110 protein-coding genes, 2 tRNA genes and 1 other RNA gene (1 of these 113 running past the window's edge) are annotated in these 111,854 nt (G+C 57.9%); 56 read left to right on the forward strand and 57 right to left on the reverse strand.

What is annotated here, in order from left to right; translation table 11 throughout:
* Positions 1–74: 74 nt before the first annotated feature.
* From ACR0NZ_RS00005 to ACR0NZ_RS00015, 3 genes are all read right to left on the reverse strand, one after another.
* Positions 75–149: transfer RNA gene (locus ACR0NZ_RS00005), tRNA-Gln, on the reverse strand.
* A gap of 90 nt (positions 150–239) precedes the next feature.
* The gene (locus ACR0NZ_RS00010) at positions 240–1,229 is read right to left on the reverse strand and encodes an NADPH:quinone reductase (RefSeq protein WP_480475677.1); all 990 of its coding nucleotides are present in this window, start codon (positions 1,227–1,229) and stop codon (positions 240–242) included.
* Positions 1,230–1,340: 111 nt separating this feature from the next.
* Positions 1,341–1,802, reverse strand: a complete 462-nt coding sequence (locus tag ACR0NZ_RS00015) for an SH3 domain-containing protein (protein ID WP_480476912.1) — start codon at positions 1,800–1,802, stop codon at positions 1,341–1,343.
* Between the two features lie 198 nt (positions 1,803–2,000).
* Here ACR0NZ_RS00015 and ACR0NZ_RS00020 point away from each other — a divergent pair, with 198 nt between their 5' ends.
* From ACR0NZ_RS00020 to ACR0NZ_RS00045, 6 genes are all read left to right on the forward strand, one after another.
* The gene (locus tag ACR0NZ_RS00020; protein ID WP_480476914.1) at positions 2,001–2,987 is read left to right on the forward strand and encodes a 2-hydroxyacid dehydrogenase; all 987 of its coding nucleotides are present in this window, start codon (positions 2,001–2,003) and stop codon (positions 2,985–2,987) included.
* 20 nt (positions 2,988–3,007) lie between these two features.
* Complete coding sequence (locus tag ACR0NZ_RS00025) at positions 3,008–3,397, forward strand: GFA family protein (RefSeq protein WP_480516110.1); 390 nt, start codon at positions 3,008–3,010, stop codon at positions 3,395–3,397.
* A gap of 111 nt (positions 3,398–3,508) precedes the next feature.
* Positions 3,509–5,299, forward strand: coding sequence for a gamma-glutamyltransferase (gene ggt / locus ACR0NZ_RS00030; RefSeq protein WP_480516112.1), 1,791 nt, complete (start codon positions 3,509–3,511; stop codon positions 5,297–5,299).
* A gap of 94 nt (positions 5,300–5,393) precedes the next feature.
* Complete coding sequence (locus ACR0NZ_RS00035) at positions 5,394–6,803, forward strand: FAD-binding oxidoreductase (protein WP_480516114.1); 1,410 nt, start codon at positions 5,394–5,396, stop codon at positions 6,801–6,803.
* Positions 6,804–6,888: 85 nt separating this feature from the next.
* Positions 6,889–7,167 (forward strand): hypothetical protein, encoded by a 279-nt coding sequence (locus ACR0NZ_RS00040; protein WP_480516116.1) that lies wholly within the window; start codon positions 6,889–6,891, stop codon positions 7,165–7,167.
* A gap of 142 nt (positions 7,168–7,309) precedes the next feature.
* Positions 7,310–9,817, forward strand: coding sequence for a GcvT family protein (locus ACR0NZ_RS00045; RefSeq protein WP_480516118.1), 2,508 nt, complete (start codon positions 7,310–7,312; stop codon positions 9,815–9,817).
* 41 nt (positions 9,818–9,858) lie between these two features.
* Here the strand turns inward: ACR0NZ_RS00045 and ACR0NZ_RS00050 are convergent, their stop codons facing one another.
* From ACR0NZ_RS00050 to ACR0NZ_RS00060, 3 genes are all read right to left on the reverse strand, one after another.
* Positions 9,859–10,194: a carboxymuconolactone decarboxylase family protein gene (locus ACR0NZ_RS00050; RefSeq protein WP_209504659.1), complete on the reverse strand. Its 336-nt coding sequence runs from the start codon at positions 10,192–10,194 to the stop codon at positions 9,859–9,861.
* A gap of 69 nt (positions 10,195–10,263) precedes the next feature.
* On the reverse strand, positions 10,264–10,917 hold the full coding sequence (locus ACR0NZ_RS00055; RefSeq protein ID WP_480475690.1) for a DUF938 domain-containing protein: 654 nt from the start codon (positions 10,915–10,917) through the stop codon (positions 10,264–10,266).
* A complete protein-coding gene (locus ACR0NZ_RS00060; protein WP_480516120.1) occupies positions 10,914–11,987 on the reverse strand; it encodes an NAD(P)/FAD-dependent oxidoreductase in 1,074 nt (357 codons plus the stop codon). The genes ACR0NZ_RS00055 and ACR0NZ_RS00060 overlap by 4 nt, the downstream gene beginning before the upstream one ends.
* Positions 11,988–12,173: 186 nt before the next feature.
* Between ACR0NZ_RS00060 and ACR0NZ_RS00065 the strand changes: the two genes are divergently transcribed.
* Positions 12,174–12,578, forward strand: coding sequence for a hypothetical protein (locus tag ACR0NZ_RS00065; protein ID WP_480476916.1), 405 nt, complete (start codon positions 12,174–12,176; stop codon positions 12,576–12,578).
* Complete coding sequence (locus ACR0NZ_RS00070) at positions 12,575–13,807, forward strand: HlyD family secretion protein (protein WP_480516122.1); 1,233 nt, start codon at positions 12,575–12,577, stop codon at positions 13,805–13,807. Before ACR0NZ_RS00065 ends, ACR0NZ_RS00070 begins: the two co-directional genes overlap by 4 nt.
* Before the next feature lie 62 nt (positions 13,808–13,869).
* Here the strand turns inward: ACR0NZ_RS00070 and ACR0NZ_RS00075 are convergent, their stop codons facing one another.
* The 7 genes from ACR0NZ_RS00075 to ACR0NZ_RS00105 all read right to left on the reverse strand — a co-directional run bounded on the left by ACR0NZ_RS00075 (position 13,870) and on the right by ACR0NZ_RS00105 (position 21,699).
* Positions 13,870–15,015: an iron-containing alcohol dehydrogenase gene (locus ACR0NZ_RS00075; protein WP_480516124.1), complete on the reverse strand. Its 1,146-nt coding sequence runs from the start codon at positions 15,013–15,015 to the stop codon at positions 13,870–13,872.
* A gap of 67 nt (positions 15,016–15,082) precedes the next feature.
* A complete protein-coding gene (locus tag ACR0NZ_RS00080) occupies positions 15,083–16,465 on the reverse strand; it encodes an aldehyde dehydrogenase family protein (protein ID WP_480516126.1) in 1,383 nt (460 codons plus the stop codon).
* A gap of 94 nt (positions 16,466–16,559) precedes the next feature.
* Complete coding sequence (locus tag ACR0NZ_RS00085) at positions 16,560–17,921, reverse strand: glutamine synthetase family protein (protein WP_480516128.1); 1,362 nt, start codon at positions 17,919–17,921, stop codon at positions 16,560–16,562.
* A 57-nt stretch (positions 17,922–17,978) separates the two neighbouring features.
* On the reverse strand, positions 17,979–19,016 hold the full coding sequence (locus ACR0NZ_RS00090; protein WP_480475702.1) for a TRAP transporter substrate-binding protein: 1,038 nt from the start codon (positions 19,014–19,016) through the stop codon (positions 17,979–17,981).
* Positions 19,017–19,074: 58 nt separating this feature from the next.
* Positions 19,075–20,400, reverse strand: a complete 1,326-nt coding sequence (locus tag ACR0NZ_RS00095) for a TRAP transporter large permease (protein WP_267367377.1) — start codon at positions 20,398–20,400, stop codon at positions 19,075–19,077.
* Positions 20,400–20,921, reverse strand: a complete 522-nt coding sequence (locus tag ACR0NZ_RS00100; RefSeq protein WP_480475706.1) for a TRAP transporter small permease subunit — start codon at positions 20,919–20,921, stop codon at positions 20,400–20,402. Before ACR0NZ_RS00100 ends, ACR0NZ_RS00095 begins: the two co-directional genes overlap by 1 nt.
* A 16-nt stretch (positions 20,922–20,937) precedes the next feature.
* Positions 20,938–21,699 carry an N-formylglutamate amidohydrolase gene (locus ACR0NZ_RS00105; RefSeq protein ID WP_480516130.1) on the reverse strand — a complete coding sequence of 254 codons (762 nt, stop codon included), beginning with the start codon at positions 21,697–21,699 and terminating at the stop codon, positions 20,938–20,940.
* Positions 21,700–21,826: 127 nt separating this feature from the next.
* On the opposite strand from ACR0NZ_RS00105, the gene ACR0NZ_RS00110 reads away from it, so the two are divergent.
* The 5 genes from ACR0NZ_RS00110 to ACR0NZ_RS00130 all read left to right on the forward strand — a co-directional run bounded on the left by ACR0NZ_RS00110 (position 21,827) and on the right by ACR0NZ_RS00130 (position 27,809).
* A complete protein-coding gene (locus tag ACR0NZ_RS00110) occupies positions 21,827–22,699 on the forward strand; it encodes a MurR/RpiR family transcriptional regulator (RefSeq protein ID WP_480516132.1) in 873 nt (290 codons plus the stop codon).
* Positions 22,700–22,802: 103 nt separating this feature from the next.
* Positions 22,803–22,876: transfer RNA gene (locus tag ACR0NZ_RS00115), tRNA-Gly, on the forward strand.
* A 127-nt stretch (positions 22,877–23,003) separates the two neighbouring features.
* The gene (locus ACR0NZ_RS00120; protein WP_480516134.1) at positions 23,004–24,824 is read left to right on the forward strand and encodes an ABC transporter transmembrane domain-containing protein; all 1,821 of its coding nucleotides are present in this window, start codon (positions 23,004–23,006) and stop codon (positions 24,822–24,824) included.
* Between the two features lie 159 nt (positions 24,825–24,983).
* A complete protein-coding gene (locus ACR0NZ_RS00125; protein ID WP_480516136.1) occupies positions 24,984–26,873 on the forward strand; it encodes an acyl-CoA synthetase in 1,890 nt (629 codons plus the stop codon).
* 12 nt (positions 26,874–26,885) lie between these two features.
* On the forward strand, positions 26,886–27,809 hold the full coding sequence (locus tag ACR0NZ_RS00130; RefSeq protein ID WP_480516138.1) for an alpha/beta hydrolase: 924 nt from the start codon (positions 26,886–26,888) through the stop codon (positions 27,807–27,809).
* A gap of 10 nt (positions 27,810–27,819) precedes the next feature.
* Here ACR0NZ_RS00130 and ACR0NZ_RS00135 read toward each other — a convergent pair whose 3' ends face one another.
* The 14 genes from ACR0NZ_RS00135 to ACR0NZ_RS00200 form a co-directional block, all read right to left on the reverse strand.
* Positions 27,820–28,656 carry an alkaline phosphatase family protein gene (locus tag ACR0NZ_RS00135; protein WP_480482040.1) on the reverse strand — a complete coding sequence of 279 codons (837 nt, stop codon included), beginning with the start codon at positions 28,654–28,656 and terminating at the stop codon, positions 27,820–27,822.
* Positions 28,657–28,812: 156 nt separating this feature from the next.
* Positions 28,813–30,450 carry an ABC transporter ATP-binding protein gene (locus ACR0NZ_RS00140; RefSeq protein WP_480475718.1) on the reverse strand — a complete coding sequence of 546 codons (1,638 nt, stop codon included), beginning with the start codon at positions 30,448–30,450 and terminating at the stop codon, positions 28,813–28,815.
* A complete protein-coding gene (locus ACR0NZ_RS00145; RefSeq protein WP_480475720.1) occupies positions 30,447–31,262 on the reverse strand; it encodes an ABC transporter permease in 816 nt (271 codons plus the stop codon). Before ACR0NZ_RS00145 ends, ACR0NZ_RS00140 begins: the two co-directional genes overlap by 4 nt.
* Entirely contained in the window at positions 31,262–32,218 is a 957-nt protein-coding gene (locus ACR0NZ_RS00150; RefSeq protein ID WP_480516140.1) for an ABC transporter permease, read from the reverse strand. The genes ACR0NZ_RS00145 and ACR0NZ_RS00150 overlap by 1 nt, the downstream gene beginning before the upstream one ends.
* A gap of 15 nt (positions 32,219–32,233) precedes the next feature.
* Positions 32,234–33,820: an ABC transporter substrate-binding protein gene (locus ACR0NZ_RS00155; protein ID WP_480516142.1), complete on the reverse strand. Its 1,587-nt coding sequence runs from the start codon at positions 33,818–33,820 to the stop codon at positions 32,234–32,236.
* Positions 33,821–34,054: 234 nt separating this feature from the next.
* A complete protein-coding gene (locus ACR0NZ_RS00160; RefSeq protein ID WP_480516144.1) occupies positions 34,055–35,158 on the reverse strand; it encodes a glycerate kinase type-2 family protein in 1,104 nt (367 codons plus the stop codon).
* A complete protein-coding gene (gene dtd, locus ACR0NZ_RS00165; protein WP_480516146.1) occupies positions 35,158–35,595 on the reverse strand; it encodes a D-aminoacyl-tRNA deacylase in 438 nt (145 codons plus the stop codon). Before dtd ends, ACR0NZ_RS00160 begins: the two co-directional genes overlap by 1 nt.
* Before the next feature lie 42 nt (positions 35,596–35,637).
* Positions 35,638–36,306, reverse strand: coding sequence for a nitroreductase (locus tag ACR0NZ_RS00170; protein WP_480516148.1), 669 nt, complete (start codon positions 36,304–36,306; stop codon positions 35,638–35,640).
* A gap of 65 nt (positions 36,307–36,371) precedes the next feature.
* Positions 36,372–37,475, reverse strand: coding sequence for a TFIIB-type zinc finger domain-containing protein (locus ACR0NZ_RS00175; protein WP_480516150.1), 1,104 nt, complete (start codon positions 37,473–37,475; stop codon positions 36,372–36,374).
* 47 nt (positions 37,476–37,522) lie between these two features.
* Positions 37,523–38,668 (reverse strand): SPFH domain-containing protein, encoded by a 1,146-nt coding sequence (locus tag ACR0NZ_RS00180; RefSeq protein WP_480516152.1) that lies wholly within the window; start codon positions 38,666–38,668, stop codon positions 37,523–37,525.
* A gap of 21 nt (positions 38,669–38,689) precedes the next feature.
* The gene (locus ACR0NZ_RS00185) at positions 38,690–39,610 is read right to left on the reverse strand and encodes a DUF2927 domain-containing protein (RefSeq protein WP_480517713.1); all 921 of its coding nucleotides are present in this window, start codon (positions 39,608–39,610) and stop codon (positions 38,690–38,692) included.
* Positions 39,611–39,659: 49 nt separating this feature from the next.
* The gene (locus tag ACR0NZ_RS00190) at positions 39,660–40,850 is read right to left on the reverse strand and encodes a toxic anion resistance protein (protein ID WP_480516154.1); all 1,191 of its coding nucleotides are present in this window, start codon (positions 40,848–40,850) and stop codon (positions 39,660–39,662) included.
* A gap of 30 nt (positions 40,851–40,880) precedes the next feature.
* Positions 40,881–41,795 carry a 5-bromo-4-chloroindolyl phosphate hydrolysis family protein gene (locus tag ACR0NZ_RS00195; RefSeq protein WP_480516156.1) on the reverse strand — a complete coding sequence of 305 codons (915 nt, stop codon included), beginning with the start codon at positions 41,793–41,795 and terminating at the stop codon, positions 40,881–40,883.
* A gap of 175 nt (positions 41,796–41,970) precedes the next feature.
* Complete coding sequence (locus ACR0NZ_RS00200; protein ID WP_480475739.1) at positions 41,971–42,786, reverse strand: pseudouridine synthase; 816 nt, start codon at positions 42,784–42,786, stop codon at positions 41,971–41,973.
* A 61-nt stretch (positions 42,787–42,847) separates the two neighbouring features.
* Here ACR0NZ_RS00200 and ACR0NZ_RS00205 point away from each other — a divergent pair, with 61 nt between their 5' ends.
* Positions 42,848–43,306 (forward strand): nucleoside deaminase, encoded by a 459-nt coding sequence (locus ACR0NZ_RS00205; protein WP_480493855.1) that lies wholly within the window; start codon positions 42,848–42,850, stop codon positions 43,304–43,306.
* A 25-nt stretch (positions 43,307–43,331) separates the two neighbouring features.
* Here the strand turns inward: ACR0NZ_RS00205 and ACR0NZ_RS00210 are convergent, their stop codons facing one another.
* Together ACR0NZ_RS00210 and ACR0NZ_RS00215 are read right to left on the reverse strand one after the other, a co-directional pair.
* Entirely contained in the window at positions 43,332–44,303 is a 972-nt protein-coding gene (locus tag ACR0NZ_RS00210) for an adenylate/guanylate cyclase domain-containing protein (RefSeq protein WP_480516158.1), read from the reverse strand.
* A 7-nt stretch (positions 44,304–44,310) separates the two neighbouring features.
* Positions 44,311–45,003 carry a metal-dependent hydrolase gene (locus ACR0NZ_RS00215; RefSeq protein ID WP_480475745.1) on the reverse strand — a complete coding sequence of 231 codons (693 nt, stop codon included), beginning with the start codon at positions 45,001–45,003 and terminating at the stop codon, positions 44,311–44,313.
* A gap of 59 nt (positions 45,004–45,062) precedes the next feature.
* Here ACR0NZ_RS00215 and ACR0NZ_RS00220 point away from each other — a divergent pair, with 59 nt between their 5' ends.
* Positions 45,063–45,734 carry a ceramidase domain-containing protein gene (locus ACR0NZ_RS00220; RefSeq protein WP_480475747.1) on the forward strand — a complete coding sequence of 224 codons (672 nt, stop codon included), beginning with the start codon at positions 45,063–45,065 and terminating at the stop codon, positions 45,732–45,734.
* A gap of 75 nt (positions 45,735–45,809) precedes the next feature.
* Here the strand turns inward: ACR0NZ_RS00220 and ACR0NZ_RS00225 are convergent, their stop codons facing one another.
* Together ACR0NZ_RS00225 and ACR0NZ_RS00230 are read right to left on the reverse strand one after the other, a co-directional pair.
* Complete coding sequence (locus tag ACR0NZ_RS00225; protein ID WP_480516160.1) at positions 45,810–46,373, reverse strand: DUF4202 domain-containing protein; 564 nt, start codon at positions 46,371–46,373, stop codon at positions 45,810–45,812.
* Positions 46,374–46,530: 157 nt separating this feature from the next.
* The gene (locus ACR0NZ_RS00230; protein WP_209504628.1) at positions 46,531–46,689 is read right to left on the reverse strand and encodes a hypothetical protein; all 159 of its coding nucleotides are present in this window, start codon (positions 46,687–46,689) and stop codon (positions 46,531–46,533) included.
* Positions 46,690–46,917: 228 nt separating this feature from the next.
* On the opposite strand from ACR0NZ_RS00230, the gene gatC reads away from it, so the two are divergent.
* The 5 genes from gatC (at position 46,918) to rnpB (ending at position 50,633) form a co-directional block, all read left to right on the forward strand.
* Complete coding sequence (gene gatC, locus ACR0NZ_RS00235; protein WP_267365979.1) at positions 46,918–47,205, forward strand: Asp-tRNA(Asn)/Glu-tRNA(Gln) amidotransferase subunit GatC; 288 nt, start codon at positions 46,918–46,920, stop codon at positions 47,203–47,205.
* Between the two features lie 3 nt (positions 47,206–47,208).
* The gene (gene gatA, locus ACR0NZ_RS00240; RefSeq protein ID WP_480516162.1) at positions 47,209–48,696 is read left to right on the forward strand and encodes an Asp-tRNA(Asn)/Glu-tRNA(Gln) amidotransferase subunit GatA; all 1,488 of its coding nucleotides are present in this window, start codon (positions 47,209–47,211) and stop codon (positions 48,694–48,696) included.
* A gap of 40 nt (positions 48,697–48,736) precedes the next feature.
* Positions 48,737–49,441 (forward strand): hypothetical protein, encoded by a 705-nt coding sequence (locus tag ACR0NZ_RS00245; RefSeq protein WP_480516164.1) that lies wholly within the window; start codon positions 48,737–48,739, stop codon positions 49,439–49,441.
* Positions 49,398–50,111: an N-acetylmuramoyl-L-alanine amidase gene (locus tag ACR0NZ_RS00250; RefSeq protein ID WP_480516166.1), complete on the forward strand. Its 714-nt coding sequence runs from the start codon at positions 49,398–49,400 to the stop codon at positions 50,109–50,111. Before ACR0NZ_RS00245 ends, ACR0NZ_RS00250 begins: the two co-directional genes overlap by 44 nt.
* A gap of 124 nt (positions 50,112–50,235) precedes the next feature.
* Positions 50,236–50,633: RNase P RNA component class A (gene rnpB / locus ACR0NZ_RS00255), an RNA gene on the forward strand.
* A 6-nt stretch (positions 50,634–50,639) separates the two neighbouring features.
* On the opposite strand, the gene ACR0NZ_RS00260 is transcribed toward rnpB, so the two are convergent.
* The 3 genes from ACR0NZ_RS00260 to ACR0NZ_RS00270 all read right to left on the reverse strand — a co-directional run bounded on the left by ACR0NZ_RS00260 (position 50,640) and on the right by ACR0NZ_RS00270 (position 52,531).
* A complete protein-coding gene (locus ACR0NZ_RS00260) occupies positions 50,640–50,972 on the reverse strand; it encodes a GYD domain-containing protein (RefSeq protein ID WP_480475761.1) in 333 nt (110 codons plus the stop codon).
* A gap of 66 nt (positions 50,973–51,038) precedes the next feature.
* Positions 51,039–51,881: a DUF2182 domain-containing protein gene (locus tag ACR0NZ_RS00265; RefSeq protein WP_480516168.1), complete on the reverse strand. Its 843-nt coding sequence runs from the start codon at positions 51,879–51,881 to the stop codon at positions 51,039–51,041.
* 14 nt (positions 51,882–51,895) lie between these two features.
* The gene (locus ACR0NZ_RS00270; protein WP_209504621.1) at positions 51,896–52,531 is read right to left on the reverse strand and encodes a DUF1326 domain-containing protein; all 636 of its coding nucleotides are present in this window, start codon (positions 52,529–52,531) and stop codon (positions 51,896–51,898) included.
* A gap of 278 nt (positions 52,532–52,809) precedes the next feature.
* On the opposite strand from ACR0NZ_RS00270, the gene ACR0NZ_RS00275 reads away from it, so the two are divergent.
* The 3 genes from ACR0NZ_RS00275 to ACR0NZ_RS00285 all read left to right on the forward strand — a co-directional run bounded on the left by ACR0NZ_RS00275 (position 52,810) and on the right by ACR0NZ_RS00285 (position 54,535).
* On the forward strand, positions 52,810–53,517 hold the full coding sequence (locus ACR0NZ_RS00275) for a DUF533 domain-containing protein (RefSeq protein ID WP_480516170.1): 708 nt from the start codon (positions 52,810–52,812) through the stop codon (positions 53,515–53,517).
* Positions 53,518–53,644: 127 nt separating this feature from the next.
* Positions 53,645–53,812, forward strand: coding sequence for a 50S ribosomal protein L33 (rpmG, locus tag ACR0NZ_RS00280; RefSeq protein WP_037309480.1), 168 nt, complete (start codon positions 53,645–53,647; stop codon positions 53,810–53,812).
* Positions 53,813–54,028: 216 nt separating this feature from the next.
* Positions 54,029–54,535 carry a hypothetical protein gene (locus ACR0NZ_RS00285; RefSeq protein WP_480475769.1) on the forward strand — a complete coding sequence of 169 codons (507 nt, stop codon included), beginning with the start codon at positions 54,029–54,031 and terminating at the stop codon, positions 54,533–54,535.
* A gap of 186 nt (positions 54,536–54,721) precedes the next feature.
* On the opposite strand, the gene ACR0NZ_RS00290 is transcribed toward ACR0NZ_RS00285, so the two are convergent.
* Both ACR0NZ_RS00290 and ACR0NZ_RS00295 read right to left on the reverse strand, forming a co-directional pair.
* A complete protein-coding gene (locus ACR0NZ_RS00290) occupies positions 54,722–55,498 on the reverse strand; it encodes a Bax inhibitor-1/YccA family protein (protein ID WP_480493742.1) in 777 nt (258 codons plus the stop codon).
* 183 nt (positions 55,499–55,681) lie between these two features.
* Positions 55,682–55,891, reverse strand: a complete 210-nt coding sequence (locus tag ACR0NZ_RS00295; protein WP_480516172.1) for a YjiS-like domain-containing protein — start codon at positions 55,889–55,891, stop codon at positions 55,682–55,684.
* A gap of 127 nt (positions 55,892–56,018) precedes the next feature.
* Here ACR0NZ_RS00295 and ACR0NZ_RS00300 point away from each other — a divergent pair, with 127 nt between their 5' ends.
* A complete protein-coding gene (locus tag ACR0NZ_RS00300) occupies positions 56,019–56,900 on the forward strand; it encodes a LysR family transcriptional regulator (protein WP_480516174.1) in 882 nt (293 codons plus the stop codon).
* A 6-nt stretch (positions 56,901–56,906) separates the two neighbouring features.
* Here ACR0NZ_RS00300 and ACR0NZ_RS00305 read toward each other — a convergent pair whose 3' ends face one another.
* The gene (locus tag ACR0NZ_RS00305; protein WP_480516176.1) at positions 56,907–57,863 is read right to left on the reverse strand and encodes an NADPH:quinone oxidoreductase family protein; all 957 of its coding nucleotides are present in this window, start codon (positions 57,861–57,863) and stop codon (positions 56,907–56,909) included.
* Between the two features lie 340 nt (positions 57,864–58,203).
* Between ACR0NZ_RS00305 and ACR0NZ_RS00310 the strand changes: the two genes are divergently transcribed.
* The 3 genes from ACR0NZ_RS00310 to ACR0NZ_RS00320 all read left to right on the forward strand — a co-directional run bounded on the left by ACR0NZ_RS00310 (position 58,204) and on the right by ACR0NZ_RS00320 (position 60,861).
* A complete protein-coding gene (locus ACR0NZ_RS00310; protein ID WP_267365354.1) occupies positions 58,204–58,575 on the forward strand; it encodes a helix-turn-helix domain-containing protein in 372 nt (123 codons plus the stop codon).
* 45 nt (positions 58,576–58,620) lie between these two features.
* Positions 58,621–59,412, forward strand: coding sequence for a histidinol-phosphatase (gene hisN, locus ACR0NZ_RS00315; protein WP_480516178.1), 792 nt, complete (start codon positions 58,621–58,623; stop codon positions 59,410–59,412).
* A 114-nt stretch (positions 59,413–59,526) separates the two neighbouring features.
* Complete coding sequence (locus ACR0NZ_RS00320; protein WP_480516180.1) at positions 59,527–60,861, forward strand: 8-oxoguanine deaminase; 1,335 nt, start codon at positions 59,527–59,529, stop codon at positions 60,859–60,861.
* Here the strand turns inward: ACR0NZ_RS00320 and guaD are convergent.
* Positions 60,858–62,144, reverse strand: a complete 1,287-nt coding sequence (gene guaD / locus ACR0NZ_RS00325) for a guanine deaminase (RefSeq protein ID WP_480516182.1) — start codon at positions 62,142–62,144, stop codon at positions 60,858–60,860. The genes ACR0NZ_RS00320 and guaD overlap by 4 nt on opposite strands.
* Positions 62,145–62,283: 139 nt before the next feature.
* Here guaD and mgtE point away from each other — a divergent pair, with 139 nt between their 5' ends.
* Entirely contained in the window at positions 62,284–63,678 is a 1,395-nt protein-coding gene (mgtE, locus tag ACR0NZ_RS00330) for a magnesium transporter (RefSeq protein WP_480516184.1), read from the forward strand.
* Positions 63,675–64,232 (forward strand): 5-formyltetrahydrofolate cyclo-ligase, encoded by a 558-nt coding sequence (locus tag ACR0NZ_RS00335; RefSeq protein WP_480475789.1) that lies wholly within the window; start codon positions 63,675–63,677, stop codon positions 64,230–64,232. Before mgtE ends, ACR0NZ_RS00335 begins: the two co-directional genes overlap by 4 nt.
* 3 nt (positions 64,233–64,235) lie before the next feature.
* Here the strand turns inward: ACR0NZ_RS00335 and ACR0NZ_RS00340 are convergent, their stop codons facing one another.
* A complete protein-coding gene (locus ACR0NZ_RS00340) occupies positions 64,236–64,463 on the reverse strand; it encodes a putative hemolysin (protein WP_480475791.1) in 228 nt (75 codons plus the stop codon).
* Positions 64,464–64,592: 129 nt separating this feature from the next.
* On the opposite strand from ACR0NZ_RS00340, the gene ACR0NZ_RS00345 reads away from it, so the two are divergent.
* The 3 genes from ACR0NZ_RS00345 (at position 64,593) to ACR0NZ_RS00355 (ending at position 68,108) form a co-directional block, all read left to right on the forward strand.
* Positions 64,593–65,408: a TIGR00282 family metallophosphoesterase gene (locus ACR0NZ_RS00345; RefSeq protein WP_480516186.1), complete on the forward strand. Its 816-nt coding sequence runs from the start codon at positions 64,593–64,595 to the stop codon at positions 65,406–65,408.
* 87 nt (positions 65,409–65,495) lie between these two features.
* Positions 65,496–67,274, forward strand: a complete 1,779-nt coding sequence (locus ACR0NZ_RS00350; RefSeq protein WP_480516188.1) for an SLC13 family permease — start codon at positions 65,496–65,498, stop codon at positions 67,272–67,274.
* Between the two features lie 96 nt (positions 67,275–67,370).
* Entirely contained in the window at positions 67,371–68,108 is a 738-nt protein-coding gene (locus ACR0NZ_RS00355) for a YbaY family lipoprotein (RefSeq protein WP_480516190.1), read from the forward strand.
* 13 nt (positions 68,109–68,121) lie between these two features.
* Here ACR0NZ_RS00355 and ACR0NZ_RS00360 read toward each other — a convergent pair whose 3' ends face one another.
* The 3 genes from ACR0NZ_RS00360 to ACR0NZ_RS00370 form a co-directional block, all read right to left on the reverse strand.
* Positions 68,122–69,783, reverse strand: coding sequence for an FAD-binding dehydrogenase (locus tag ACR0NZ_RS00360; RefSeq protein ID WP_480516192.1), 1,662 nt, complete (start codon positions 69,781–69,783; stop codon positions 68,122–68,124).
* Between the two features lie 204 nt (positions 69,784–69,987).
* Positions 69,988–70,722: a glutamine amidotransferase gene (locus tag ACR0NZ_RS00365; RefSeq protein WP_480475801.1), complete on the reverse strand. Its 735-nt coding sequence runs from the start codon at positions 70,720–70,722 to the stop codon at positions 69,988–69,990.
* A gap of 16 nt (positions 70,723–70,738) precedes the next feature.
* The gene (locus ACR0NZ_RS00370; protein WP_480516194.1) at positions 70,739–72,511 is read right to left on the reverse strand and encodes an SLC13 family permease; all 1,773 of its coding nucleotides are present in this window, start codon (positions 72,509–72,511) and stop codon (positions 70,739–70,741) included.
* A gap of 110 nt (positions 72,512–72,621) precedes the next feature.
* Here ACR0NZ_RS00370 and ACR0NZ_RS00375 point away from each other — a divergent pair, with 110 nt between their 5' ends.
* Complete coding sequence (locus ACR0NZ_RS00375; protein ID WP_480516196.1) at positions 72,622–73,362, forward strand: YebC/PmpR family DNA-binding transcriptional regulator; 741 nt, start codon at positions 72,622–72,624, stop codon at positions 73,360–73,362.
* Between the two features lie 146 nt (positions 73,363–73,508).
* Positions 73,509–74,789, forward strand: coding sequence for an MFS transporter (locus ACR0NZ_RS00380; protein WP_480516198.1), 1,281 nt, complete (start codon positions 73,509–73,511; stop codon positions 74,787–74,789).
* 25 nt (positions 74,790–74,814) lie between these two features.
* On the opposite strand, the gene ACR0NZ_RS00385 is transcribed toward ACR0NZ_RS00380, so the two are convergent.
* Both ACR0NZ_RS00385 and ACR0NZ_RS00390 read right to left on the reverse strand, forming a co-directional pair.
* A complete protein-coding gene (locus ACR0NZ_RS00385; protein WP_480516200.1) occupies positions 74,815–75,504 on the reverse strand; it encodes a nitroreductase family protein in 690 nt (229 codons plus the stop codon).
* A 27-nt stretch (positions 75,505–75,531) separates the two neighbouring features.
* Positions 75,532–76,425, reverse strand: coding sequence for a LysR family transcriptional regulator ArgP (locus ACR0NZ_RS00390; RefSeq protein WP_480516202.1), 894 nt, complete (start codon positions 76,423–76,425; stop codon positions 75,532–75,534).
* 87 nt (positions 76,426–76,512) lie between these two features.
* Between ACR0NZ_RS00390 and ACR0NZ_RS00395 the strand changes: the two genes are divergently transcribed.
* The 6 genes from ACR0NZ_RS00395 (at position 76,513) to ACR0NZ_RS00420 (ending at position 82,442) form a co-directional block, all read left to right on the forward strand.
* The gene (locus tag ACR0NZ_RS00395; RefSeq protein WP_480516204.1) at positions 76,513–77,112 is read left to right on the forward strand and encodes a LysE/ArgO family amino acid transporter; all 600 of its coding nucleotides are present in this window, start codon (positions 76,513–76,515) and stop codon (positions 77,110–77,112) included.
* A 40-nt stretch (positions 77,113–77,152) separates the two neighbouring features.
* Complete coding sequence (locus ACR0NZ_RS00400) at positions 77,153–78,061, forward strand: DMT family transporter (protein ID WP_480516206.1); 909 nt, start codon at positions 77,153–77,155, stop codon at positions 78,059–78,061.
* An 83-nt stretch (positions 78,062–78,144) separates the two neighbouring features.
* Positions 78,145–78,717 carry a choline-binding transcriptional repressor BetI gene (gene betI / locus ACR0NZ_RS00405; RefSeq protein WP_480516208.1) on the forward strand — a complete coding sequence of 191 codons (573 nt, stop codon included), beginning with the start codon at positions 78,145–78,147 and terminating at the stop codon, positions 78,715–78,717.
* Entirely contained in the window at positions 78,714–80,222 is a 1,509-nt protein-coding gene (betC, locus tag ACR0NZ_RS00410; protein WP_480516210.1) for a choline-sulfatase, read from the forward strand. Before betI ends, betC begins: the two co-directional genes overlap by 4 nt.
* A gap of 66 nt (positions 80,223–80,288) precedes the next feature.
* Complete coding sequence (gene betA / locus ACR0NZ_RS00415; RefSeq protein WP_480516212.1) at positions 80,289–81,947, forward strand: choline dehydrogenase; 1,659 nt, start codon at positions 80,289–80,291, stop codon at positions 81,945–81,947.
* 255 nt (positions 81,948–82,202) lie between these two features.
* Complete coding sequence (locus tag ACR0NZ_RS00420) at positions 82,203–82,442, forward strand: HP1242/YdcH family protein (protein ID WP_480475823.1); 240 nt, start codon at positions 82,203–82,205, stop codon at positions 82,440–82,442.
* Positions 82,443–82,515: 73 nt separating this feature from the next.
* On the opposite strand, the gene ACR0NZ_RS00425 is transcribed toward ACR0NZ_RS00420, so the two are convergent.
* Positions 82,516–83,916, reverse strand: a complete 1,401-nt coding sequence (locus tag ACR0NZ_RS00425) for a helix-turn-helix domain-containing protein (RefSeq protein WP_480493760.1) — start codon at positions 83,914–83,916, stop codon at positions 82,516–82,518.
* Positions 83,917–83,979: 63 nt separating this feature from the next.
* Entirely contained in the window at positions 83,980–85,185 is a 1,206-nt protein-coding gene (locus tag ACR0NZ_RS00430) for a multidrug effflux MFS transporter (protein ID WP_480516214.1), read from the reverse strand.
* 183 nt (positions 85,186–85,368) lie between these two features.
* On the opposite strand from ACR0NZ_RS00430, the gene ACR0NZ_RS00435 reads away from it, so the two are divergent.
* From ACR0NZ_RS00435 to ACR0NZ_RS00445, 3 genes are all read left to right on the forward strand, one after another.
* Entirely contained in the window at positions 85,369–86,901 is a 1,533-nt protein-coding gene (locus tag ACR0NZ_RS00435) for an acyl-CoA carboxylase subunit beta (RefSeq protein ID WP_480516216.1), read from the forward strand.
* A gap of 113 nt (positions 86,902–87,014) precedes the next feature.
* The gene (locus ACR0NZ_RS00440; protein WP_480516218.1) at positions 87,015–87,500 is read left to right on the forward strand and encodes a DUF6497 family protein; all 486 of its coding nucleotides are present in this window, start codon (positions 87,015–87,017) and stop codon (positions 87,498–87,500) included.
* Between the two features lie 133 nt (positions 87,501–87,633).
* Positions 87,634–87,987 carry a hypothetical protein gene (locus ACR0NZ_RS00445; RefSeq protein WP_480475833.1) on the forward strand — a complete coding sequence of 118 codons (354 nt, stop codon included), beginning with the start codon at positions 87,634–87,636 and terminating at the stop codon, positions 87,985–87,987.
* A gap of 86 nt (positions 87,988–88,073) precedes the next feature.
* Here the strand turns inward: ACR0NZ_RS00445 and ACR0NZ_RS00450 are convergent, their stop codons facing one another.
* Entirely contained in the window at positions 88,074–89,225 is a 1,152-nt protein-coding gene (locus ACR0NZ_RS00450) for a DcaP family trimeric outer membrane transporter (RefSeq protein WP_480493766.1), read from the reverse strand.
* A gap of 650 nt (positions 89,226–89,875) precedes the next feature.
* Between ACR0NZ_RS00450 and ACR0NZ_RS00455 the strand changes: the two genes are divergently transcribed.
* Entirely contained in the window at positions 89,876–90,079 is a 204-nt protein-coding gene (locus tag ACR0NZ_RS00455) for a hypothetical protein (RefSeq protein WP_480475837.1), read from the forward strand.
* 116 nt (positions 90,080–90,195) lie between these two features.
* Complete coding sequence (locus tag ACR0NZ_RS00460) at positions 90,196–92,241, forward strand: ATP-binding protein (protein ID WP_480516220.1); 2,046 nt, start codon at positions 90,196–90,198, stop codon at positions 92,239–92,241.
* Between the two features lie 76 nt (positions 92,242–92,317).
* Here ACR0NZ_RS00460 and ACR0NZ_RS00465 read toward each other — a convergent pair whose 3' ends face one another.
* Positions 92,318–92,764, reverse strand: coding sequence for a DUF4174 domain-containing protein (locus ACR0NZ_RS00465; protein WP_480475841.1), 447 nt, complete (start codon positions 92,762–92,764; stop codon positions 92,318–92,320).
* A gap of 168 nt (positions 92,765–92,932) precedes the next feature.
* Here ACR0NZ_RS00465 and scpA point away from each other — a divergent pair, with 168 nt between their 5' ends.
* The 6 genes from scpA to ACR0NZ_RS00495 all read left to right on the forward strand — a co-directional run bounded on the left by scpA (position 92,933) and on the right by ACR0NZ_RS00495 (position 98,395).
* Positions 92,933–95,059 (forward strand): methylmalonyl-CoA mutase, encoded by a 2,127-nt coding sequence (gene scpA / locus ACR0NZ_RS00470; RefSeq protein ID WP_480493768.1) that lies wholly within the window; start codon positions 92,933–92,935, stop codon positions 95,057–95,059.
* Between the two features lie 104 nt (positions 95,060–95,163).
* On the forward strand, positions 95,164–95,766 hold the full coding sequence (locus tag ACR0NZ_RS00475) for a VOC family protein (RefSeq protein ID WP_480516222.1): 603 nt from the start codon (positions 95,164–95,166) through the stop codon (positions 95,764–95,766).
* Positions 95,763–96,251 (forward strand): N-acetyltransferase family protein, encoded by a 489-nt coding sequence (locus tag ACR0NZ_RS00480; protein ID WP_480516224.1) that lies wholly within the window; start codon positions 95,763–95,765, stop codon positions 96,249–96,251. Before ACR0NZ_RS00475 ends, ACR0NZ_RS00480 begins: the two co-directional genes overlap by 4 nt.
* A 45-nt stretch (positions 96,252–96,296) precedes the next feature.
* Positions 96,297–96,977, forward strand: a complete 681-nt coding sequence (locus ACR0NZ_RS00485; protein WP_209597848.1) for a molecular chaperone DjiA — start codon at positions 96,297–96,299, stop codon at positions 96,975–96,977.
* A gap of 4 nt (positions 96,978–96,981) precedes the next feature.
* A complete protein-coding gene (locus ACR0NZ_RS00490; protein WP_480517716.1) occupies positions 96,982–97,983 on the forward strand; it encodes an endonuclease/exonuclease/phosphatase family protein in 1,002 nt (333 codons plus the stop codon).
* Between the two features lie 37 nt (positions 97,984–98,020).
* Positions 98,021–98,395 (forward strand): hypothetical protein, encoded by a 375-nt coding sequence (locus tag ACR0NZ_RS00495; RefSeq protein WP_480516226.1) that lies wholly within the window; start codon positions 98,021–98,023, stop codon positions 98,393–98,395.
* A 12-nt stretch (positions 98,396–98,407) separates the two neighbouring features.
* On the opposite strand, the gene ACR0NZ_RS00500 is transcribed toward ACR0NZ_RS00495, so the two are convergent.
* The 5 genes from ACR0NZ_RS00500 to ACR0NZ_RS00520 all read right to left on the reverse strand — a co-directional run bounded on the left by ACR0NZ_RS00500 (position 98,408) and on the right by ACR0NZ_RS00520 (position 104,193).
* Positions 98,408–99,952 carry a Ppx/GppA family phosphatase gene (locus ACR0NZ_RS00500; protein ID WP_480516228.1) on the reverse strand — a complete coding sequence of 515 codons (1,545 nt, stop codon included), beginning with the start codon at positions 99,950–99,952 and terminating at the stop codon, positions 98,408–98,410.
* A 49-nt stretch (positions 99,953–100,001) separates the two neighbouring features.
* Positions 100,002–100,691: an HdaA/DnaA family protein gene (locus ACR0NZ_RS00505; RefSeq protein WP_480516230.1), complete on the reverse strand. Its 690-nt coding sequence runs from the start codon at positions 100,689–100,691 to the stop codon at positions 100,002–100,004.
* Complete coding sequence (locus tag ACR0NZ_RS00510) at positions 100,692–101,765, reverse strand: AI-2E family transporter (protein ID WP_480516232.1); 1,074 nt, start codon at positions 101,763–101,765, stop codon at positions 100,692–100,694. It lies immediately after the preceding gene.
* A gap of 89 nt (positions 101,766–101,854) precedes the next feature.
* Positions 101,855–102,829, reverse strand: a complete 975-nt coding sequence (locus ACR0NZ_RS00515) for an isopenicillin N synthase family dioxygenase (RefSeq protein WP_480516234.1) — start codon at positions 102,827–102,829, stop codon at positions 101,855–101,857.
* Positions 102,829–104,193, reverse strand: a complete 1,365-nt coding sequence (locus ACR0NZ_RS00520) for an FAD-dependent oxidoreductase (RefSeq protein ID WP_480516236.1) — start codon at positions 104,191–104,193, stop codon at positions 102,829–102,831. The genes ACR0NZ_RS00515 and ACR0NZ_RS00520 overlap by 1 nt, the downstream gene beginning before the upstream one ends.
* A gap of 167 nt (positions 104,194–104,360) precedes the next feature.
* Between ACR0NZ_RS00520 and proS the strand changes: the two genes are divergently transcribed.
* A complete protein-coding gene (proS, locus tag ACR0NZ_RS00525) occupies positions 104,361–105,701 on the forward strand; it encodes a proline--tRNA ligase (protein WP_480516238.1) in 1,341 nt (446 codons plus the stop codon).
* Between the two features lie 128 nt (positions 105,702–105,829).
* Here the strand turns inward: proS and ACR0NZ_RS00530 are convergent, their stop codons facing one another.
* Positions 105,830–106,189 (reverse strand): hypothetical protein, encoded by a 360-nt coding sequence (locus ACR0NZ_RS00530; protein ID WP_480475861.1) that lies wholly within the window; start codon positions 106,187–106,189, stop codon positions 105,830–105,832.
* 355 nt (positions 106,190–106,544) lie between these two features.
* Between ACR0NZ_RS00530 and ACR0NZ_RS00535 the strand changes: the two genes are divergently transcribed.
* Positions 106,545–107,840 carry a lipoprotein-releasing ABC transporter permease subunit gene (locus tag ACR0NZ_RS00535; protein WP_480516240.1) on the forward strand — a complete coding sequence of 432 codons (1,296 nt, stop codon included), beginning with the start codon at positions 106,545–106,547 and terminating at the stop codon, positions 107,838–107,840.
* Positions 107,833–108,519 (forward strand): ABC transporter ATP-binding protein, encoded by a 687-nt coding sequence (locus tag ACR0NZ_RS00540; RefSeq protein ID WP_480516242.1) that lies wholly within the window; start codon positions 107,833–107,835, stop codon positions 108,517–108,519. The genes ACR0NZ_RS00535 and ACR0NZ_RS00540 overlap by 8 nt, the downstream gene beginning before the upstream one ends.
* Here the strand turns inward: ACR0NZ_RS00540 and ACR0NZ_RS00545 are convergent.
* Positions 108,503–108,940, reverse strand: coding sequence for a DMT family transporter (locus ACR0NZ_RS00545; protein ID WP_267366019.1), 438 nt, complete (start codon positions 108,938–108,940; stop codon positions 108,503–108,505). The two genes, ACR0NZ_RS00540 and ACR0NZ_RS00545, sit on opposite strands and share 17 nt — an antisense overlap.
* A 97-nt stretch (positions 108,941–109,037) precedes the next feature.
* Here ACR0NZ_RS00545 and ACR0NZ_RS00550 point away from each other — a divergent pair, with 97 nt between their 5' ends.
* A complete protein-coding gene (locus ACR0NZ_RS00550) occupies positions 109,038–109,451 on the forward strand; it encodes a c-type cytochrome (RefSeq protein ID WP_480516244.1) in 414 nt (137 codons plus the stop codon).
* Here ACR0NZ_RS00550 and ACR0NZ_RS00555 read toward each other — a convergent pair.
* Both ACR0NZ_RS00555 and ACR0NZ_RS00560 read right to left on the reverse strand, forming a co-directional pair.
* Complete coding sequence (locus tag ACR0NZ_RS00555; RefSeq protein ID WP_480475869.1) at positions 109,448–110,134, reverse strand: hypothetical protein; 687 nt, start codon at positions 110,132–110,134, stop codon at positions 109,448–109,450. The two genes, ACR0NZ_RS00550 and ACR0NZ_RS00555, sit on opposite strands and share 4 nt — an antisense overlap.
* Positions 110,135–110,176: 42 nt before the next feature.
* A complete protein-coding gene (locus ACR0NZ_RS00560) occupies positions 110,177–110,839 on the reverse strand; it encodes a DNA-3-methyladenine glycosylase I (RefSeq protein WP_480516246.1) in 663 nt (220 codons plus the stop codon).
* Between the two features lie 417 nt (positions 110,840–111,256).
* Here ACR0NZ_RS00560 and ACR0NZ_RS00565 point away from each other — a divergent pair, with 417 nt between their 5' ends.
* Positions 111,257–111,854: the 5' portion of an ABC transporter substrate-binding protein gene (locus ACR0NZ_RS00565; protein ID WP_209504562.1), read on the forward strand. It continues 353 nt past the right edge of the window; only the first 598 of its 951 coding nucleotides appear in the window; its start codon is at positions 111,257–111,259; its stop codon lies off the right edge, out of view.

Raw genomic sequence — 111,854 nt, forward strand, 5'->3', positions numbered from 1 at the left:
CTGGGGCATAAACGGGGGCATTCCTCGGGTATCGGTGACCCAAGATCCTGTCGTCGTTCTATGTTCTGATGATCTGGCTGGGGTGGTAGGATTCGAACCTACGATACACGGTACCAAAAACCGCTGCCTTACCACTTGGCTACACCCCAACGGTGAGCGGCTATCTACGATTGTTGATGGCAGGGTTCAAGAGCGTTTTGCAAAAAAAGCGAGCGCCGTAAATTTTTTTTGAAGGCCCCTCATTTGGTATCGATCAACACCGCTCCGGTACGGTTGCCTTCTTGTACCAGCGCATGGGCCGCAGCGCATTCTTCCAACGTAAAGACCTTGTGAACGGGGCAGATCAGTGCGCCATCAGTCAGTGCCTTGTGTAATGTCTTTATTGCGGTGGCGCGCAAGTCCGCGGGCAGCAGGTAGATCAGAACCGCTTCGAGCGTCACGGCCTTGAACATCATGGGTCCAAAGGGAAAGACAGGTGTCATATTCCGGGCAGATCCATATGCGTTGATACGGCCGTTTTCGGCGATGACGGCAATGTTGGTGGCAAGGTTCTGTCCAAATTCGACATCGACGATTCGACCGATTGCATGCCCATCATTTGCATCGAGGATCTGATCCGAAAGGTGTTCACCGGTGTAGTCGAGCACGACATCCGCACCAGCTGCCTTGACCCGGTCAAAGTTGCGGGCGCTGGCCGTTGCGATCACTTTGGCTCCGGCCCATTTGGCAAGCTGCACAGCCAGATACCCGACGGTGCCCGCCCCGCCATGGATCAATATGGTTTGCCCGCCCGGTGCGCCGCCCGAGAACACCGCATGGCTTGCGGTTAGGCCCGGAATTCCAAGAATTGCCCCGGTTTCAAGTGACACTGTCTCGGGCAGTTCGACAGCCTGAGATTCGGGCAGGGTGATGTGGCTGGCAGCTGTACCAAATGCGCGCTGCCATTGCCCGTTCCAAATCCACACGCGCCGGCCAATCCGCGCCGCGGGTACTCCATCGCCAACCGCTGTGATGACTCCAGCCCCGTCGCTGTGCGGAACGATCAGCGGAAACGGGGGTTCCGTGACACCCGGCCGGGTTCCCGCACGGGCCTTGATATCCGAGGGGTTTACGCCGGAATAGGACAACTCGACCGTGACTTCACCTGGTTCAGGCTGGATCAGGGGAATATCCTGTATACGCAAGACATCGACAGCGTCTCCGAAGGCTGAATAAGTGACTGCGCGCATAGCGTCCTCCATTTAGGTCGAGTTAAGCGGCGATTGGGCCGGTAACTCAAACACCTTGTCGCGCTTTTTCAGGGCGATGCGCAACCGCGGATACCGGAATTAGTCTTTCGCCTATTCCCGAATTTCGGAAGGATCGACGCCCCAAAGGTTCGATTTCAATGTCCAGCCACGGTATCCGCCAGCGGTGATCCGGCACCAGTCCTGCGAACAGGTTCCAAGGCGCGCCACTACTCCGGTCTCGAAATGAGCGTTCACGGGCGAGGCTAGATCGGGGCGGGCATAAACAGGCAGCATCTCGGATTCGATCAGCACCGTTCGAACGCCAGACAACAAGGCATAGTGAACCCAGCCACCCGCGCCGTCGCGGTCCTGAACCTTGCGCCAGTTTCCGTATTCGGCGGTGACCTGCAGCGGCATGCCGCGCCGTTTGAATACCCAGTCGATTCGGTGGGTTAGGGATGGTCCGCGTCGCACGTTGCCTTCGGCTGCCTTCATCGAAACATAGCGGGGCAGGGGTAGGTTGGTGACCGAACCGCGTTTTACCTCGGCATGTGCGGCACAGACACCGAACATGACCAGAAATACGGAAACTGCCGCCAGAGATCGGCGTTTTACAGGTAGAATGCCACTCACTGACTGCCCGCTCTTATGCCTGTTGATCCGGTTTTGAAAAAAGGTCGACTCAATGCCATTGGGGTTCTTGTGCCCCGCCTTATCCTGCGCCACGATGCCATGGCGCGCGTCCGTTTGCAAAGCAGTGGGAGAGCCGAGGTGCCAAGAGAACGTTTAAGTGTTGTTGTTACGCGACGGTTGCCTGAGGCAGTAGAAACCCGGTTAAGCGAATTGTTTAACGTGCGCCTGCGCGACGACGACACCCCAATGACGCGTGAGGAATTAGTAGCAGCGGTGCAGGATGCCGATGTGCTGGTGCCCACGGTGACCGATACCATTGATGGCGGGCTATTGGGTCAGGCGGGTGAAAAGTTGCGGCTGATCGCCAATTACGGGGCTGGTGTCGACAATATCGATGTGGCGACGGCGCGGCAGCGCGGCATATTGGTGTCCAACACGCCCGGTGTGCTGACCGACGACACGGCAGATATGACCATGGCCCTGATTCTCGCTGTCACACGGCGCATTCCCGAAGGGTTGAGCGTCATGCAGCAAGGCGACTGGACCGGGTGGGCACCCACCGCGTTTCTGGGTGGTCGCATTGGCGGGCGGCGACTGGGAATTCTGGGTATGGGCCGGATCGGACAGGCCGTGGCCCGCCGCGCCAAGGCGTTTGGTATGCAGATCCATTATCACAACCGCCGCCGATTGCGCCCAGAGATTGAGCAAGAACTGGAGGCGACCTATTGGGAAAGTCTGGATCAGATGGTGGCGCGTATGGATGTGATATCGATCAACTGTCCATCGACGCCGTCGACCTTCCACCTGATGAACGCGCGCCGCCTGAAGCTAATGAAACCCTCGGCAGTGATCGTAAATACTTCGCGGGGTGAGGTTATTGACGAGAACGCTTTGACCCGGATGATCCGTACGGGGGAAATTGCGGGCGCGGGGCTGGATGTCTACGAACAGGGAACCAGTGTGAACCCGCGCTTGCGGCAATTGCCCAACGTGGTTCTACTGCCGCATATGGGGTCGGCCACGTTGGAGGGCCGGGTTGAGATGGGTGAAAAGGTCATCATCAACATCAAAACCTTCGAAGATGGCCACCGCCCACCGGATCAGGTTGTGCCTGCGATGCTCTGACGCGTCGGAAAGGATCATGGATGGGCGTGTTTGAAGGGGGATGCCGCTGTGGAAATCTGCGCGTCAAGGCCGCGGGCCGTCCTCTTCGCGTCGGGATTTGTCATTGTCTGGACTGCCGCAAACACCATGGCGCGTTGTTCTATGCGGCAGCCATTTTCCCGGCGGATGCGGTTAGGATAATCGGCAAGGCAAAAAGCTATTCCGACCGGTACTTTTGCCCTGATTGCGGATCTCCGGTATTTGCCCGAAGCGGTGCCGAAGTCGAAGTGCATTTGGGGAGCCTTGATGCGCCTGACCAATTCACACCGACATATGAATGCTGGACCACCCGGCGCGAGGCGTGGCTGCCCGAATTCACCGGAATGACCCGCTATGATCAGGATCGTCGCGCCGAAGAAACCGAACCATAGCGGATATGGCGAAACTTCGCTGTGATAACACGCTGCCATGCCTGATCATTGCAGAGGGGGCAAAATCCTTACAGGATTGAAAATAAAGATTGTATTGGAGGGTTAGAACAGATGAGACATGTTTCAGCACTGTTGTTTACTACCGCACTTACTATTTCGACACCGGGGTTCGCGCAGGAAACAGCCGATGCTGTTGCACCCGAAGCCGCGACAGAAGGGCAGGTTCAGGCGATGACCGACGAGGTTATTGCGGCCCTCGAAGCCAAGCTTGAGGGAGTTCCGGTCACATCCGAAAACTGGATGATAGCTGCGGCCAATCCGCTGGCGGTGGAGGCCGGGGCCAAAGTGCTGCGCGCGGGCGGGTCTGCCGCGGATGCGATGGTGGCCGTGCAGGTCGTGCTGGGGCTGGTCGAGCCGCAATCCTCTGGTCTGGGCGGGGGTGCGTTTCTGGTTTGGTACGACGCGGCCAGCGGGCAAATGACGACGCTGGACGGCCGCGAAACAGCACCGCTTGCCGCAACCCCGACGCTCTTTCAGGACGAAAACGGCGAGCCGCTGAAATTCTTCGATGCGGTGGTGGGCGGATTGTCGGTGGGTACACCGGGTACGCCTGCACTGCTGGAAGAGGCGCACCGAAGATGGGGGCGCGCGTCCTGGCCCGGGTTGTTTGCCGATGGCATCCGATTGGCGGATGAAGGGTTTCTGGTGTCCCCGCGTCTGGCCAGCCTTGTTGAAAACGATGCTGACCGCCTGTCGCGCTTTCCGGAAACAGCCGCATATTTCCTGCCTGATGGTCAGCCGTTGCAGCAGGGACAGCGTTTGATGAACCCCGACTATGCCGAAACATTGCGCGTGTTGGCCAGCGATGGCGTTGCGGGGTTTTACGGAGGTGAGATCGCTGCGGATATTGTGCGAACAGTCCGAAACGCCCCCGGAAATCCCGGCGTTCTTGCGGGGGCGGATCTGGCGCTCTACCAGGTGATCGAACGTGAACCGGTCTGTGCCGATTACCGCGCCTACGATGTTTGCGGCATGGGCCCGCCGTCGTCGGGTGCCCTGACCGTCGGGCAGATTCTGGGGATGCTGAACAGCTATGATCTTGCAGCAATGGGCGCCGAAAGTGCCGAGGCATGGCGCCTGATCGGCGATGCTTCGCGCCTCGCCTTTGCGGATCGTGGGCGGTACATGGCCGATAGCGATTTCATACCCATGCCCACCATGGGGCTGGTTGATCCGGGTTACTTGTCCCAGCGGGCGGCGTTGCTGGAAAGCGAAGTGGCCTTGTCCGAGGTTGCACCGGGTAAACCGGAATTTGACCATGCTTTGATTTGGGCTGACGACGTGTCGCTGGAACTGCCGTCAACCTCGCATATCTCGATCGTGGACAGCTATGGCAATGTGTTGTCGATGACGACGACGATCGAGAATGGTTTTGGGTCGCGCCTGATGACAAACGGGTTCCTGCTGAACAACGAGCTTACAGATTTCTCGTTCAAGACACACAGCGACGGCGTGCCGATTGCCAACCGGCTGGAGCCCGGCAAGCGTCCGCGCTCATCCATGAGCCCGACTATCGTGTTGCAGGATGGTGAGCCGGTTCTGGCTATCGGGTCTCCGGGCGGCAGCCGGATTATCGGCTATGTCGCCAAGTCCATCATCGCCTGGGCCGATTGGGGAATGGATGTGCAGCAAGCGGTTTCCCTGCCTCATCTGGTCAACCGGTTCGGAACATATGATGTCGAGGTTGCGACTTTGGCAGAAGGATTTACGGACGCGCTTGCTCAGCTGGGTTTCGAAGTCAACGCGCGCGACCTGACTTCGGGGCTGCACGCCATCGAAATCGGTGACAGGCTGAGCGGTGGTGCCGACCCGCGCCGCGAAGGGATTGCGCTGGGCGAATAGGCCCTCGGTATTTGTGGGGATTGCCTGCTTTTAACGGGCCTTTTAGTCATAGGCTGAAAGGCCCAAAACGTTTTTGGGGCTGGGGAGGATGACAATGGTACAGGCAACCGTATTACCAAGGAATGAAGCTGGTATTGAAACCGTAATAGGCATTCTCAAGCAGCGCTTTGGCGACAGGTTGCAAACGGGTGCCGCTGTCCGTGAACAACACGGGCACACCACGACCTGGATCGAAAACCAAAGCCCCGATGCCGTGGTTTTCCCGCATTCGACGCAAGAGGTTTCGGACATCGTCAAAACTTGTGCGGCGCACCGGGTGCCAGTGATCCCGTTCGGAACAGGAACATCGCTGGAAGGGCATGTAAATGCGCCGGCGGGGGGAATCTCGGTCGATCTGACACAGATGGACAGTGTGCTTGCAGTTCATGCCGAGGATCTGGATTGTGTCGTGCAGCCCGGTGTCACGCGCGAAGCGTTGAATAAACACTTGCGCGATCTGGGCCTGTTCTTTCCGATTGATCCCGGGGCGAATGCGTCGCTGGGTGGGATGGCCGCTACCCGCGCGTCGGGCACCAATGCAGTGCGCTATGGGACGATGAAAGACAACGTTCTCAGCCTTGAAGCCGTAATGCCAGACGGTCAGATCATTCGTACCGGGCACCGGGCCAAGAAATCTTCAGCCGGCTATGATCTGGCCCGTCTTCTGATCGGGGCGGAAGGCACGTTGGGAATCATCACCGAGCTGACATTGCGGTTGCAGGGTATCCCCGAAGCGATCAGTTCGGCCCGGTGTTCCTTTCCGACCGTTGACGCCGCGTGCCGTGCGGTGATGATGACAATTCAGTACGGCATCCCGGTTGCCCGGATCGAGTTGCTGGACGAGTTGTCGGTTCAGGCCGCCAACGCCTATTCCGGGCTGAGTCTGCCGGATACACCATTGTTGTTGCTGGAATTTCACGGCTCGGAAAGCGGTGCCGTAGAGCAGGCTGAAACCTTTGGTCAGATCGCCGAAGAGTTTGGTGGCACAGATTTTGCAGCAACTTCGACCACCGAAGAACGGAACAAACTTTGGCAGGCACGGCACGATATGTATTGGGCGTGTCTGCAATTGCGCCCCGGTGCGCGGGGCATCTCGACCGATGTCTGCGTACCGATCTCGCGTTTGGCCGAGTGTGTGACCGAAACGCAGAAAAAAGCTGCTGGCCTCGGCTTGTTGGCGCCCATCGTGGGCCATGTGGGGGACGGCAATTTCCATACGCTGCTGCTGATCGACATGGAAAACGTTGAAGAAGTTGCCAAGGCCGAGGCGTTTGTCGGCTGGCTGAACGACATGGCGATATCCATGGAAGGCACATGTACCGGTGAACATGGCATCGGGCAGGGAAAGCGGCCTTATCTGACCAGGGAACTGGGCGCCGCCACGCGGTACATGGCAGCGATCAAGGCCGCGCTGGACCCAGACAACATCATGAATCCTGGCAAGATCTTGTCGGACGACACGTAGCCGTATTCGCCTCTGTTCCGTGTTTACGCCCTCAAAACGTCCACATGTTCTGGTTTCACGGGGTTGAGGACAGAGGATGGGCGACATGAGCGCAAAATATCTGGCGAGGTTTGTAGCCATCTGCGGGTTGGCCGTTGCAGGGTTGGACTATGTTCAGCAAGCAAAAGCATCGGAAAATGGTCTGGGCATGAAGGAATATCTTGCCTCGGTATCCTCGCGTGTCGGTCTTTCTGACGGCTGGTTCGCGGCAGAGGCGCAGGCTTCGCCATCACGGGAACCGGCGGTGAAGAATCCCTCGGAAGAAATTGGCAAAATGGTCTGCGTCTCGGTCGGAACAAGCAAACGCTGTCGCTCCAGTGGTTGAGGGCAGCGGTGCGGCGAATGAAATGCGACCCGCTTTCGATATTCGGGTCGTTTTTTTCATATCACTGGTCGGATGAATGTCGCGCTATCCCCCTTAAGTACGCCATATGGTGTCAACTGATTTCAAGGGGAGACGCCCGGTTATGAAAACCCAAGTCAAAGCATTGGTCGTAGGCGGCGGCGCCGTTGGGACCTCGATTGCCTATCACCTGGCCAAAGCAGGCTGGGACGATGTGATGTTGATCGAACGGGACGAGCTGACGTCCGGGTCCACCTGGCACGCCGCGGGCCTGTTGCCGCTGTTCAACATGTCCTATGCGACGACCCATATCCACAAGTATTCGGTGGATTTCTACAAGACGCTTGAGGAAGAAACTGGCCTGAATGCAGGCTTCGCGGTTGTGGGCAACCTGCGCATGGCACAGACGCAAGAGCGTATGGACGAATACATGCTCTATGCCTCGACCGCCGAAACCTGTGATGTGAAATACGAATGGCTGACCCCGGACCAGATCAAGGAACGCTGGCCGCTGATCGAGACATCGGATCTGAAGGGCGCGATCTATCACACCGAGGACGGTTATATTAACCCTGCCGATGTGACCCAGGCGATGGCCAAGGGGGCCCGCCAGCGCGGGGTTGAGATCGTGCGCAAGATGCAGGCTGACGCGTTCCACTGGAACGGCACGCACTGGGAAGTGACCTGCACCAAGATGGTTGAAAAGGGCGGCAACCTGGTGCCTTCCGACGAGCAGGTCGTGATCACCGCCGAACATGTTGTGACCGCGTCGGGCAACCACGCGCAGCGCACCGCCAAGATGCTGGGCATCAAGATGCCTGCCATCCCGGTGGAACATACCTTTATCGTCATGGACAAAGACCCCGAGTTGGTCAAATGGCGCGAAGCAGGCAACCCCGAGCACCCCGTTGTCCGCGATGCCGACAACGAATCCTATGCGCGTGAAGAACGCGGTGGCTGGATTCTGGGTATCTATGAACACGGCGCCCCCGCGCAGTTCGAATTCGGTGTGCCGGACAGCTTTCGCGCCGACCTGTTCCCGCTGGATCTGGACCGGATCGCCGAGCAGTACATGGCAATGGCCGAGCGCGTGCCGTCCTGTGCCGAATCCGGCCTGAAGGATGATTTCAACGGCCCGATCTGCTATACACCGGATGGCAATCCGCTGGTTGGTCCGGCTCCGGGTTTGCGTAACATGTGGCTGGCCGAAGGTTTCAGCTTTGGCATCACCGCTGCGGGCGGGACCGGCTATTATCTGGCACAGATGATGGTCGATGGCGAAGCCGAGATCGACATGGCCTCGCTGGACCCCAAGCGTTACAGCAGCAACTGGATGACCACCGAGTTCGCGGCGCGTAAGAATGAAGAATGCTATGAGCATGTCTACATCCTGCACCACCCGGATGAAGAGCGTGAAGCCTGCCGTCCGCTGCGCACCGTTCCGGCCTATGATCGCCAGAAAGCACGCGGTGCTCAATTCGGCTGGGTGAATGGCTGGGAACGCCCGAACTATTTCGGCCCGCTGGACGCGCCCGAGAATTTCGACAAGGAAGCACGCTCGTTCCGTCGTGGCGGCTGGTGGCAGTACGCCGTCGAAGAAGCCAAAGCGATCCGCGAAGGTGTTGGCCTGATCGACGCGTCGGCCTTCACCAAGCATGTCGTCAAAGGCCCCGGTGCCACCCAATTCTTGGATTGGTTCACCTGCAACAAGCTGCCTAAGGTCGGTCGTATCAACCTGACCTACGCGCTGACCTCGCACGGGACCACCCGCACCGAATACACCATCGTCCGCAATGGCGAGAACAACTACTACATCGTCTCTGCCGGTGCATGGACCGAGTACGACGCCGACTACCTGCGTAAAGCAGCCGAGGACAAGATGGGGGAGTTCGGTTACATCGAAATCCAGGACGTGACCACGCAATGGGGCGTCTTCGCTATAGCCGGACCCAAGTCGCGTGATGTTCTGAAAGAAGTCATCAAGGACGCCGACCCGGAAACCGCGCTGTCCAACAAACGCTTCCCGTGGCTGTCGGCCCGTCAGATCGAGCTGGGCATGTGCCCGGTCAACGCGATCCGCGTGGCCTATACCGGTGAGCTGGGCTGGGAACTGCACCATCCGATCGAGATGCAGAACTACCTGTTCGATTTGCTGGAAAAGGCCGGTGAGAAGCACGGCATGAAGCTGGTTGGTGCCCGTGCCCAGAACTGGCTGCGTCAGGAGAAATCTTACCGCGCCTTTGGCACCGAACTGGGCCGCGATGCGACCCCGTTGGAAGCCGACCTGCCGCGCTTTGTCGACCTGTCCAAGGACTTCCACGGCAAGGCCAAGCTGGAGGAGACCGGTGTGCGCGCCAAGTGCTGCACCTTGTTGATCGACGGTCCAGCCGATGCTGACCCGTGGGGCCGCGAGGCGCTGTACACGCCAGAAGGCGAGCGTGTAGGCCGTCTGACCTCGGGCGGCTATTCTGTCGCGTTCGAGAAGTCGATCGGGATGGGCTATGTGAAGCCTGATCTGGCAGTCGAAGGCACCAAGCTGAAGGTCAAGATGCAGGACAAGCTGTGGGATGCTGTCGTGACATGCGACAGCCCCTATGATCCGAAAAACGAAACCATCCGCAAGGACGGTTGATCAATCTAAGGCCCCGGAATTTCCGGGGCCTTTTCTGTTGGTTACGCGGATAGTTCGTCGAAACATTCCAACGCCTTGGCAGCATACATCATGGCTGGTCCACCACCCATCTGAATGGCCATACCCAAAACGTCGGACACCTCTTCGCGTGTTGCGCCTGCTTTGACCAACGCGTCGGTGTGCAGGGTAATGCAGGGCTCGCAGCGGAGCGACACCGACATGCCCAACGCTATAAATTCCTTTGTTTTATAGTCGAGCGTTCCGCCTTCCTTCACAGCCTTCCCAAGTGCGCCGAATGCGCGCGACGTGTCGGGAATGGCCCCGTTGAGATTGCGCAAACTTGTACGAGTTGCCGAGAGCTTTTCTTGCCAAGCCATTTTGAGTGCCTTTTTCATATAAGATAACGGGAATATGTGCGGGCAGTGGTAAGTTGACCTTGATCTCGATCAGTTGGCAGGGCGCTCGGAAACAAATGCAAGGTTATTTGCGGGCATGTCGATGGTTTTCAGCACGCGCAACCCTACCTGCTGGAACAGGCCAAGCATATCTTTGTCGTTCTTGTAGCCAATGTCGGGATCTTGTCCGATCAGAGCCTCGTGAAACCTTTTGTCCCCGTCGCTTGTCAATTGGCCCGAGCGTTTGAATGGGCCGTACAAAACGAACCTCCCGTTTTCAGTCAGGGACTGAGCGATTTCGGCGAAAATGGTTCTGGTATCCTGCCAACTGATCAAATGTATCAGGTTGATCAAGACGATCAGGTCCTGCGATGGGAAGCGCGCATGCCAGCCCGAATTCGTTGCGTCCAGATGTTCGGCGCTTGCCACGTTGGGTAAGGCGCTGGCATAGGCGTCGATGCTATTGCGGCGTTCAGGGTCAGGTTCGGTGGGATGCCACGTCAGATCGGGCAGCAAATCAGCAAACGCACAGACATGCTGACCGGTTCCGCTTGCAATCTCCAGTGCGTGCCCGCGGCGCGGTGCCCAGTCTTGTAGCACCGCACAAAGCGCATCGGAGTTCCGAGTTGCTGCCGGGGCAACAAGTTTACCATCCTCCCCCACGTTGGCGACACTCGCAGAGGGCGGTAGATAGCGTTTGATCATCTGTTCAACCTGTTTGGGGTCAGCGACTTGACACTGTCAGGATCCAGCACCGGCGTGTTTCCAACCACCAGATCACACAACAACTGCGAAGCCGCTGGTGCTGTTTGGAAACCATACCCGCCTTGACCCGCAGACCAGATAAACGACGGGTCAATCGGGTCGGGCCCAAGCACCAAGGTTCCGTCCGGTGCGAAACTGCGCAATCCGGCCCAGTTCGTTTCGACCCGTGTTACTGCCTCGGTCATCAATTCTTCGTAGCGCGCCAGACCTTCGGCCAGCACCATGTCGTCGGCATAGGCGTCCTGAGGTGGTACGGGGTCGGCTTCGGCAGGCGAAACAAGCAGCTTGCCCGCGTCCGGTTTGGCGTACCATGTTTCGCCTGTGCCCAGCATCATGGGCCATCCGGATACATCATGGCCTCCGGGGGCGGGCAGCCGCGCCATTGATCGGCGGCGAGGAGAGATGCCGATAGGTGGTACCCCGGCAAGCATGGCGATTTCGTCCACCCATGCACCGGCCGCATTCACCAGGTTGCGGGCTTCGAAGATCTGCCCGGCCTCGACCAGCCAATGCCGCTCTTTTCGAATGCCGGTTACTTTGCTTTTTGTTGCAACGGTTCCACCGTTCTTGCGAATGGTCCGCGCGAAATCCTGCAACAGACGATCAGTATCGATGTCAAATGCGGCTTCACTGATTGCCGCGAAACCCACCTTGGCCGGGTTCAGGATCGGAACGCTCGAAACCGCCTGAACCATCGAAATTCTTTCCATGTTCAGGTCTACGCGGTCGGCTTCGAAAACTTCGCTTTGGTCAAACGAACCGATCAGCATCAGTCCGCGCGGGGTCAGGTACCCACCGTCTTGCGTGCGCAGGAATTCCGCTCCAGCCCTGTTCAGCGCCACCACGGACGGCGGACCATAGCTTTCTTCAAACAGGGCTGCCGAGCGACCCGACGCGTGATACCCCAAGGCGTCTTCGGCCTCTAAAACCATCACGGTTCCATGTTGCGACAAGCGCGCTCCGGCGCTCAACCCGGCAATTCCGCCCCCGATGACGAGGAAATCGATCATTATTTGTGTTCCTTCCGCAGCAGGTTCGCCACAAGTTTTCTGGGTTTCATTTAGCTTTTTGGGTCAAGCATTTGGCATTCCGAAGATTCTCCAAAATATATGCAGCCTTGAATTTGGGCTTCAACCCGGTCAAAGAAGTATCAAAACGAACAGGAGGGCAAGGTGACCGCAGCAGATCTTCATCCAATGGCCACTGGGCACATTCCCCGATACGTCGTCGCAGCTGACGGAAGCGATTACCTTTTTTCGGCTATGGTCGTCTTCTTTGTCATTCTCGTGGTGCTGATCGGTGTTGGGTACCTGACGCTTCATTCGGTTCCGGAAAAAATGGCGCACGAGAACAACCATCCGCAATTTCAGTTGGTGGGCATTCTGGCGCTGCTGGCCCTGTTTACTCATAACGGGATATTCTGGATTGCCGCTGTACTAGTCGCAGGGTTCCAGTTTCCGGATTTTGCAACCCCGCTTAAAAACATTGCCGATGCCATTCGTTCTCTTGGACGTGCGATTGCTCCGGAACCGGTGCCCGAGGCACCTGCGCCAACCCCTGGCGTTTCAGAATCCACGGACGTTCAGGAACAAAACACATGATTGAGACCCTGCTTTGCGCCCTGATCACGGTGCTGCCCGATTATCTGTTCCGCCGGTTTGTTCAGGGCAAACGTATCGGTCACGAGATCACCCTTTTCACCATGTGGTACGAATTGCGCTGGGGTCTTACGACCTGTGCCATTCTGGCGCTGACGGTAATCACCACGCTGTTTTATTTTCACCCAGCCAGCAAAACCGCAGCGTCCTATTTTCGAACCGTGACGATCCTGCCGCAGCTAGGTGGCCGTGTTTCGGAAATTTTCGTTAAGAACAACGAACTGGTGATCGCTGGCCAGCCGATTTTCAGGATCGAAGATTTCAGCCAGACAGCACAGGTTCAGGCGGCAAATGCACAGATCGCACAGGTTCAGGCCTCGCTGAAAGTGGCTGAAACTGATCTGGCCGAAGCTGATGCCGGTATTGCCGGCGCCAAGGCGGCTTTGGCGCAGTCCTTGGACGATCTTGAACGAAATACGACCCTGCGCGACCAAGGTTCAAGCGCTGTCCGGCTGACCGAGATCGAGCGACTGGAAAACCTTGTTGCCGAGCGTGAGGCGCAGGTGGTTGCGGCCGAATCCAGGCGTGCGGCAGTTGAACAGCAGATCGAAGAGCTGATCCCCGCGCAACTGGCCAGCGCCATTGCACAGCTGGATGCCGCGCAGACCGAGTTGGACAAAACGCTGATTGTCGCCGGTGTTACCGGTCGGGTCGAGCAGTTTAGCCTGCAAGTTGGTGATTACGTGAGCCCGTTGTTGCGTCCTGCGGGCATCCTCGTTCCGTCGCATACCGGACATGACCGTTTTCAGGCTGCTTTCAACCAGCTGTCTGCTCAGGTGATCAAACCAGGTATGATCGGTGAGTTGGGCTGCATGACCAAGCCATTCACCGTAATTCCCACTGTAGTGGTCGAGGTACAGGATGTCATACCGTCCGGCCAGATCCGTCCATCAGATGAGTTGCGGGATGTGCAGAATAACACCAATCCCGGCTCGATTCTGGTTTATATGGAGCCACTGTATAAAGGTATGGCCGATGACCTTCCTCCGGGCAGCAACTGCCTGGCCAATGTCTACACCGACAACCATGACCGTCTGGAACACGAGGATCTGGGCTTTTGGAAAGCTGCTTTCCTACACGTGGTCGACACAATTGGCGTGGTCCATGCGGCAGGTTTGCGTTTGCGCCTGATCCTGATGCCCGTCAACACGCTGGTGCTGACCGGGCATTGATCCGGTTCCCGCAGAACAGTTCTTAACGCGCCCGGCAGGTTCCCCGCCGGGCGCTCGTATTATTAAAGCGCTGCTTTGAACAGCTGTGTCAGGTTTTCTTTGGTCAACTCAATCGGGTTCCCGCCACATGACGGGTCGATGATTGCGCCTTCGACGAGCGTTGGGATTGATGTCTCGGTAACGCCAATGTCTGCCAGCTTTCGCGGGATGCCGAGGCTGTCGTTGAATTCCTGCACAAAGGCGCGGAAGCCATCGAACCCTCCGTTGATACCCAGATAGGCGGCAGCCTGCTGGAAACGATCTGCGATGGCGGGAGCATTGAAATCCAGGACGGCGGGCATGCAGACCGCATTGGTGGTGCCGTGATGGGTGTTGAAGTGCGCGCCGACCGGGTGGCTCATGGCGTGGATCGCACCAAGACCTTTTTGGAAGGCAGTTGCGCCCATGGCAGCAGCGCTCATCATCTGGGCGCGGGCCTCAATGTCGCTGCCATCTGCGTAGGCGCGCGGAAGATATTCTTTCACCAAACGCATACCTTCCAGTGCGATGCCTTGGCTCATCGGGTGATAATGCGGGCTCGAATAGGCTTCGACACAATGCGCGAAGGCGTCCAGACCGGTGCCTGCGGTGATAAATTTGGGCATCCCAACCGTCAGTTCAGGATCGCAGATCACCACCGTCGGCAGCACCTTGGGGTGGAAAATGATCTTCTTGGCATGGGTCTCGGAATTTGTGATGACGCTGGCGCGGCCAACCTCGGAACCGGTCCCCGCAGTCGTCGGAACCGCAATGATCGGCGCGATCGCATCCGCGTCGGCACGGGTCCACCAGTCGCCGATATCCTCAAAGTCCCACACGGGCCGCGTCTGGCCGCACATGAAGGCGACCATCTTGCCCAGATCCAGCCCCGAGCCGCCGCCAAAGGCAATCACACCATCGTGCCCACCGGCCTTGTATGCCGCAACGCCTGCGTCGAGGTTTTTCTCATTCGGGTTTGGGTCCACGTCACTGAATATACCGCGGCCCAGACCAGCCGCCTCCATGATATCCAGCGTCGCCGCAGTGATTGGCAGATCGGCCAACCCCTTGTCCGTGACCAACAGGGGTTTCTTCATCCCGGCTGTGGCACAGGCTGCGGGCAGTTCCTTGATGCGCCCGGCACCAAATTTGATTGCGGTCGGATAGGACCAGTTTCCAACAAGTGACATGTCAGGTTTCCTTTGTGATTTGAGACCTGCTCGGGCGAGGGGGTCAGACCCGAGCAGGCCGTCGTCCTTAGCCCGTGACCTTCTTCAGGTGGTAAGATTTTGGACGGGTGAGATTGTGATAGCCGATGACCGAAAGACCACCGCCGCGTCCGGTATTCTTGCAACCGGTCCAGCACAGCCCAGGGTCCAGATAGTCGGCCCGGTTCATGAAGACTGTGCCGGTCTCGATCTGGTCGCCTACACGCGCCGCGCGGTCCACATCGCGGGTCCAGAGGCTGGCAGTCAGACCAAACTCGCTGTCATTCATCAGCGCGATGGCCTCAGCATCCGAGGACACTTTCATGATGCCCACCACCGGGCCAAAACTTTCGTCCCGCATCACCCGCATATCATGGGTGACATTGGTCAGGATCTGTGGCGTGAGATACGCGCCGCCGTCATCCTCGGGGAAGGCTTCAATATGCGCGACCGCACCGGCCTCAACCGCTTCGGCAATCTGCGCGCGCACCTCGTCAGCGAAACGCACATTGGCCATCGGACCAATGGTTGTTTCGGCGTCCAGCGGATTGCCCAGTTTGTAGCCTTTCACGATCTCAACGGCCTTGGCGACAAAGTCATCATACAGGCTTTCGTGAACGTAAATCCGCTCGATCCCACAGCAACACTGGCCCGAATTGAACATCGCGCCGTCGATCAACGTATCGACCGCCGCGTCCAGATCGGCGTCGTCCATGACATAACCCGGATCCTTGCCGCCCAGTTCAGTGCCCACGCCCGTAAAGGTCCCCGCCGCCGCACGCTCCATGGCCTGACCGCCACCGACCGAACCGGTGAAGTTCACAAAATCGAACGCGTTACCCGCGATTAGGTCATTAGTCACGTAGTGGCTGAGGAACACATTCTGGAACACGTCTTCGGGCACCCCCGCCGAATGGAACGCCTGCGCCATCCGCTCACCAACCAACAAAGTCTGGGTTGCGTGCTTCAGAACAACCGTGTTGCCCGCGATCAGCGCGGGCGCCACCGTGTTGATCGCCGTCATGTAAGGATAGTTCCAGGGGGCAACTACAAAGACCACCCCATGCGGAATACGTTTGATATAGCGTTTGAAGGTTTCATCCTCGCCCACGGCAATATCGGCCAGTGACGTCTCGGCGATCTTTGCCATATGGCTGGCACGTTCGTTGAAGCCACCAAACTCGCCGCCATAGCGCACCGGGCGGCCCATCATATGCGCGAGTTCCGGAACGATCTCATCATTCATCGCGCCGACAGCAGCGACGCCCGCCATCACCAGATCAATCCGCTCCTGCAACGGTCGCGCTGCCCAGGCCCCCTGCGCCGCCCGCGCCCGCGCTGCGACCTCAAACGCAGCCTCCCGCGACAGCACCTCGCGTTCCGCAAATACCGATCCATCGATCGGCGAGACACATTGCAACATCTGCCCCATAGTTACTCCATCTCTAAAGAGAGCAGGATCCCTGCTTCATCTGGCCATAAATATCCCGGGGTGCGCGAGGGGCTGGCCCCTCGCTTCCTCCATCTCAAGCCCGCTCAAACCCGCGGGCCACTTCCCAATCGGTTACCACGCGCTCGAATTCCTCGATTTCGACCTCAGCCGCACGGGTATAGTGATCGACAACCTCATCGCCCATCGCCGCGCGCAGCATCTGTGATCCGTGCAAAGCGTTGCGTGCATCCTTCAATGTACCCGGGATCTTTCCCGTCTCGCCCTGATAGACATCGCCCTTGGTCGGCGGCTGCAACTCCAGCCCTTCTTCGATTCCTGCGATCCCGGCCGCCAGCATTCCTGCAATCGCCAGATAGGGGTTCATGTCCGACCCCGGAATACGGCACTCGACCCGTATCGCCTTGGTGCTATCCCCGCACAGGCGGTACCCGGCCGTACGGTTGTCTACAGACCAAATGATCCGTGTCGGTGCAAAAGTACCTTTCATAAACCGCTTATAGCTGTTGATGTAAGGCGCCATGAAATACGTGTAATCAGCGGCGTATTTCAGCAGACCGGCCATATAGCTTTTCATCAGCGCCGACATGCCCAGCTCATCCGATGCATCATAGAAGGCAGGTTTGCCATCCGCCCATAGCGACTGATGCACATGAGACGAGCTACCAACCCTTTCATGATGCCATTTCGGCAGGAAGGTCGCCGCATGACCCTGCTGCCAGGCGATTTCTTTCACCGCGTTCTTGGCGATCGAGTGATACTCTGCCGTGTCCATCGCAGGTGCGTATTTGATGTTCAGTTCTTCCTGCCCGGCCTCGGCCTCACCTTTGGTGTTCTCGACCGGAATGCCCGCATCCCACAGGTGGTTGCGGATCGGGCGCATCACATGCTCTTCCTTGGTGGTCTGCATAATGTGATAATCTTCGTTATAGCCCGAGATCGGCTCCAAATCGCGGAACCCTTCCTTTCGGATTGCATCAAAACTCTTCGCGAACAGGAAGAATTCCAGTTCGGTGGCGCACATCGCCTCATACCCCATCGCCTTCAGGCGGTTCACCTGTTTCTTCAGGATCGAACGCGGCGCATGTGGCACTTCCTCATGGGTGTGGTGATCCAGCATATCGCACATGACCATCGCGGTGCCTTCCAGCCAGGGCACCGGGCGCAATGTGCTAAGGTCTGGCTTCATCACATAGTCGCCATAACCCCGCTCCCAGCTGGTCGAGGCATACCCATCCGGCGTCGCCATCTCGAGGTCCGTGGCCAGCAAGTAGTTACAGCAATGTGTCTCTTCCCACGCGCCAGCCACAAAATGACCTGCATGAAAACGCTTGCCCATCAAACGACCCTGCATGTCAACCATGCAAACCAATACAGTGTCGATCGCGCCGTTTGCGACAAGCGATTTCAGGGTTTCGAAAGTCAGAGTTGCGGTCATGAAACAAACCTCATGCGTTGAGTAGGGGCGCCGAATCACAGCGCCCCTGTTTTGATATCAATCGAAGGTGTAAGGGGCACCGGCCTGGTTAATGACCGAGTTATACTCACGGAAGATACCAACGATCTTCTGGTGAATTTCGCCTTCCTGTGCGACCTCGTCCCAGAATTCGATAGCGGCATTTTCCACTTCTTTCCATTCCGCTGCCGGAACCTGACGCAGCTGTAGCTTGTCACCTTTTGCGCGTAAGGCCGCTTCACCGCCCCAGTACCACTGGTTACGATAGGTGTGGCCTGCTTCGACGCCCGCCATCACAACCGATTTCAGGTGGTCGGGCAGCTCGGCCCAGCGTTCCTGGTTTGCAAACCAGGACCCAATCCACGCGCCCGAGATGTTGTTGGTCAGGAAGTAGTCGGTCACATTGGCCCAGCCAACGGTGTAGTCTTCAGTGATGCCCGACCAGGCCATTCCGTCCAATTCACCGGTTTGCACCGCCACTTCCGCATCTTCGTAGGGGATATTGACCGGTACAACGCCAAACTTGGCCAGAAAACGCCCGGCCGTCGGGAAGGTATAGAGCTTCAGCCCATCCAGGTCGCCAAGGCTTTTGATTTCCTTTTTGGTGTTGAAGTTGCAGGGGTCCTGACCCGCTGCCGACAGCCACGTCACACCAACCTTCTCATATTCCGAGCGCCAGATATCAGCCAAACCGTACTGGTTGAACAGCACCGGAACGTCCAGAATATGCTTGGTAGCGAAGGGGAAATAGCCCCCGAATTGACGCAGCGGAGTAGGCGAAGCCATGGAATCGTCGTCCGAATGAACACCATCAATCGTGCCGCGTTGCAGGGCCTGGAACAGTTCACCTGTCGGAACGATCTGGTCCGCATAGAACAGTTCGATCTCAAGCTCGCCATTGGCATTGGCGTTGATGTAATCGATGGCTGGCTTGGTCACATGCTCGCCCAATGCGCCACCGGCATAGGTCTGGAACCGCCACTTGATGGCGGATTGCGCTTTGACGATCGCAGGAGAGGCCAGTGTGGCGGCTCCCGCCAGACCGGCGGAGCTTAGAAATCTGCGTCTTGTAGTCATTGTCTTTTCTCCTCTGTTTAGTCTTGCTGAACTTCGCCCCTTGCCGGGGTCTTGTGACTTAATTTCCATAGACATAATTAGGCAGCCATAGCGCGATTTCAGGAAAGATGATGATTATGGCCAAGGCGCAGACCATCACCAGAACAAATGGAACGATCGAACTGTAGATATCGCGCAGCGATATTTCCGGGGGGGCCATCGCGCGCATCAGGAACAGGTTATAGCCGAATGGCGGCGTCATATAAGCGATCTGCGTGGTGATCGTATAAAGTACGCCGTACCAGATAAGATCAAAGCCAAGCGCACCCACCAGCGGAACGTAAAGCGGCGCGACGATAACCAGCATGGCCGTATCGTCCAGAAACGTGCCCATCAGGATAAAGCTGAGCTGCATGAGAACCAGGATCATCCACGGGGAAAGACCCAGTTTTTCGGTGAACAGGCTTTCGATTGCCTTGACCGCACCCAACCCGTCGAAGACAGCGCCAAAAGCCAGAGCCGCCAGAATGATCCACATGAACATGCACGAGATGCCCAATGTGTGCCGAATTGAATTCTCGAAAACCGTGCGTGTCAGCCGTCCTTTCAGAAAGGCGGCCAGCATGGCCGTGGTGGCTCCGATGGCAGAGGATTCCACCAATGATGTCCAACCGTTAACAAAAGGGACCATCATCACCATAAATATGCCCAAGGGTAACAATCCGGCTTGCAACAGCAGCAGCTTTTCTCGCAACGGAATGTCGCGGTCTTCTGCGGGCAGGACCGGGCCGAGCGACGGATTGATGCGGCAGCGGATGACAATGTAGATGATGAACATGGCAGCCATCATTAGCCCGGGTATCACTCCGGCGAGCCATAGCTGGCCAACGGGTTGCCGCGCGATCATGGCATAAAGAACCAGAACAACGGATGGTGGCACCAGAATCCCAAGGGATGATCCGGCCTGAATGACGCCGGTCACCATGCGCTTGTCATAATTCCGGCGCAGCAACTCCGGCAAGGCAATCGTGGCACCAATCGCCATACCTGCAACGGACAACCCGTTCATTGCCGAGATCAGAACCATCAGTCCGATGGTTCCGACAGCCAGACCACCGGACAAGCCACCCATCCAGACATGGAACATCTTGTAAAGGTCATCTGCGATCCGACTTTCGGAAAGGATGTATCCCATGAAAATGAACATGGGCAGTGTCAGCAGCGGGTACCACTTCATGACCTTGATCGCAGCGGCAAAACCCAGATCGTAACCGCCCCTATCCCCCCAAAGGAACAAGGCTGAAACCACAGCGACACAGCCGATTGCACCAAAGACGCGCTGGCCGGTCAGCATCATTAGCATCATTGATGCGAACATCAGCAAGGCAATCATCTCGTATGACATCAGATTACCTCACGCGGGATATCGTCGCCGCACAGGCGCAAGATATCCTTGAACAATTCGGACACGGCTTGCAGCAGCATCAGGAAGATACCGATAACCATGATCAGCTTGACGGGCCACAGGTAGGGCCGCCAGATCGTCGCGCTGCGCTCACCGCCATATTGGAAAGAATACATCAGGCTGTCCCATCCACCCCACAGCAAGATGAGCAGATAAATGATCAGGAATACGACTGTGAAGGCATCCGTCCAGGCCTTGCGGCGATGAGACCATTCGCCATAAAGCAGGTCCATTCGCACGTTTGACCCCATCTGGATCGAATAAGGGCCACCAAGCATATAGTAGGCCACCATGGCGAACTGAGCCATCTCGAGTGTCCAGAGCGACGGTACGAAAAAGGTTTTCGAGACCGAAGACCAGAACAGAATACCCATCATGACGAAAATGCCGTACATGACGACGCGTCCGATCCAGCGGTTCGTTCGATCAATGACCGCCACGTAGCCCCGCAAGAACTTCATCTCGATACCTCAACTCTCATTGTTTCGCCTCTGTGTGCGAATACGCATCAATTACCGTTTGCAGGATCGGCGTCAGAATCCCGGCGATGCGGTCTACTCCCGTTGGTGTGTCGATAAGATCGTTTCGAACCTCGACCATGACATTCGGAAGCCCCCGACTGATCGCATGTTCCTGCAACGTGTGCGTGACGCCATCCGTGGCAGAGTAAGGTTCGTTCAACGCGGCATTCAGACCCGAGCCCTTGGCACAGCGCAGCATAAGTTGGGCCGCCCTGTCATCTTCGTCATGAAGAATGCCCAGTTCGACTGATCGTGTCTTTCCGTTGTAGACGGGCGTGAAACTGTGCATCGTGACAACGACAGGCGGCCGGTCCTGCGCGTCCAGAGTGGACGACAAAAGCTGTTTGAACGGCTCATAAACCTCGTGGATTCTTTGGGCGCGTTGGGTGTCTGTCAGGTTCTCATTGCCGGGAATGGAAAACACTTCGCTTACCTGCGGCATAGCATCTGCACGTTCAGGCGAGCGGTTGCAGTCGTAAACAAGTCGGCTGATGCAGGAATGAACCAGCGGCGCGTCCAAAGCCTTCATCAATTCGACCGAAAGCGCCAATGCGCCAATATCCCATGCTGCATGAGACAATGCTGCGTCTTCAGTCAGGCCCAATCCGTTCAATGACGCTGGGATGAATCGGCTAGCATGTTCGCATACCAAAACGCACTGCGCCCGGCCGTTGGCATTCTGCGCGCGGGCTGCCGGAGCTTCGGTTGGTAGTAGCATTGGTGTCTCGGAATCGTGGTGCATAAGTAGCATTTGTTACAGCAACCTCAGACCTGTCAAGAAAATTACTGTAGACAAAATTACAAACAATCATATCCTGTAAAAAATTTGAGAAATGAAGGTGCCGATGGCCACCGTTGCGAAACTTGTCAAACAGCGGATACAGGAAGAGCTTGACGATCTGACACGGTCAGAACGGCAGCTGGCCTCGGTACTTTTGCAGGATTATCCAATGACCGGCTTGCAATCGATCACCAAGCTGGCCGCTGCCGCGCAGGTCTCGACCCCGACGGTCATACGTATGGCACGCAAGCTGGGTTTCGACGGTTTTCCCGCCCTGCAGGACGCCCTGCGAGAAGAGGTGGCGGCACAGATCAAAAAGCCGATCTCGAAACGGGATGCCTGGGTTGCGGATGACGAGGCGGAGCATCCCACAACGCGGTTTGCGCAGGCCGTTTGGACAAATATGCGCCACACGCTGGAACGTCTGGACAAAGAGATGTTCGACACCGTTGCCCAGCTTCTGGCAAATACGGATCGCCATCTTTACGTCGTGGGCGGGCGTATCACGCGTTCAAATGCGGATTATCTGTTCAATCACATGCAGATTATTCGACCCAATGTGACGATGCTGGGCAACTCGGCAAACGTTTGGCCGCAGTACCTGCTTGATATGGATGAAACCTCGGTTCTGGTGATTTTTGACATCCGCCGATACGAGGCCTATCTCGAGAAACTGGCGCAGGTCGCATCCAGCCGCGGCGTGACGGTTATCCTGTTCACCGACCAGTGGGGATCACCGATAGGCAAGACCGCCAATTACACCTTTCACGCACTGGTCGAGGCGCCATCCAGCTGGGATTCAACAATAGCGCTACAGCTGATATCGGAGACCCTGATCGCTGAAGTGCAAGAGGCACGGTGGGAAGAAAGCAAGGAGCGCATCGAGGAACTTGAGCGGTTTTTCTCCTCGACGCGGATATTTCGCAGTCACGATTAAAGGCCATACATCCACCAGGAAATATCACGGTTTTGGTCGTGCGAATTTTCACACTTCGCGCTTGACGCGCCTCGGCGCATGACTTAACCAGCGCAAACCATGTGCGGGTATAGCTTAATGGTAAAGCCCCTGCCTTCCAAGCAGGCTATGTCGGTTCGATTCCGTCTACCCGCTCCAATCCCCACTAATTTCTGCGTCAAATGGCCCTTATGGCTGTCTGTTTTTGGCAGGAATGCTTGACCAGAACGGCGGCTGGGGCCAAGAAAGCGTTCACTTTGTAGCGTTCAATTCACAAGGGCCGGACATGGCAAGACAGACCGCCAATAAACCAGCACAATCAGCGGCTCCTGGCGCTAGCGAAGAGCGGGCCCGCTCAAGGAAAATCGGGGTGCTGGGGTCGCTTTGGCCCTTCATGAAGCCTTACAGGCTATTGATGATCGGGGCGACACTGGCGCTGATCCTGACGGCCAGCATGACGCTGACCCTGCCATTGGCCGTGCGGCGCGTCGTCGACAATTTCCGCATTCAGGACGGTGAATTGCTGGACTGGTACTTTTTGGCAGCGTTGGGCATTGCCGCTGTTCTGGCTGCGGGAACCGGTATCAGATATGCGTTGGTCACACGGTTGGGGGAACGTGTGGTTGCTGACATCCGCAAGGCTGTATTTGATCGTGTGATCGGCATGAGCCCCGAATTCTACGAACGCATCATGACCGGTGAAGTGTTGAGCAGGATCACCACCGACACGACACTCATCCAATCGGTTCTTGGCTCATCCGTTTCCATCGCGCTGCGCAATATGCTGATGTTTATCGGCGGGCTGGTTCTGATGCTGTTGACCTCGGCCAAGCTGACCGGGCTTGTCTTGCTGCTTATCCCCGTGGTGGTGGTGCCGATATTGATTCTGGGTCGGCGTTTGCGCGTGATCAGCCGTGAAAACCAGGATTGGATCGCTGCGTCATCCGGAAACGCGGGCGAGGCATTGGGGGCGGTGCAGACCGTGCAGGCCTTTACCCACGAACAGGCCAGCCGCCAGCAATTTGATGAGATGACCGAGATGTCCTACACCGTTTCGCTGCGTCGGATTCAGACGCGCGCGGTGCTGACGGTGATTGTGATCTTTCTTGTATTTTCAGGCATCGTTGGCGTTCTGTGGATGGGTGCAAATGACGTGCGCAACGGTGAGATGACCGAGGGCGTTCTGATTCAATTCGTGATCTACTCGATCATCATGGCGGGCTCAGTCGCGGCCCTGTCCGAGATTTGGAGCGAGCTTCAGCGCGCCGCCGGAGCCACCGAGCGTCTTGTCGAGTTGCTGAACGCCGAAGATACGGTTTCGGACCCGGCCAAACCCGCTCCTTTGCCAAAGGACGTCCGAGGGGAGATTCGGTTCGAAGATGTAAGTTTTCGCTATCCAGCGCGCCCCGATACAATCGCGCTGGATCACTTGTCGCTTCAGGTAAACCCGGGCGAGACCGTTGCCTTTGTCGGACCGTCAGGGGCGGGCAAGACAACGATCATTCAATTGATTCAACGGTTCTATGACCCAAATTCGGGCCGGGTGATGTTGGATTGCCATGATCTGCGGGAACTGGATCGCACAGATTTCCGAAAGTACATGTCATTGGTGCCGCAGGATCCAGTGATCTTTGCCGCCTCAGCCCGCGAAAACATTCGTTTCGGTCGTCTGGACGCAACGGATGCCGAAGTAGAAGCCGCAGCCCGTGCCGCCATCGCACATGATTTCATTGCCGCATTGCCCGATGGGTATGACAGTTTTGTCGGCGAACGCGGTGTCATGCTGTCGGGTGGGCAAAAGCAGCGTATCGCAATCGCCCGCGCCATTTTACGCGACGCACCCGTGCTGCTGCTGGACGAGGCGACCTCGGCTCTTGATGCGGAGAGTGAGCGAGCGGTGCAGGGCGCCGTGGATCAGATGCGTGCCGGCCGCACGACCCTGATTGTTGCGCACAGATTGGCCACCGTAAAGAAAGCCGACCGCATTGTCGTGCTGGAAGAGGGCCGTATCGTGGCGCAGGGCAGCCATGATGATCTGGTGTCCCAGGATGGGCTTTATGCGCGCCTCGCACGGTTGCAGTTCACCGATGGCGTAGCAGCAGAATAGGAGTGACGCTCGGGCATTTGTGAATTCGCCGTAGCGTCATTCTACAGTTTACTCTCTTTCAAAGCTAAGGCCTCGCTTGCGCGAGGTTTGTTTTGCTTCCATCTTGGATGCGAACAACAAGCTCGTGCAAAAACACGGGAGAAAAACGGGAGGAACCACATGGCCTTTGTGGGATTGGAAGACAAGACGCGCATGGAACAGGAAATGTCGTGGGAGGATCGGGATCTGCCTGTCACCTTCCATCAGCTACTGTCGCGCACGGCAGAGAGATTTCCCAACCACAACGCCATCAGTTTTCAGCTACTGTCCGGGCCCACAGACAAGGCTGAAACCCTGACCTGGTCGGAACTTCTGGGCAAGGTCAATCAGGCAGCAAACCTGTTCCGCTCGCTGGGTGTCGGTGAAAAAGACGTGGTGGCTTATGTGCTGCCAAACTGTAACGAAACACTGATTACAATGATGGGCGGTGCAGTTGCGGGAATCGTGAATCCGATCAATCCGTTGCTGGAGCCCGAGCAGATTGCGGCGATCCTGCGCGAGACAGGCGCCAAAGTGGTTGTTACACTAAAGTCTTTCCCGAAAACAGATGTTGCCCAAAAGGTAGAAGAGGCGGTGCGCCACGCGCCCAAGGTCAACACCATTCTGGAAATCGACCTGAACCGGTACCTGACGCCGCCCAAGTCGTGGCTGGTTCCCTTCCTGCGCCCCAAGATGGGCGAAAAGGAAAAGCTGGCGCACGCGGATTACAAGAACTTCAACAAGGAACTTGCCAAGCAACCGACGACGCTGACATTCGAGGACAGCAATGAAGATCGCGTTGCTTGTTATTTCCACACCGGTGGGACCACCGGGATGCCCAAGGTGGCGCAGCATAAATACTCGGGTCTGATCTACAATGGCTGGCTGGGCAACACGCTGTTGTTTGATGAGAATGACGTCATCATGTGCCCGCTGCCGATGTTCCACGTCTTTGCCGTGCATGTTATCGTGATGGCAGCCGTGTCGTCGGGTGCACATGTGATTTTCCCGACACCTGCAGGTTATCGCGGTGACGGTGTGTTCGACAATTTCTGGAAGCTGATCGAGCGCTGGAAAGTGAGCTTTATCATCACTGTTCCAACCGCCATATCAGCCAAGATGCAACGCCCGGTGGACGCAGATATCTCAAGTGTGAAAACCGCCTTTTCGGGTTCGGCGCCACTGCCGGTGGAGTTGTTCCGCCGCTTTGAAGAGGCGACGGGCGTCACCATCGTCGAAGGCTACGGCCTGACCGAGGCCACCTGTCTGGTCTCGTGCAACCCTGTGGATGGCGAGAAAAAGATCGGTTCGATCGGTATTCCGTTCCCCTATACGGATGTCAAAATCCTGCTGGACGGGCCGGATGGGCCGACAGAGTGCGGCACTGATCAGATTGGTGAGATCTGCATCTCGAATCCCGGTGTGTATGCAGGCAACACGTATACAGAGGCCGAAAAGAACATTGGTCTTTATCACTTTGACAAATACCTGCGTACAGGCGACCTGGGGCGGTTTGACGAAGACGGCTACCTTTGGATCACCGGTCGCGCCAAGGACCTGATCATTCGCGGTGGTCACAATATCGATCCTGCCGAAATCGAAGAGGCGCTGCTGGGTCACAATGCAGTTGCCTTCGCAGGAGCGATCGGTCAGCCGGACGCGCATTCGGGCGAAGTGCCCTGCGCCTTTGTCGAATTGGTTGATGGGGCGTCGGTCACTGAAAATGAGCTGCTGGAATATTGCAAAGTTCACGTGCATGAGCGAGCCGCACAACCCAAGCATATAACCATTCTTGACGAGTTGCCGAAAACTGCCGTCGGCAAGGTTTTCAAGCCGGACCTGCGCAAACACGCCATCACCCGCATCTACAACGGTGCTCTTGACGCTGCGGGTCTTGCTGCGCGGGTTGTTCTGGTGATCGACGATAAAAAGCGTGGCCTTGTCGCGCAGCTTGACGCGAACGGATCTTCGGAAGACGATGTCTCGAAAGTGCTGGGCGCATATACCCGGCCCTGGGAGTGGTCCAAATAAGCCGGAGGAACAATGGACTATGAACGCCTGATCGACGAAGAAACCTGGGCGTTCATACGCCGCACGGCCGAAAGCTATCCGGATGATGCGGTCGATTTGTCCATCGAGGACCAGCGTCGGGTCTATGACACGATGTGCAAGCAGTTTCGCCAACCGCGCCCTGCCGGTGTCGAAACCCAGGACCTGTACGCCGATGGCGTGCCGGTCCGCCATTATACCGCCGGGCATCCGACCCGAACTGTTGTGTATTTTCATGGTGGTGGCTTTGTCGTTGGCGGGTTGGACAGCCACGATGATGTCTGTGCCGAGTTTTGTGCGCAGACGGGATACCGCGTCGTTTCAGTCGACTACAGGCTGTGTCCTGAACATGTGCATCCAGCGCAGTTCCAGGATTGCTGGACAGCTGTGAAATGGGCGGCGGTCGAGTATGGCGACCCGCTGGTTCTGGCCGGGGACAGCGCGGGAGGAAATTTGTCAGCAGCTATTGCCCACCATGCGCGCGGGCGGCTGGACAAAATTCTGGGGCAAGTCCTGATCTACCCCGGCCTTGGCGGAGATCAATCGCGCGGCTCATATCTTGAGCACGCCCATGCTCCTTTACTGACACTGGACGACATCAAATTCTATGAAACCGTCCGATACACAGGCGCCCAGCCGCAAGGCGATCCGACTTATGCGCCGCTACAGGACAATGATTTTTCGAAACTGCCGCCAACTGTTGTGATTACCGCTGACTGTGACCCGCTCCGCGATGACGGGAAGGTCTATTGCGAGCGGATAAGCGCGGCTGGTGGTCAGGCCCATTGGATCAACGAACCTGGCCTTGTTCATGGGTACCTACGTGCGCGAACCTCGGTAAAGCGCGCAGCAGACAGCTTCGAACGGATCTCGGTCGCTATCGAAGCACTGGGGCAAGAGATCTGGCCCTACGACTGAAGTCAGTCAGTTACATCAGGAACGGCTTAGCCCTCATCGTGTCTGCGAGGGGCGCACCCAATCGGCTCAGAATGGTCGGGGCCAATTGGATCTGGTCGATTACGGTTTCTACGTCAGGCCCGTCGGCCTCGCCGAAGTAATACAGCGCGGTTTCCTGTTGCAGGGGGCTGCGCCCTCCGTGGTGTCCGCGCTCGTCTTGGCCATGATCGGCGGTGACGATCACCTCATACCCCAATTGGCGCCAGCGAGGGATGAACGGGGCCAGCATCTCGTCTGCAACAAAGCAGGCATGATCCATTTCTTCGCAGTCGTGATAGAAACGGTGCCCCATGCTGTCCAGTGTACAGGTGTGCAGGATGCCATAGTCCAGCCCAAAGCGCAGACACAGATTGGTCAAGGTGGCAAATAGATCGACGTCGGACGGGGTCATCTGGTTGTCTTTGCCGTAGCCGGTCATGCTGTGAAAGCGACCGTGATTGATGGTCTGGCTCTCTGGCTCGTCATATTCGACGTCGCGGACATAGTCGAACGGGTGACGGTTGAAGAACTGCGACCAAAAACTGTGTGTGACAGCCCCAGTCACGCCGCCGGCCTCACGTACCTGGCTAAAGACATCCTTATGGCTCAGGCGAAAGACGTTGCCGTTTCCGGTGCAGCCGTGTTCTTGCGGCGTTACGCCCGTATGGATCGATGCATAGCAACTGGCCGAAGTTGAAGGCAGCACTGCGCGGTGCTTCCACACCCGAGCTTCGCCGCTGTCGACCCAGCCTTCGAGGTTGCCGAACAGGCGGCGGAAATTCCGGTATGGTACTCCGTCCAGAATGATCAATAGTAGTTTACGGTCCATGGCTTGGCCCTTTGATCTGAGTATTTCATGCGGACGATACGCGAGTTGAAACCACGCGCCTGCCAAATCGCGTCCCAAATAATAAATTCCCGACGTCAGCCAAGGTGCAAAACGCCGGGAATCCATTTCTTCAAAGTGATGTTACAGGCGCAGAGATCAGTTCCCCGCACTTTCCATTTTGCGATGGGCAACGACCTCTTCCAGCCAGCCCAGATGCATCTCGGGCACCGAGCTCAGCAGAAGGTCTGTATAGTCGTCGAATGGCGGGCTGAGCACCTGACTCTTTGGACCATAACGGGCCACGCGTCCCTGATACATCACCGCGATGCTGTCGCTGATCGCCCGAACCGTCGCCAGATCGTGGGTGATGAACAGATAGGCCACATCCTCGATCTTCTGCAAATCCAGCAGCAGTTTGAGGATACCGTCCGCTACAAGCGGGTCGAGCGCCGATGTCACTTCGTCACAGATGATCATCTTGGGCTTGGCTGCCAGTGACCGCGCGATGCAGACGCGTTGCTTTTGGCCACCGGACAACTCGGCCGGATAACGGTCGATGAACTTCTCGCCCAACTCGATCTCGTCCAGCAGTTCGACGACCCGTTTGCGCTTTTCGGCACCGCGCATGTTGAAGTAGAACTCCAGCGGGCGTCCGATGATCGTACCCACTGTCTGGCGCGGGTTCATTGCCACGTCAGCCATCTGATAGATCATCTGCAACTCGCGCAGGTCCTCGCGGGATCGTCCGGCAAGGTCAGGCGAAAGCTTGCGTCCGGCAAACGTAATCTCGCCGTCGCGCGGCGGCAGCAGGCCGGTGATCACTCGGGCAAGTGTCGATTTACCCGACCCGGATTCACCCACAACCGCCAGCGTCTGACCCGGATGAAGCTCGACATTGACGTTGTGCAGCACGTCGAAATTCAACCCCTTGTAGCGCGCGGTGATACCGTCAACGCTCAGCAGCGGTTCCGCTGTGGGCTGTTTTTCCTCGTGCTCGATCGAACGGACCGAGACCAGAGCCTGCGTGTACTCTTCCTGCGGGTTGTTGATGATCTGATCGGTTGACCCGTATTCAACCGTATTCCCCATCCGCAAAACCATGATTTCGTCGCTGACTTGCGCCACGACCGCAAGGTCGTGCGTGATGTAGAGAGCAGCAACACCGGTATCGCGAATGGCTTCTTTGATCGCCATCAGCACGTCGATTTGCGTGGTCACATCCAGTGCCGTGGTGGGTTCATCGAACACCACCAGATCGGGTTCAGGGCACAGCGCCAGCGCCGTCATGCATCGCTGCAACTGTCCGCCTGAAACCTGGTGCGGGTAGCGTTCACCGATATTATCCGGGTCGGGTAGGCCTAGTTTGGCGAACAGTTCCCGCGCGCGGCCTTCGGCCTCTTTTCGCGAAAATTTCTTATGCTCAACCGCAGCTTCGACAACCTGATCCATGATCTTCTTGGCCGGGTTGAACGACGCGGCAGCGGATTGCGACACATACGCAACCTCACCGCCGCGCAGATTGCGGATATCGCCATGCGACGATTTCAGAATATCGCGCCCGTTTACCCAAACCTCGCCGCCGGTAATTTCAACACCGCCCCGGCCATAGGCCATAGAAGCGAGGCCGATGGTGGACTTACCGGCACCGGATTCTCCGATCAGGCCCAGCACCTTGCCGCGTTCGAGGTCAAAACTGACCCCGTGCACGATTTCGATGTCATGGGGTTTTTCACCCGGTGGATAGACCGTTGCACCGATCTTGAGGTCACGGACCTTGAGAAGGGTATCACTCATCCCCGGCCTCCTTTCAGCGATGTGGTTCTGTTCAGGACCCAGTCAGCGACAAGGTTGACCGAGATCGCCAGCGTCGCGATGGCCACAGCTGGGTACAAAGCTGCGCCGATGCCATAAACGATGCCGTCCTTGTTTTCCTTCACGATGCCGCCCCAGTCGGCCAGCGGTGGCTGAACGCCCAGCCCCAGAAACGAAAGGGTCGAGATGAAGAGGACCATAAAGATAAACCGCAGCCCAAACTCGGCCACCAGCGGTGACAGGGCGTTTGGCAGGATTTCACGGAAGATGATCCAGGCACGGCCTTCGCCGCGCAACTTGGCGGCCTCGACATAATCCATCACGTTGATGTCGACGGCAACCGACCGCGACAGGCGATACGGGCGTGTCGCGTCCAGAAGACCCATCACCAGGATCAGGATCGGGACTGTCACCGGGACAATGGCCAGAATGACCAGTGCCAGGATCAGGGTCGGGATCGACATGACCAGATCAACTGCCCGGCTGAGAACCTGATCAGCCCAACCGCCCAGAACCGCAGCCAGCAAACCCAGCGACGTGCCGGTTACAAAGCTGAGGATCGTAGCCGCAGCCGCAATGAAGATCGTCGTACGCCCGCCGTAGATCATGCGTGTCAGCAGATCCCGACCTATATTGTCGGTGCCCAACAGGTGTTCGGCGCTTGATGGCTCCCACACATCGCCAACCACTTCGGCCATGCCGTAGGGCGCAATCAAAGGCGCGGCTAAAGCGACAAAGAAATAGAGACCTGTGAAAAACAGACCGATCATCGCCGAAATTGGAATATTCTTCATCATTTCGGATGCCTCAGTCTTGGGTTGGCCAGGATCGACACGATATCGGCCACCATGTTCAGCCCGATATAGACGGCGGCAAAGACCACACCACACGCCAGCACGACCGGCACGTCACGCTTGGTCACCGAGTCCACCAGGTATTGTCCCATGCCGGGATAAACGAACACCACTTCGACCACGACAACGCCCACGACCAGATAGGCCAGGTTCAGCATCACCACGTTTACAATGGGTGAGATCGCGTTCGGAAAGGCGTGTCGCGCAATGACCTGAAAGTTTGACAACCCCTTCAGTTCCGCCGTTTCGATATAAGCCGACTGCATCAGGTTGAGGATCGCCGCGCGGGTCATGCGCATCATCTGCGCCAAGACCACCAGCGTCAGCACGAAAGCGGGCAATGCGATCGCATTGAGTTTTTGCCCGAATGACATCGAGTCATTGATCATCGCAAGCGAGGAAAACCAGCCCAGCTTTACCGAAACATAGTAGATCACCACGTAGCCGATCAGAAACTCTGGTATTGACACTGTCGTAAGCGTGACAGCTGAGATCAGCTTGTCCGGCCAGCGGTTGCGGTAGCGGACTGCCAGCAAGCCCAGGAAGATGGCAAGCGGAACCGAAACCACGGCCGCGGCGCATGCCAGAAACAATGTGTTGCCCAACCGTTTGCCAATGCTTTCCGCAATGTCGAGCTTGTTGGTCAGGGACTGACCCAGATCACCCTGAACGATACCGCCCAGCCACTCGAAATAGCGGGTCAGGGCAGGCCGGTTCAGGCCCATTTCTTCGCGCAGGTTTGCAAGGGCCTCTGGAGTTGCGGACTGCCCCAGGACGGCTTGCGCTGCGTCTCCGGGAAGGGCTTCGGTCAGGCCAAAAATCAGGGCCGAAGCGCCAAACAGCAATAGGAGTCCCAGCGCGAGGCGCTGGGAAACCAGTTTGATGATAGGATGCATGATCCGTGGCCCGTTTTAGACGAACCACATTTTGCGGGACATATTGCCGTTCATCATCTCTTGGTTCGGATCTGATTCCCAACCATCCAGCTGATTACTGACGCCTTCAACAAAGTTGTTGAACATCGGGCAGATCAAGCCGCCTTCGTCGCGGACCAAACGGCCCATCTGGCTATAGATGCCTTTGCGCTTTTCTGCATCCAGTTCTGCACGCGCCGAAAACAACAGATCGTCAAAGGCCTGAACTTTGAAACGAGTGTCGTTCCAATCCGCAGTTGACAGGTAAGCGGTAGTATACATCTGGTCTTGTACAGGGCGACCACCCCAGTACGACGCACAGAAGGGCTGGACGTTCCAGACTTCGGACCAGTAGCCATCGTTGGGCTCACGTTTGATTTCCAGCGGGATACCAGCCTGAGCGGCCGTCTGCTGGAACAGAGCTGCGGCGTCGACAGCACCTGGGAAGGCACCATCTGCAACACGCAGGATAATCGGCGAGCCATCATGGCCAGACTTTTTGTAGTGCTCGGCCGCCTTTTCGACACTGAACTCGCGCTGCTCGATTGTTTCGTCAAACAGTGGGTAGGCCGCGTTGATCGGCATATCATTACCGATCGAACCGTAGCCTCGCAGAACTTTGTCTACCAGGTCAGCCCGATTGATGGCGTATTTCAGCGCGGTGCGCAGTTCATTGTTATCAAACGGTGCCGTGTCGCAATGCATGATGAAGACATAGTGACCGCGACCAGCGGTAGAATGTACGGTCAGGTTGGGTGCGCGGCCCAACAGGTCGGCAACTTTGGGTTCCACGCGGTTGACCGCGTGGACCTGTCCGGATTGCAGGGCAGCGGTACGCGCAGTTGCGTCGTTGATGACGATGACTTCGACACTGTCGAAATTGCCGTAATCGCTGTTCCAGTGGTTTTCGTTCTTTGTAAACAAGTGACGCACACCGGGTTCGTCAACTTCCAATTTGTACGGTCCAGTCCCGATACCTGCCCCCGGATTATCCATACCGCCATCAGGCTGAATGATCAGGTGGTAATCGGCCATCAGATAGGGCAGGTCGGCGTTTGGCTCGGTCAGGGTGACCTGGAAGTTGTCGCCGTCAGCTTTCATTGACTCAATGCCCTTCATGATGCCCAGGGCACCGGACTTGGAGTCTTCGTTCGAGTGGCGCTGCATGGTTTTCAGCACGTCTTCGCTGGTCATAGTCTTGCCGTTGTGGAATTCGACACCCTGACGCAGCTTGAAAGTCCAAACCTTAGCGTCGGCGCTGCCTTCAACGCTTTCCGCCAGACGCGGCTCGATCGAGCCGTCTGGTGCAACTTCAACAAGCTGGTCACCAAACTGTTTGCCGTTCTGGAAGGGAACCGAGCTTGCGTAGGTCGCTGGGTCCAGAGAGTTAGTGGATTCACCACCCTGAAGACCAAATTTCAAATCACCGCCCTTTTTCGGCCCAGCAGCCCGAGCGGCGTCCGCGAACATTGTGCTGGCCATCGCAGCCGAAACACCCAGAGCCGCGGCTTTCCCCATGAATTCGCGGCGGGTCATTTTTCCGGCTGTGACCTGACCGGCCATATGCGTGATTTGTTCGTTCATCGAGTATTCTCCCTATCGAGTGGTTTTAACCCTTTTCGGGTTTTTGTTGACGCATGAGTCAACGTTGGCTTATTTCGGCGGACCGGGCAAGGGTATTTCTCCTAGATGCCGAAGGCCGAAGCGCAAGTAACCTTGTTTGGCGCGATGCCCTTTCCACAAGAATACTATGATACAATTCTGTTTCAGGCCAGTTTCCGAGCCTTTGCGGTACGGCGCGGTGCGATATGCGTCAATTCATCCACGTATTGCGACAACCAGGTCCATGACATTGGTGCCGGTTGGCCCGGTTGTCAGCAAGGCTTGGGCTTTTTCCAGAAACGATCCGCTGTCAGCATTTCGAAGGGCGGTTATCCCGCTTTCGCTCCATGTTGCGCCGGTAATGATTCCTCCTGCCGCATTAGTCGGCCCGTCTGTGCCATCCGTGCCGCCGACAACAACTGTAAGGTTTGGCTGCCCGGCAATCTCCTGCGCCAGTGCAAGTGCCAGCGCCTGGTTTCGCCCACCGCGCCCAGGGTGATCGGGCAAGACCACTGTCGGCTCTCCGCCGAAGACCATCACGCCCTTTTCCATGCCGCGCAGCAGTTGGCCGAGATGTGCGGCAACCTTCAGATAGTCGTCATGCAGCGCCTCTTCATCGGCCCAAACCTTTAGCCCAGCCGCTTCGGCGGCTTGTACAACCGCACTGCGGGCATGGGCGTTCGAGGCCACGATCCGCGTGACGGCCTCAAATGTGTGGCTGGAAGGCAAAGCGCCGACACCCGATCCAATGACATTGAGGTCGTCGCCCGGTACGTCCGAGATGGCCAGAACGGTCGCGCGCGCGCCCGCAAAGTGCGACAGCAACCCCCCGCCTTTGATGCGGGACAGTTTGCGCCGCTCAGCGTTCATAGCGCCGATGTCCATTCCCTCTGACAGTAACTTGCGGTTCAACGCTTCAAGATCGCTCAGCGATTTTCCGGGCAAAAGGTCCTCGGCCAACGAAGACGCGCCACCCGACACCAGAAGCAGCACATGTGATCCGGGTTCCATCTGCTCCAGCGCAGCACGCAGAGCGCGCCCGCCTGCAAGGCTGCGGTTGTCCGGAACCGGGTGCGAGGCTTCGATCACCTCGACAGTGTCAGGCAAGTCCCGACCGTGATCGTCCTTGGTCACGACAAGCGTGGGCACCGTGCCGTACTGCGCCAACGCCGCCCGTGCCATAGCGGCGGCAGGCTTGCCAACGGCCAGAATACGATCCGGTTTCGGGATGTCGCGCAGGGCGGCCTCGGTGGCGATGTTTCCGTCAACGGCCTCAACTCCGGCGCGCCAAAGTTGAACGGCTTGCTTTTCAGTATCCATCAAGTCTGCACCCAAATTGTGACCGGTCCGTCGTTGACAAGTTCAACGGCCATGTCGGCCCCGAATTGTCCAGTTTCCACCGCTACACCTTGCGCAGCAAGGTAGTTTGCGAAGGTGTTATACAGATGCTCGCCCAGTTCGGGCTGTGCTGCAGTTGAAAACCCCGGCCTGTTACCGCTTGTTGTATCTGCCGCCAATGTAAACTGGCTGATCACCAAGGCTGACCCTTTTACATCCAGAAGCGAGCGGTTCATCTTGCCCGCGTCGTCCTTGAAGATCCTGAGTCTGGCGGTTTTCCGGGCCAGTTTTTCAGCCTGAGCCTCATCGTCCCCCTGCATGGCGCAGACAAGAATCAAAAGCCCCGGACCGGATGCGCCAATGACGTTGCCATCGACCGATACTTTGGCTTGCGAAACTCTTTGCAGCAACGCGCGCACGTGGTTTCCCCCTCTTGGCGATTATCTTGCCTGAGCGATGGTTTAGCCGCGCCAGTCGACAAAGTCACCCAGCGCGGCACGATCTGTGCGAAAGTTATTTGCGGGGTGCTTTCTGTCCGAATACCCAAAGGAAATCGCGCACAGGATCAGGCGGTCTTCCGGGATCCGAAAATACCTGTGCAGGAACGGGCCATACGCGGCTAATGCGGCCTGAGGAATGGTTGCCACACCCATCGCCTGCGCTGCCAACGAGAAAGCCGTAACAAACCCTCCGCAATCCATTGCGCCATATGGTCCAAGTTCCGCCGGGCTTGAGACGATGGCGCAATGCGGTGCATCGAACAGAGCGAAATTGCGCATCATTTGTCGGGCCGATCCTGCCCGGTCCCCGCGCTCCACACCGACTGCTTCATAGAGCGCCCAACCGCACGCGCGGCGGCGGTCTTGATAGACGCCTGAATATGACGCGGGAAACGGAAGATCGGGGGCCGGTGCGCCTGTTTCAGCTTCGTTTTGCATCGCCGCGCGGAACCTGCCGGTCTCTGCGCCGCTTGTGATCACCAATTGCCACGGCTGCGCGTTACACCAGCTTGGGACCCGGGCCGCGCTGGCCACGATTTGTTCGATCTGCTCCTTTGGTACAGGGTCGGGCAGGAAGGCCCGGCAGGAATGGCGTTTCTCCAGAAGGTTATTCAGTTCTGCAAATGACACTAGCGCCTCGTTGTTATGTTCCGACCCTCAGGATGATCATGCCGCGCGAGATGTACAAGCAGTTGCTATTGCTGCCCGTTGGCTGCCAGATAGCCGACAACCCCGGCAACAAGCAGGCCCAGAACAACGGCAATCGTGATCTTGATGGCTGACCAGGGACGTTCCCCCTGAACCCGCCCGGTTCGACCGTTCACCACAAATCGATAGGTCTGCCCGCGATATTTGTAAGCCGCCATCCAGATCGGCAGCAGAATATGTTTGAAGGTGACATCGCGCACCTCGGTGTCCACCGCGTGGATACGCTGCTTGTCACCCCCAATATCGAAGCGAACATCCCGTTCGATCACGCGCGCCATATGCGCGCGGGCCTCGGTATAGCCCTCATTGAGTTCAACCGTGTACGCCTCGGCGCGAAACCCGGCGAGGTATTCTGGCTGGTAAGGTTCAAGTGCCGGCAGATCCCAAGGCTGTAACGCGTCAGTGTAAGCCTTGGGCAGCGACTGCGAGGCCAGCACCAGAACGTCATCAAAAAACCGCGCAACACGACCTGATTTGGGCGACCAGCGCACTTTTGGCACCTGTTGCTGAACCCGTTTACCGTCCCGTATCACGGTGCGGGTTTCATAATAAATCACGCCGCGCTCACCACGGTAGGTGGACTTGGTGTCGGCATCAAAGGTCCAGTAAGGCACATAGATGCCCTGCATCTTGCGGCCCTTGCGGGCATAATCCTTCAACCCGTTTGGCGCGAACCATAACCGCCCCAGCCAATCGCTCATCGCCTTATGCGCCTCGCGCTTGTCGAAAGCAAAAGGCAGAACGCCCTTCGGTTTGATATGCCGGTTCACACCGGTGTCGGTTACCACCGGCGTGGCACAGAACGGGCATTCCGCAGCGTGCGTATTGGGGTCGAATTCAACCTGCGCCGCGCAGTTCGGACAGGACAGAACGCGGGTCTGTTCCAGCTCGCTGTCAGGCAGACGATCCGTAATGGCCGCGTCAAAATCCAGTTCGCGCAGGCTGGCACCTTGCCAGGGACCCGATCCGATGGGTTCGGAATGACCACAATGATCACATGTCAGCGTACCATCGCCAGGGCTGAACCGGTAATCTGCGCCGCATTGCTGGCAGGGGAAGCGGTGCTCTGCAAGGTCAGGGGCGTGTGTCATACATTACCCAATAGTGTCAGGACAGATGGAGGAGTGTCGCGTTTTGGTCAGGCCCCCGGCGGCGGTGGCGGCAGAATGGTGAACAACTGCGCCAGTTCCTGCACGTCTCCGGCCTTCTTCCAGCCGTCCTGGCCCGCGGTCCAGACATAGGTGTCGCGCGTCAGATCGCCCTCGCTGGCCATTCTGCCCATCCTGGCTTTGGAAAACGGACCGCTGGTCTGCCCATCCACGGCGATATGCCAAACATGCTCGACCGGTGGCGGCGGCGGGGCCACATGGGCTGCCGGTCGCGGGGCAGAGGGGGCGGGCGCTCCCCACGGGCCGCTTGGCTGGCCTGCTGCGATGTTTGACATCTGCTGTGCCATTGCCATGCCCATTCCCATGCCAAGACCTGCGCCCATGCCACCGCCCTGGCTGGGGTTGCTGGCCGCAGCCGTCATCGCCTCCGCCGCGGAATACTGTGTGAATTTACCCAGATCTCCGGCCAACCCCATCGAGGTTCGCTTGTCCAATGCGGCCTCGACCGCTGGCGGAAGCGAAATATTCTCGATGTAGAATTCTGGCATTTCCAGCCCATAGCCTTCCAGCACCGGGGAAACTTCGGCCGCGATCAGTTTGCCCAGATCAGCCGTGTTTGCTGCCATGTCCAATACGGGAATGCCAGATCCCGCAATCACGCGGCTGAATTCTTGCACGATGATGTTGCGGACCTGAAAGCTGATCTCGTTCATGGTGAATTCGCCGTCGGTTCCAACGATTTCCACAAGGAACCTGGCCGGGTCTTTTACGCGCACGGTATAGGTGCCATAGGCACGAATGCGGGTCGGCCCAAACTCGGGGTCGCGCAGCATGATCGGGTTCTTGGTCCCCCATTTCAGGTCGTTGAACCGGGTCGTGTTGACAAAGTAGATTTCGGACTTGAACGGCGACTGAAAGCCATGATCCCAGTGCTGTAACGTGGTCAGGATCGGCATGTTGTTAGTCTCAAGCATATAGAGACCTGGCGTGAACACATCCGCCAGCTGCCCCTCGTGCACAAATACTGCCGCCTGACCTTCCCGCACCGTCAGCTTGGCACCGTATTTGATTTCATGGCCTTCACGCTCGAACCGCCAGACCATGGTGTCGCGAGTGTCGTCAACCCAATGGATGACGTCAATGAATTCTCCGGTCAGAAAATCGAATATTCCCATTTGGGTTCTCCTGTCCTTGGGTCAGAGCGGCTGCCCCATCAATTCCCGGGCAATGACATGCACGATGGGGCGGGCCTGATCGACTGTCACGCCGGGCTCAAGCCGCTTGTCATAAAGCATTGTCAGCAGTTTTTCGTCATGGCTCGTCAGCAGGGCAAACTCGTCATCATCATTGAAGATCGATGGGCGTGCTGCCGGGCTATCGTTCGACAATCCCAGCCCCTGTGCGATTTCTTCGTGGATACAGCTGCGACGGACCAGATCAGTCAATTCGGCCCGGATCAACGCAACGGCGCGCACATATTTATACGGAGAGGCCGTTGTCGCCGAGGCAAAAACAAAACAATCGAAATTCGATCTCGGATTTGCGACCAGATCAAGCGAAGCCTGACTGATATTCGGGATCAGCTGTTTCAGTCGGGACACCACATAGGCGCTGTCGTCCTTGCCCGCGAAGAAGACGTGGAAGTTAGCGTTTCGGGAGACCACGGAAATCGGATGATCCGTCAGCCTCGCCAGGCGCGACGCAAAGGATTGAACCCGTTCCGCATCTTGTTGCCGTACGGCGGGCAGCACGGAAGGCCCAAACTCGGTCTGGATGCGCACCGGCCCCGACCACCGGCTGAGCTGCCCGTCTGTCTGGCGCGAACCGATGGAAACGTTTTGGGTCGGATATTCGCTGTAGAACGCAATCGTTTCGAAATTTCGCGCCAGATCCTGGGCGTCATAAGGTGTATCAGGGCCGCCCCCGTCTGTCCGCAATAACCCCCGCACCAGAAGGTCGCGTTCGACACGCTGGTAAAACCGCGCCAAATCCTGACTTGCGGCAGAGGGCGGTACATAGGCATTCGCCGCAACAGAAACAGGCGCTGGGCGCGCTTGCGGTGGAATCGAGGAAGTCAGTGTTTCATCGCAATTGGCCAAAGCCAACAACGCCGCCATCCCCAGCGCCTTTTTCAGATATTCGTAAGCCTTCACGCCACTCCCGCCTTTAGCCAGGAACTGCCGTGCCGGCGTTATCGCCGATTCCATCCCGCCGCGCCTTGGCAGACGCCAAAGTGTCGCGCAGTTCCACCTCCATCTTCTGCAGCTCGGCCTCGGCCGCGGCACGTTTGGCTTTTCCTTCATCCGCAATGGCAAGGCTTTCGTTGATGGTGCCGATCAGGTCTGCGTTGGCCTTTTTGACAGCTTCGATATCGAACACGCCGCGTTCCATTTCCTCGCGTATCATCTTGTTCGACTGGCGCAGATTGGCAGCATTCGAGGTCAAAAGTTCGTTGGTCAGATCGTTGGCGTCGCGCACCGCGGCGGCAGCTTCGGCGCTGCGCTGAATGGTAACGGCCTGTGCCAGTTGCGTTTCCCACAGCGGCACGGTGTTCACCAGCGTCGAGTTGATCTTTGTGACCAGAGACTTGTCGTTCTCCTGCACCAGCCGGATCGAAGGCAGCGACTGCATCGTGACCTGACGGGTCAGTTTCAGATCGTGCACGCGGCGCTCCAGATCGTCACGCGCGGCGCGCATGTCACGCAGTTCCTGTGCTTTCATCACTTGTTCTTCTTCTGGCGCGGCCTGAACGGCAGCTTCCCTTTCGGGGATGTCGTGGCTGTCCAATTCGGTCAGCTTTACTTCACCCGCCGCGATGTACAGCGCCAGTTCATCATAGAAGCCCAGTGTTTTTTCGTACAGCAGGTCCAGCGATTTGATGTCCTTGAGCAGTGTATGCTCATGCCCCAGAAGATCGTCGGTTATGCGGTCGATTTGCCCCTGAACTTCTTCAAACTGAGCGGTGAATTTCGCAAATGGCGCGGCCCTGCCCAGCAGCCTTTCCCACCAGCTGCGCTCGCGGCGCACGTCCAGCTCACTGACCGAAAACCCGCGGATCGTGGTCACGATATTGCGCAGGCTGTCGCCTGCGGGGCCTACATCCTTGTTGCGCACATCCGCCAGCATGGCCTGACTGATTTCCTGCAATTCGGCCTGAGCGGAAGATCCGAAAGCAACAATCGAATTGGTGTTGCTCATGTCGATCTCGTCCATGCGCTTGCGGATCTCGGCACTCACTGGTTCGTCGGCTTCTTCAAGCGAGATAACCTCGGCCTTTGGTTCGGGCAGGGCAACTGCGGTGACTTCCTGCACCAGTGTTTCGGCCTGAGCCGCCTTGTTCTTGATCTCATCGGACATGGGGATGTTCCTCGCTCAAATAATGGCCGGTCAGTCCAACCGGACGCCTTCGCGCTGCAGTCTTTCGCGCAGCACGTCGATTTCGACCGTCAGATCACTGCGGTCATCCAATAGCATTTTGCGCGTACGCGCGGCGAAATTCTGTTCTAGGTCATCCAGCAGCGCGACGTAGTCCGTCATCGCCTGCGCATCGCGGGTCCGGGCATAGACATCGACGAACTTGACCGTCGCATCACGCGCGCCCTGTAGATAAACCGTCATGTATTTTCGCGCGCCCGCCAGATCGCGGGGGTCTTCCTCGACCGTTCGAAAAAGGTCACGTGCAGTGTCCTGAAACCGTTCCAAACGGGCTTCGATCCGGCGATCACCCGCGCGTTTGATGGCGTCCGTCATCTCGGAAAGACGGTTTTCCGCATCCTCAACGACCCGGGCAACGCGATCTTGCTGAAAGGTGTCAATTCCTTCCATGCCTTTGTCCTTCATCGGATCAAACCCGAAGGAGGCCGAGTGCAGCACGGTTGCTGCCGCGCCGAACAAGACGGGGGCAAGCAGGCTGACTTGTGATGCCGTTTCCGCATTCAGAAACTCGGTCCGGTACGACGCAAAAGCGGCACCCAGACCTGTCAGAAGGCTGGCAAAGATTTTACGCGGAAAAGCAGGTCGGCGGGCGGTTTTACGGGCGTTAAACGCGGCTTCGGCCCGCAGACCTTCGCGCAGCAAAAACGCAGCTGCCGTCAGCAGGCCAGCTGCGATCAGACCAATGGTCATGCCAATCGCGCCGTCGTTCAGCGACAGAAATACCAATGGGATCGCCGGTATGAACAGGACATTGGCCCGTGCACCCGCAGGTTCGACCCGCGCGCCATCGAATTGTCCACGGGGCTGAAGAGTGTCACCGGACGCATTGTCCTGAGGGCTGTATTTGCCGCCAAATCGCTTTGCCATGCGTTACAAGCCCCCAAGCACGCCTGTGCACACGCCAAACAAAAGCACCAGCAATACGGCGTAGGCGAATTTTTGCACTCCGCTTCCGGACATCACGCTCCCCAAATAGCAGCAATCACAGAAAATTTAGGGGATACGCATGCTTGGCGCTAGGGGGAAGGTTGCCGAACCTGCATCACTTGCGGGGATTCTTGCCGATGGGCGGGCGTTTTCTTTGTGGTCGCGTCGGGCGTTTGGGGGCCGCTTCGGGTTTGGCATCCGAATCCAGGCCAAGTTGATCGCGCATAACGCGGCGGCGGATTTCTTCGACTTCGCCCGGCTTCAGATTGCCCAATTGGAACGGTCCGTAAGAAACCCGCAACAAACGGTTCACATTAAAACCGATATCTTCCATCGCGCGGCGGATTTCACGGTTCTTTCCTTCGCGCAGACCGATGGTCAGCCAGGCATTGGCCCCTTGCTGGCGATCCAGCGTGACGGTCATCGGCTGGAACCGCTCTCCCTCAATCACCAGCCCTTTGCGCAGCGGTTCGAAATCTTCGTCTTTCGGGCGGCCGTTTACCCGCACACGGTATTTGCGCAACCAGCCGGTCGCTGGCAGTTCAAGCTTGCGCTTGATAGCACCATCATTAGTCAGCAGCAGCAGACCTTCGGAATTCAGGTCAAGCCGGCCAACGCTCATCACCCGCGGCATGTCTTCGGGCAGCTTGTCGAAAATCGTATCGCGCCCTTTTTCGTCGCGGGTTGTTGTGACCAGCCCAGCAGGCTTGTGATACAGCCACAAGCGCGAGGGTTCCGGTTCCGAGACCGGTTTACCGTCGACAACGATCTTGTCTTTTTCTGTTACGTTCAGGGCGGGGCTGTCGATGGCCTTGCCATTTACGGCCACGCGGCCAGCTTCGATCATGCGTTCGGCCTCGCGCCGCGACGCGACGCCGGCGCGGGCCAGGACTTTGGCGATCCGGTCGCCGGGAGGAGGGGTCTTGTTCATGTCTGGGCCATACCCTATCCCGCGCGCTTGCGAAAGGCAGGTTTCTGATGCAGTCAGGGGCATGATGTTCAAATCGCATATGGAACAGGCACTGAGTGAGGCGCGCGCTGCAGCGGATCGCGGCGAAGTGCCCGTTGGCGCGGTCATTGTCGGGCCGGACGGCTCTGTTGTGGCGGTGGCAGGAAACCGGACGCGTGAGTCGAACGACCCAACGGCGCATGCAGAAATCCTGGCTTTGCGCGCGGCCTGTGCCCATGCTGGATCTGAAAGACTGCCCGGACATGATATCTATGTCACACTGGAACCCTGCGCCATGTGCGCAGCGGCCCTGGCGGCCGCGCGTATCCGGCGCGTTTATTACGGGGCTTCCGATCCCAAATCCGGCGGCGTGGCCCATGGCGCGAGGGTTTTTTCCCACCCGCAAGCGCATCACAAGCCCGAGGTCTATGACGGCTTAGCAGCCAAAGAATGTGAAACCCTGCTGCTGGATTTTTTCGCAGAAAAACGAAAAGAAAAATGAGGCTGGCCTGACAGGACGGCTACTGTCAGTTCCAGTCCAGGCGATACACTGTCTGCTGCCCGCCGAACCCTTTCAGTGAGACCGATTTTGGCGTGCTGAATTTCAGACCGCCCGCCGGGCTGACCAGCAATCTGGTTACGTCGGTGACGTGAATTTCGTTCGGGCCACTTACGTCTGTCACGCGCGCGGCCTTATTGACGACGGACCCGAAGAAATCCTCATCTTTCTGTATGACGTCGCCGGTATGAATTCCAATCCGCAGACCCAGAGGTGTTTCGGCATTTGCCAACGCGTTCTTACTTTGCAGCTCGATTGCTGCCTGGATTGCATCCTGGACCGTTGGGAAGATCGACATCGTGCCGTCCCCAAGGGATTTGACCAGCCGTCCCTGATGGGCGTGGATGAGGTTTTCAGTCAGATCAAAATGACCGGAAATAAGCTGGGCCCATTTCTTGTCGCCCAATTGCCGGGTGATATCTGACGACCCGACAATGTCAGTGAACATGACCGAGGCGGTTCCCTCGGTCTGATCCTGTGTGAACTCCTGCTTTGCGGCTTCGATCAGTGCATTCAACGCCGCATGTTCGATGCCGATCTTTTCCATGTTCGAGGTTGGGTTGGACACATGCAGCTGCACCATTTTCCAGACGCCGTCTTCCAGATGCAGTACAAATGTAAAGCGGTGCCAGGCTGAATTGCCGTTCGAATGAAAGGTCAGCGTCGCTTCGCAAAATGCCCAGCCCACATCCCCACATTCAAAAGCTTCCAGCGAATGTTCCTGCCAGTCATAGTCCGGGATTTCCTTGGTGTGATCCGCGAAGCCACGGCGAAACACCTGCCCGGACCATGCCTCTTCATCCGCCGAGCCCTGATACCGCAGGTGTTCCGAGGATGACAACATATTGACCAGCACAGCCCGATCCTTGTCATGAACGGCTTGATTCCATCGCCGTACAACTGCGATCAGTTCAGGTGAAGGGACAATGTCGCTGGTCATATCATCCCTACAGCTTTATCGCCTGCATAACCTGCGGTTCGATGACGTCTACACCCGGCAAAGCACCTGCCAGCGCCTGAGCGGATTGCTCAAGAATCGGGAAGGTCTTGTAGTGGCAGGGGATCACAGTTTTGAAGTTGAAGTATCGTTTGGCTGCATAGGCGGCGCCTTTCATATCCATGGTGAAGTGCCCACCTGCGGACAGGATGCCGATATCGGGTTTGTAGTAATCCCCCATCCAGTCCATATCCGCCATGATATCCGTGTCACCTGATACATAGACCATGCGGCCCTCGGTACTGATCATGAAGCCGACCTCGCTGCCGCCCGTGCGCAGGCCATCCGGTGTCGAAAATGTCGAGCTGTGAGAGGCCGGGACCATTGTTACCTTGACCCCGTTCAGGTTGACCGTACCGCCCTTGTTGAAACCAATGGTCTCGATGCTTTCGGCTTCGGCCCAGTACCCCATCAGGTCATATTGTCCCACAACCGGAATCTTCAGGTGTTTGGCCAAAGGCAGAACGTCGACGACATGGTCAAAATGTGTATGGGTCAGAAGGATGTGGGTGGCGCCATCAACGGCGGCGTCATGCTGTTCCTCGGGCAAGACCGGGTTGCCGGTCAGCCAGGGGTCGATTAGCAGTACCTGTCCCTGGGTTTCGATACGGAAACTTCCATGGCCCAACCAGATAATGTTCATAATTATTTCCTCCCAATCATTCTGTTGGCGGCAGCCTAACATCGGATAAGTAAATTTCCATGGATTGGTTTCGTGAAATAGACGGGTATTGCGAGCGGTTGTCTCCGGCCTACTGGGCCGAGCCCGTTAACGCGGTCACAAACGCTGCTTTTCTGATTTGCGCATGGGTCATGTGGCGGCGCGTGCGCAATCAGAACATGCCGCTGGCCAAGGTTCTGGTGGCGCTTCTGGCGATCATCGGGTTTGGCAGTTACCTGTTTCACACGCATGCGCAGGTATGGGCGGCTTTGGCGGATGTCGCGCCCATACTGTCGTTCATTTTGGTCTATATCTTTGCGGTGAACAAAAACATCTGGAGGATGCCTTTGGGGCTGGCGTTCGGGGGAATGCTTCTTTTTCTTCCCTATGCGGCTGCTGCTGTCCCACTTTTCCAACAGGTTCCGGGGCTTGGAGGGTCGGCGGTTTATGCGCCGGTCGCTTTGCTGATCCTGATCTATGCTGTTGCGTTGCGCGACCGTGATCCGATTCTGGCCAAAGGGCTGAAAATCGGGGCGTTGATCCTGATCCTGTCGATTGCCTTCCGTGCCCTCGATATGCGTCTCTGTGCTCAATGGCCGGTGGGGACACATTTCATGTGGCATATCCTGAATGCCATTACGCTGGGCTGGATGATCGAAGTGTATCGTGCGGCCCTCATCAGGGGCCGCTTCACCCAAACTCGTGGATCATGAGCATATGTCGTGGAGGCCTGTCGTGACCATCCTTCAGACTTATGATTCTGTCGGTGAAACGGCGCGGCCCTTTTCTCAGTCTTGAAAGGCCGCGGCCAGATGATCCGGCAGGTCGAATTCGCACAAAACCCGTGCGCGGCCCTCGGGCGACATCTTGCGGGCAGTCTTCTCAACGATGCTTTGGATTTTCTCGGCTGAGTGTTTCGCCGCAAAGGGCTGGAAATACCATTTCAGAAATACAAAGCAGATCACATCTTCCAGCGCCTGCACCTCTGCATCGCGTTTGATGCCTTGCTTGCGCAACATGCGACCCGCGGCTTCGGCCTGCTCGGCGTCATAGCCTTCTTGGGTCATCAAACTCATTACCACATCCGCGTGATGCACACCTTGCGCCTTGCGCCAGGCCAGATAACCCGCCCGACCTTCCGGGAATTCATCGCGGGCAAGTTTCCACCGCTCCACATGTTGACCACGCGCTGCAATCTGCAAGGCTTCGGACGCGCCCGGAAACAGGCGGTCAAGCTCTGCGCTCATGCGCTCGCCGTAAAGCTGCGCTTCGGGGCGGCCATCATCGCGGTTGGGGTCATTTGCATTCGCCGCATCGATGGCATCCAGGACCGCTTGTTTTTGCGTGTTCATCAGCTGCTCCACTTGCTTGTCAGAACCGCAAGCGCCCTATGCAGTTCCATTTCGGTATTTGCAGCAATGCTAACGACTCGCTTTGGGCTGTGCACCCTCGAATATGCGCTTTGGCCGGGTCGGAGAGGGGAAATCCGACCCGGCCGTAACCTGCGCATCACTTTGCAGGTTTAACCTTGTCCTGAGTGACCGGTTCCGTCACGGGCGAGGGGAAGGTCAAAGTGCGTGTCAGGTTGCTTGTGTCGATACCCAGGGCCATGGCCGGTGCGGCCAAAAAGGTGGCGGACAAGACTGCGGCAATCATCAGGGGTTTCATGTTTTTCTCCGGTTTGCGTTGTGTCGCACAACTAGAAATGAACAGTACAGTTCAGTTTTCAAGGTTAATATTGAACTAATTAGTTTACTTTTTTGCATACCACTCATTCAGTTTTGAATGGCGGGTGTCATGCGGCGGAACTTAAACTCGGTACGGCCCATGGCGCAGCGGTCTTGCGACTGCCGCAACAGACAGGTAAACGCCCCATAACGTAGATGAGGGAAGCCGATGTCGATTGACCAAAGCACCGCCGCCAAAGTGGCCAAACTGGCCCGGATCAAGGTCGAGGATGACGCGCTGCCGGCGCTGGCATCCGAGTTCAACACCATCCTCGGGTTCATCGAACAGCTGAACGAAGTGGATGTCGAAGGTGTCGAGCCGATGGTCTCGGTCACACCGATGCGGCTGAAACGCCGCAAGGACGAGGTGACCGACGGCAACCAGCAGGGCAAGGTGCTGGCCAACGCCCCTGACGCCCGCGAAGGGTTCTTCGCAGTTCCCAAAGTGGTGGAGTAAGACATGAGCGAGCTGAACAAACTGGGTCTGGCCGAGGCGCGCGATGCGCTGCGCTCTGGTGACGTCACTTCTGTCGAGCTGACCGACGCCTGCCTGAAAGCCATTGACGAGGCAGATGCGCTGAACGCCTTTGTCCACAAGACGCCGGAAATTGCGATGGAACGCGCCAAGGCCGCGGATGAGCGGATCCAGCGTGGCGACGCACCGTCGATGTGTGGCCTGCCGATCGGTATCAAGGATCTGTTTTGCACCAAGGGTGTGCCGTCGCAGGCGGCGTCGAAAATCCTGGAAGGGTTCAAGCCGGAATACGAATCCACTGTTTCACAGCAACTGGCCGACGCAGGCGCGGTGATGCTGGGTAAACTGAACATGGACGAATTCGCCATGGGATCGTCCAACGAAACTTCGACCTATGGCAATGCGGTCAGCCCGTGGCGCCGTGGCAACGATGATGCGCATCTGACACCGGGTGGCTCCTCTGGCGGCTCTGCGTCTGCCGTGGCTGCTGATTTGTGCCTGGCGGCGACAGGTACCGACACCGGAGGCTCGATCCGCCAGCCTGCGGCCTTTGTTGGCATCACGGGCATCAAACCCACCTATGGTCGTTGCTCTCGTTGGGGCATCGTCGCCTTCGCGTCCTCGCTGGATCAGGCAGGACCAATGACCAAGAACGTACGTGATGCAGCAATCATGCTGGAAACCATGTGCGGGCATGACCCCAAGGATTCGACCAGTGCCGAACTGGCCGTCCCGAATTTCGAGGCCATGCTGACTGGTGACATCAAGGGCAAGAAGATCGGTATCCCGAAAGAGTACCGTATGGACGGCATGCCCGCCGAGATCGAAAAACTCTGGGCCGATGGCGCAGCGATGCTGAAAGCCGCGGGTGCCGAGATTGTCGATATCTCGCTTCCGCATACCAAATACGCGCTGCCCGCCTATTACGTGATTGCCCCGGCCGAGGCATCTTCGAACCTCGCCCGCTATGACGGTGTTCGCTATGGCCGCCGCGCACAGCTGGCGCAGGGCGATGGCATCACCGAGATGTACGAAAAGACCCGCGCCGAAGGCTTTGGCCCCGAGGTGCAGCGCCGCGTGATGGTCGGCACATATGTGCTGTCCGCAGGTTTCTATGATGCCTATTACAACCGCGCGCGCCGGGTCCGGACCCTGATCAAGAAAGACTTCGAAGACGTGTTTGCCGCGGGCATCGATGCCATTCTGACACCGGCAACCCCTTCGGCGGCGTTCGGTCTGGGGGAAATGACCGAGGCGGACCCTGTTCAGATGTATTTGAACGACGTCTTTACGGTTACCGTGAACCTCGCGGGCTTGCCCGGTATCTCGGTCCCCGCAGGCCTGGATGCACAAGGTCTTCCATTGGGGTTGCAGCTGATCGGGCGCCCGTGGGAAGAAGGTGACTTGCTCAACACCGCTTATGCGCTGGAAAACGCAGCCGGATTTGTGGCCAAGCCCGGCAAATGGTGGTAAGCCTTCGGGAAAGTGGATTACCAAAAAACGGAGCCAAACAATGCGTGTTTTGCTTTTGGTCCCGGCCCTGACACTGGCTGCGGCCTGCACCAATGTCGCGCCGTTGACCAGCACGGGTTTCAACACGCCTGAATATCAGGCGCAGCGCGAGGTTCAATTGGCGGGTCAGGGCGGGGCGGTCAATCCGCTGCTGGCTCCGGTCGATGTTTCCCAGCAACCACTGGGCACACCGGGTTCATCGACCTTTGCAACAGGTGAGAATGCGGACATCGCCAACCAGACCGCCGCAGCGTTGGCCAGCACGTCCGGGCAATCCTCGGTCTCCGCGTCGCCGTCTTCCGGCTCCAACAGCAGCGCAATCTCTGACGAGCAGGACTTCGCGGCCGTGTCCGAGAGGCGCAGCATCCAATCCGATGCCGCCCGGATTGAGCAAAACCGCCAGACCTACGAAGTCGTCGCTCCAACCGCCGTGCCTGAGCGCACGGCGAGCGGCCAACCGAATATCGTACAATATGCGCTGAGCACCTCCAATCCGGTGGGCACGCAACTCTACAGCCGCTCCGGTTTCAACCTGCAAGCCAAGGCACAGCGGAACTGTGCGCAATTCCCGTCACCGGATCAGGCTCAGATCGAATTCCTGTCCAACGGCGGTCCGCAACGTGACCGCAAGGGTCTGGACCCGGACGGCGACGGCTATGCCTGTGGCTGGGACCCCAGCCCGTTCCGCAGTGCCGTTAACAACTGACGCCCTGACGCCGATCTGGCATCCGTCTCCGAATTTCGGCAAGCGCCGGGGCGGGTTGGTGCCATTCTTGATCGTGATCCACTATACGGCCATGGACAGTGCACTGGCGGCTCTGGATCGCCTGTGCGACCCGGCTTCCGAGGTTTCGGCCCATTACCTGATCGGCAATGACGGCACCCTTTGGCAAATGGTGCGGGAAGAAGATCGCGCCTGGCATGCCGGGGCAGGGGAATGGGGCGGCAAGGACGACATCAACTCGCGCTCGGTTGGGATCGAACTGGACAATACCGGAACACATCCGTTCTCGCAGCCGCAAATGGCAGTGCTGGAACAGCTGTTGCCCCTGATCATGACCCGCTGGTCCATTACGCCGTCCGGGGTCATCGGACATTCCGACATGGCGCCCGGGCGCAAATCCGACCCTGGGCCGCGCTTCGACTGGAACAGGCTCGAAAGGCAAGCGCTGGCCAAACCGCGCGGCACAGGAGTTGATCCGATGTCACCTGATGCAGAAGCATTTCGCGCCTCTGCTCGGATGGCAGGTTTCACCGCCCCCGTGGACGATGCAAAACTGCTGGCGGCTGTCCGATTGCGATTTCGACCCTGGGCGAAAGGTCCGCTGGACATGGCGGATATGAATGCGCTCACCCCGTCGGACATAACAACCTGATCCGCTCTTCATCTGGCCAAAAATACCCCGGGGTTGAATTGGCCGCAGGCTGAGAAGGGGCTGGCCCCTTCTCTGATCCGTCAGCTCTTGACGCCGCAGACCACAAAGCCTACCCAGCCCAGGCGCGGAGGGCCGGATGGCCGCTGGGGCGTACGCCCGAGAGGAAAGTCCGGACTCCACAAGACAACGGTGCCGGGTAACGCCCGGGCGGGGCAACCCGACGGAAAGCGCCACAGAAATCAGACCGCCCAGGGCCTCGGCCCCGGGTAAGGGTGAAACGGTGGGGTAAGAGCCCACCGCGCCGCTGGCAACAGTGGCGGCACGGCAAGCCCCACCGGGAGCAATGCCAAATAGGGTCCCCGCGCGGGCCGGTCGGCGCAAGCCGATACCGCCGCTAAGCGCGTCTTGGCCGAGAGGGACCGGGTTGGCAGCTTGAGCCGTGCAGCAATGCACGGCCTAGAGGAATGGTCATCGAAGGGGGAAACCCCGGAACAAGATCCGGCTTACAGGCCCTCCGCGCGTATCCTTTTATCCTCCGGGCGGCGTGTACGTCCCCGTCAACCTTGCGGCTTTCTCAGTGACCGAAACGAACTCGTCCGCGGTCCAGGCGCGAACCGTTTCTATGTTCGTGACCGCACCCGATGCCGCGACTGCCATGCCGACCGCCACAGCATCTGTTCCGTCTGGCGCTTCGCTGATCACAACCACGTCATTGCTGCCGGTTGTCATGTAGAAGGACAACAGTCGACCGCCGACTTTCTCCAGCAGTGCTTTCACCGGGCCGGTGCGGTTCTCGGGCTTTTGCAACATGCCTTTGACGCCAGCCTGCGAGTAAGTCGCATAGGTAATGAAAATGGGCATTGGAACCTCCGTATTAACGAAAATTACAGGGCCTTTCAGTCAGCCGACCCCGAAGGCTGTCACGTGTCAAATGTCAAAAATCAACGGTGCCATGATAAACCAAAGACCTGTGCCGATCAGTGCCACACCTGACACTGGCACCAACCACCTGGTCCTGGGTAGAAGCTTTTCCAGTGCCACGTAAGCGGCGATACCGACAATCCAATAGAGGTTCATTATCCCCCCGATGAATAGCAGCAACATCAGAGCCCAGCAGCACCCAAGGCAATGTGTGCCGTGCAAGGCTCCGGTTCTGAGCGCGCCGAAGGGGCCGGGCCGGTTGTGACCGGCCAGAAACCTTGCGGGGCTTTGGCAGTAACGAAGACACGCGTTCTTAAAACTCGAAAACTGGTAAAACCCGGCAGCCAGCAGAACACATCCCGCGAAGAGGCCGGAGCGGATTGTCATCATCGGCCCGTTCGACAGCCCGATATGTTCCAACTCCCACTGCATTGCCGTTGCAGCCAGGCTGAACGCACCCCAGGTCACCAGATAGCCCAACAGGAAACACAGGCTGAACTTTGCGGCACGGTCTTTCTCAGGACCCATTCGCTTTGTTGCGGCAAACAAAAGCACGGCTGGCGCGGCACTTGGGGTCATCATGGCAATCATCATGATCCACCACATAAGGAAGATGAGCAGGGTGTAACCGAAGCTCCAGACGGTTGCGGAACCCATCTGCATGGGCTCTCCAACCGGGCCTGCCATGCGGGTCATTTCGACCGCAGACATATTCATCCCGACGCCGGCAACTGTGTACCAGGTGGCTGCAAGAATGATCAGAAGGACGCTGCCCAACACGATTGCATTGTCCTGCCTCAACAGCCGCTCAATCGCCCCGGCAGGGGCTGCCGCACTCTGTCTGGTCATGAGAAAGTCTCCGGCTACGCGCCCAGAACACCGTGACCCGAGAGGTTCAGATGTGCGAGATGAGCGTGCGTGGCGTCAAAGGTAAGACTGATCTCACCACCCGTTGTTTTGGCCGACCCGGAGGCAGCCTCGGCGTGGCGGTACTCAAAGCCGTTCGGCAACTGGATCGATGCCCTGTGCGCAGCGCCCGATACGATATGAGGAATCGGGCTGACCTCGACGTCGAAGACCCCTTGAACCCTGGCATAGCCACTGCGATCATCGCGGTTCCAGTTCAATTCGATCGGTACAAAAAGCGTTTCATGTTTCGTCGGTGCCATCGCACTGTAAACGTACCACATGGTCGCCATTTCATCGGTGTCTTCGCCGGTCATGATGGCCTGCAATGCTGCGCGCTGTTCGGCTGTAGCACTTTCGTCAATGATCAGTTGCATCTGACCATTGCCTTCGTGGATCGGTCCCGGCCAGTGATAAACACCTGCTGCCCGCAAACCTGCCAGATCAGTATCGCCATAATGTCCGCTTTCGATGTCGAAAACGACCACTGCCTCGCAATTGCCATGAGATGGAAGAACGCTGAATTGGCAGGGGCAACCGAAATTGCAATTACAATTGGCCAGTTCTTCACCCTGAATAACCCACTCTGTCATGATAGCCCCCCAAGAAAAGCTGCGTAAAACAACACTGCTCCGCGCGGGCATTACCTGTTTACACTGCCTTGGCCGTCGAGCCTGAAGTCGGCCTCTTGGACGTATCAGTCGCGGTAAACCTATCACGATATCGTGATATGTACAAACTTAGTCACTGCCGTCCGGTCCTCACCGGCTTGGAAATTCAGTCCAGAATCCCGTGGGGGTTGAACGTGGTATTCGCCTTTGCATTCCTCTGATAGAATTGGGGCATATTTTGAAAAACCGGGAGGATTGTCATGAGCTTTATGAAGACACTTGCGTCCGTTGCAGTTGGTTTCGCAGCCGCGAAGGGGCTGGAAAAATACCAGAAAATGGGCGGAATGGCTGGCTTGCAGGACATGATGCAAGGCGCAGGCGGTGGCCTTGGCATGGATCAGCTCGGCAAGATGGCAGAACAGCTCGGCCTTCCCGGAGGTGCGACAGGCCTTCAGGATATGATGGGCAAGATGGGGTTGGGTGGCAGTACCGCCGGTGCCGCCGGTCTTGGCAGGCTTTTGAATGCGATGCAGGGGGCGGCCAGAACTGGCAGCCAGCAAACCACCGACATGATGGAGACGGTGTTTGGCGGAACACCAGCCGGGGCCGCGATGGAAGCTCAGGCCAAGCTTATGTTGCGGGCAATGATCCAGGCGGCCAAGGCAGACGGCGAATTGGATGAACACGAGAAAGAAACGATCCTGGGTGAACTGGGCGATGACATCAGCGACGAAGAACGCGCATTTGTGCAGGAACAACTGAACGCACCCGTCGACGTAATGGGTCTGGCAGCTGATTCTGGGGCGCCTCTCGGAACGCAGATTTATGCGATTTCTCTGGCGGCAATACGGTTGGACAATGATCGTGAGGCCGCATATTTGCGGCAATTGTCCACTGCGCTGGGCCTTTCGGACGGTGAAAGAGACCAGATTCACAACTATATGGGCGCACCAACGTTGCCGGGTTGAACCTGTGCCCGATTCCTGGGCTGGGATCGTCCGATTGGCCTTGACATGCACGGCGTAGCGCGTAAAAGCGCACGCTCATAGGAATTCAACCGAAAGGCCCCTGCCTTTCCGGACGCAGGAGATAACCATGGCGAAGCCGACGACAATCAAGATCCGTCTGAACTCGACCGCGGGCACGGGCCACTTCTACGTGACCAAAAAGAACGCACGCACCATGACCGAGAAAATGACCATTCGTAAATACGATCCGGTCGTTCGGAAGCATGTCGAGTACAAGGAAGGCAAGATCAAGTAATCTTTCCGTTTCATTTGGACTTTCCAAAAAGGCTCTGCTTGGCAGAGCCTTTTTTCGTGCTGAATTCCGGTGGATGGTTGCCAGAAACGTCAACATGCCCATCTGGGGCCGTTGCAGGAGCGCATCAGCCACCGATGCAATCGCATGGCCTGCGGCTTGCTTTTTGTGCCGACCTGCAAGTACGCTTGAGCAAACCGCCACAAAATGTTGACCGCCATGAAAAAAATCTTGTTATCCACAATAGCCGTTCTGACTTTGGCGGCCTGTGAAGACCCGTTCAACCGCAAAGGTGTCGGGTTTACCGGAATCGATGGCGAACCCCGCACGATTTCCGACGTTCCCGGAGCCGTCGCTTTTCTGCCGCCCGAAACGAACGTCCCTGCCGAACTGGCAGAGCTTCAGACCGTCACTCTCTTGGTTGATGAAGTGGATCCATCCAAGGTGGCGTCCGTTGCCATCGACAATGGCGGGCAGACGCCGGGCAATGCGGTCCAGCTACAGGGCAGCGATACGAATCTGTTCTTGAGCACCGTCAGTGTCAACGGAACCTTGTATGGTGTCCTTCGTACGCCGACGAACAGCGTTAAGGTCGACAACTCGGTCGGCGTTGGTTTTGCGCAAGAGGCCGAGCGTTTCACCGGGTGTCTACCTGCTGGCGATGTGTTCCGCAAAGGCACGTCCGAGCGTAGTTCGGGCTTTGCAGTACCGTTGAACTGTAGCTAAGTCTTTTACCTTCTGATGTATCAAGCCCTCGCCGATCTAGCGGGGGCTTTTTCTTGACCGGGCGCGCGTACATCGCTGCCTTTTCCGGTAGAACTTGTGCGCCGGACAAGCTCTATCACCAGTTGGTTCAAAACAAAAAAAAGGCCGGTCTGATGACCGGCCTTTTCCCATACCAATGGCATGCAATTACTCGCGGTTACCCAGGAATTGCAGCAGGAACATAAACAGGTTGATGAAGTCCAGGTACAGGTTCAATGCACCCATGATAGCGGCCTTGCCCAGCCATTCCTGATCGCCACTATGGGCCATTTGCAGGTATGTGGTCTTGATGTTCTGGGTGTCGTAGGCGGTCAGGCCCGCGAAGATCAGAACGCCGATGGCCGAGATTGCAAAGGCAACCGCCGAAGACGCCAGAAAGATGTTCACAACCATCGCGACGATCAGGCCGATCAGGCCCATCATCAGGAAAGTGCCCATGGCGGACAAGTCTTTCTTGGTTGTGTAACCGTACAGGGACAGGCCCGCGAACGCGATTGCGGTGATCAGGAAGACCTGGATGACCGACTCACCGGTGAAAACAAGGAAGATCCAGCTGATCGAAATGCCCATCACCGCAGCAAAAACGTAGAACACCAGCTGTGCGGCGGCTGCCGACATGCGGTTGATCCCGGCGCTGAAGCCGAAAACAAACAGCAAAGGTGCAAACATGATGACCCAACGAAGGGGCGACGCGTAAATGCTATAGCCCAGCGATGTCAGATAGGTATCGGCATTCAACTGTGCCGCCGCGGCTGACGGATCGCTTGTGGTTGCCAGGCCCGCGATGGCCCAGGCTGCTGCGAACGTAATCAGCATGCCGACGGACATAGTGCCGTAGACTTTGTTCATATGGGCGCGCAGGCCCTCATCAATCTCGGCAGCGCGCGCGCCGGCCGCCGTCCGGATCGTGTCGAATTGTGCCATCAAAGGGTCTCCCTTTACATAATTATTCAGCCCCCCTGCTATGAGGGAAGCGTTCTAGGCAAATATCGGCAACTCAGGGCTGTGTTTCAAGTATTTACCGCGGAAAACCTACTAAATTACGCAACAAAAGTGGCGATCCGCAACACGTGACCGCCACTCATGAACTAAAGATATGTATTTGCATCATTTCTGCCAGAATTCCGGCGCGTCCCAGACGAAACGTTTGGCTTCGGCATCAGCCTCTGATCTAGAGACTCCGATGTCCTGAAGGGCGCGATCATCAAGTCGCGCCAGCCGACGGCGTTGACGCTTCAGGGAAACAGCACGCCTGATGATAGTGCCGAGCGATTGCTTCTTGGGATTGCAATGGTGATGAATGGCAATTTGGGTCATATTTATTGTCCTTTCGTGCATTATCGATGGTTTATCTCGTCTTCATCAATTTCCTTGATTGATATGGGGGAGTATGACATATTTTTAAAACGAATATTTTTGATGAAACACATAAGGAATCGTGAAGATGCGAAATTTGGACATCACGACCCTGCGGTCATTTGTTGCGGTGGCGGATCAGGGTGGGGTGACTCGCGCTGCCGGATTTCTGCATCTGACGCAATCTGCGGTCTCGATGCAGTTGAAACGGCTGGAGGAGCTGCTTGGCCTTCAGCTGTTGGACCGCAGTGGCAGAACGATTGCCCTGACCGCGTCCGGTGAACAATTGCTGGCTTATGCGCGCCGTATGATCGCGTTGAATGATGAGGTCATCTCGAAACTGACCGATCAGGCCTTTGAAGGTGAGGTGGTATTGGGGGTTCCTCACGACATAGTTTACCCGGCCATCCCACGGGTCCTGCAACGGTTCAACGCGGATTTCCCGCGAGTCCGAGTTCAGTTGGTGTCGTCTTATTCATTGCAATTGAAAGAGATGTACAAACGCGGCGAATGTGACGTGATCCTGACCACGGAACCGTCGTCGGTGGACGGTGCGGAAACCATTGCAGAGCTGCCCTTGCGCTGGATAGGTGCGCCGGGCGGGTCGGCCTGGCGTAAGCGTCCGCTGCCTTTGGCACTTGGACGTCGCTGCTTGTTTCGACCACAGGTGATATCGGCGCTGGATGCGGCCGGTATCCCCTGGGAGCTGTCGGTGGAAACTGAAAACGACCGCACAATCGAGGCCACGGTCAGCGCTGATCTGGCAGTGTATGCGGCACTGGAAGGTACCGAAGCCGCACATCTTGAACAGATCGAAGGCGGCGGTGCGCTACCGGACCTGCCTGCGCATATGATCAACCTGTATGGTGGAGAGCCGGGTCGAGACGCGGTTGTCGAAGCACTGGCGCAGTTAGTGCGTCAGAACTTTCGCCTGCTTGGGGGGACACAGCTGCGCGCCGTGGTGGGCTGATTGCGGTCAGGGGGTGATCACAATTTTGCCTGTCGATTTTCGCTCTTTCAGCAACCGCATGGCCTGCGCGACCTCATCAAGAGGCAAGACGTGGCTGATGTGTGGATTGATGCGGCCCTCGGTGTGCCAGCGGAAAAGGGTGTCAAAACTTTCGCGTACGGCTTCTGGCCGGAATTTCAGATACCCGCCAATGTAAAAGCCGATCACGGTCAGGTTCTTGACCAGCAGATGATTGGCGGGGATTTGCGGAACTTCGCCGCCGGCAAACCCGATGGGCAGCAGGCGGCCTTCGGGATTGGTGGCGCGGAAGGCTGCCTTGAACACATCGCCGCCGATTGCGTCATAAACGACATCCGCGCCGCCAAGCGATCTAACCCGCTCCCTCAGGTCCTCTGAGGCATCAATCAGGTGATCGGCCCCTGCGGTGCGGGCAACGGCCAGCTTTTCGGGGCCGCGGGCCTGTGCGATGACGGTGGCACCCATGAGCTTGCCGATTTCAACCGCGGTCAACCCAACACCGCCTGCTGCGCCGGTGACCAGAAGCGTCTCACCGGGTTGCAGACGGGCGCGGTGGTCAAGGGCCATGTGACTGGTGCCATAGGCTATCTGGATCGCTGCTGCGTCTTCGAAACGGGTCGTGTCCGGCAGCGGGATCGCGCGATCGGCGTCGAAAACGCCATATTCTGCCAGACCGCCCTGACCGGAATAGACGGCGATCCGGTCGCCCGGTTTCAGGGTGGACACACCTGGACCGATGGCATCCACGACACCGGCTACTTCCATTCCCAAAATAAACGGCGCAGGCGGTGTATCCTGATACGTGCCTTTCTGCATCAACAGATCAGCGAAATTTAATCCGCAGGCTTTGATCGCAACCCGCACCTGACCCTCACCCGGCTCGGGTTTCGGTACATCGCACAGCTGGGCAACTGCCCCGTCAGATCTAATACAATAGGCCTTCATTTGGTTCCTCACGTGCTTGGGGCATAGGCACGTGGGCTGTGCGAGATGTCAATTCCTTATGCGCGGCGTCCTGAAACGTCTGAAAATCTGTCGCATATCCAGCCGGGCCGCGCGAACAGCGGGCAGGGCATTTGACGCATACAACCACAGCCCTTGTGAGGGGGGATCGACTCAACCAGCTTGAAAAAAAATTCAAAACCGGCAATATTGGCAAGCAGTGCTGGTAACGGGGGACGGCACAGTCCGGATTTGGGGGCGATTAAGGAAGCCCCTATTGGTATTGCGATCTCGGACGTCGCACGATCCCGTACAAATGTGTGTGTAGTAGAGGAGAATACCAATGACTCATCACGTCGATGTCCATGTGGGCAAGCGCGTTCGGCATCGCCGCTGGCTGATTGGGATGACCCAGCAACAATTGGCGCAGCAAGTTGGTATCAAGTTTCAGCAAATCCAGAAATATGAGACCGGAGCCAACCGAATCAGCGCGTCCCGCCTGTGGGACATTGCCGAGGCATTGGACGTACCGGTCAGCTTCTTCTTTGAAGGTCTGGAAGAAGCCCAGAAAAGCAGCGCGGAAAAGAAATCTGTTCCAGCTGATCTGATGGGCGATAAAGAAGCCCTGGATCTAGTTCGCTCTTACTACGCAATTCCGGAAAACCAGCGCCGCCGCCTGTTTGAACTTGCACGTGTCCTCAGCGACGTCGCCTGATCAGACCGGCTTGACTTTGTCAGGTAATGCACGCACCAGAGTGCCATGCATCCGGCGAGTTTAAGCGACATTGAAATTGCAGAAGAAATGGCCGAAGCGGCACGCGCGGCCATTCTTCCTTTTTTCCGTCAGACCAATCTGGAAACTGCGAACAAGCTGACCGAAGGGTTTGACCCCGTCACCGTAGCGGATCGGGCCGCTGAAAAAGCCATGCGAGAGGTGCTGTCCCGGTTGCGCCCTGAAGATGGCGTATTGGGTGAAGAATACGGTGCGCACAAGGGCAGCAGTGGCCGAACCTGGGTTCTGGACCCCATCGACGGCACGCGCGGGTTTATCAGCGGCACACCAACCTGGGGCGTTCTGATCGCGCTCAGCACAGCAGACGGGCCGATCATGGGGGTGATTGATCAGCCCTACATTGGCGAACGCTTTGTCGGATCGACAGCTGGTGCGCAGCTTACAGGGCCACTGGGCACCAGTAAGCTGCAAACACGGGGGACGAAATCTCTGGCGCAAGCGACGCTGTTCACCACTTTTCCTGAAGTCGGCACCCCGGATGACCGGGCCGGGTTTCAGGCCGTATCGGAGCAGGTGCAACTGACCCGATATGGAATGGACTGCTACGCTTATGCCTTGTTGGCCGCAGGGCAAGCAGATCTGGTGATCGAAGCAGGGCTGAACTCGTATGACATTCAGGCCCCTATCGCGGTTATTCAGGCGGCAGGCGGAATTGTGACCGATTGGCAAGGCGGCCCGGCGCATGAGGGCGGTCGGGCATTGGCCGCAGCCAACGCAGAAATACATGCAGAGGCCCTTAAGATCCTGCGTCGGTTCTGAAACCTGTTGTCGCAGATCCCGATGGCGGGTACATAATTCCCGGTCGGTTCTTAAGCCCGTTTTCCGCCGACCTTCGCACTCCTTGCAAGAGACGGGCAGATGCAGGAGCGCGACATGACAGAAATCCTACTCAAAAACGCTGATCTGATCCTGACGATGGACGAGTCCCGGCAGGAACTCCCCGCGGCGGACATTCTGATCCGCGACGGCCAGATCGCGGGGATCGGGCACGGATTGCAAACACAAGGCGAGGTTCACGATGTTTCGGGCTGTCTGGTGACACCCGGGTTGGTGAATACCCATCACCATCTTTACCAAACGTTGACCCGCGCGGTGCCGGGCGGGCAGGATGCATTGCTGTTCGGGTGGCTTCAGACACTCTATCCGATTTGGGAGAAGTTCGGACCGGACGAGATGTTCACCTCGGCCCAGATCGGTTTGGCAGAGCTGGCGCTGTCAGGCTGTACGCTCAGTTCTGATCACCTGTACCTCTATCCCAATGGTTCGCGGCTGGAGGACACGATTGCTGCCGCATCCGAGTTGGGGATGCGATTTCACCCGACACGTGGCGCGATGAGCATTGGTGAAAGCGATGGCGGCCTGCCTCCGGACAGTCTGGTGGAAGAAGAAACTGCCATTCTGGACGACATGATCCGCGTCGTGGATGCTTTTCACGATCCGTCAGAAGGGTCGATGTGCCGCGTAGGTCTGGCCCCGTGTTCACCGTTCTCGGTCAGCCGGGACCTGATGCGAGATGCCGCCCTTCTGGCACGGGACAAAGGCGTGATGTTGCATACACATCTGGCTGAAAACGATGAAGATATCGCCTATTCACAGGCTCAGTTCGGCTGTCGGCCCGGTCAGTACGCCGAAGATCTGGGTTGGATCGGCCCGGATGTGTGGCACGCTCATTGCGTCAAGCTGGACGGGGCCGAGATTGACCTGTTTTCGCGTACGAAAACCGGTGTCGCTCATTGCCCATGTTCGAACTGCCGTCTGGGATCAGGCATCGCGCCGGTGCGGGCGATGCGCGATGCGGGGGTAAAGGTCGGCCTCGGCGCTGATGGCTCGGCCAGTAACGACAACGGTAATCTGATGCTTGAGGCCCGGCAGGCACTGCTGTTGCAGCGGGTGGTTAATGGGGCAGATGCGATGTCGGCCCGCGAAGCATTTGAGATTGCAACACGTGGCGGGGCCGATGTGCTGGGGCGTCCTGATTGCGGGCGGCTTATGCCGGGAAAACGCGCGGATGTCGCTGTCTGGGATATGCGCAGTATCGAATGCGCAGGCAGTTGGGACCCGGCAGCACTGCTTCTGGCCGGTCCGATGCAGGTAAAGCACCTGTTTGTAGAAGGCCGCCAGATCGTGCGGGATAGGCATGTCACGACGATTGACCTGCCCCGCGTGATTGAGCGTCAAAACAGTCTTGCCAAGGCGTTGCAGGCCTAAGCGGCCTTCCGCCCACCGATCCAGACCTCGGCCACAGCCCGATCATCACCCATCATGATGGTCGGGAAGATTGCCTCCCAAACATCGTTTGCACAAGCCTCGCGCTGGGCGATAGCCGGGGTCGAGGCGAGATCAATCACGACCAGATCCGCCTCCATTCCCGGAGCAATGTTGCCGATGCAATCATCCATCCGCAGGCTGCGCGCCGACCCGACTGTACCCAGCCACAGCAATTGCGCCGGATGCAGGGGGCGCCCGCGCAACTGACCGATTTCATAAGCGGCAGCCATGGTGCGCAGCATTGAAAAACTTGATCCGCCACCGGTGTCGGTGGCCAGACCGATCCGGTGGCCATCGTGGATCAAGCCGTTCATGTCGAACAGACCCGACCCTATGAAGGTGTTCGAGGTGGGGCAGTGGATCAGTGACGCATCAACCTCGCGCAGACGATCGCGTTCCCGGTCTTCCAGATGGATGACATGCCCATAAAGTCCGTTCTGCCCCAGCAACCCGAACTTTTCGTAAGTGTCCAGATAGTCCCGGGCATCGGGGAACAGGGAGCGGACCCACTCGATTTCGTCTGTCTGCTCGCTCAGGTGTGTTTGCATCAGGCAATGGGGATGTTCCGCCCAAAGCGCGCCCATGGCCTCAAGCTGTTCTGGGGTGGACGTGGGCGAAAACCGGGGCGTGATGGCATAGGACAGGCGGTCGACACGGTGCCATTTCTCCAGCAGCGCGGCAGATTGGTCATAGGCTGTCTGGGCCGTGTCCCGAAGGCCTTCAGGCGCATTGCGGTCCATACAGGTCTTGCCCGCGACCACGCGCTGTCCCCGTTGCTGCGCGGCAGTGAAAAAGGCATCCACGCTTTCGGGGTGGATGGTGCAAAAACTGCACATCGTCGTGGTGCCATGGGCGGCAGTCAGATCCAGATAACGGTTGGCGATTTCAGAGGCGTATTCAGGATCACCAAACTTCATCTCTTCGGGGAAGGTGTAGGTGTTCAGCCAGTCGATCAGCCGCTTCCCCCAACTGGCGATCATGGCGGTCTGCGGGTAGTGCACATGCGGGTCAACGAAACCCGCAATGATCAGGTGATTGCCATGGTCCTTGATGACGGCATCAGGGTGACGCCGCATCAGCGCATCGGACGCGCCGACATCGGCAACGCGTCCTTTGTCAATCACGACGGCTTCGTCCAGCCGGGTCGCTTCGGTTGGCTCTCCGTCAAAGGGTGAGCCTGTGAAACTCAGAACGCGCCCTTTCAAAAGCGTCTTTTGCGCCATTTGCCCTGTTCTCCACCTGTTTGGGACCGCGCTGTAGCATAGGCAGACGAAAGAAGTGGGTAAATCGGCGCATTGTCATTGTTTTCTGGTAGCTGCTTCTTCTATTTAGGGGCCAATCGCCGAAAGAAGGGGGCAGCGCATGACGACAGGCAATAACCAAGCCGAACACGATCTGCCCCAGGACGAAGACGCGTATGCGCTGGATCGCCGGACCGTGGCGGCGATCCTTTATGCGGTTGATGTGGATGATCGCGACAAGCTGATTGAGCTGATGGAGCCGCTGCACGCGGCCGATATCGCTGACCTTTTGGAGCAGATCAATCCTTATGACCGGGCCCGGCTGATCCGGCTTTATGATAAGGAATTTGACGGCGACATCCTGTCTGAACTGGATGAATCGGTTCGCGAGGAAATCATCGCCGTTCTGACCCCCGAGGTTCTGGCGGAAGCCGTGCGCGAGATGGAAAGCGACGACGTCGTTGACCTTCTGGAAGATCTTGAGGAACCGCAGCAGGAAGCCATTCTGGGCGCGCTCGAAGATTCCGAGCGGCTAGCAGCGCAACAGGCGCTTGCTTACCCCGAGAGTTCTGCTGGTCGTTTGATGCAGCGTGAGGTCGTCATGGCCCCCGAGCATTGGACCGTCGGTCAGGCCATCGACTTCATGCGTGCCAATGACGATCTGCCCGAGCAGTTCTATCATGTTGTTCTGGTCGACCCGCGCCTGAAACCAACAGCGCAGGTGACATTGGGCAAGCTGATGGCGTCCCGTCGTGAAGTGCCGTTGCGCGATCTGGTGGAAGAGGAGTTTCACATCATCCCCGTTGATCAGGACGAGGAGGATGTGGCTTATGCCTTCAACCAGTATCACCTGATCTCGGCCCCCGTGGTCGATGCCGACGGGCGTCTGGTTGGTGTGATCACCATCGACGACGCGATGGTCGTTCTGGATGAAGAGCACGAAGAAGACATCCTGCGCCTTGCCGGTGTGAGCGACGAAAGCTCGCTGTCCGACAGTGTGGCGGCCACCAGCCGCCGGCGACTGCCTTGGCTGGCGGTAAACCTGTGCACGGCAATCTGTGCTTCGTTGGTGATCTCACAATTTGCGGCGGCAATTGACCAGCTTGTCGCGCTGGCCATCCTGATGCCGATTGTTGCATCCATGGGGGGCAATGCGGGAACGCAGTCGCTGACCGTTGCAGTGCGCGCACTGGCGACGCGCGACCTGACCAACTCAAACGTGATGCGCGTTATCAGGCGGGAACTGCTGGTGGGCATGTTGAACGGGCTCTGTTTTGCCATTGTACTGGGGACCGTGGGAATGCTGTGGTTCGGTTCACCTTGGCTGGGTGTCGTGATTGGGTCAGCCTTGGTCGTGAACATGATCATCGCGGGCTTTGCAGGTACGGTAGTACCGGTAGTGCTGGATCGTCTGGGAATTGACCCGGCGCTGGCGTCAGGAACCTTTGTGACAACCACAACCGATGTCATGGGGTTCTTCATCTTTCTTGGGCTTGCCAGTGTGGTGCTATTGTGACCGATCTGACTGAAATCAAAGCAGCTGCACGCAAAGCGGCATTTGCGCGCCGCAAGGTCGCGTTCGACACGCGTGTTCCCGGTGCGGCCGGACGTTTGTCCGAGGTTCTGGCGGGTTATCGCGGCGTGCCCTTGTCAGGCTACATGCCAATCCGAACCGAGATCGACCCGGTGTCTGCCATGGCTGAAGCTGCGGCTTATGGACCTGTCGGTGTTCCCGTGATACAAGCCGCTGGAAAACCTCTGAAATTTTCGCGCTGGACGCCAGAAGGACCGCTGAAAGACGGCCCATTCGGTGCCAGAGTGCCCGAGGTTGATGATTATTTCGACCCCGAAATCCTGATTGTGCCGCTGGTGGCTTTTGATGCCAACGGCGGGCGTTTGGGATATGGCGGTGGATTTTATGACCGCACGCTGGAAGGATTGCGAGGCAAGCGCGCGACACTGGCAATCGGTTTCGCTTTTGACGCGCAAGAGGCGCAGAAACTGCCGCTGGAGCCGACCGATCAGCCGCTGAACATGGTTATCACCGAAAGCCGGGTGCTGACGTTCTAAGCCTCATTGCTGAAAGTGGCTGCGTAAATAGTCCCAGGCATCCACCTCGGTACCGTCTTTCAGGATGCAGATACCAAAGACGCTTCCATCTTCGTTCTTCCGAAGTTGGTAAACCCCATCATTCTCGACGCAAAAGGTTGCTGCGGGATTGGGCATGGATGTCTTTGTGCCTTGCGCCATAACACCCGAAGCGACCACAAGGCCGAATGTCAGTATTGCCAATAGCTTCACAACATGTCCTTTTGATTTAAGCGCATGGCTAAGACTTTGCCACGCCTGCATGCAATTTCAAGTTCGGCTCAACTTAAATTTCACGGTTCCGCCTTGTTATTGCCCAGCACAGCACCTACGACCCGGATCATGAGGATTTTGTTTCTTGGTGATGTGATGGGGCGCGCGGGGCGCGCGGCCGTTCAGCAACATTTGCCGCGCCTGCGCGACGAATGGCGGCTGGATTTCGTTGTGATCAATGGCGAAAACGCGTCGAACGGCATGGGGTTGAGCGGCGATCACGCCAAGCTGCTGCTGGATGCCGGGGCAGATTGCCTGACATTGGGCGACCATGCGTTCGACCAGAAAGACATGCTGCAATATATCGAGAAAGAACAGCGCATCGTGCGCCCGGTGAACTATGCAAAGGGTGCGCCGGGGCGCGGGCACCGGCTGTTTAACGCACCCGGCGGGCGCAAAGTTCTGGTGGTGCAGGTGTTGGGGCAGGTCTTTATGAAACGGCCATTCGACGACCCGTTCTCGGCCATTGAACCTATCCTGAAGTCGCACCCACGGGGTGGACAGGCACAGGCCATCATCGTCGATATGCATTGCGAGGCGACGTCTGAGAAGATGGCCATGGGTCATTATTGCGACAAGCGCGCCAGCCTTGTGGTGGGAACACATACCCATGTACCGACAGCGGATTCGCAGATTCTGCCAGGTGGCACAGCCTATCTGACGGATGCGGGCATGTGCGGCGACTATGACTCGGTCATTGGTATGGACAAGCAGGAACCGATGCGCCGGTTCATAACCGGGATGCCCAAGACCCGGTTTACCCCTGCCAATGGCGAGGCCACGCTGAGCGGAGTTTTCGTCGAAACGGATGATCGCGACGGCCAGGCCAAATCTGTTCGCATGGTGCGCGTTGGTGGACGTTTGGAACAAGCCGGGCCTGATTGACAAACGTCAGGCTTGCCCTGCCACGCGCAATGCGTGAAACTGCATGTCATCAGGCGCTTGGGCCAGGGTTCGGACAGAATACCACGAATGAATTTCCTTTCACTGACAGAGACGGGCAGCGCAATTCTGGCGCTGCTGATTGTTGCGAGCATGTTCGTCATGTTCCTGCGCGAGGTTTATCCGACCGAGGTCGTGGCCATCGGTGGTGTCTCACTGATGCTGGTCACAGGGATCCTGCCCTATCAAAGCGCGCTGGCGGTCCTGTCCAATCCCGCGCCCTGGACGATTGGGGCGATGTTCATCATCATGGGGGCCTTGGTGCGGACCGGGGCCTTGGACGCCTTCACGTCGACCGCGCAAAGGCAGGCGCAGGTCAACCCGCGTATTGCCATCGGATTGCTGATGGGATTTGTCGTGCTGGCCTCGGCTTTTGTGTCGAACACGCCCGTTGTTGTGGTCATGATCCCGGTTTTTGTTCAGATCGCCCGCACGCTGAACGTACCCGCGTCAAAGCTGCTAATTCCACTCAGTTATGCCGCCATTCTTGGCGGGACACTGACACTGATCGGAACGTCCACCAACCTGCTTGTGGATGGTGTGGCCCGCGCGCAGGGGATGAAAGCTTTTACGATATTCGAAGTCACGCCGCTGGGGATTGCACTGGTGATCTACGGCATGATCTATCTGCGTTTCATCGCCCCCAGGTTGCTGCCTGAGCGGGACAGCATGGCCTCGCTGCTCAGCGATCGGTCCAGAATGAAGTTTTTCACTGAAGCGGTCATTCCGCCCGACAGCAACCTGATCGGGCGTGAAGTGACTGGCGTTCAGTTGTTCAAACGCCCCGGCGTGCGTCTGATCGACGTGGTCCGGGGCGATGAATCGCTGCGGCGCAATCTGAAGGGCGTTGAATTGCAGGTCGGTGACCGCGTGGTTCTGCGCACCGAGATGACCGAACTTCTGAGCCTTCAGAGCAACAAAGAGCTGAAGCGTGTGGATCAGGTTTCCGCTGTCGAGACCAAGACGGTCGAGGTGCTGATCACACCCGGATGCCGTTTGGTGGGTCGGACCCTTGGAATGATGCGACTTCGGCGCCGGTATGGTGTCTATGTGCTGGCCGTTCACCGTCGCAATCAGAATATCGGTCGCCAGTTGGATGATCTGGTGGTTCGGGTAGGGGATACATTACTGCTGGAGGGCGCCCCGGCAGATATCCAGCGCCTTGCCGCGGACATGGACATGGTGGATGTCAGCCAGCCCTCTGCACGCGCCTTCCGTCGCAGCCATGCGCCGATTGCAATTGGCGCGCTGGTCGGGATCGTCGTCTTGGCGGCATTGGGTGTCGCGCCGATCCTGCTGTTGTCGATTGTGGCCGTAGCCGTGGTTCTTCTGACCCGTTGCATCGATGCGGACGAGGCGTTTTCGTTTGTCGAAGGTCGCCTGTTGGCGCTGATCTTCGCGATGCTCGCCATCGGTGCGTCACTGGACAGCTCTGGCGCGGTTTCACTGATTGTCGAGGCCGTGGCACCGGGACTAAGCGCTTTGCCGCCCTTCCTGATCATCTGGGCGATCTATCTGCTGACTTCGGTGCTGACCGAACTGGTTTCCAACAATGCGGTCGCAGTTGTGGTCACGCCTATAGCCATCGGGCTGGCCCAGGCCGTCGGAATGGACCCGCGCCCGTTGGTGGTTGCGGTTATGGTGGCGGCTTCGGCATCCTTTGCAACACCGATCGGGTACCAGACCAACATGATGGTCTACGGCCCTGGCGGCTACAGGTTCACCGATTTCATGAAGGTGGGTGTTCCGCTTAACCTGACGGTCGGATTGTTGGCATCCCTTCTTATTCCATTGATCTGGCCTTTGTGATTTCGGCGCAGAATCGCCACTTTGGCGAAGCACATCTTGCAAAGACCCAAGGGCACACGATCTTTTGCGAAGAGGGTTTGCAAAAGGATTTGACCGATGAAGCATTTGGGGCGCGCAATATGGGCGGGTGCAGCAACTTGGGCAGCTTTAAGCAGTGTCGCTATTGCCGGTATTGTTGAAGGGACCGCAACGTACCGAGAGCGCATTGCACTGCCACCGGACGCAACCCTTTATGTTGAGCTTCAGGATATCTCGCTGGCCGATGCCCCCGCTGTCACTCTTGCCGCGCAACGGTATGCGCTGAGCGGGGTGCCCGTGCAGTTCAAATTGACCTATGACGACGCGCTGATCATGGATGCTCATCGCTATGGCGTGCGGGCTTCAGTGATGCAGGGGCAAAACTTGCTGTTCACCACAGATACTGTGTACCCGGTTCTGACGAATGGGGCAGAGAATGCCGCCGATCTGCTGTTGGTTCAGGTCCAGGGGCAGGGGGCGGCAACGCTGGATAACACCCAATGGACCGCCTCGGGCCTGAATGGTGCGCCTATCGAGACCGAAAAACGCCCTGAGCTTGTCTTTGATCAGGATGGCGTCTTTTCAGGCAGCAGTGGCTGCAACCGGTTCAGTGGTCGGGCCGAGATCTCCGGTAATCGTATTGCATTTCCTGACAACATGGCGGCAACACTCATGGCTTGCCCACCTCCGTTGGACGCGGTCGAGCGGCAATTCCTGCAAGCCTTGCAGAACGTCACGGCATTCGCGATTCAGGGCAACGCTCTGGCTCTGCTGGATGCGCAGGGCCAGCCGGTGATCAAACTGGTGCGCAGGTAACCGTGAAAGTGCGTCAGGCGACGGCCCTTGAACGCCCGGCATTGCGACCGGAAAAGATGCAGCCGCCCAGGAATGTGCCCTCCAGCGCGTTGTAGCCGTGATAGCCGCCGCCGCCGAATCCGGCGACTTCGCCAGCAGCGAAAAGGCCCGGTACGACGTTGCCTTCTGATCCAATCATCTGACTGTCCAGATTGGTCTGCAACCCACCCAGAGATTTGCGTGTCAGGATATGCAGCTTGACGGCAATAAGCGGGCCGTTGGCCGGATCGAGGAACTTGTGCGGTTTGGCTGTGCGGATCAGTTTATCTCCGCGATAATTGCGCGCGGCAAGGATCGCCATCATCTGCGCGTCTTTCGAAAAGGGGTTGTCGACCTGCAAATCCCGGGCTTCGATCTGGGCACGCAGATGAGCCTCGTCTATCGGAGTGTCTCCCAGATGGTTCATGCCGTTGACCAGTTCAGTCAGCGTGTTGGCAACAATAAAATCCTCACCCTTTTCCTTGAACGCCTCGACCGGGGCAGTTGCGCTGGAACCTGACAGAATGCGTTGGCGGATAACCTCTTTCCAGCTGCCCGAAGTGAAGTCGGGGTTTTGTTCCGATCCGGACAGCGCAAATTCCTTTTTGATCACCTTCTGGGTCAGAACGAACCAGCTGTATTCAAACCCGGTTTTCAAAATCTCACGCAGTGTCCCCAATGTGTCGAACCCCGGCAGACAGGGCGGTGCCAGGCGGTTGCCCCTGGCGTCAAACCACATTGAACTTGGGCCGGGCAGGATACGAATGCCGTGGGCGGGCCAGATCGGGTCCCAGTTGCGCACGCCTTCGGTGTAGTGCCACATCCGATCACCATTGATGACATGGCCGCCCGCCTTTTCGCTGATTGCGATCATGCGGCCATCGACGTGAAAGGGCACCCCTGCAACCATATCTTTGGGCGGCTCACCCAAACGGTCCCGGGGCCAGTTTTGACGCACCATGTCAAAATTGCCACCAATACCGCCGGACGTGACAATGATTGATGGGGCATAAACTTCGAACTCGCCAACCTCATCGCGGTTGGTTTTGCTACCGCGCTGGGCGGTGTCATCGGCCAGAATTTCTCCGGAAACACCTTTGGCGGTTCCGTTCTGCATGATGATATGGCTGACTTGGTGGCGGAACTTCATCTGGATCAATCCGGCGCTGACATGGTCGCGGACGCGTCGGATAAATTGTTCCAGAACGCCGGGGCCGGTGCCCCATGTGATGTGAAAGCGCGGGACCGAGTTGCCATGCCCAGTCGCATAAGACCCGCCACGTTCGGCCCAGCCAACGACCGGAAACCAGCGCAGGCCCATTTCGTGCAGCCATGGCCGCATTTCACCAGCGGCAAACTCGATATAGGCTTCGGCCCATTTGCGGGGCCATGCGTCTTCGCCACGGTCAAATTGCGCGCTGCCCATCCAGTCGCGCAGCGCCAATTCGTGGCTGTCGCGTATACCCATGCGGCGCTGTTCGGGTGTGTCGACCATGAACAGGCCTCCAAGGCTCCAGAACGCCTGACCGCCCAAAAAGGTTTCGGGTTCCTGATCGACAATGATCACCTTCTTGCCCCGGTCGCCCAGTTCCGCCGCAGCTGCCAGCCCGGCCAACCCGGAACCGACGATAATCGCATCTGCAGTATTGTTTGTCATGAACACTCCTTTCAGCGGCGGCGGAACAAAGCGGTGAACGGCAGATCCAGGGCAGGCAACATGATGCCACAGACGGCCGAAAGCAGGGTCAGCGAAACAGGGCGGCCGGCAATGGCAACCTGATGATCCGCAATCAACCCCTCGCAAAGTTGCGTCAGATCAGCCTAAGCGAGGCGGAAAGGCGCAGGCAACCACGCCGTTGGGTCACTCGTATCGCTGGACGAAACGGCGCAGGATTTCGCCCGGCTGCGTGACCTTCGCCGAATGGCAGTGGTCGATCAGTTTCTGCGCGTCTTCGGGCGGGAAATAGCCGTGGTTCCTGTAGATGTTGATACGCTGTTCAAAGTCTTTGGCATCGGCTTCCGGATGGAACTGAGTGGCATAGACGTTCCGGCCCCAGCGGATCATCTGGAACGGGCAGGGGTCGGACGCAACAAGGTGAACGCAGCCCTCGGGCAGGGCTTGAACCGCTTCTTTGTGGCCAACAAACGCATCAAAGGTGGCGTCCAACTCTGCGGTCAACGGGTCTTGTTGTCCTTCGGGGGTCAGGCGGCACCTGGATGGTCCCACAGGCTCGCCATACCGGGCTTTGCTCACGTTGCCATCCAAATGCACGGCCAGAATACCAAGGCCATAGCAACACCCCATGAAGGGATGATCCTGCGCGGTAATCTGCGGCATCAAACCCAGGATCGCTCCTTCGATCCGCGCATCCGTCGCGGATTTGGTCGCGGGGTCATCACTGACGCATCCCGGCCCGCCGCCTACGATAATCCCCGCATAATCGGTGACTTTCAGCCCTTCTGGCAGGTCTTCGCAATCCAGACGGATGCGATGCGTGCGTTCGGGTAACAACCCGCTGCGGTTCAGGATCGAGGCATATTCTGCGTCGGAGGCATCCGTTTCCGGGCGCAATTGCAGGATCAAAAAGCGTTTCATGAACAGCCTTTACCCGTCACAATGGCCAGAAGACAAGGATGGCGGGGACGGAAACCACGATGATCAGAGCCTCCAGCGGCAGGCCCATGCGCCAGTAATCGCCAAAATGATAGCCGCCGGGGCCCAGAACCAGCGTGTTGTTCTTGTGACCGATAGGCGTCAGGAACGCAGCCGAGGCCGCAACGGCCACGGTCATCAGGAACGGGTCGGGCGACACCCCGAGCGTTTGGGCCATCTGGATGCCAACCGGGGCCGCGACGATAGCAGTGGCGGTGTTGTTCAGAACATCCGACAAGGTCATCGTCACGACCATCAGTACGGTCAGGATCGCCCATGCGGGCAGACCATTGGTCAGCTGAATCAGCGCATTGGCAATCAACTCGGTGCCGCCGGATGTTTCCAAAGCGCTGCCCAGTGGGATCATCGAGCCCAGCAGCACAACCACGGGCCATTCGATATGGTTATAAATTTCTGTGATTGGCATGACCTTGGTCAGCACAAAGGCTATGACGACAAGACCCAATGCGACGGGAAGGTAAATCAACCCAACACTGGCCGCGAAGACGGCAACTGCAAATAGACCGATGGCCAACAAGGCCTTGTCATTTGCCGTCACGTTCAACCCGCGTTCGGCCAAAGGCAGACACCCCAGCCAGTCGGTCACATCGGCGCTGCGATCACGGGGGCAAAGCAGCAGCAAGATATCGCCCGGTTCAACCTCGGTCTTGCGAACCTGTTCGGTGATCTGACGACCCTGACGTGAGATGCCCATCAGGACGGTGCTCTGGCGCCAAGCCAACCCGATACCCTGCGCTGTACGGCCGGCTATGCGCGCACTTTCCGGAACAACCACTTCGATCACTTCCAACCCGTCGCCTTCAGCCGTCAGCAGCTCCTGCCGTCGCGTGTCCGAGAAATCCAGTTTCAGCGCAGAACGGAATTCGTCCAGCGCTTCGGGGCGCGCTTCCAGTACCAGCGCGTCGCCATCGTTCAGTGTGGCATGGGTTGACCGGCCATATCGCCGTTTCCCATCCCGGATCAGGCCGATGATAGCCACGTCGGATTTTTCGGCCGTTTCATAAAGTTCGCTGACCCGTTTGCCGATATGGGCAGAGCCCGGCGGGATCGTCAGTTCGGCAATGTATTCGGCCAGAACCTCGGATGTTTCTTGTTGCACGCCGCGATTGGGTATCAATCGCCATCCGATCAGCGCGACAAACGCCAGACCGGCGATCGCTGCTATTCCACCAACAGGGGCGAAGTCGAACATATGAAACGGCTCGCCCAGCGTTTCCTGCCGGATCGAGGCGATGATGATATTCGGCGGGGTGCCGATCAGGGTGACCATGCCCCCCAGAATGGTGGCAAAGCTTAGCGGCATTAGGGAAAGGCCCGGGGGCCGACTTGCTTTTCGCGCGGTCTGAATATCCACGGGCATCAGCAGGGCAAGCGCCGCGACATTGTTCATGAAGGCCGACAGAATCGCACTGATCCCGCCCATCAGGGCGATATGCGCGCCCAGCCCCCGTGACGCATCAACCAGAGTTCGGGTGATCAGAAATACCGCACCTGACCTGACCAAACCGGCAGAGACTACAAGCACCAGCGCGACGATAATGGTCGCTGGGTGGCCAAAGCCCGCAAAGGCATCATCGACCGGCACAACACCCAGCACGACACCGATCATAAGCGCGGCAAAAGCCACAAGGTCGTATCGAAACCGACCCCAAAGCAGCATTCCGAAGACAGTGATGAAAAGCGCGAAAAGAATGATCTGATCTGTCGTCATGCCGTCACCATACAAGGCGGTGAGGTCGTCGCAAGCCGCTCTCTTGATCCTGCCCCCCGCAAACGTCTATATGAGCGCCGAACACGCAAACATGATGACGAGGACGCACTATGGCAGGCCACTCCAAATGGGCCAACATCCAGCACCGCAAGGGGCGTCAGGACGCCGCGCGGTCCAAACTGTTTTCCAAACTGTCGAAAGAGATCACTGTCGCCGCCAAGATGGGCGACCCCGATCCCGACAAGAACCCGCGCCTGCGTCTGGCGGTGAAAGAAGCCAAGTCGAACTCGGTCCCCAAGGACGTGATCGACCGCGCGATCAAGAAATCGCAAGCGGGTGAAGGTGACGATTACGAAGAAATCCGCTACGAGGGCTATGGGCCCAATGGTGTTGCGGTCATTGTCGAAACCATGACCGACAATCGCAACCGGACCGCATCGACCGTGCGTTCGACCTTTTCGAAGAATGGCGGCAACCTGGGCGAGACCGGTTCGGTCGGTTTCATGTTCGAACGCAAAGGCGAGGTTGTTTACCCGGTGACCGTAGGGGATGCAGATTCCATTTTCGAGGCGGCCATCGAAGCGGGCGCGGAAGACGTCGAAAGCTCGGATGACGGTCACATCATCTGGTGCGCCGATACCGATCTGAACGATGTCTCCTCTGCATTGGAAACCGCGCTTGGAGAATCAGAATCCACCAAGCTGGTCTGGAAACCGACCACAACGACGGAACTGGGCCTGGAAGACATGCAAAAGTTGATGAAGCTGGTAGATGCTTTGGAAGACGATGACGACGTGCAGCGTGTCACGACCAATTTCGAAGCCACCGACGAGGTCATGGCGCAGCTTTAAGCTGACCCAATACCAACTCATTGAAACCCGGTCGCAACGGCCGGGTTTTTTGATTTTTGATGGTCTTATTGAATTATTGGCTGAAGCATTCGATGCGCTTAGGCTGAAAGTACGGGAAATACAGAAAACACGAAGACACAGTACGAATGACATCCGAAACTTCCGATCAGACCAAGCGCAACGTGCCCGTCCTGGCCGGGCAAAGTATCCTGTCTCAGGTCGCTTGGACGCTCGGCAGCCCGTTGGTTGTTTTGCCGTTTTTAGCCGTTTCCTTCGAGTTGCCGATGTTTGTAGCAGGGGCACTGGTGTCGGTGCGGATGGTCGGTTGCTTGATTGCCGACTTCTTTCTGGCGCAACCCCTTGCAGCAAGAAGCCGGAAGAAACATGCAATTGCGTTGACCGAAGCGGTCATTGGCGCCTGTCTGGTTCTTGCAATAGCTGCGGCCGCAACCGGGGCTGTCCCATTGATCGCAGTGGTTTTCCTGTCTGTATTTCTTGTGATCGGGCTTGTCAGCGAAGTGCAGACCTTGATGCTTACGGATCTGCTAGGGGACCATGTTCAGGCGCGTTCGCGCATGGTCATGCAATATCTACAGCTTGGTGCAGGGGGGCTATGTGCCATTGGCCTTGCGTTGCTGGTGCATCAGATCACCAAGGATAATCCACCCTTTTCGCGCCATTCAGTCATGATCGGCGTTTCTGTTTTGTTCTTCCTGCTGTCGGGTCTGTTCATGCTGGCGATGACAGAAACCGTGCGTGAGGGTGCGCCGACGACACCGCAGAAGTCCGAAAGGGGCATTTCGATTAAGGCGAATATCAAGGGTATTCTGGGTATGTTCGAATACCAGTGGTTCCGGCGCTATATGATCATGCGTCTGCCCTTGGTCGCAGTGTCGCTGTCCGTTCCGTTCTTCGCGCTCATCGCAGCCGAAGCGCATCACAGCTCGACACAGGGATTGACCGCGATGATCGTCTCTTCCGCTTCGGGATATCTTGTATCGGGCCCTCTGTGGCAAATCATCAACATGAAATCCCATCGTGCGGTCATGGTGGTCGGGACATTGATGGTCGCCGCAACAGGCAGTGTTCTTTTGGTGTTCCACTATTTGGGCATCGACCATCAGGTTCATTTGCATGCAATTGCACTGTTCGTTGTCACCGTTGCTGTGACCGGGACCAGCAGTGCGCGCAAGCTCTATTTTCTGGATGTGGCACCCAAAGAGCAGCGGGTGCGAGGATCGGCAGCGGTCAAGGCGTTCGCGCGTTTAACCGCGGTGTTGTTGTCTGCGGGCCTTGCCGCTGCCGCCCACATGCACGAGGTCGCGATGGCCGTCGCTTTCATCGTCGTCGCCAGTCTGGTGTCCTGTATAAACTGCTACCGCATGATGCAACCAGAACGGAAAAAGGCGGAACAGCCCTCGAATTGAGTTTTTGGCGAGCGTCGCGAAAGCCTCAGAAGAAGGATGAAATCTCTTCCAGGGGTTTCTTGAGTTTTGCCACAGCAGGCACAGTCGCTCCTTCTGACGGGTGTCCCACCGCGATAATCATGGTTGGTTTTTCCGACGCGGGCCGGTCCAGCGCGTCGTTCAGAAACCGCATCGGGTTTGGGGTGTGGGTCAGGGTGCTGAGGCCCGCGTGATGCAGCGCGGCAATCAGAAAGCCGGTGGCAATGTTCACACTTTCCGGGACGTAGTAGTTCTTGTACCGCGTTCCATCCTCGAATTGCCCCCAGCGCTGGGCAAAAACCACGATCAGCCAGGGGGCGATTGTCAGATGTTCTTTGACCGCGTTGGTGCCGATGGGCTCCAGTGCCTTGATCCATTCATCCCCGGCGCCACCTGCGTAGAATCGGCGTTCTTCTTCTTCGGCTTCTTCCCGGATGCGGCGTTTCAGGGCAGGGTCCGAGATGGCTGCAAAATGCCAGGGTTGGTGATTGGCGCCAGACGGCGCGGTACCCGCGGTGCTCAGGCTGGTTTCGATTACCTCACGGGCAACGGGGCGGGGGCTGAAATCCCGTACAGTATGACGCTGACGCATCTTTTCGTAAAATGCCTGCGCCGCGCCCAGCATGTCTGTATCGCTGATGTCGCATCGGTCCGGCAGGGGAATGGGGTCATAGCTAAGAGCGTCACGTGAGAACATCGGTTCCTCCGAAAATGTCGTGTTTGTTTAGCCGCTTTGAGGCGGAAGCAAAATCCGTTCTGAAGCTTTTTTGACAGCCTGGGTCAGTGGTTTGAGTGCGGGCGCAAGAACACGCCCAACCTGCCAGCTCAGCGCGACATCCAACGGCGCATCAGGTACGATGGGGCGCAACAGCCCTTGTTTCAAAGCCTCCTGCACCAGAGCCGCGGGGTTCATACCCCACCCAAGCCCGGCAATCGCCGCGTCCACAAATCCTTGTGAAGAAGGCAGGAAATGAGACGGGGGTGACAGACGTTTGCCAGTGTGTTGAACAATCCAGGCCCTTTGCAGCCCGTCCTTTTGGTTGAAAACCAGGCAGGGTGCCTTGCCCAGCTCTGCCTCGGTCACTTCGTCCCGAAACCAGGTGTTAATGAAATCCGGGCTGGCTGTTGGCAGATACTGCAACACGCCCAATGGGATCGCGTCGCACCCGGTCACTGTCTGACCACCAACGGTGACGGCGGCGCTCACCTCGCCCCGCCGCAGCCAGTCTGCGGAATGATCCTGATCGTCGATCACCAGATCGAAAAGCATGTCAGGCACCTGCGCCATCGCATCAACAAACCAGGTGGCCAGACTGTCTGCCGGTACGGCAATGCGGACGCGGGCGGACCTTGGTTCCTGCTCCAGCGTCAGTTCTCGAACCAGCTGTGCCTCAAGCAGTCCGACATCTTCCGCGTAACGGGCAATGCGCAGCCCGGCGGGCGTTCCTGTGCAAGGGCTGCCCCGATGTATCAGGGTGGCTCCAATCCGATCCTCAAGCGCCCTGATCCGCTGGGATATCGCCGAGGGTGTCACCGCCAGCTCTGCCGCAGCCGCATCAAAGCTGCCATGGCGCAGAATGGCAGACAAAGCGGACAGGTGAAGAGGATCAATCAGCATTAGCCAGGCTTAACTTAGGATAGCATCTTTAATTTGATAGATCGCACCGACGGCCTTAGTCAACGTCTTGCAATAGCAGGAGATCCCATGCCCACGTCCATAATCGCCGGTTTCGCTCTGGGTTTCAGTCTGATTCTCGCCATCGGGGCACAGAACGCCTTTATTCTGCGACAGGGGCTGCGGCGTGAACATGTGTTCCTTCTGTGCCTGACCTGCTCAATGTCCGACGCGGTTTTGATCGTTGCAGGTGTCACGGGGTTCGGGACCCTGACCCATTCAGCTCCCTGGTTTGAACCTGTAATGCGATATGGCGGGGCCGCTTTTCTGACGTGGTATGGGCTGCGCAGCTTCGGGTCTGCCTTGCGGGGTGGCGCGGTGATGGAAACCGGCAACGGTCCGCGAACCAGCCTCAAAACCGCGATGCTTACCGCTCTCGCCTTCACCTGGCTGAACCCGCATGTCTATCTGGACACAGTGGTTCTGATCGGCTCTATCTCGGCACAGTATGATAACCGGGTCGGATTTGCCATTGGGGCAGTCACTTCCAGCTTTGTCTTTTTCTTTTCACTTGGATACGGCGCTGGTGTTTTGTCTCCGGTGTTTGCACGCCAGCGCGCCTGGCAGGTGCTGGACGCAGTGATCGGGGTCGTAATGCTGGGTATCGCTCTGAAACTTGTTGTCATGTGAAGGGTTGTTCCCGGCAGGGTTTCGGTGTTCAACCTAAGCCATGACATCGTTAGCCGTTTCGTCGCGCCCGCTTGCCGGTATGTTCTGGATGTTTACCGCCGGGCTGTCCTTTGTTGTGATGACCGCTTTGGTCAAATCTCTGGGCACGACGATGAACCCGATCCAGGCCGCATTTCTGCGTTATGCGCTGGGATTGGTGTTTCTGTTACCGGCCTTGCGGTCGATCATGGCGACCCGGCTGACACCCCGCCTGCTGACATTGTTCGGTTTACGCGGTGTCGTACACGCGATTGCTGTCATGCTCTGGTTCTTCGCCATGACACAAATTCCCTTGGCCGAAGTCACTGCCATGAACTACATGACGCCGGTTTATGTCACCTTGGGCGCAGCCCTGTTTCTGGGCGAGAAGCTGGCTTTTCGCAGGGTCGCCGCCATTCTGGTCGCCTTGGTGGGCGTGCTGGTCATCCTGCGCCCCGGGTTTCGCGAGGTCTCACAAGGTCACCTTGCCATGCTCGGAACGGCCCTGATGCTAAGCGGGTCCTATTTACTGGCCAAGCTTCTTGTCCGCGACGTGCCGCCTTCGGTTGTCGTGGCGCACCTGTCCATCTGGGTAACCATCGCCTTGATCCCCTTTGCGGTTGCCGTCTGGACCCGGCCCAGTATGCAAGAACTCGGGGTTCTGTTTCTGGTGGCCAGCTTTGCGACCGCAGGGCATTATTTCATGACATTGGCGTTGCAGGCCGCGCCTGTGGCCGTCACACAACCCGTCACATTCCTGCAGTTGATCTGGGCCACGCTTGTGGGTGCTGCGATCTTCCACGAAAGCGTTGACCTTTGGGTTGTGGCTGGCGGAACCCTGATACTGGGCGCTGTAAGCTTCATCTCATGGCGCGAGTTCATGTTGAACCGTCGGGACTTGACGCCTCCCAGTATTGCGCCGAAGCTATGAAGTGACATCTCTGCGCTTACATTGATTGACGAGTCAATAAAAACATCCTAGCTTGGTCGCATGACACCTGTATGGGGAAAGCGATGCCAAAAGTTGGAATGGAGCCGATCCGCAAGGACGCGATTGTTCGAGCGACGATTGCTGAACTGGGTGTCAAGAAATCCCTGGATGTAACCGTCAGCCAGATTGCCAAACGCGCAGGCATGTCCAGCGCATTGGCACACCATTATTTTGGCGGAAAGGATCAGATATTTCTGGCCGCAATGCGTCAGATCCTCGCCGACTTCAGCGACGAAGCCAGGGCCCAGTTGAAAGCGGCCAAACCGGGCAACCGGGCAGAGGCGATTATCCACGCCTGTTTTGCCCCTTCGTGTTTCACACCTGACGTGACTGCCGCCTGGATGACCTTTTATGTGTTGGCGCAGACCAACAATGACGCGCTGCGTTTGTGGCAGATCTATCAGGCGCGCATCAGGTCGAATCTGATCCATGCCCTGCGCCCCAGGATGCAGGATCCGGTCGAAGCTGCTGAAAACATGATTGCTTTGATTGATGGGCTCTATATTCGCGCAGCGCTCAGCGCCCCGGGAGAACCGCAACTGGCCGTGAACCACGCAATGCGCGTGCTCGATACTCTGCTCGAGGCTGAAAAATGACAAAACCAAACATTCTGATCCTGATGGTGGATCAGCTGAACGGAACCCTCTTTCCCGACGGTCCCGCTGACTGGCTTCACGCTCCGAACCTAAAGAAACTGGCGGAACGGTCGACCCGTTTTGCCAACGCTTATACTGCGTCGCCGCTTTGTGCGCCGGGGCGGGCCAGCTTCATGTCCGGTCAATTGCCCTCACGCACCGGCGTCTACGACAACGCGGCTGAGTTCCGCAGCGATATCCCAACTTACGCACACCATTTGCGCAGGGCCGGGTATTACACCTGTCTGTCAGGCAAAATGCACTTTGTCGGCCCGGACCAGATGCACGGGTTTGAGGATCGCCTGACAACTGATATCTACCCGGCCGATTTTGGCTGGACACCGGATTACCGCAAACCGGGCGAGCGGATCGACTGGTGGTATCACAACATGGGATCGGTGACCGGCGCGGGTGTTGCCGAGATTTCCAACCAGATGGAGTATGATGACGAGGTCGCCTATAACGCAAAGGCCAAACTCTATGACCTTGCGCGCGGCAAGGATGACCGCCCATGGTGCGTGACGGTCAGCTTCACCCATCCGCATGATCCCTATGTCGCCCGTCGCAAATACTGGGACCTCTATGAAGATTGCGCGCACCTGCTGCCCGAAATCGCTGATATCGGCTATGAAAACCAGGATTCTCACGCCAAGCGGATCTTCGATGCCAATGACTGGCGCAGCTTCGACATCACCGAGGAAGACATTCGCAAGTCCCGCCGTGCCTATTTCGCCAACATCACATATCTCGATGACAAGATCGGTGAAATCCTCGAAGTGCTGGAAACGACACGGCAAGAGGCGATCATCCTGTTCGTCTCGGATCACGGTGACATGCTGGGTGAACGTGGCCTCTGGTTCAAAATGAACTTCTACGAAGGCTCGGCGCGCGTACCTTTGATGATATCGTCCCCGGATTTGCCTGCGGGGCGGATCGATACGCCGGTTTCCACCATCGACGTGACACCCACGCTCGGGGCTCTGGCAGGCGTTGACATGGACGAAATCGCACCATGGACGGACGGCGAAAACCTGGTGCCATTGGCGCAAGGTGGCACGCGAACCGCGCCTGTGGCTATGGAATACGCGGCCGAGGCATCTTACGCGCCGCTGGTGTCGCTGCGCTATGGCAAGTGGAAATACAATCGATGCGCGCTGGACCCGGATCAACTGTTTGATCTTGAGGCAGACCCGCATGAGCTGACCAATCTGGCAGACAGTCCCGAACATGCGGGCACGCTGCAAACCCTGCGGGCAAAGTCCGAGGCCCGCTGGGATTTGGAGCGCTTCGACGCGGATGTCCGCGCCAGTCAGGCGCGACGCTGGGTCGTGTACGAGGCACTGCGGCAGGGCGGATATTACCCATGGGATTATCAGCCGCTGCAAAAAGCGTCCGAACGCTACATGCGCAATCATATGGATCTGAACATCGTCGAGGAAAACGCCCGGTTCCCACGCGGCGAGTAATCTCTTCGTCTTTTTGAAAATACTCCCGCCGGAGGCGTTTTTCCCGGCGGGCGGGGAGTTGTGAATATGGAAGCAGATTTTGTCATCGTTGGCGCAGGGTCCGCAGGCTGCGCAATGGCATATCGTCTGAGCGAAGGTGGGGCCTCGGTTCTGGTGATCGAGCACGGTGGTACCGACTTGGGGCCGTTTATCCAGATGCCCGCCGCGCTCAGCTATCCGATGAACATGTCGCGCTATGACTGGGGATATCAGTCCGAGCCCGAACCGCATCTGAACAACCGCCGTCTGGCCTGCCCGCGCGGCAAGGTGATCGGCGGGTCATCGTCGATCAACGGCATGGTTTATGTGCGCGGTCACGCACGCGATTTCGACACATGGGCAGAGATGGGGGCCGACGGCTGGTCCTATGCGGATGTGCTGCCCTATTACAAACGCATGGAGACATGGCATGACGGTGGTCATGGCGGCGATCCGGCCTGGCGCGGAACCAACGGCCCGTTGCACGTATCGCGCGGCCCACGTGCGAACCCACTGTTTCAGGCCTTTGTCGATGCGGGTCAGCAGGCGGGATACGAGGTCACCGGCGACTATAACGGCGAAAAGCAGGAAGGCTTTGGCCCGATGGAGCAGACCGTCTGGAAAGGGCGGCGCTGGTCAGCGGCGAATGCATATCTGAAGCCAGCGCTAAAACGCGACAATTGCGATATCGTGCGGGGACTTGCGTCTCGGGTTGTCATGGAAAACGGTCGCGCCACTGGCGTGGAATTGATCCGTGGCGGCAAGAAAGAGATCATCAAGGCCCGGCGCGAGGTCATTCTGGCTGCGTCCTCGATCAACTCGCCCAAGCTGCTGATGCTGTCCGGTATCGGACCGGGCGCGCATCTGGCAGAACATGGGATCGACGTTGTTGCAGATCGTCCGGGGGTGGGTGCGAACCTTCAGGACCATCTAGAGCTGTATATTCAGCTGGCCTCGCTGCAACCCATTACGCTTTACAAACACTGGAACCTGTTCAGCAAGGGCCTGATCGGGGCGCAGTGGCTGTTTACAAAAAAGGGGCTGGGGGCGTCGAACCAATTCGAGAGCGCAGCCTTTATCCGGTCGAAACCGGGGGTGGAATACCCTGACATCCAGTATCACTTCCTGCCAATTGCGGTCCGCTATGATGGGCAGGCTGCGGCTGAAGGGCACGGATTCCAGGCGCATGTCGGCCCGATGCGCTCGCCCTCGCGGGGTGCAGTCACGCTGCGGTCGGACAGGGCTGAAGACGCACCGGTGATAAAGTTCAACTACATGAGCCACGAAGAGGATTGGGAGGATTTCCGCACCTGTATCCGACTGACCCGTGAAGTCTTTGGGCAGGATGCGTTCAAACCTTACGCCGGTAAGGAAATTCAACCAGGTGCCTCTGTGCAAACGGATGAAGAGCTGAACGCCTTTATCGCGGAACATGCCGAAAGCGCCTATCACCCCTGCGGCACCTGCCGGATGGGGCGTGCGGATGACAAAGGTGCGGTGGTCGATCCCGAGGGTCGCGTCATCGGTGTGGACGGGCTGCGCGTCGCGGACAGTTCGATTTTCCCGCAGATCACCAACGGCAATCTCAACGCGCCCTCGATCATGGTGGGCGAGAAAGTATCGGATTCCCTGCTGGGCAAAGACCCGTTGCCCAAGGCCAATGACCGCCCGTGGATTCACCCGGGCTGGGCAACCGCGCAGCGTTAATCCTTCTGAACTGCCCCCGGTTGAATGCGTAAATTTTCGGCGCTTGCCGGGGGTATATTAGCGAAAAGTTCAGTGTTCTTGTCCAGATAAGCCTGAGCCACGTTTCAGAACAACTTGCCCTCTGCACGGCAGGATGGCGCGTGGCGTTGTATTGAAACTCGCGGGATTATTGCGGGTAGTTGATCCCGGTCAAAGCGAAAGCCCGGTCACGCTTCTATCACTGATTTGCAACGACATATGAAGGAGCGAACAGAGATGTCTCACACCCCGCATGAACTGGCCGAAGAGTTTCCGGACAAAGTTGAACTGATGAGCCAGCTCAAGCAAACGGATGCGCATTTTGCGCGGCTGGCCGATGAATATCATGAGGTCAACCGCGAAGTTCACCGCGCCGAAACCAATGTCGAGCCCATGGAAGAACTGGCAGAGGTTGACCTGCGCAAAAAGCGCGCGGCGCTGAAGGATGAGATTTGGGCGATCCTGTCCAAGGCTTAAACATAGTGACGGGGGCTCTGCCCCCGTCGTGACCAGAGACGCTACACCGGTGGGATAATAAATCAGACTAAGATCAAGTCACTTCATAGGGCAGGGTGCCGCGAATATGGGTGTCGATGCTCAGACGGCGTTCCAGCGGCGGGACCGAACGCTGGTGGCAGGTTTGCCGCTCGCAGATGCGGCAGGAAATACCAATAGGCTCGTAGGCGCTGGCATTGTTGATGTCGAGGTTATCAGCATAAACAAGAGCCGGGGCATGACGGACCTCGCATCCCAGCGCTATGGCGTATCGTCTGACCGGAGCGCCAAACGAGCCCCCAGATTTTGAGACATCCCGCGCCAGCGAAATATAGCGAACACCATCAGGCGTTTCCGCCAGTTGCCGCAGGAAATGCCCGGGCGTTTCAAAGGCCCGATGCACGTTCCAAAGCGGGCAGGCCCCACCAAAGCGCGCAAATTGCAGGCGTGTGGCCGAGTGCCGCTTGGTGATCGTACCGGCCTGATCAACCCGGACGAAGAAGAACGGGATACCCTTGGCGCCGGGACGCTGTAGTGTCGACAGCCGATGTGCAACCTGCTCGACCGACGCCCCGAAACGGTTGCTGAGCAGCTCCAGATCGTGACGCTCTTCCTGAGCGGCGGTCAAAAACGCGGTATAAGGCATCAGAGAGGCACCAGCGAAATAGTTGGCAAGTCCGATCTTGGCGATGGCGCGGGCTTCGTCGCTTTGGAATTTGGCGAAATCCAGCGTCGCCTCCAGCAACTGGTCCTGACTGATCAGCGCAACCTGCAACAGAAGTTGGAACACTTGCGTCTGCGGCGCAGCACGGGAGGACAGGCGCAAAATTTTGCTGTCGACATCATAAGCGCGCAAGGGGCCCGTATCTGAAAAAACCACCTGAATTCCACGCTCTGAAAGGCTGCTCAGGGCGGCTTGCCGGATACCGCCGGGGCCGTCGGCGCGGTTGGCAAACAGTTCCGCAGCCCTGTCCACGGCGTCGATGTAGTTGTCGCAGTAGTGGAAGAAATCGCGCACTTCTTCCCACGGGCTGGCCTGAATGCGCGCATCTTCGCGTCCCAAAGCCTCGTCCAGCGAGGCAAGGCGTTCATGTGTCTGCCGATAGGTTTTATGCAATTCGATAAACGCCCGCGCCAGAGCCGGGGCGTTGGAAGCTGTCAGGCGCAGATCTGCCAGTGGGGGCTGAATGTCCGAAAAAACAGGATCGGCCAGCGCCTCGCGCATGTCTGAAACAAGACGTTCGCTGTCGCCGGTGCTGAGTTCGGTAACATCCATTCCGAATTCCTGCGCCAGAGCCAGCACAACCGTGGTCGAGATCGGCCGGTTGTTGTTCTCCATCTGGTTCAGGTAGGGCAGTGAAACTCCCAGTTTGGCGGCAAATTCGCGCTGCGTCAGAGTCAGGCGCGTACGCATTTCGCGCAGTTTCGCGCCCGCATAGAGCTTTTGAGTGGCCATAGGGTGCCTTTGCAAGTTTTCCAATTGCCGAGGATAACTTTGCAAAGTCATTGGGGCAAGCGGTTACAGCCCTAATTGCCGTTCTCTTCGTACGACAGTTGAAATTGCGACGATCGCCAGAACGGCTGTTGCCAGCATCAGCCAAAGCAGCGGCATCGCGCCGGTTTCACGCGTCAGCAAGGCACCTGCCAGCGCGCTCAGCCCGGCGCCGCCGCCCAACATGATGGCGCCACTCAGGCCCGAGGCGGTTGCAGCCAGGTGAGGGCGCACTGATAGCGCGCCCGAGGTTGCGTTGGGGATGACCATGCCATTGCCGACGCCCACAAATGTCATGAACCCAAAGAAACTAAGTGCGGTTCCGCGGTCCGCTAAAAACAGCAATGCCGATACAGCGACGCCAAACGCATTGAACAGGCTTCCCCACAGCACCATGCGGTTCACGCCGAACCGTACTGAAAACCGCCCACTCATAAAGTTACCTACAAAATACCCAACCGCAGGTGCGCCAAAATAAATGCCAACCTGTGCCGCGCTCAAGCCGAACAGTTCTGTGCCAATGAACGGTGCGCCGCCGAGGTAGGCGAAAAACGAACCCGAAGAGAAGGCGCAAGCCAGTGAGTACCCCCAGAACCGTGGCGAGGTTAGAAGTTCGGGGTATTCCTTGAATTGCTGGACAAGCGTTTTACCGCTTTTTGCTGATGTTTCCCCAAAGTCCGAATAGGTCAGTGCCAAAGTCAGCAGACCTACGGCAAAGGGCAGCCAGAAATTCGCTTTCCAACCAAAACTCACTTCCAGCAAGCCGCCGATGGCAGGGCCAATCATTGGAACCACGGCCATGCCCATCGTCACATAACCGATCATCGAAGCAGCTTGATCCTGATCGTACATATCCCGCACCGCAGCGCGGCTGAGAACCATACCGACGACCACAACCGCCTGACACATCCTGAACGCCAGAAAAACCGTAGCATTGGGGGCAAAGATGCATCCCAGGGTTGCCATCAGGAACAGGCCTAGGCCCCAAAGCAAAACCGGTCGTCTACCTGCCTGATCCGCTATTGGACCTATGAGAATTTGCAGAATGGCATTGATCAGCAGATAAAGCGCAATCGACAGCTGCATGACCTTGTAATCGGTTTCGAAATACTCGGCCATGTTTGGCAGGCTGGGCAGAAACAGGTTCATGCTCAGCGCGGAAAGGCCCGAGAGTAAAACAAGCGTCGCCAATGTGGGTGGTGTGCGGTGGACCGCGTCAGAGCTGAACTGCATGGTTCACATGTATAGCCGTGGATTTTCGGATTGCCAGTCATTCGCAGAATTGCTCGTGAAAATTCGCAGTTTTGCAGTTATCCAAATTACTGTTGCTGAAATTTTGCAAATTTGCCGAAAATAGCTTTGGATGAACGGCCCAAACAGGTAGGGTCCCGGCAAATTAATAAGGGGATAGTCGTCATGAAAGACATTCTTTCCGAATTGGAAGCCCGTCGTGATAACGCACGTCTGGGGGGTGGGCAGAAACGGATCGATGCCCAGCACGCGCGCGGCAAGCTGACCGCACGTGAACGGATCGAACTTCTGCTGGACGAGGGCAGCTTTGAAGAGTTTGACATGTTCGTCAGCCACCGCTGCACCGATTTTGGGATGGAAAAACAAAAGCCTGCGGGTGACGGTGTCGTCACCGGCTGGGGCACGATCAACGGGCGCATGGTTTATGTGTTCAGCCAGGATTTTACCGTCTTTGGCGGATCGCTGTCAGAAACCCATGCTCAGAAGATCTGCAAGATTATGGACATGGCGGTGCAGAACGGTGCGCCGGTGATTGGCATCAACGATTCGGGCGGCGCGCGCATTCAGGAAGGTGTGGCTTCGCTGGCGGGTTATGCCGAAGTGTTCCAGCGTAACATCATGGCTTCGGGCGTGGTGCCGCAGATCAGCGTAATCATGGGCCCCTGCGCCGGTGGCGCGGTGTACAGCCCGGCGATGACCGACTTTATCTTCATGGTCAAAGACACCTCTTACATGTTCGTGACTGGCCCGGATGTGGTGAAGACCGTAACCAACGAAGTGGTGACTGCCGAGGAACTGGGCGGGGCTTCGACCCACACCAAGAAATCCTCGGTCGCTGATGGCGCGTTCGAAAACGACGTCGAAGCTTTGGCCGAGGTGCGGCGCCTGGTGGACTTCCTGCCCCTCAACAACCGCGAAAAGCCTCCCGTGCGCCCGTTCTTTGACGAACCCGGCCGGATCGAGGCTTCGCTGGACACTCTTATCCCAGAGAATCCGAACACCCCCTACGACATGAAGGAACTCATCGCCAAAGTAGCGGATGAAGGCGATTTCTATGAAATTCAGGAAGATTTTGCCAAGAACATCATTACCGGGTTCATCCGGTTGGAAGGTCAGACCGTTGGCGTCGTCGCAAATCAGCCGATGGTGCTGGCCGGGTGTCTGGATATCGACTCGTCACGTAAGGCTGCGCGCTTTGTACGCTTCTGTGACTGTTTCGAAATCCCGATCCTGACACTGGTCGACGTTCCTGGCTTCCTTCCGGGAACAAGCCAGGAATATGGCGGCGTCATCAAGCATGGGGCCAAGTTGCTCTTTGCCTATGGTGAGGCGACCGTTCCGAAGGTTACTGTGATTACCCGAAAGGCTTATGGCGGTGCTTATGACGTTATGGCCTCGAAGCATTTGCGCGGTGATTTCAACTATGCCTGGCCCACCGCCGAAATCGCGGTCATGGGGGCCAAAGGGGCGACCGAGATCATTCATCGCGCCGATCTGGACGATGCGGACAAGATTGCGTCTCACACCAAGGATTACGAAGACCGATTTGCAAATCCCTTCGTGGCAGCCGAGCGCGGCTTCATTGATGAGGTGATCATGCCGCATTCGACCCGCCGACGTGTGTCCCGGGCATTTGCCAGCTTGCGCGGCAAGCAGCTGAAGAACCCGTGGAAAAAGCACGACAATATCCCGCTGTGATCCTTCTGGGGGCGGGGTGATCCGCCCCGCTCAATCTTTGACCCTCACAGCGGTTCCGAGGCTGAAACCCCCTCAAATTGAGGCGGAATTGACAAAAACCGGCAAATAGTTGAATGATCCGACCCGTCAGACATAGAACCGCGCAGGCCAATCGTACTGCGCGCGCGACCCCGGAAGGAGGAGCTCGCCGCTGGTGGGTCCGGGGTTGCGCCATTTGTCTGGTTGTTCTCACCTTCAATCATCCGGCTTTTGCGGACTCCGATACGTTGCTGCCGGTGCCTTCGGGCCAGCCAGTGCAACTGGGCGATGTCCTGCTGGACAACAATCCTGGCGAGCTTTGGCTGCGCTTTCGCTTCATCGCGCCCAGAATAGGCGCGTCAGTGGGGCGGATCGGGTATGATGTGGCGTCGAAGGATATGGAGCACCTGTGCCAGATCCTGGCCGTTCCATATGTCGCGCAGCATGAATTGCAGCCGGCGCGTGTCGTGATCTCTTTGTCCGATCGTCCGGTAGAGTTTGGTGATGCCGCCCCTGATGCGACCCAGTTTTTTGAGGCCTACCGGCTGGAGCAGTCCAAGTGTATCTGGGAGGGGCTTTGACCATGAACGCAGGAATCCATGAGTACAAAGCATCTCAGACCAACTGTGCGGCTTTGGAGGTGCGCATCATGACCCCATCCCTTTTCGGGCTCGAATTGCTTTTGTCTGCAAGTATGACACAAGGGGGCCTTTCATGCTGAAGCATCGTGGTTTTCCCGGTCGCCTTTCAGGCACAGACTTTCAGTTCACCATTCGTCGCGCCAACCCAAAGGGCGTTACACCGTTAACGCGGCGGGAGCGGTTTCGGGATCGTAAACCTGCGGACAAGCGCGCTGATATTGCGTTCATGGAAGCCCTTTGGACCCATTTCGGTGACCAGCCGTTCGAACGGGGCAATCTGGATGCCGGGCGTTTGAGCTGGCTGTTCGGGCGCGAAGTCATTCCGGCAGAAGACCCCTTTGATCCGGCCAGCTATGATGCCTTGCTTGTCATCGACGTAGACGCTGCGCGCGCATCCTTCCCGGACATCATCGACGGGATGGACTGATTGTGATATTCGCAGCCGTACATAAGCCAATCACTGCCGGTTTCGGGAAGATCCTGCCCGAAACCGGGCAGGATTTGTGTGTGGTCTCAGAAGTTCAACTGCGCCGCAAGCTGAACACGGCTGCCATCAAAGGTTCTGCCGGTGGGCGCGTCGTTCCGCTCGCCATAGATATACTCGGCGCTGAGCGTCAGACTGTCTGTCGCCTTGTAGAACGCGTTGACGTGGATCGTTTCCAGCTCGGTGAAGGACAGGGTGCCGGTCGAGGTCGGCAGATCATAACTCTCGCGACCATAGGAAATGCCAACGTTCAACTTCGGGCTGAGGTCCTGCCTGAATTCCACGGTATAGCCATCCACATCGTTGGCCTGTCCTCCGACAATGGCATCGCCGAGACCGATCAGGTATGGCCCAAGCGCCTCACCAGTGACGTAGTTGACCTGGAACAATCCACCTTGCCAGGGGCGAATGCCGCCCGACAACGTAAAGCCCGTCTGATCCACTTCGACATTGCCGGAATTGGCTTTGCCGTACAAAACGGCTCCACGGGCTATATATGTGCCGTCGTTATACTCCGCCGAGGCCGTCAGGACGGGATCGTCAGAATTCGACCCGCTCACGTTCTCTTCGATCGAGACCGCAAACTGTGCATTGCTGCCAAGCTGCCCAGTGTATCTCAACTGCGGGACACGGGCGAATGCGATACCCACCGGGCCGTTGAATTCGACGGTGGTCGGGTAGGTGTCCAATGGTTGGAAGTTTGTCCAATACTGACCGATCAGGAACTGGTCGCCAATGGTGATGTTGGCATGGCGTATGCGCAATTCAGCCGTGCCACCGGAACCGAACAGGTCAAGCTCAAGCTGTCCGCCAATGTCACCGATCCCGCTCGGGGTGGTGGTACGCAGTCCGATCCGAGATTGGCGAACGGTTGCCCCGAAGGTGCCGTCGGTCGCGGCCGAGGGTTCGCCAATAACATTCACGAACGCTGTATCCCCCTGATCGTAGTCGAAGTCATAAAAGAAATCGGCCTTCACGTATCCGTAAATGTCCAGAACGGTGTTGCCGATGCGGAAATCTCCGTTGGCGGGGCTGCTTTTGCCGGCTTCCAGCGCCTCGATCCGTGCGCGCAAAGCGTCGAGTTCAGCCTGGGTCTGGGCGTCCTGAGCGAAAGCAAACGTGCCAGTCACACTGAGCGCAGAGGCAGCGAGCAGGAGTGCCTTTTTTCTAGTCATAGTCATGTGGGTGTTCCTTTGAGTGCGAGTGTGCCCAAGGACCGTTTCACGCAGCAGAAATCTTTGGAAATCACGAGAAAGAGAATAGAACCGTCTGATTTCTCAAGAAAATGTGCCTTTTTCGGCTTCTTGAATCACGGCGTCTTGAACCTGTCATCTAACGCACTGCTGCGAGGGAATTCCTTCGCCTGTGCAGTAGCGGCGATTCGTGATGTTGCAGTCGCAGAAAACATCGGAAGCGGCCCCTTTCGTCACGAAACTGTGACGGTGAACGGGTCTATCGCGCTGGTAATTCCCATGAATGCTGTCGGCACGAAGTTGCGCGCCATGTTGCGGCTTGGGCAGAAACCAGCCGAGTTGCCCTTGGGAAACAATACTGTGTTTGCCCAACGGATTGTGCCGTGCAATCTGAATGGGCCGTGCGGCTCTACTTTGCCTGCGCCGCACATGCACCTACTATTCCGTACCCCTTCCTTGCGCGGGCAGGCTTGTGTTCCCCACATAGACCTGTCCGCGTTTTTCTTTGTGGGCCGCGCAGCCAAAAAGTGGCGAAATCCCGCACAAAACCTGCCTGCAACCCCATTGATATTGAATAACAAGCCGCATTTCGCGCATCTGGCCCTAAACGAACCAAGAAACCTAAAAGGGCAGACACAATGCGATTCTCGAAACTCATCCTTGTTGCGGCGACCTGTGCTGGTCTGGCCGCGTGCGGTGACACCACGGGCGAACAGGCAATCCTCGGCGGCGGTGCCGGGGCTGTGGGGGCCGCGGTCCTCAATGCCGACCCGCTGTTTGGCGCGGCTGTCGGCGCAGCGGGCAACGTGCTGTACTGCAAGACGCAGAACACCTGTAACTAACGCAAATCTTTCGGGGCGCCTGGCGCCTCAGCCATCATCGCGCATCACGCCGTCGTGGGGATCGTTCCCTGCGGCGGCGTTTTGCGTTTCCGGAACACCAAGCCAAAGGACGTTTCATGTTCAATAAGATCCTGATCGCCAATCGGGGCGAGATCGCCTGCCGGGTCATCAAGACCGCCCGCAAGATGGGTATCGGCACCGTTGCCATTTATTCGGACGCGGACAAGAACGCGTTGCATGTGTCGATGGCCGACCAAGCCGTGCATATCGGTCCGCCCCCGGCGAACCAGTCCTACATTGTGATCGACAAGGTCATGGATGCCATCCGCAAAAGCGGCGCGCAGGCGGTTCATCCCGGCTATGGCTTCCTGTCGGAAAATTCGAAGTTCGCCGAGGCGCTCGAGGCCGAAGGTGTCGCCTTTGTCGGTCCCCCTGTTGGTGCAATCGAAAGCATGGGCGACAAGATCACTTCGAAGAAGATCGCACAGGAGGCCGGAGTTTCGACGGTTCCGGGTTACATGGGGCTGATCGAGGACGCGGACGAGGCGGTCAAGATCTCGAACGAAATCGGTTATCCGGTCATGATCAAGGCCAGCGCCGGTGGCGGTGGTAAGGGCATGCGCATCGCGTGGAGCGATGAAGAGGCGCGCGAAGGCTTTCAGTCGTCCAAGAACGAAGCCGCAAACTCGTTCGGAGATGACCGGATCTTCATCGAAAAATTCGTAACTCAGCCGCGCCATATCGAAATTCAGGTTCTGTGCGACAGTCACGGAAATGGCATTTACCTGGGTGAGCGTGAATGCTCGATCCAGCGCCGGAATCAGAAAGTGGTGGAAGAGGCGCCGTCACCCTTCCTTGATCCCGAAACCCGCAAGGCGATGGGTGAACAGGCTGTCGCTCTGGCCAAGGCCGTGAACTACGCAAGTGCAGGTACGGTCGAGTTCATCGTGGACGGAGACAAGAACTTCTACTTCCTCGAAATGAACACGCGCCTGCAGGTGGAACACCCTGTTACGGAACTGATCACCGGCGTCGATCTGGTCGAGCAGATGATCCGTGTCGCAGCGGGTGAAAAGCTTTCGATAACGCAGGATGACGTGACCCTGACCGGTTGGGCGATTGAAAACCGTCTGTATGCGGAAGACCCGTATCGCAACTTCCTGCCGTCGATCGGTCGTCTGACCCGGTATCGCCCGCCGCAGGAAACCGCGGCTGGTCCGTTGCTGGTCAACGGCAAATGGCAGGGTGAAGCACCAGAAGGCGAAACCGCCGTGCGCAACGATACCGGCGTCTACGAAGGCGGCGAGATCAGCATGTATTACGACCCGATGATCGCCAAACTCTGCACCTGGGCGCCGTCCCGCGAAAAAGCTATCGAGGCGATGCGCGTGGCGCTGGACAGTTTCGAAGTGGAAGGCATCGGTCACAACCTGCCGTTCCTGTCGGCAGTGATGGATCACCCAAAGTTTGTCAGCGGTGACATGACAACGGCCTTTATCGCTGAAGAATACCCAGACGGGTTCGAGGGCGTCACGCTGCCCGAAGCTGATCTGCGCCGGATTGCTGCTTCCTGCGCGGCCATGCACCGCGTCGCCGAAATCCGGCGCACTCGCGTGTCGGGGCGGATGGACAATCACGAACGCAAAGTAGGCAAGCGCTGGGTTGTGACATTGCAGGGTCAGGAGTTCGCCGTGCAGGTCAACGCCGACAAAGAGGGGTCAACGGTCAAGTTTGAGGACGGACCGTCCCTGCGTGTCGCCTCGGACTGGACGCCGGGCGATCAGCTGGCGGTTCTGGACGTGGATGGCAGCCCGCTGGTTCTGAAAATCGGCAAGGTCTCGGGCGGGTTCCGTGTTCGCAACCGGGGCGCTGACATGAAAGTGCATGTGCGCCGCCCACGGCAGGCGGAACTGGCCAAACTGATGCCGGAAAAACTGCCGCCTGATACCTCGAAGTTGCTGCTCTGCCCAATGCCGGGCCTAGTCGTGAAGGTCGATGTCGAAGTGGGGCAGGAAGTGCAGGAAGGTCAGGCGCTTTGCACGATTGAGGCGATGAAGATGGAAAACATCCTGCGTGCCGAAAAGAGGGGCGTGGTGGCCAAAGTCAATGCAGGCCCCGGTGACAGCCTTGCTGTGGACGACGTAATCATTGAGTTCGAGTGACCATGTTGGCGCTTTCGATATACATTCCAACGTTCCCGGCGCATCGCGCCGGGGCCATTAGGTGTGGCGAAAGCGTTCAGCCCCCTTCGCGCCGGTCGCGGATCTCGCGTTCGCGCAGGGGGGTCTTGTCGATAGACCTGCCAATCTCACGCACGCTCCACGGGCTGGGTTTGCGCAATTTGACCACACCGTCCTTGTCGACGAACACCATCTGGAAACCACGCGGCCGCAGCTTGGTCCGGATCGGGGACCGGGCAGACGGGTCCGTGTCTGTTAGCACGATGACATCGCGGTCGCGCATGGCTGCTTCTTCTGCGACAAGCATATCGATCTGCTGCTGGAACCGCGGATCGGCAGGCGTGTCAGCAAAAACCACGATGGGGCGTTTGACCCACAAGAACTCGCTGAGTTCACTTTCACCCACCGGGCGGACAAAACTGTCATCAGACGGCGCGGTTCCGTCTGCCGCCAGGGCAGCCAGAGGGATTAGTGCCGAGAAAACAAAGGCAAGCGTGCGTGTCATGTGGCCTCCTGTTCTTTCGAATATAGCCCCTGTGCCCGCGATTGCGACCGGCGATTTGCGCCGGGTGACCACATTTTCGCGCTTGCACCTGAATGAACAGGCCAAGTGCAGGACTTTGGCGCGGACGCTTTCAGCGACCGCCATCCGTATTGACGAGAGGAAATCGAAATGACCGACACGAAGGACTGGAAAGCGCTTGCCGAGAAAGAGCTGCGCGGACGTCCGTTGGACGACCTGACCAAGGAAACGCTGGAAGGTATCGCGGTCAAACCGCTTTACACCCAGGAAGACACCGCCGATCTGCCTCATATGGGCTCTTTGCCGGGATTTGGTCCGTTTACCCGCGGTGTCAAGGCCACGATGTATGCGGGCCGTCCCTGGACGATCCGTCAGTATGCGGGTTTCTCAACCGCCGAGGAGTCGAACGCGTTTTACCGACGCAACCTGGCAGCAGGCCAGCAAGGCGTTTCGGTTGCCTTCGATCTGGCGACACATCGCGGCTATGACAGTGATCACCCGCGCGTTGTTGGCGATGTCGGTAAGGCAGGCGTTGCGATCGACAGTGTCGAGGATATGAAGATCCTGTTTGACGGCATCCCGCTGGACAAGGTCTCGGTCTCGATGACCATGAATGGCGCGGTTGTTCCGATCCTGGCAAGTTTCATTGTTGCGGGTGAAGAACAGGGTCACGACAAGTCTGTCCTTTCCGGCACCATTCAGAACGACATTCTGAAAGAATTCATGGTGCGCAACACTTATATCTACCCGCCTGAACCGTCGATGAAGATCATCTCGGACATCATCGAATACACGTCGAATGAGATGCCCAAGTTCAACTCGATCTCGATCTCGGGCTATCACATGCAAGAGGCCGGGGCGAACCTTGTTCAGGAACTGGCCTATACGCTGGCCGATGGGCGCGAATACGTCCGTGCCGCGACTGAGGCCGGAATGGACGTGGACAAGTTCGCGGGCCGTTTATCGTTCTTCTTCGCCATCGGCATGAATTTCTTTATGGAGATCGCCAAACTGCGCGCCGCACGCACGCTCTGGCACCGGGTAATGACCGAGTTTGGGGCAAAGTCCGAACGTTCAAAGATGCTGCGCACCCATTGCCAGACTTCCGGCGTTTCGCTTCAGGAACAAGACCCTTACAACAACGTCATCCGTACCGCCTATGAAGCGATGAGCGCAGTTCTGGGTGGCACCCAGTCGCTTCACACAAATGCTCTGGACGAGGCAATTGCGCTGCCCACCGATTTCTCGGCCCGCATCGCCCGAAACACGCAGCTTGTGCTTCAGGAAGAAACCGGTGTGACTGATGTGGTCGATCCGCTGGCCGGTTCTTACTATGTCGAAAGCCTGACCAATGAACTGGTCGAAAAAGCCTGGGCCCTGATGCAAGAGGTCGAGGAGATGGGTGGCATGACCAAGGCCGTTGCCTCGGGTATGCCCAAGCTGCGCATCGAGGAAAGCGCAGCCCGCCGTCAGGCCATGATTGACCGGGGCGACGAAGTGATCGTCGGCGTCAACAAATACCGCAAGGAACAGGAAGACCCGATCGACATTCTGGATGTCGACAACGTCGCCGTTCGCGAGGCGCAGGTGGCGCGGCTGGAACGCATTCGCGCGACCCGTGATGAAGCCGCGTGCCAATCCGCGCTGGACGCCCTGACCAAGACCGCCCAAGAGGGCGGAAACCTGCTGGCCGCTGCGGTCGAAGCCGCCCGCGCCCGTGCATCCGTAGGAGAGATCAGCATGGCAATGGAGAAAGAATTCGGCCGCCACCGCGCCGAGGTGAAAACCCTGGCCGGTGTCTATGGCGCTGCTTATGAGGGCGACGAAGGCTTTGCCGCGATCCAGAAATCCATCGAGGACTTTGCCGAGGCCGAGGGCCGCCGCCCGCGTCTGCTGGTGGTCAAGATGGGGCAGGACGGGCATGATCGCGGTGCCAAGGTTATCGCCACGGCCTTTGCTGATATCGGTTTTGATGTGGACGTTGGCCCGCTGTTCCAGACACCTGCCGAGGCCGCGCAGGACGCGGTGGACAATGACGTGCATGTGGTCGGCATTTCCTCTCAGGCGGCGGGGCATAAAACACTGGCACCGCAGCTGGTGGAAGAGCTGAAGAAAGCAGGGGCCGGCGATATCATCGTAATCTGTGGCGGGGTGATCCCGCAGCAGGATTACCAGTTCCTGTATGACCACGGGGTTAAGGCCATCTTTGGTCCGGGCACCAACATTCCCGAGGCCGCTCAGGATATTCTGCGCCTGATCCGCCAAGCACGGCCCTGACACAAGGCAAGACTTTCAACGAAAGCTCTTGTGATCCCGCGCCAATGGCGAAAACATGCGACCGGATCCCTTCGGGGCCGGTCGTTTTTCGAAGGAGGGTGCGCATGTTACTCGATCATCTGGCCGTCGCGGGCGAAACGCTTGAAGAAGCGTCTGCGCATATCGAACAGGCGCTTGGCGTTGCGCTGCAACCCGGTGGAAAACACGAAAAATTCGGTACACATAACAGGCTGCTGGGTCTCAGGGATGGGCTCTATCTCGAAGCGATTGCCATCGATCCGCAGGCGCAACCTCCGGGCAGGCCGCGATGGTTCGATCTGGACAATTTTCAGGGCGGCCCGCGTTTGACGAACTGGATATGCCGGGTCGAGGATATCGAGGCCACGCTGTCGATCTTCCCAGATGGTACCGGAGAGCCCATCGACCTGACCCGCGGCGCGTTGCAATGGCGCATGGCGGTTCCGCCAACGGGGCGCTTGCCGTTCGACAATCTGTTTCCCGCCCTTATCGAATGGAAAGGCGACCTGCACCCAGCAAACATGTTGCAGGACAGCGCGTGCCGGTTGCGACGCCTGGTTGTCTATCACCCCGACGCCCTGACACTGGCCCGTCAACTGGGTGAACTGGATCATGTGGTGTTCGACACCGGCCCCGCGGCTTTGCAGGCAGAGATCGAGACAGCTCATGGGCTTCGGGTGCTGGAATGAACATTCGCCCGGCCACAGCGTCAGATGCACCAGCCATTGCCCGGATCACCAATGCGATCATCCGGGACACTTTGGTCACTTTCACGACGGACGAGCGCAGCGCCGCCCAGATTGCCGAAGATATCAAGGCACGCGTGCCTGGTTATCTGGTTGCCGAGCACGACAGCCACGTTATCGGCTTTGCCACATATGGCCCTTTCCGAACCGGGCCCGGTTATGCGCAAACATGCGAACATACGATCCAGCTGTCACCGGATGCGTGGGGCAAAGGGGTGGGACGTGCGTTGATGTCAGAGCTGGAGGAAATCGCGCAATCCCAAGGCGTTCATGTTCTGGTCGCGGGCATATCCTCGGCCAATCCGGGGGCTGAGGCGTTTCATGCCGCACTTGGCTATTCGAAAGTCGGGGTGATGCCCGAAGTCGGCTTTAAGTTCGGCCAGCGGCTGGACCTTGTGCTGATGCAGAAAATTCTTGGTGCTGAATGACCTGTTGCACCTGACAGTCCCGAATTGTGACGCTAGGGTGCGGTCATGTCGATCTGGACCCGCATATCCGATGCGCTGAGCGCGCTTGCCCAAGGCGAAAGCCTGACCGCAGTTTTTGAAAAACTACGCTCGCCACCGGAGCGGTCCGTGGCCTTTACGATTGCGGTCATCGCACTGGGTGCCAAAATGGCCAAGGCAGACGGTCAGGTGACCCGTGATGAGGTCACCGCCTTTCGCGACGTGTTTCAGATTGCGCGCGAAGATGAGGAAGGTGCAGCCCGAGTCTTCAACATGGCCCGTACGGACGTGGCGGGATATCAGGACTACGCGCGCAAGATCGCACGCATGTTCTCGGAAGACAGCACAACCCTGTGTGACTTGATGGAGGGGCTTTTTCACATTGCGATGGCGGACGGTTTCTATCATCCGAACGAAAACGCATTTCTCGAAGATGTCAGCCAGATCTTCGGACAAACCGACGCGCAGTTCAAAGCACTGCGGGCGCGTTTTGTCCCCGATGCGCCAAACGATCCTTATACGGTACTGGGCGTTCCGCATGACATGCCGCTGCCCGATATTCGCAAGGTCTGGCGGCAGCTGGTTCGGGAAACGCACCCCGACGCCATGATGGCCCGGGGTGTCCCCGAAGAGGCGATCCGGCTGGCCGAGAAAAAGATGATCGACATCAATCGTGCCTGGGATGAAATCAACGGCGCGCGGGCCTGATCAGATGCGGCTGGCGACTTATAATATCGAATGGTTCGCCAATCTGTTTGACCAGAAAGACAGGCTGATCGTCGATGACAGCTGGTCTGGCAGGCACGACGTCACCAAAGCGCAGCAGGTCGAAGCGATTGCCAAGGTGCTGACCGCAATTGACGCTGATGCGATTGTAATCGTCGAGGCGCCCAACACCGGCAGACGCCAGAACACGGTTCGGGCCCTGCAAACCTTTGCCGAAGCGTTCGACTTGCGCACGTCTGATGCGGTGATGGGCTATGCAAACGACACACATCAGGAACTGGCATTGCTCTATGACAGAACGGTGCTGAGTGTTCGCCATGACCCCAAGGGAGATATTGCAGATACGGCAGCCCCCCGGTTCGATGGCGTGTTCAAAATCGACCTCGATATTGATGCGACCGAGGACGTCGTGCGGTTCTCCAAACCGCCGATGGAACTGGCGGTGACGACGCAAGCCGGGCACAACATCCGCCTGATCGGGGCACATCTGAAATCCAAGGCACCGCACGGTGCCGAATCGCGGGACGAGGCGATCCGGATCTCGATTGCCAATCGCCGCAAGCAGCTGGCGCAAGCGATCTGGCTTGCACGGCGCGTCGAATGGCATGTTGCGCAAAAACAGCCTGTCATTTTGCTGGGCGATCTGAACGATGGCCCCGGGCTGGATGAGTTTGAACACCTCTTTGGCCGCTCGTCGGTCGAGGTGTTGCTGCAAGCCGGATTGTTCGATCCGAACGCCGTCACAGCCTACAGGTTTCGGCCCGGCCCGGTGCCTGCCACTGCGCGCTTTGCCCGTCCTGAGGAAGGCAAATTTCTGGACGCTTTGCTGGATTACATAATGATTACCGCGGACCTGCAAGCATATCGCCCGTCCTGGCGTATCTGGCACCCGTTTCAGGATGCCGCCTGTTGGGCTGAACCGGAATTGCGGCAGGCGCTTTTGACGGCCTCTGATCATTTTCCGGTCACGCTGGATATTGAACTGTGACCTTTCCAGCCCGCCACACGGGCCTTATATGTCAGGTATGACACGCATTTTGCTGATCGGTACGATCTCAATGTTCCTTGCCGCGCCTGCGATGGCGCAGGAAGACAATGAAAAATCCCTGATGGAGCAGGGGGCCGAACTGTTTTTCGAAGGTCTGCGCAAGGAAATGGAACCGGCATTGGAAAACGTGCTGGGTCTGGCGGAAGAGCTTGGCCCGGCAATGCAGTCATTCTTGCAGCAGATGGGCCCGGCACTTGCCGAACTGGCGGCTGAGGTCAATGACTGGAGTGTTTATGAACCACCCGAGATCCTGCCCAATGGCGATATCATTATCCGCAGAAAACCGCCCCAAGAGCCTTCTCAGCCCGAAAAGCAAGATATCGAGGTGCCCAAAGGACCCACAGATATCTGACCCGCTCAAGAGTCAGCCTTTGACAATCACGCGAGTCTGAGATTTCAGCGCCGCTGCCAAAGCGTTCAGCCGGGCTTCAGCCACTTCGCTGAACAGGGGGGCAGCGGTTTCGGGCAGATACAGTTCCAGCTCTCGCTTCTTGGGGAAAAACTTGAGCTGCCCCATATTGGCATCGTTGTGCATCCACAGCATCGCGCCAAAGCGCATGGCCTTGCCCAGAATCTCGGCCTGTTTCTGGCTATTTTCGTCCAGCAACTCGTAAAGCCGAGAGAACCGGTTGCCTTCCCGCTTGTTGCGATAGCGGTGTTGCAGTGCCAATCCGATGAAGACACGCTCGGAGTGCTTCAAGCCACCAAGATTGGCGCGCGTGACGTTGTCGAAACACACCTCGGCCCGATAATCGGGATGCGCGCGCCAGCTTACATCATGCAGCAGGCAGGCCGCTTTGATCAGGCGCACCCTGCTGGGCGGTGCGGATCTGAACAGCGGGATGACAAAATCATAGAGATTGCTGCCAAATCCGGGCAGGCGGGCGTCCTTTGCTTCCGAGAACCGGCTGGCTTCGATCAGCGGGTCGCGGTCGCGCACTTCCTGCGGCATCTGCTCATACAACAAGCCCTCGCGGATACCATAGCTTGAGATGGCGATATCTTTGGGTTTGAACGTGCGGATCAGTCGCGCCAGAACGTCCATCGCGTAAGGGATAAGCGCCATGCGCGAGCTGGACACGCCCGCCTGAGCACGCAGCTTTTCGCTATCGTGTTTTTCGATGTATTTGATCGTCTCGCGCACCTGTTTGGTGGTCATGCGGTATTCATGCAGCACGTTCAGCGGATAGCTCCGCCGCAGCATGTCCAGCCGCGCAAAGGCGCGCCAGCTGCCGCCGACCAAAAATAAACGGTCCCGCTGCTGACCCATCTGATTGCGCAGATCCTCCATCGTTTCCTTGATATGCGCTTTTCGCGCACGTCGCCCGCCTTTGATGTCACGCAGTTTCAACGGCCCAAGCGGCGAGGTCACGCGGCGGCCGACCTGACCACCGCCGATTTCGGCCAATTCCATCGACGACCCGCCGATATCGCAGATCAGTCCATAAGCTCCGGGCCACCCCAACAAGACACCCTGCGCCGACAGGCGGGCTTCTTCGTCACCGTCAATGATGGCCACCTGCAAACCGGTTTCAGCCTGCACCTGATCGCAGAACTCGGGCCCATCCGAGGCTTCGCGCACAGCAGCGGTGGCCACAACATGCAAACCGGGCAAATCCAGATCCATTGCCAGGTGCTGGAACCGTCGTAGGGCCGACAAGGCGCGGTCGCGGCCACGCGGGTTCAGTCGTCCGGTTTCGGACAGGCCTGCCCCCAGTTCGCACATGACCTTTTCATTGTAGAAATAGGCCGGTGATCGCGCCGCCCCGTCGAAAATGACCATCCGGACCGAGTTCGACCCGACATCGACAACCCCGACGCGGGATAGTGCCCGTGCATCCGGTTTGTCAAACAGGGGCTTTCCAATTGTTCCCCAGTCCGGGATATCGGTTTCGACGGTCTGATCCATGTGCCTTCCATGTTGTCCTGTTTGAGGATGCGAAATTGACGTCAGCGGGTCAATCATTGGTCTCGACCTCATCCGGGGCCGTGTTCAGTACGCGAATGGCCAGCGCGCGTGTAATGTCGCGTTTTTCCGCCAGGGCCAGTTGGTCCAGTTGGGATACAACGTCGGCTGCGCTTTCAAACCGCCGGTCCATATGCTTGACAAGATAGGCGATGACATCGGGGCCGGGGTTGAGCTGCCTGTCGACAAACAGCTTGGCAAGAACCGCGCCCAGCAATGCGTCGTCGGGCGGATCCAGTGCGACGTGATGGGCACCTTCGACCCGGCTTTGCAGGTCAGCCAGCGGCAACTCCCAGAATTTCGGTGCAAGACGGCCGGTCATCAGCAAGGGGTGCCCCTCGGCCAGAACAAGGTTATGCAGGTGGAACAGCGTTTTTTGCTGCTCGAGATCACCGGCTATCAAAGGCACGTCTTCGACCGCGATCGGCATACGCGCCAGGTCTGGCACATCGTCATATCGCAGGTCTCTGGCCTGAAGGATACGCCCGCCGGTTTCAGCGGCCCAGACATGGGCCAGATGGGTTTTGCCCGCGCCGGAGGGCCCGCTCAGTACCAGCTTGTTGCCGGGCCATGACGTGGCCGAGATCATTGCCACCGCCAGCGCATTGGCCGGTGACACAAAGAAATCCTCTCGCCCGAGCGCAGTTTTGGCGGGCAGATCAAAGCTGAGTTGTCGGGCCATTTACTCGGTTTCCTGATCCAGACCTTCAAGACCAGTGTACAATCTGCTGTCGAGGTATAGCGATGTGGCAAAGCGGGCCAACACGCCCAATGCCGCGGCGACCGGGACAGCGATCAGCATGCCGACGAAGCCGAACAGCGCGCCAAAGACCGACAGGGCCAGCAGCAACCAGACTGGATGCAGCCCGACAGAGCTGCCGACCAGCTTGGGTGTCAGGAAATTGCCCTCGGTGACCTGCCCAATGGCAAAGATACCCGCGATAAGCCCGATATGAGCCCAGTCGCCCCAGAACTGAAACAGCGCAAGCCCGATGGCCAGCGAGCCTCCGATAAGGGCGCCCAGATAGGGAATGAACGTGACCAAGCCCGCGATAAAGCCCACAATCAGACCGAATTGCAGGCCAGCAAGCATCAGTGCGACCGCGTAATAGCTGCCAAGGATCAAGCAGACCGTTCCCATGCCGCGCACGAACGAGGCCAGAACCGCGTCGATCTCACCCGCCAGCCGCCTGATGATGGGGGCGTGGTCACGTGGCAGCAGCTCTCCGATGCGGGCGGTCATGCGATCCCAGTCCAACAGCAAGTAAACGGCAACGACCGGCACAATGACCAACAGAACAACGATGTTGATCGCGGAGCCCAGCGAGGTCAGCAGCGTCTGCATAACGTCGCCGGTCTTGGATTTCAGCGTTTCGCCAAAGGACACCAGCATCGCGTGCGTGCTTGAGTCCCGGTCAAGCAAGGACGGGAACTGTTTTTCTATGAAACTGCGCAATTGTTTGAACAGATCGGGCAGTACATCGACAAGATCCAGCAACTGGGTGATCAGCGCAGGGACCACCATCAGAATTGCCAGTACAAACCCCAGAACACCGACGACCGTGATGACTGCCGTGGCGGCCATACGCGACAGGCCCAACCGCTCCAGCCGGTCAGCGACCGGATCCAGGAAATAGGCAATGGCCCCGCCGATGACAAAAGGCAGCAAGACATCCCCAAGGGCCCACAGGATCAACACGAAAACCGCAGCGGCGATGCTCCAGTATCTCAGCTGATCCTTAACCGGCAAAGCCATGGCGATCCCCTTGTTCAGGCCCTTGCAGGTGTTCTTGGCGCATCAAAGCCCATGATGCAAGCGGTTCATGGCGCTTGGGTTTGCAGGGGTCAGCCGCGCAAGGTTCCCAATTCAGGTGTGTCTTCGGTGGCGGTCTCATCGGGCCAGTTCGTGCGCCAAATCTCGGCCGACCAGTGACCGCAATGAACCGCCGGACGGTCAAAGCCAAGCAGGGGCGGCAGCAAAGGCGCGACGACGACGTCGTGACGGGGCACCGCGAAATAGGGAAAAGAATACCGTTCCCGCCCCGATCGGTTCACAACCCGATGCGGCGTGGATTTCAACCGCCCGCCCGACCACAGCTCCAGCATGTCACCGATATTCACCACGAAACCACCGGGCGGGCAATCGGGCGTGATCCAGCCACCGTTGCGGGTCTGCACCTCAAGCCCGCCCACCGGATCGGGGGCAATGATGGTCAAGGCGTCGGTATCCTTGTGCGGATGGATACCAAAGCCTGCCTCATCCTCGGCCTGTGGCGGGTAATGCAGCAGGGTCATGTTGGTCATCGGGGCCCGGAATGCACTGCGCAGCGCGTCGGCTTTCAGATCCAGTCCCGCCTCTAACGCGCCCAGCAACAGATCGGTGACGCGATCCAGTTGCCGCCAGTAACCCAGAATGACCTCTTTCGCACCGGGTACACCGTCGGGCCAGATGTTTGGCCCGTATAACGCGCAATCCTCACGCACCGGGTCGTCTGCTGCGACCTCGTGATGCAGTTTGTACCCCTCGTACTTGTCGGCCTTGCCCGAGCCATCATTGGGTGTGAAAAACCCCATGGGTATATAGCCGCGATAGTTGGCGCGGGTGATGGCCTGATCCCATTTTTGTGCGTCATCGACGGCAAAAATCTGTCGGGTGATCTGGCGTACCTGATCCACGGTCTGCCGCGATACGCCTGTCCCGGTGATCGACAAGAAGCCGATCCCCTGACAGGCCGCAAGGATGTCTCGGACCGTCGCGTCATAGGCTGCGGTTCCCGGGGCAGTCAAAGGCGCAATATCAATCGTTGGGATACTGTCCATCAGTGAATCCTCACCCCCTGGCGTTGCAGTTCAGCTCGAACCGGTGCCAGATTCAGCTGGTCCAGCTCCTGATTGCTTTTCAGTGAGACCGCAGCGGCGATGCCCGCGCCCTGACCTAAGACCGCGCAACAAGCCATGTTTCGGGTTGCGGCATGTGCCACCCGGTCCGCGCCATGCGACCGTCCTGCAACCAGCAGGCCTTTGATGCCCTTGGGCAGCATCGAGCGATAAGGGATTTGCATGTACCGCCCCGTAGTTGGCAGGATCAGGATGCCATAGCCGTCGATGAACTCGGGATAGATGCCGATCGTATCCTCGAACCGGCCCTGATGGCGGGCATCGTTTTCGGTCATGTTGTAGACCGCGTCGATCTTGCGGGTGTCGCGGATGCCGATGGTCATCCCGAAATTCCGCAAACGTGCGTTTTCGCAACCGGGCATGAACCGTCGCAGCGCCTCGATGGCCAGCATGGTCTGGCGGCGACCTTCAATCTCGCCGCGCGTCAGGCTGTCGGGATCGGTGCCGTCAACCTCGGCCAGATGGATGAGGTTCATGTATGTCAGCTCGCCCGTGTCATGCATCGCGCCCCAGGTGCCGGCGATGGTGTTCAGATGCGGCGGGATCAGCCCCTGATCGATTGCTTGCTGGAACGGTTTGTGCACGAAGGGTGAGAACATGTCGTCCTCTTTACCCGAGGTCTCAATGTTCCACTCTCCGCCACCGCCCCAGTCCTTGTAGGTCTGCGGGTCAGCTTTTACACCTTCCATAAAGGCCCGCTTGTCGACGCCCGCCAGATGAAACATGACCGAAGCCGCCATCATGTCCTCGCGCGGAGTTTTGTGGGTCGGCGCACCCGCGCGATGGGCCACATCCGCGTCGCCGGTGGCATCGATGACGACCTTGGCCAAAATCGCTTCGCGCCCGGCCTTGGATTCTGTGATGACACCGGTGATCCGGTCGCCTTCCAGGATCGGGGACACGAATTGCCGATGCAACATCGGATGCACGCCCGCTTCTTCGACCAGCTTGTCGGCCACCAGTTTGAAGCCTTCGCTGTCCAGCTCATAGCTCAGGGACTGGCTTTCCGGAACGGCGGCTCCCATCTCCTTGGCGCGGGTTTCAAACTCCATCCCGATGCCGCCTGCCTCGACGGTTTGCTCGTGCCGGTACCAGGCAAATCCTTCGACGCCGACGGCAGTGATATTGCCGCCCATGCAGCCGAAACGATCAACCAAAGATACCTCGGCCCCCGCACGTGCCGCTGCAAGCGCTGCGGCCAACCCGGCGGGGCCGGAACCGACGACCAGAACATCGGTTTGATGAATGACGGGGATTTGGCGTGCGGGTTCCTGAATGGTCTGCATCGGCGCCTCATGGAATTTGCGTTTCCGCTACCATGGCAGTCCCGATTGGCGGGTCAATCAAAAAACCGACTGCCGCAAGGTCGGAAAACACCAATGCGCGATTGCCCCCGGCAGGGCTTTGGCATAATCACCTGTCCAGTCGAATTCTTACCTTTGAAGGTCCGTCCATGCGCCTGAGCCGTTACTTTCTGCCCGTTCTCAAGGAAACCCCGTCCGAGGCTCAGATCGTCAGCCACCGGCTGATGCTGCGTGCAGGGATGATCAAGCAGGCCTCTGCCGGGATATATTCCTGGTTGCCGCTGGGCTTCAAAGTGCTGCGCAAGCTGGAAAACATCGTCCACGAAGAACAGGCGCGGGCCGGTCACATCGCGATTCAGATGCCTATAATCCAGTCGGCGGATCTGTGGCGTGAATCCGGGCGCTATGATGACTACGGTCAAGAGATGCTGCGGATGAAGGACCGTCATGACCGCGACATGCTGTTCACGCCTACGGCCGAAGAACTGGTGACAGATATCTTCCGCGGCCACGTGAACAGCTACAAAGACCTGCCGCTGACGCTCTACCAGATCCAGTGGAAGTTCCGCGATGAAATCCGCCCGCGTTTTGGCGTGATGCGGGGGCGCGAGTTCTATATGAAGGACGGATACAACTTCGACCTGACCAAGGAAGATGCGCTGCACGCCTATAACCGCCATCTGGTCAGCTATCTGCGCACTTATGAACGGATGGGACTTCAGGCGATTCCGATGCGCGCCGATTCAGGCCCCATCGGTGGCGATGACACGCATGAGTTTCTGGTTCTGGCCGATACCGGTGAATCCGAGGTTTTCTATGACAGCGCCGTCACCGACCTGACCTTTGGCGATCGTGAAATCGATTATGACAACCGCGAACAGTGTCAAGCCATTCTGGAAGAGTTCACTTCGAAATACGCCCGCACTGATGAAACCCACGATGAAGCTCTGTTCAACCAGATCCCCGAAGAACGCCGCCGCGTGGCGCGCGGCATTGAGGTGGGCCAAATCTTCTACTTTGGCACCAAATACTCCGATCCCTTGGGCGCAACTGTCCAAGGCCCGGATGGCAAACCGGTTCCGGTTCACATGGGCAGCCATGGTATCGGTGTCAGCCGCCTTGTAGGAGCCATCATCGAGGCCAGCCATGACGATAAAGGCATCATCTGGCCCGAGGGCGTGACCCCGTTCAATTGCGGTATTGTCAACCTCAAGCAGGGCGATGACGAAGCCGATGCAGCTTGTGACAAGATCTACACGGCGCTGACGGCTTTGGGTCTGGAACCGCTCTATGACGACCGCAATGAACGTGCTGGCGGCAAATTCGCCACGATGGACCTGATCGGTTTGCCCTGGCGCATCACGGTTGGCCCGCGTGGTCTGAAGAATGGTGTGGTTGAACTGACCTGTCGCCGCACTGGCGAAAACGAGGAACTGAGCCCCGAGGCGGCCGTTACCAAAGTTGCTGAGATTTACCAGCGGATCGCATAAGCGACCATCAGTTGCTGCTGCGAGGTGGTGTTGAAACTCACCCTGTGATCTGGATGGGGTGCCGGAGGCTCAGACCTGGCGGCCCTTCCCAAGCTACCTGAATACCGACCGCGTCAGTCGGTCGGTTCTCAGTTTTGATCCGACGTCGGGCGCTCGGCCAGGACGTCTCCGTTGGCTCCGTCACCTGTCGCCACAACAATCGGACGGCCAAGGCGGCTGATCAGTTCGCGAAACTCGATATCCAGAAAGCGCAATCCGCAAATCCGCGCATCAGTTGCCCGATCCGTGATACACAAACGGCCTTGCCGGAAAACCAGACGATATCCTTTGTCTTTCAGGATGTCTGCCAAATTGCCCCAGCTTGCCGCGGTGACAAAGATTGGCCGAATGGCCGCGCGCAGCAAGGCTGCGGTTTCACAATCTAATTCTGTTGAAGCCTGACGGGTCGAAATTGCACCCGCACCATTGGTTGAAATTTGTAAATTCATTGAGCGACCCCCGCTCTTTAAATGTGTTCCCCCATGGTCAGGGTGGCAAAGTTTCTGAAAATAATCAAAAAGAGTAATAAAATTTCGCACTTATTGTTGCCTTTACGATTCAGTGGCTCACGATGCGCGATGATTAACGTCATACCTGAAACAATCACCTTCTGTCTGCGATGCGCTTCACAACTCATGGTGTAGCGCCCGAATTGAAAGACACCTGTTTTGCACATGTATTTTGGTCATGTCCCGAAACGATTCGGCTCATTCAGGCTGAGGAACCGGTTCAGGGTGACAACCGGCTTGACCATTGGGCGAAATGCCGAAAGGGTCGCCGCAAACAAGAAAACCCGGAGCAGGCATGGCCAAGACACCCCCGCCCTTTGCCCCTTTTGAATGGAAAATCGCCTGGCGATATCTGCGCGCGCGCAGGGCCGAAGGCGGCGTCAGCGTGATGACATGGATCTCACTGATCGGGATCACGCTTGCCGTGTTCGCGCTGATTGCAACGCTGGCCGTCCGTTCGGGTTTTCGGTCTGAATTCGTCGGCACCATTCTGGGCGCCAATGCGCATGTGACAGTCTATTCCTCGGGTGAATTTGACGCGCAGGGCCGGGTGGATCGGACAATTGCCGACTACAACGAACGCACTGACCGCATTGCGCTGGTGCCCGGTGTTGAACGTGCCGCACCGCTGGTGAAGGGGCAGGTGCTGATCACCAACCGCGACAGCAGCAGCGGGGTCGAGGTGTTTGGCATCCGACCAGACGATCTGTTCGACCTGCCGGGTATCGCGCAGGCGGACCAGGCGGCGGGGGACCTGTCGGACTTCCAGACAGGTGAGGATGTCATCGCCATTGGATCGGGTGTGGCCCGCAGTATTGGGGTCACTGTCGGGGATGTGGTCAAACTGACCTCGCCCAACGGGGTCAAAACCGCCTTTGGCACGTCACCGCGCGTGAATGCCTATCGCGTTGTCTATGTGTTTTCGGCCGGTCGCTATGACATTGACCGCACCCGCGTCTACATGCCGTTTTCGCAGGCGCAGGGCTTTTTCAACCGTGAAGGTGTGGCGGATGAGATCGAAGTGATGGTGGACAAGCCCGAAGATCTTGGCCCGATCCTGATTCCCATTCTTGAGGCGTCGGGCGAGCGCAGTCAGATATGGACATGGCAGGACGCATCCGGCGGCTTCCTGCGCGCGCTCGAGGTTGAGGATAATGTGATGTTCATCATCCTGTCGATCCTCGTTCTGATTGCTGCGATGAACATCGTTTCGGGCCTGATCATGCTGGTCAAGAACAAGGGGCGCGATATCGGTATCTTGCGCACAATCGGCCTGAGCGAAGGATCGGTTCTGCGTGTCTTTTTCATCTGTGGTGCGTTCACCGGCCTGATCGGCACTGCAATAGGGGTCATCCTGGGATGCCTCTTTGCAATCTACATTGATCCGATCTTCTCATTCGTGAACTACGTGATGGGCGGTGGCGTGTGGGATCCGTCGATCCGCGGCATCTACGCTCTGCCGGCCGAACTGCATCTGAGCGATGTGCTCAAGGCGACGGGCCTGTCGCTTGGCCTGTCTTTCATCGTCACCTATTTCCCAGCCCGCCGCGCGGCGCGGCTAAACCCGGTCGAGGCGCTGCGCTATGAATGAAGTCACCTTGCGTCTGAACGGTCTGACCAAGACCTACCTCAAAGGTACACCGGGCGAGGTGCAGGTTCTACGTGGGGTCGATCTGGAGCTGCGCGCGGGTGAGGCCGTGGCCATGGTTGCGCCGTCCGGTGCGGGTAAATCAACGCTTCTGCACATCGCCGGTCTGCTGGATCGGCCTGACGACGGAACCGTGGAAATTGGGGGGCAGAATGTGAATGGCAAGGGCGACCGAACCAGAACGGCGTTGCGTCGGCAGGATATCGGGTTCGTATACCAATTCCATCACCTGCTGCCCGAGTTTACGGCACTGGAAAACATCACATTGCCGCAACTGGCCAATGGCGCGTCCGAAAAAGCTGCTCAGGCACGGGCGTTGGATTTGCTGGACCGTGTGGGCGTCGCCCCGCGCGCCAGTCACCGCCCTGCGGCGCTGTCGGGCGGGGAACAGCAACGCGTGGCCTTTTGCCGGGCGCTTGCCAACGCGCCGCGTGTTTTGCTGGCGGACGAACCGACAGGCAATCTGGACCCTGATACTTCGGATCAGGTGTTCGATGCCCTGATGACACTGGTGCGGGACGAGGGATTGTCGGCGTTGATCGCAACCCACAACCTCGAACTGGCGGCGCGCATGGACCGCATGGTCCGGCTTGAGGGCGGCGTGCTCAGGCCAGTTGAGTGATCGCAACACCGATGGCCATGACGGCGATACCACCCGCCCGCATCAGGGTGAGGGGTGCCACCTGCGCGCCGAACAGGCCGAAGTGATCGATTGCCGCCGCACTGATCAATTGCCCCAACAGAACAAAGAACACGGCGTTTCCAACGCCGAAATGTGGGGCGACATGGGTGATCGATAACACGTAGAACGCAATCAGGATGCCAGCGAACAACAGGTGTTTCGGGGCTTGCGCAACCTTGGACAAGGCTGCAAAACCGGGAAACAACAGCATGGTCAGCACCGAGGCGGCAAGGGCAATTGCAAACAGCACCACGGCTGCCGTTGTCGGTGATCCGATGACCTTGCCAAGGGCCGCGTTAAGAGCAGCCAGTATCGGAATTCCAAATCCGGCGGCCAGCATGATGGCTGCATATTGTGTCATTGCCCGAACCCTCTGCACCTGTTTCGTTGATCTGGATCATTGCGCTCATATGCCTGTCGGGCAACCCTGCAAATGTCAATCGTGACAGGAGGATACGATGTTCAAGGCAACGATCGGTATGCTGGTTCTCGGGGTTTCGGCTGCTACCGCACAAGCTGCTTGGGCGCAGGATGCCGCGACCGGAGAGGAACTCTATTTGCATTACTGCGCGACCTGTCACGGGATTGACGCAACCGGGCAGGGGCCGATGGCCAGCGTGCTGGTTGTTCAGCCGTCCGATCTGACTGCATTGTCCGGCGAAAGCGGGGTGTTCCCGACCGCCCGCGTTGTCGCTCGCATCGACGGTAGGGACCCGCTGGTCAGCCATGGCAGCCCGATGCCGGTCTATGGACCTTATTTCGACGGGCAGGACACATCCATGAAAACCCTGGAAGGCCAGCCGATCCTGACCAGCCAGCCGATCGTTGATCTGGTGGCATATCTGGAAACCGTGCAGCGCGCACGGAACTAACTGCAAATCCCTTCGATCCTGGCTTCGCTCCATGGGATCAGGACCGGGCGCTCGCGCCCTTGTTCCGGCAGGGGCGACAGATCAAAATGTGTGCCCAGCATGTCGTGCAGTCTTTTGGTACGCTTGGCCTGGGGGGCCAATGCGCGACAGCACACGTATTCCTCGACGATCGCGCCCTGCTGTTCGAACCCGTAGGTCAGAAAATCCGGAGAGGTTTCGAGGTCGAACAGATACGGATCCCTCCGGCCTCCATGTTCCGCCGCAGCGCGCAGGGGGTGGTAACCCGTGGTCCGGCGATTCTGCCATTGCCAGACATGCGTCAGCTCATGGGCCAAAAGCATCGCGGCCAGCAGGTTCATCTGATCCGGAAATTCCGACATATAGTCCTCCAGATACCAGTCGCGGGCAAAGTAGACTTTGTTGAACAGGGCCACGGCGGCAGGTTTGCCCGTCACCGGCCCGGGGTCCACCGGGGGCAGAATGCGCTCGCGGCAGGCCAGTCGCGGGCGTTCTTCGCGGAAATACGTCACGTTGGTAACCGGGGCACCTTCGACCAAACGGATGTGATCCAGTTCCAGGGTTTCCCCCTGAATGGTTTCCGCAAAATCGCGCTCCTGCTCAGTCAACTCACGACCGCAGGCGGCCAGCAACAAAAGAGAAGCAAAGAAAATACGCAGAACCATAAGTTGAATCTTATTCCGCTGCGGGTATTCCGCAAACCGTTTTCACAGACTCATGGCCAGAACCCGGCTGATTTCCGTAAGTGATCGCCCGGACTGACCCATCCATGAATTAAAGGCGTTCTGAACCGCCTTCATCGCTTTCTTCGAGGTGGCAGGCTTGTCGATCACACCTTCGGCAATCAGCCGGGCGGTGACATCCTGAGACAGAATGAAGCTGTCCCGCCCGGCAAACCGCATTGCGTACTGCGCCGAAGCGCCGCCCAGTCGGGCCCCGCGTTTTGCCAGCATTGCCAGAAGGTTGACGTAGTCATCAGATGGCCAGCCGCCTAACACTTTACCCGCGCCGCCTTCCTCACGCAGTTCAAGCAAGAATGCAGCGTTATCCCGTACAGCCGCGATCTTGGTTCCATTCCTTACGATGCGCGTATCCTGCAAAAGGGTGTCAAACTTCTCATCATCCATGAACGCGCATCGCCCCACGTCGAACCCGTTAAAGGCTGTTTCGAACCCGTCCCATTTGTTTTCGATGACTTTCCAGTTGAAGCCAGCCTGAAAGATGCATTTCGTGATGACCGACAGCCAGCGATCCTCGGGCATCGCTGCCAGTTCCGCGGGGGTTTTCGGTTTGCTCAGTTTTGCGTCCAGTGCTTCTGGACCGCCGTGGCGCGCGGCTGCGATTTCAAAGATTTCGTCAAACGTTCGCATCTGTCTAACCTTGATGTTGCCCGACTATAAATGTTTATCTTTTGTTCTTGTTTGGCAATGAAAAATCTGACCGTGTCCAGATTTGAGGCAGCCCAACGAACAACTGGATTCGCAGAAAAATGCGGATTTTCGAAAGAAGTTCTCGACAAAAGGTAGCAAAATGTTTTCTGATTGACTCGTCAGTCAACGTCCCGTCTTAGCGAAATGGAACAAGGCAAGCCGGGTTGGATGCGTAAAGGGAGCCGGGAGGGGGGAACAATCTGGCAGAAAGATCTTTTCCACAATTTGGAAACGGATCACTGTTCTTTTCCAGCCAAATTTGTGCATGCTGCGGCATGGCATTGTCATCAGACAGAAAGACCGGCGGGAGAATCCTTGCCGGGATGGGCAAAACAAATATGACAGGGAGTTAAGTCCATGAAAAAACTAAGTGTAAGCCTAATGGCTCTGAGCGTTGCAGGCGCAGCGCAGGCGGCGGATATGGGTGCCGTGGATGAACCGATCAAATTGGCGATCAACGAATGGACCGGCCAGCATGTCACCACGCATGTGGCGGGAGAGATGCTCAAGGCTGCCGGGTACAACGTCGAATATGTGACCGCGGGCATGATGAACCAGTTCCAGGCGCTGGCCGATGGCGACATCGACGCGACACTGGAAATCTGGTCTTCCAACGTTTCCGATGAATACGCCAAGAAAATCGGTGAAGGCACTGTGGTTGAAATCGGTGATCTGGGTCTGGATGCCAAGGAAGGCATCGCATACCCGGCGCATGTGGCCGATCTGTGCCCGGGCCTGCCCGCATGGGAAGCGCTGAAAGATTGCGCTCAGGTCTTTGCGACGGCGGAAACTCTGCCCGGTGGTCGTCTGGTCGACTACCCGGCCGATTGGGGTACTCCGGGCGCCGATCGCATGACCGGTTTGGAATTGCCGTTCAAAGCCGTACCAGCAGGGTCCGAAGGGGCGCTGATCGCGGAATTGCGCGCCTCGACCGAACGCAAATCGCCGCTGCTGA

The organism is Ruegeria sp. AE3 (assembly GCF_056542225.1).

Excerpts from the sequence above, each read along its gene's own strand:
- ACR0NZ_RS00010 (WP_480475677.1), bottom strand. The coding sequence starts at position 1,229 with ATGCGCGCAGTCACTTATTCAGCCTTCGGAGACGCTGTCGATGTCTTG.
- ACR0NZ_RS00015 (WP_480476912.1), bottom strand. The coding sequence starts at position 1,802 with ATGTTCGGTGTCTGTGCCGCACATGCCGAGGTAAAACGCGGTTCGGTC.
- ACR0NZ_RS00025 (WP_480516110.1), top strand. The coding sequence starts at position 3,008 with ATGGGCGTGTTTGAAGGGGGATGCCGCTGTGGAAATCTGCGCGTCAAG.
- ggt (WP_480516112.1), top strand. The coding sequence starts at position 3,509 with ATGAGACATGTTTCAGCACTGTTGTTTACTACCGCACTTACTATTTCG.
- ACR0NZ_RS00035 (WP_480516114.1), top strand. The coding sequence starts at position 5,394 with ATGGTACAGGCAACCGTATTACCAAGGAATGAAGCTGGTATTGAAACC.
- ACR0NZ_RS00040 (WP_480516116.1), top strand. The coding sequence starts at position 6,889 with ATGAGCGCAAAATATCTGGCGAGGTTTGTAGCCATCTGCGGGTTGGCC.
- ACR0NZ_RS00045 (WP_480516118.1), top strand. The coding sequence starts at position 7,310 with ATGAAAACCCAAGTCAAAGCATTGGTCGTAGGCGGCGGCGCCGTTGGG.
- ACR0NZ_RS00050 (WP_209504659.1), bottom strand. The coding sequence starts at position 10,194 with ATGGCTTGGCAAGAAAAGCTCTCGGCAACTCGTACAAGTTTGCGCAAT.
- ACR0NZ_RS00055 (WP_480475690.1), bottom strand. The coding sequence starts at position 10,917 with ATGATCAAACGCTATCTACCGCCCTCTGCGAGTGTCGCCAACGTGGGG.
- ACR0NZ_RS00060 (WP_480516120.1), bottom strand. The coding sequence starts at position 11,987 with ATGATCGATTTCCTCGTCATCGGGGGCGGAATTGCCGGGTTGAGCGCC.
- ACR0NZ_RS00065 (WP_480476916.1), top strand. The coding sequence starts at position 12,174 with ATGGCCACTGGGCACATTCCCCGATACGTCGTCGCAGCTGACGGAAGC.
- ACR0NZ_RS00070 (WP_480516122.1), top strand. The coding sequence starts at position 12,575 with ATGATTGAGACCCTGCTTTGCGCCCTGATCACGGTGCTGCCCGATTAT.
- ACR0NZ_RS00075 (WP_480516124.1), bottom strand. The coding sequence starts at position 15,015 with ATGTCACTTGTTGGAAACTGGTCCTATCCGACCGCAATCAAATTTGGT.
- ACR0NZ_RS00080 (WP_480516126.1), bottom strand. The coding sequence starts at position 16,465 with ATGGGGCAGATGTTGCAATGTGTCTCGCCGATCGATGGATCGGTATTT.
- ACR0NZ_RS00085 (WP_480516128.1), bottom strand. The coding sequence starts at position 17,921 with ATGACCGCAACTCTGACTTTCGAAACCCTGAAATCGCTTGTCGCAAAC.
- ACR0NZ_RS00090 (WP_480475702.1), bottom strand. The coding sequence starts at position 19,016 with ATGACTACAAGACGCAGATTTCTAAGCTCCGCCGGTCTGGCGGGAGCC.
- ACR0NZ_RS00095 (WP_267367377.1), bottom strand. The coding sequence starts at position 20,400 with ATGTCATACGAGATGATTGCCTTGCTGATGTTCGCATCAATGATGCTA.
- ACR0NZ_RS00100 (WP_480475706.1), bottom strand. The coding sequence starts at position 20,921 with ATGAAGTTCTTGCGGGGCTACGTGGCGGTCATTGATCGAACGAACCGC.
- ACR0NZ_RS00105 (WP_480516130.1), bottom strand. The coding sequence starts at position 21,699 with ATGCTACTACCAACCGAAGCTCCGGCAGCCCGCGCGCAGAATGCCAAC.
- ACR0NZ_RS00110 (WP_480516132.1), top strand. The coding sequence starts at position 21,827 with ATGGCCACCGTTGCGAAACTTGTCAAACAGCGGATACAGGAAGAGCTT.
- ACR0NZ_RS00120 (WP_480516134.1), top strand. The coding sequence starts at position 23,004 with ATGGCAAGACAGACCGCCAATAAACCAGCACAATCAGCGGCTCCTGGC.
- ACR0NZ_RS00125 (WP_480516136.1), top strand. The coding sequence starts at position 24,984 with ATGGCCTTTGTGGGATTGGAAGACAAGACGCGCATGGAACAGGAAATG.
- ACR0NZ_RS00130 (WP_480516138.1), top strand. The coding sequence starts at position 26,886 with ATGGACTATGAACGCCTGATCGACGAAGAAACCTGGGCGTTCATACGC.
- ACR0NZ_RS00135 (WP_480482040.1), bottom strand. The coding sequence starts at position 28,656 with ATGGACCGTAAACTACTATTGATCATTCTGGACGGAGTACCATACCGG.
- ACR0NZ_RS00140 (WP_480475718.1), bottom strand. The coding sequence starts at position 30,450 with ATGAGTGATACCCTTCTCAAGGTCCGTGACCTCAAGATCGGTGCAACG.
- ACR0NZ_RS00145 (WP_480475720.1), bottom strand. The coding sequence starts at position 31,262 with ATGAAGAATATTCCAATTTCGGCGATGATCGGTCTGTTTTTCACAGGT.
- ACR0NZ_RS00150 (WP_480516140.1), bottom strand. The coding sequence starts at position 32,218 with ATGCATCCTATCATCAAACTGGTTTCCCAGCGCCTCGCGCTGGGACTC.
- ACR0NZ_RS00155 (WP_480516142.1), bottom strand. The coding sequence starts at position 33,820 with ATGAACGAACAAATCACGCATATGGCCGGTCAGGTCACAGCCGGAAAA.
- ACR0NZ_RS00160 (WP_480516144.1), bottom strand. The coding sequence starts at position 35,158 with ATGGATACTGAAAAGCAAGCCGTTCAACTTTGGCGCGCCGGAGTTGAG.
- ACR0NZ_RS00175 (WP_480516150.1), bottom strand. The coding sequence starts at position 37,475 with ATGACACACGCCCCTGACCTTGCAGAGCACCGCTTCCCCTGCCAGCAA.
- ACR0NZ_RS00180 (WP_480516152.1), bottom strand. The coding sequence starts at position 38,668 with ATGGGAATATTCGATTTTCTGACCGGAGAATTCATTGACGTCATCCAT.
- ACR0NZ_RS00185 (WP_480517713.1), bottom strand. The coding sequence starts at position 39,610 with ATGGCGGCGTTGTTGGCTTTGGCCAATTGCGATGAAACACTGACTTCC.
- ACR0NZ_RS00190 (WP_480516154.1), bottom strand. The coding sequence starts at position 40,850 with ATGTCCGATGAGATCAAGAACAAGGCGGCTCAGGCCGAAACACTGGTG.
- ACR0NZ_RS00195 (WP_480516156.1), bottom strand. The coding sequence starts at position 41,795 with ATGGCAAAGCGATTTGGCGGCAAATACAGCCCTCAGGACAATGCGTCC.
- ACR0NZ_RS00200 (WP_480475739.1), bottom strand. The coding sequence starts at position 42,786 with ATGAACAAGACCCCTCCTCCCGGCGACCGGATCGCCAAAGTCCTGGCC.
- ACR0NZ_RS00205 (WP_480493855.1), top strand. The coding sequence starts at position 42,848 with ATGATGTTCAAATCGCATATGGAACAGGCACTGAGTGAGGCGCGCGCT.
- ACR0NZ_RS00210 (WP_480516158.1), bottom strand. The coding sequence starts at position 44,303 with ATGACCAGCGACATTGTCCCTTCACCTGAACTGATCGCAGTTGTACGG.
- ACR0NZ_RS00215 (WP_480475745.1), bottom strand. The coding sequence starts at position 45,003 with ATGAACATTATCTGGTTGGGCCATGGAAGTTTCCGTATCGAAACCCAG.
- ACR0NZ_RS00220 (WP_480475747.1), top strand. The coding sequence starts at position 45,063 with ATGGATTGGTTTCGTGAAATAGACGGGTATTGCGAGCGGTTGTCTCCG.
- ACR0NZ_RS00225 (WP_480516160.1), bottom strand. The coding sequence starts at position 46,373 with ATGAACACGCAAAAACAAGCGGTCCTGGATGCCATCGATGCGGCGAAT.
- ACR0NZ_RS00230 (WP_209504628.1), bottom strand. The coding sequence starts at position 46,689 with ATGAAACCCCTGATGATTGCCGCAGTCTTGTCCGCCACCTTTTTGGCC.
- gatC (WP_267365979.1), top strand. The coding sequence starts at position 46,918 with ATGTCGATTGACCAAAGCACCGCCGCCAAAGTGGCCAAACTGGCCCGG.
- gatA (WP_480516162.1), top strand. The coding sequence starts at position 47,209 with ATGAGCGAGCTGAACAAACTGGGTCTGGCCGAGGCGCGCGATGCGCTG.
- ACR0NZ_RS00245 (WP_480516164.1), top strand. The coding sequence starts at position 48,737 with ATGCGTGTTTTGCTTTTGGTCCCGGCCCTGACACTGGCTGCGGCCTGC.
- ACR0NZ_RS00260 (WP_480475761.1), bottom strand. The coding sequence starts at position 50,972 with ATGCCCATTTTCATTACCTATGCGACTTACTCGCAGGCTGGCGTCAAA.
- ACR0NZ_RS00265 (WP_480516168.1), bottom strand. The coding sequence starts at position 51,881 with ATGACCAGACAGAGTGCGGCAGCCCCTGCCGGGGCGATTGAGCGGCTG.
- ACR0NZ_RS00270 (WP_209504621.1), bottom strand. The coding sequence starts at position 52,531 with ATGACAGAGTGGGTTATTCAGGGTGAAGAACTGGCCAATTGTAATTGC.
- ACR0NZ_RS00275 (WP_480516170.1), top strand. The coding sequence starts at position 52,810 with ATGAGCTTTATGAAGACACTTGCGTCCGTTGCAGTTGGTTTCGCAGCC.
- rpmG (WP_037309480.1), top strand. The coding sequence starts at position 53,645 with ATGGCGAAGCCGACGACAATCAAGATCCGTCTGAACTCGACCGCGGGC.
- ACR0NZ_RS00285 (WP_480475769.1), top strand. The coding sequence starts at position 54,029 with ATGAAAAAAATCTTGTTATCCACAATAGCCGTTCTGACTTTGGCGGCC.
- ACR0NZ_RS00290 (WP_480493742.1), bottom strand. The coding sequence starts at position 55,498 with ATGGCACAATTCGACACGATCCGGACGGCGGCCGGCGCGCGCGCTGCC.
- ACR0NZ_RS00295 (WP_480516172.1), bottom strand. The coding sequence starts at position 55,891 with ATGACCCAAATTGCCATTCATCACCATTGCAATCCCAAGAAGCAATCG.
- ACR0NZ_RS00300 (WP_480516174.1), top strand. The coding sequence starts at position 56,019 with ATGCGAAATTTGGACATCACGACCCTGCGGTCATTTGTTGCGGTGGCG.
- ACR0NZ_RS00305 (WP_480516176.1), bottom strand. The coding sequence starts at position 57,863 with ATGAAGGCCTATTGTATTAGATCTGACGGGGCAGTTGCCCAGCTGTGC.
- ACR0NZ_RS00310 (WP_267365354.1), top strand. The coding sequence starts at position 58,204 with ATGACTCATCACGTCGATGTCCATGTGGGCAAGCGCGTTCGGCATCGC.
- hisN (WP_480516178.1), top strand. The coding sequence starts at position 58,621 with ATGCATCCGGCGAGTTTAAGCGACATTGAAATTGCAGAAGAAATGGCC.
- ACR0NZ_RS00320 (WP_480516180.1), top strand. The coding sequence starts at position 59,527 with ATGACAGAAATCCTACTCAAAAACGCTGATCTGATCCTGACGATGGAC.
- guaD (WP_480516182.1), bottom strand. The coding sequence starts at position 62,144 with ATGGCGCAAAAGACGCTTTTGAAAGGGCGCGTTCTGAGTTTCACAGGC.
- mgtE (WP_480516184.1), top strand. The coding sequence starts at position 62,284 with ATGACGACAGGCAATAACCAAGCCGAACACGATCTGCCCCAGGACGAA.
- ACR0NZ_RS00345 (WP_480516186.1), top strand. The coding sequence starts at position 64,593 with ATGAGGATTTTGTTTCTTGGTGATGTGATGGGGCGCGCGGGGCGCGCG.
- ACR0NZ_RS00350 (WP_480516188.1), top strand. The coding sequence starts at position 65,496 with ATGAATTTCCTTTCACTGACAGAGACGGGCAGCGCAATTCTGGCGCTG.
- ACR0NZ_RS00355 (WP_480516190.1), top strand. The coding sequence starts at position 67,371 with ATGAAGCATTTGGGGCGCGCAATATGGGCGGGTGCAGCAACTTGGGCA.
- ACR0NZ_RS00360 (WP_480516192.1), bottom strand. The coding sequence starts at position 69,783 with ATGACAAACAATACTGCAGATGCGATTATCGTCGGTTCCGGGTTGGCC.
- ACR0NZ_RS00365 (WP_480475801.1), bottom strand. The coding sequence starts at position 70,722 with ATGAAACGCTTTTTGATCCTGCAATTGCGCCCGGAAACGGATGCCTCC.
- ACR0NZ_RS00370 (WP_480516194.1), bottom strand. The coding sequence starts at position 72,511 with ATGACGACAGATCAGATCATTCTTTTCGCGCTTTTCATCACTGTCTTC.
- ACR0NZ_RS00375 (WP_480516196.1), top strand. The coding sequence starts at position 72,622 with ATGGCAGGCCACTCCAAATGGGCCAACATCCAGCACCGCAAGGGGCGT.
- ACR0NZ_RS00380 (WP_480516198.1), top strand. The coding sequence starts at position 73,509 with ATGACATCCGAAACTTCCGATCAGACCAAGCGCAACGTGCCCGTCCTG.
- ACR0NZ_RS00385 (WP_480516200.1), bottom strand. The coding sequence starts at position 75,504 with ATGTTCTCACGTGACGCTCTTAGCTATGACCCCATTCCCCTGCCGGAC.
- ACR0NZ_RS00390 (WP_480516202.1), bottom strand. The coding sequence starts at position 76,425 with ATGCTGATTGATCCTCTTCACCTGTCCGCTTTGTCTGCCATTCTGCGC.
- ACR0NZ_RS00395 (WP_480516204.1), top strand. The coding sequence starts at position 76,513 with ATGCCCACGTCCATAATCGCCGGTTTCGCTCTGGGTTTCAGTCTGATT.
- ACR0NZ_RS00400 (WP_480516206.1), top strand. The coding sequence starts at position 77,153 with ATGACATCGTTAGCCGTTTCGTCGCGCCCGCTTGCCGGTATGTTCTGG.
- betI (WP_480516208.1), top strand. The coding sequence starts at position 78,145 with ATGCCAAAAGTTGGAATGGAGCCGATCCGCAAGGACGCGATTGTTCGA.
- betC (WP_480516210.1), top strand. The coding sequence starts at position 78,714 with ATGACAAAACCAAACATTCTGATCCTGATGGTGGATCAGCTGAACGGA.
- betA (WP_480516212.1), top strand. The coding sequence starts at position 80,289 with ATGGAAGCAGATTTTGTCATCGTTGGCGCAGGGTCCGCAGGCTGCGCA.
- ACR0NZ_RS00420 (WP_480475823.1), top strand. The coding sequence starts at position 82,203 with ATGTCTCACACCCCGCATGAACTGGCCGAAGAGTTTCCGGACAAAGTT.
- ACR0NZ_RS00425 (WP_480493760.1), bottom strand. The coding sequence starts at position 83,916 with ATGGCCACTCAAAAGCTCTATGCGGGCGCGAAACTGCGCGAAATGCGT.
- ACR0NZ_RS00430 (WP_480516214.1), bottom strand. The coding sequence starts at position 85,185 with ATGCAGTTCAGCTCTGACGCGGTCCACCGCACACCACCCACATTGGCG.
- ACR0NZ_RS00435 (WP_480516216.1), top strand. The coding sequence starts at position 85,369 with ATGAAAGACATTCTTTCCGAATTGGAAGCCCGTCGTGATAACGCACGT.
- ACR0NZ_RS00440 (WP_480516218.1), top strand. The coding sequence starts at position 87,015 with ATGATCCGACCCGTCAGACATAGAACCGCGCAGGCCAATCGTACTGCG.
- ACR0NZ_RS00445 (WP_480475833.1), top strand. The coding sequence starts at position 87,634 with ATGCTGAAGCATCGTGGTTTTCCCGGTCGCCTTTCAGGCACAGACTTT.
- ACR0NZ_RS00450 (WP_480493766.1), bottom strand. The coding sequence starts at position 89,225 with ATGACTATGACTAGAAAAAAGGCACTCCTGCTCGCTGCCTCTGCGCTC.
- ACR0NZ_RS00455 (WP_480475837.1), top strand. The coding sequence starts at position 89,876 with ATGCGATTCTCGAAACTCATCCTTGTTGCGGCGACCTGTGCTGGTCTG.
- ACR0NZ_RS00460 (WP_480516220.1), top strand. The coding sequence starts at position 90,196 with ATGTTCAATAAGATCCTGATCGCCAATCGGGGCGAGATCGCCTGCCGG.
- ACR0NZ_RS00465 (WP_480475841.1), bottom strand. The coding sequence starts at position 92,764 with ATGACACGCACGCTTGCCTTTGTTTTCTCGGCACTAATCCCTCTGGCT.
- scpA (WP_480493768.1), top strand. The coding sequence starts at position 92,933 with ATGACCGACACGAAGGACTGGAAAGCGCTTGCCGAGAAAGAGCTGCGC.
- ACR0NZ_RS00475 (WP_480516222.1), top strand. The coding sequence starts at position 95,164 with ATGTTACTCGATCATCTGGCCGTCGCGGGCGAAACGCTTGAAGAAGCG.
- ACR0NZ_RS00480 (WP_480516224.1), top strand. The coding sequence starts at position 95,763 with ATGAACATTCGCCCGGCCACAGCGTCAGATGCACCAGCCATTGCCCGG.
- ACR0NZ_RS00485 (WP_209597848.1), top strand. The coding sequence starts at position 96,297 with ATGTCGATCTGGACCCGCATATCCGATGCGCTGAGCGCGCTTGCCCAA.
- ACR0NZ_RS00490 (WP_480517716.1), top strand. The coding sequence starts at position 96,982 with ATGCGGCTGGCGACTTATAATATCGAATGGTTCGCCAATCTGTTTGAC.
- ACR0NZ_RS00495 (WP_480516226.1), top strand. The coding sequence starts at position 98,021 with ATGACACGCATTTTGCTGATCGGTACGATCTCAATGTTCCTTGCCGCG.
- ACR0NZ_RS00500 (WP_480516228.1), bottom strand. The coding sequence starts at position 99,952 with ATGGATCAGACCGTCGAAACCGATATCCCGGACTGGGGAACAATTGGA.
- ACR0NZ_RS00505 (WP_480516230.1), bottom strand. The coding sequence starts at position 100,691 with ATGGCCCGACAACTCAGCTTTGATCTGCCCGCCAAAACTGCGCTCGGG.
- ACR0NZ_RS00510 (WP_480516232.1), bottom strand. The coding sequence starts at position 101,765 with ATGGCTTTGCCGGTTAAGGATCAGCTGAGATACTGGAGCATCGCCGCT.
- ACR0NZ_RS00515 (WP_480516234.1), bottom strand. The coding sequence starts at position 102,829 with ATGGACAGTATCCCAACGATTGATATTGCGCCTTTGACTGCCCCGGGA.
- ACR0NZ_RS00520 (WP_480516236.1), bottom strand. The coding sequence starts at position 104,193 with ATGCAGACCATTCAGGAACCCGCACGCCAAATCCCCGTCATTCATCAA.
- proS (WP_480516238.1), top strand. The coding sequence starts at position 104,361 with ATGCGCCTGAGCCGTTACTTTCTGCCCGTTCTCAAGGAAACCCCGTCC.
- ACR0NZ_RS00530 (WP_480475861.1), bottom strand. The coding sequence starts at position 106,189 with ATGAATTTACAAATTTCAACCAATGGTGCGGGTGCAATTTCGACCCGT.
- ACR0NZ_RS00535 (WP_480516240.1), top strand. The coding sequence starts at position 106,545 with ATGGCCAAGACACCCCCGCCCTTTGCCCCTTTTGAATGGAAAATCGCC.
- ACR0NZ_RS00540 (WP_480516242.1), top strand. The coding sequence starts at position 107,833 with ATGAATGAAGTCACCTTGCGTCTGAACGGTCTGACCAAGACCTACCTC.
- ACR0NZ_RS00545 (WP_267366019.1), bottom strand. The coding sequence starts at position 108,940 with ATGACACAATATGCAGCCATCATGCTGGCCGCCGGATTTGGAATTCCG.
- ACR0NZ_RS00550 (WP_480516244.1), top strand. The coding sequence starts at position 109,038 with ATGTTCAAGGCAACGATCGGTATGCTGGTTCTCGGGGTTTCGGCTGCT.
- ACR0NZ_RS00555 (WP_480475869.1), bottom strand. The coding sequence starts at position 110,134 with ATGGTTCTGCGTATTTTCTTTGCTTCTCTTTTGTTGCTGGCCGCCTGC.
- ACR0NZ_RS00560 (WP_480516246.1), bottom strand. The coding sequence starts at position 110,839 with ATGCGAACGTTTGACGAAATCTTTGAAATCGCAGCCGCGCGCCACGGC.